The organism is Pseudomonas sp. TH34 (assembly GCF_016650865.1).
In the GTDB taxonomy this organism is placed as follows: domain Bacteria; phylum Pseudomonadota; class Gammaproteobacteria; order Pseudomonadales; family Pseudomonadaceae; genus Aquipseudomonas; species Aquipseudomonas yamanorum.
Window position 1 is genome coordinate 57,672 of sequence record NZ_JAEKFB010000018.1, and the last position, 113,780, is coordinate 171,451.

The window sequence follows — 113,780 nt, forward strand, 5'->3', positions numbered from 1 at the left end:
GGATCGAAGTAGCCGAGGTACTGCTTGAGCTGCGCCGGCGTATCGCGGTTCGGGTCAACGCTGACCAGGATCACCTGCAACTTATCCACCACGTCTTTAGGCAGCTCGCTCTTGATCTGGCGCAGTTGGGCGAGGGTGGTGGGGCAGATATCCGGGCAGAAGGTGTAGCCGAAGAACAACACGCTCCACTTGCCTTTCAGCTCGTTGACCACCACCGGCTGGCCGTCCTGGTTGGTCATGGTCACCGGCGGCAACTGGCGGCTTTGCGGCAGCAGGATGATGCCCGCATCGATCAAGGCAGTCGGGTCGCCCTGGCCTTTGCCGCTCAGGACTTTGTTGACGGTCAGGCCCATGATCAACGCGACAATGGCCACCAGAATGAAGACAGTTTTTTGAGTTCGAGTCATAGGTTCAACAATAGGTAGTGGTCTACGAGCAGGGCGATAAACAGCGCGAACAGGTACCAGATAGAGTACTTGAAGGTGTTGATCGCCGCGTGCGGCCGACTGCCACGGTACAGCACCCAGGCCCATTGCAGAAAGCGCCCGCCCAGAACCAGTGCGCACACCAGGTACAGCATGCCGCTCATGTGGATGACATACGGCATCAGGCTGACCGCCAGCAGGGCGAAGGTGTAGAGCAGGATATGCACCTTGGTGTAGTGCTCGCCGTGCGTCACCGGCAGCATCGGGATGTCGGCCTTGGCGTATTCCTCCTTGCGGTGAATCGCCAGGGCCCAGAAGTGCGGCGGGGTCCAGGCGAAGATGATCAGCACCAGCAGCAGCGGCTCGGCGCTGACGTGGCCAGTGACGGCAACCCAACCCAGCAAAGGCGGCGCGGCGCCGGCCAGGCCGCCGATGACGATGTTCTGCGGCGTCGCACGTTTGAGGAAACCGGTGTAGATCACCGCGTAGCCCAACAGCGAGGCCAGGGTCAGCCAGGCGGCCAGTGGATTGGTAAACGCCAGCAACAACGCCAGCCCGGCCACCGCCAGCACCAGCGCGAAAACAAGCGCCGCCACAGGTGATACGCGCCCTTCCGCCAGCGGACGTTTATGGGTGCGCGCCATCAGCGCATCGATGCGCCGATCCACCACATGGTTCACCGCCGCCGCGCCACCGGCACACAGCGCGATCCCCAGGTTGCCGAAGATCAGCACCGGCCAAGGCACCCCGGCGCGGGTGGCGAGGAACATGCCCACCAGCGAGGTGATGAGCATCAGCACCACCACTTTTGGCTTGGTCAGCTCAAGATAGTCACGCCAGATCGCCTGGCTATGACGCTCGCCGATCAAGGTCGCCATGGCATCTCTCCTTTTAGGGTTATGAGGCCCGACACATGTTTACGCGGGCTGAAGCGCCAGCCGAACGGCAACTGGTGCCGCACCCGAACCAGACTGGTGCGAGCGTGGTAATTGACCAGCACCAGCGTCAGCAGCAACGCCGCGCCGCCGGCGTTATGCGCAACCGCAACCGGCAGCGGCAGGTGGAAATACACGTTGCTCAAGCCCAGGCAAATTTGCGCCGCCAGGGCGATCAGCAACAGGCCGGCCAAGCGAGTCATACCGACCACCTTGAGTTGCCAGGCCAGGCCCAGCAGTACGATGGTGACCAGCAGCGCACCAATCCGATGGGTCAGGTGAATCGCCGTGCGTGCATCACTGTCCAGTTGCCCACCGAGGTAATTGGGGCCGATATGCTGGGTCAGGTGAAAGCCATTGGCGAAATCCGCCGCCGGCCACCACTGCCCGTGACAGGTCGGCAGGTCGATACAGGCCACGGCCGCGTAGTTGGAGCTGACCCATCCACCCAGGGCAATCTGGCCGATCACCAGCACCAGGCCAGCCGTCGCCCAATACTGCAAACGCCTGGGCACGATCAGCGCCGGCAATACGCCGGACAGTCGCAGTGTCAGCAGGAACAGCAGGCTCAACGTCGCAAACCCGCCCAATAAATGCCCGGTGACCACCTGCGGCCAGAGCTTCAGCGTCACCGTCCACATGCCAAACGCCGCCTGGGCAAACACTACAGCCAACAGGAACAACGGCAACTTCAACGGCTGCCCCGGGTGATGCCGATGGGTCCAGGCGCGCGCTGCCAACAGCACAATCAGCAGCCCGAGGGTGCCGGCAAAATAACGGTGGGTCATCTCGTTCCATCCCTTGTCCGCCTCCACCGGCGTATCCGGGTAATGCAGTTCGGCATGGGCCAGCTGGGCTTCGCTTTTTGGCACGCTGATAAAGCCATAACACCCCGGCCAATCCGGGCAACCAAGGCCCGCGTGGGTCAGCCGGGTGTAGGCGCCCAGCAGCACCACGATCAGGGCCAGCAGGGTGGCAAACAGCGCGAGGCGAAATCCAGGTTTGGCCATGACGGTGTCCTTATCCGATGTTCGACAGTTTCAGCAGCAGGCGCAGGTCGTTGAGCAAGTCCTTGCCCTTGACCTGGGCGTCGTAACGCAACACCAGGTTGCCGTGGGGGTCGACGATCCACAGCTGGGCATCGCCAGTGCCTCGGGCGGCAGCGTCTTTATTGAAAGTCGACAGGTCGAGGGAGTAGCGCTGCAGTTGGGGGTATTCGGCCTTGAGCTTGGCGTCATAGGCGGTGCTGACGGGCTGCGCGCTGGCCAGGGCATGGCTGGCGCGAGAGGCATCGCGGCCCAGTCCGATCTGAAGTTGGCGTGCGAGGTACACCAGCTGCTGGCAATCGGCAGTGCAGGCGGTGGGCGCAGTGACCAGCAGTTGCCAGCGGTCTTCGTCGGCCTGCACACCAATGTCGGCACGGGTCTGGCCATTGCCGATCATCTCACCGTGGTAGCTGCGGCTGTCCGGCACCCAGAACTGCAACTTGTACATGAAGGTGGCGAGCACCATCGGGCCGATCACCATCAGCAAAATCAGGATCAGTTGCCAGCGACCCTTGCGCCGGTTGGGCGCTGCTGGCGCGTCAGACATGTTGAGTGGATTCATGGCCGCTCCCATGGCGCTTCTCCTTTGTGTTGTGCCATCCGAGGTAGAGGTAAAGGCCGAACAGCGCCAGCGCCATGGCGAACCATTGCACGGCATAGCCCAGGTGCTTTTCAGGGCCCATGGCGACCACAGGCCAGTTGGTTTCGTAAGTGCCGGGGCCGGCTTCGGCTCGCATTTCATAGGCGAATCCGCTACGGCCCAACTCGGCCCACAACGCTTCGGGATGCAGTGCAGTCAGCAATCGCGGCCACTGTGCGCCCGCCGGATCGGCGTGCAGCTGGAAGGTCTCGCCCGGAGCCACATAGACCCAGGCGTCAAGATTCAGCAGTTGTTCGGGGGTGGTGAAAGCCGGTGGTGTGCGACGGTCTGGCCAGGGCAACCAGCCGCGATTGAGCAGCAGCCACTGACCGCTGGCCTGATCGTGGAACGGTTGCAGCACTTCCACACCGACCTTGCCGTCACGAAAGCGGTTATCCAGTAGCACGCTGTGCTCGGCATCGAATTGCCCGCGCAAATGCACGCGGCGGAACGCCGGATCTTCGATGGCCTGTAATTGCGTACTGCTCATGGGCTCGGCAGCGCGGCGCTCGGCGTAGGTTTCCAGCAGCGCCTGTTTTTCCTGGCCGCGGGACAGTTGCCAGAATCCGAGAAATACCAGCAACGGCAGCAGCACGAGCACCACCAGCGTCGGCGCAATACCGGGGCGAAAGGGTTTCATGGCATTGCCGCAGAGGTCGGTGCTGCGCTGGCTATACTGAATCTCATTGCTCGCCCCCTCCAAAAAAGAGCCCCGGAGCCCACCATGCTCAAAGCAGCCATTGCCCTGATGCTGATTGCTACCGTCGTGAGCCTGTTCAGTGGCTTGTTCTTCCTGGTCAAGGACGAGGGCAACTCCAACCGCCTCGTCACTGCCTTGACCGTGCGTGTGGTGCTGGCCGTGATCACCCTGGGGTTGATCACCTGGGGTTTCTTCAGCGGCCAACTGGTATCTCATGCGCCCTGGTGAAACACCTCAAAGCACGTAAACGAAGAAAAACAGCCCGATCCACACCACGTCCACAAAGTGCCAATACCAACTGGCCGCCTCGAACCCGAACTGGTGTTCGTTGTTGAAATGCCCCTTCAGGATGCGCATCAGCATCACAAACAAAATGATCGTGCCGATGGTCACGTGGGCACCGTGGAAGCCGGTGAGCATGAAGAAGGTCGCGCCGTACACGCCGGAACCCAGGGTCAGGCCCAACTCCTTATAGGCATGGATGTATTCCTCGGCCTGGAACCCGAGAAACGCCCAACCCAGCAACACGGTGATCGCCAGCCAGATCTTCAGTGCGCCGCGATGGCCTTTGCGCAAGGCATGGTGGGCGATAGTGATGGTCACGCTGGAGCTGACCAGCAAGATCGTGTTGATCAGCGGCAAGCCCCACGGGCTGATGGTGCCCTTGGGCGCCGGAAACATTTTCGGGTCAGGATTGTTCAGCAGCGGCCAGGCAAATTCGAAGTTCGGCCACAGCATGTGCGCGATGCCCTTGTGGCCTTCGCCCGCCAGCCACGGCGCCGACATGTGCCGCACATAAAACAGCGCACCGAAAAACGCGATGAAGAACATCACTTCGGAAAAGATGAACCAGGTCATGCCCCAGCGAAAGGAGCGGTCCATCTGCGAACTGTACAAACCGGCGCGACTTTCCTTGATCACCGCGCCGAACCAGCCAAACATCATGTAGGCCAGCAGCAAGCCACCGACGAAAAAGATCAGCGGGCCGTGGGATTCCGGGCGTGCGGCCTTCAAATCGTTGAACCAGGTCGCCAATCCGAACACCGTGATCAGCATCCCCAACGTAGCAATTATTGGCCATTTGCTTTGCGCTGGTACGTAGTACGTATCATGAGTCGACATGTATTCGTTCTCCTAATCGAGCCCGCAAGCAACGCCTAGCCGCCGGTATGGACAGCCACGGGCGGTTGGCGCGCGGTGATATCGAACAGCGTGTACGCCAGGGTCAAATGCTTCACATCCTTGGGCATGTCGCGGTCGACAATGAAGCGCACCGGCATCTCTATGCGCTGACCTGGCTGTAGCACTTGCTGGGTGAAGCAAAAACACTCGGTCTTGTGGAAGTACATCGCCGCCTCGGCCGGCGAAATGCTCGGCACCGCCTGGGCGGTCATCGGCTTGTCGGTGGGGTTGTAGGCCACGAACAGCATCTCGGTGACTGCGCCGGGATTGACCACCACCTCGTCGGCCTTGGAGTGGAATTCCCAGACCATATCGATGGCATTGGTGGACAGGAACTGCACCCGCACCTGCCGCGTCGGGTCCACCACCTGCTCGCCTTCGTACTGCCCGGCGGTCTTGCCATTGATGCCGAACGCCTTGCACATCACGTCGTAGATCGGCACCAGGGCAAACCCGAAGGCGAACATCGCCACCACCAGGATCAGCAGGCGCGTGACCAGGCGCTTGATAGGCACGGACTCAAGCATGGCGGCCACCTGCGAATGAATGTTCTGCGAATGGCCTTTCTGTGGGCGCTGGCTTGCCTGCGATGCTGGCAACTCGGTCTTTCAGGTACACCGAAGTGATGCCATCGCAGCCAAGCCAGCTCCCACAGGATAGGGAGGTGTTCATTTGACCTCCGGTGGCGTGGTGAAGGTGTGGTACGGCGCGGGCGAAGGAATGCTCCACTCCAGCCCTTCGGCGCCATCCCACGGCTTGGCCGGCGCAGGCGGGCCGCCACGGATGCACTTGATGACGATGAACAGGAAGAAGATCTGCGTCGCGCCAAAGGTGAAGGCACCGATGGAAGAGACCATGTTGAAGTCGGCGAACTGCAGGTTGTAGTCCGGCACCCGACGCGGCATGCCGGCAAGCCCTACGAAGTGCATCGGGAAGAACGCCATGTTCATCCCCACGAACGACAGCCAGAAGTGCAGCTTGCCCAGGGTTTCGTCGTACATGTGGCCGGTCCATTTCGGCAGCCAGTAGTAGGCCGAGGCGAAGATCCCGAAGATCGCCCCAGGCACCAGTACGTAATGGAAGTGCGCCACCACGAAGTAGGTGTCGTGGTACTGGAAATCCGCCGGGGCGATGGCCAGCATCAGCCCGGAGAAACCGCCGATGGTGAACAGAATCACGAAGGCCACGGCGAACAGCATCGGCGTCTCGAAGGTCAGCGAGCCTTGCCACATGGTGCTCACCCAGTTGAACACCTTCACCCCCGTAGGTACCGCGATCAGCAGCGTGGCGTACATGAAGAACAGCTCGCCCACCAGCGGGATGCCCACCACGAACATGTGGTGCGCCCACACGATGAACGACAGGAACGCGATGCTCGCCGTGGCGTACACCATCGAGGTGTAACCGAACAGCGGCTTGCGCGAAAAGGTCGGGATGATCGAGCTGACGGCGCCGAAGGCCGGCAGGATCATGATGTACACCTCGGGGTGGCCGAAGAACCAGAACACATGCTGGAACAACACCGGGTCACCGCCACCGGCGGCACTGAAGAAGCTGGTGCCGAAGTGGATATCCATCAGCATCATGGTCACGCAACCCGCCAACACCGGCATCACCGCGATCAACAGGAACGCGGTGATCAGCCAGGTCCAGACGAACAACGGCATTTTCATCAGGGTCATGCCAGGGGCACGCAGGTTGAGGATGGTGGCGATGACGTTGATCGCGCCCATGATCGAACTGATGCCCATCAGGTGGATGGCGAAGATGAAGAAGGTCACGCTTTCCGGTGCGTAGGTGGTGGAGAGCGGGGCGTAGAAGGTCCAGCCGAAGTTCGGCCCGCCGCCGGGCATGAACAGGGTGGACACCAGCATCAGGAACGCCGCCGGCAACAGCCAGAAACTGAAGTTGTTCATGCGCGGCAAGGCCATGTCGGGCGCACCGATCATCAACGGGATCATCCAGTTGGCCAGGCCGACAAACGCCGGCATCACCGCACCGAACACCATCACCAAGCCGTGCATGGTGGTCATCTGGTTGAAGAACGCCGGCTCGACGATCTGCAAGCCGGGCTGGAACAGCTCGGCACGGATCACCATGGCGAACGAGCCACCGAGCAGGAACATGGCGAAGCTGAACCACAGGTACATGGTCCCGATGTCTTTGTGGTTGGTGGTCAGGACCCAGCGCATCAGGCCCTTGGCGGGGCCGTGAGCGTGGTCACCGGCATGACCGTGGTCATCGATCACAGCGCTCATGGCTTTTCTCCTGCGAACGAGTGGGCGGGACGGTTCAGGGAATACGCAATGAAGGAAGTCATTTGCTTTCCGCCTGTTTCAGAGCCAGCACGTCTTTAGGCGTGACCATGTCGCCTTTGTTGTTGCCCCAGGCGTTACGTTCATAGGTCACGACCGCTGCGATATCGACTTCCGACAGCTGCTTGCCGAACGCCGCCATGGCGGTGCCGGGCTTGCCGAAGTAAACGCGGTGCAGGTGGTCTTCCTTGGGCCCGGTGGCAATCGGCGAGCCCTTGAGCGCCGGGAACATCGGCGGCAGGCCCTGGCCTTCAGCCTGGTGACAGGCCACGCAAGTGGTGTGGTAAATCTTGTCACCACGGGCCACCAGCTCATCCAGGGTCCATTCCTTGGAGGTCAGCTCCTTGAGCTTGGCGGCTTCGGCCTTCCGCTCGCCAAGCCAAGTGTCGTAGTCGGCCTTGGACTTGACCTCCACCACGATCGGCATGAAGCCATGGTCCTTGCCACACAGCTCGGCGCACTGGCCACGGTAGATGCCGGGCTTCTCGACCCGGGTCCAGGCCTCGTTGACGAAGCCTGGAATCGCATCACGCTTCACCGCAAACGCAGGCACCCACCAGGAGTGGATCACGTCGGCGGCGGTCACCAGAAAACGCACCTTGGCACCCACCGGCAGCACCAGCGGCTGGTCGACTTCCAGCAGGTAATGCTCGCCTTTGACGGCCTGGTTATGGATCTGCTCGGCGGGCGTAGCCAGGTTGCTGAAGAATTCGACGTCCTGACCCAGGTATTTGTAATGCCACTTCCACTGGTAGCCCGTGACCTGGATATCGATATCCGATTCAGTGCTGTCGTAGATGTTGATCAGCGTCTTGGTGGCCGGAATGGCCATCGCCACCAGGATCAGCAAGGGCACCACGGTCCAGAGAATTTCTACCGTCGTACTCTCGTGAAATTTGGCTGCCACCTGGCCCGTGGAGCGCCGGTGAACGATCATCGACCAGAACATCGCGCCAAACACGACAATGCCAATCGCCACACATATCCAGAAAATGGTCATGTGCAGGTCAAACACGGCGTGACTGACTTCAGTGGCCCCTGGCGCCATATTCGTGGTCCAGGCGGCTTGCGCCTGGCTGAATACTGACCACAACAGTAGGCCCATCCAAACATGTGGATGTCGCGTCATTGCGGGTTCCCCTTATCATTCTTGTTATCCCGCCGGTTTGCACCTGCGGCCAAGGGAGCGGCTTCCATACTGCTTACAACCGCCAAGCCTTGCCTGCTCATGCAGTCGGGCGTCATCAGCTAATTGCGTACAAAACCGAGTATAGACAGCGACCGCCACCCCGCAATGTGATCGGGCAAATGAACGAAAATGAGGAAACAGACCACACAACAGGACCGATGGCGCCCGTTATCCGACGAACGATGGCGATTTGATATAACGCCAGCGCATAACCGTGAAATAATTATGACAAATGCGTCTTAGGCGCTCGTATAAACGAGCTACCTTATCCTCTCCCTATTTCCTACGCCTGCATCACTGGAGCTTTCATGAACACCGCCGCATTGCGCGAGCAGATTTCCCGTGCCCATCAACACGAATCCAGCACCGGCCAGCTTGCTCAGCAGCTGGAAGTCCAGTTACCACACCTGCACCCGGCGATTTCCCTGCCTGACGTCGACGCCAAAGGCGTGATGACGCGTTTTGTCAGTGCCTACATCGACCAGGTCCCGGATCTGCTGGACGCAGCCAATGATGTCGCCCGAGAAGCCGGTATTGAGAGCCAGATCAAACCGGTGCTGAAAATCGCCGAGCATTTCTTCCTGCAACCGCCAGCGATCCTGGCCGGGCATGAAGGTTTGGACGGTTTGCTGGACGAGGCTTATCTGGCTCATCGCTTGGTGGAAGAGGTCAACGATCTGTATATCAAGCACTTCGGCCAGCCGTTGATTCCGCTGGATACCACGGTGGCGAACGTGATTGCCCACCAATTGATCGGCGAGACCTTTGCCAACCAGCTGGATGAAGCCGTGCACCACGCCGTGGATGAGATGCTTAACGAAGAGAGCTTTGCGTTAGAGTCGGTCGAGACGTACCGCGACAAGCTCAAGAGCCCGGACACGGAAGCGGCGTGGAAGCGCTGGCCGTGCCTGTCGCGGCAGTTGGGTGTGGGCCTTGAGCTGGACCAGCCAGCTTAGATTTGCCGGCTTGCAAAGATCCAATGTGGGAGCGGGCTTGCTCGCGAAAGCGGTGTATCAGAAACACATTCAGTGACTGACACTCCGCCTTCGCGAGCAAGCCCGCTCCCACATTTTGATCCGGTTTCGTCAGCCAACAGACGGCGCCGAGCCTATTCCGGTCGTCGTTCTTACCCGTCCTTCCAACCTGCGCTTCAACCCCCGCGCCTCGATCATCAGTTTCGAGCCTTTGGCCGCATTGGCCCGCCCCCACTCTTCCAGCAATTCAAGGCAGGAGTGGTCGATGTAACTCAGGTTATTGAGTGGCACATGCAAGGTGGTCCCGGCGGGTACCGTCGACAACACCTGAGTCAATGCCGGCACCTTGAGAAAGGTCCCAGCCCCCGTCAATCGCAACTCCATCTCGCCATCCTGCGGCAGGTCCACCAGGCTGATTTTCAGACGTGAAGCCTTGAACGCCAGCTTGACCAGCGTCAGCCCAAAGCCCACCAGCACACCCGTCAACAAGTCGGTGAAGATGATCGCCAGGGCTGTCGCTGCGTAGGTAAACATCGGCATCCGCCCGTAACGCGCCAAGCCACGAAATGCCTTCATGTCCACCAGCTTGATCCCGGTGTACACCAGCACACCCGCCAGGCTCGCCACCGGAATGCTTTGCAGCACACTGGACAGCAACAGCACGAACGCCAGCAGCCACAAGCCGTGGAACATCGCCGACAAACGCGTGGTGGCACCGGCCTGGACGTTGGCCGAACTGCGCACGATCACACCGGTCATCGGCAGGGCACCGACCAGACCGCACAACATGTTGCCCACGCCTTGCGCCGACAATTCCTTGTCGAAATCGGAACGCTGGCCACTGTGCATGCGGTCAACCGCCGCTGCCGAAAGCAACGTTTCCGCACTGGCGATAAAGGCCACGGCGAACGCGGCGATCAACAGGTTAGGATCTGCCAGGTTCAGCAGGTCGCTGGGGCGTAGCCAGTCGATGGCGTCCGCCAGGTTTTCCGGCACCTCCACACGCTTGACCTGCAACGCCAGCACCAAGCTGGTGACTGTCGCCAATCCTACGCCGAGCAAGGCGCCGGGGACGAAACGCAGCTTTTGCGGACGGAACTTATCCCACAGCCACATCACCAGAATCGTCGACAGCCCTAGCAGGCCCGCCTGCCAGCCAAGCCCGCCGCCCAGTGTAGGAATCGCCTGAATCAACGCGGCGGGAAAGCCGGCAAGGTTATCCAGCCCGGAGGGTTTTGGCACACCGTCGAGCATCACATGGACCTGCGACAGGACAATCAGCACCCCGATACCCGCCAGCATCCCGTAGACCACCGCAGGCGCCGTAACACGGAACCAGCAGCCCAGGCGCAAACGCCCGGCCACCAACTGCAGGAAACCCGCCAGCAACAGGATCGGCCCGAGCATGGCCATGCCATGCTGGCGCACCAGTTCGAACACCAGCACCGCCAAGCCGGCAGCCGGGCCGCTGACTTGCAGCGGCGATCCCGCCAACCAACCCACCACAAGCCCACCGATAATCCCGGTAATCAGGCCTTTGGCAGGTGGCATCCCTGACGCGATGGCGATCCCCATGCACAGCGGCAGGGCAACCAGAAACACAACCACGGAGGCCAGCAGCTCCCGTGGCAGCACAGCTTTTAATTGAGCAGCACGCATGATGACTCTCCCGAGGCATTTGCCGGGCGTGGCAACGCCTGGCTGCTCGAATGGCAGCCATCGCGTTACCCGACAGGGGATTGTTTTAGAAGCGCGCTTTAGGCGTCGCGGATGGGATCGGCTGGGTACCGTTCAACGGCAGGAACGCCGCCTGATCCGCATCGTAGGCCCTGATCTCGCTGGTCTCGATGTCGTAGACCCAGCCATGGATAAACAGATGCCCATTGGCCATGCGCGAGGCTACCGACGGGTGCGTGCGCAGGTGCTGCAACTGGGCGATCACGTTTTCTTCGGTCAGCACATGCATGCTTTCGTGTTCGTTGGCGCAGTCACAGTTGTCCTGGACCATGGTCTTGGCGACCTCGGCGTGGCGCAGCCAGGCCTTTACCGTGGGCATTTTTTCCAGGCTCTGGGGGTTGAGCACTGCGCGCATGGCGCCACAGTCGGAGTGGCCGCAAATGATGATGTGCTGCACGCCAAGGGCCAGTACCGCGTACTCGATGGCCGTGGAAACACCGCCGTTCATCTGCCCATAAGGCGGCACGACGTTGCCGACGTTACGGGTCACGAACAAATCCCCCGGGGAGCTGTGGGTGATCAGCTCGGGAACGATGCGCGAGTCGGCGCAGGTAATGAACATCGCTCGTGGGCTTTGGGCCGTAGCGAGTTTTTTGAAGAGTTCTTCCTGCTGCGGAAAGATCTCGTTATGGAAATGCAAAAAGCCTTCAACGATGTGCTGCAGCGCTGCATCGGCGGACTCCGCCTCGTGAGGGGCTGAAGCCGACGCAGCCAACGGCTGTTTATCCTTGTCACTCATGATTCATCCTCTTGATTGGAGCAGGGGAGTTTTCCAGTGCGGCTGGCGCCCAAACCGAAGCGCCGACTCATTAGTCACTCGATAAACAAGGTACCCGCCGAAACTTAACTCAAACTGAATGAACCGCTCTAGATCGGGGCTTTCAGTGATATCAAAACGCGACTATTCCTACACGGTCGCGCGCCTTACACAGCAGTTTACAACAATGCCATCTGCCTGCCCGGTGGGCAAAACGCCGTGCAATCCAGATTAAACCCTTCCCGGCGATTCAGCCCCAGCCGTTTGATCGCCTTGGCGAAACGCTGCGCCAACAGATCGGCAAACGGCCCTTCGCCGCGCATGCGTACACCGAAGCGACTGTCATAGACCTCACCACCGCGCACCTGCCGCACCAGGCTCATCACATGGGCCGCGCGCTGCGGGTAATGGGCCGCCAGCCATTCCTCAAACAACGGCGCCACCTCCAAGGGCAGGCGCAGCATCATGTACGCCGCACTTTGAGCGCCAGCGGCATGCGCTTCGGTCAGCAAACTTTCCAGCTCACTGTCGTTGATCATCGGAATCATCGGTGAACACAACACGCCCACCGGGATCCCCGCCTCACGCATCACCCGAATCGCCCGCAGCCGCGCCTTGGGCGCAGCCGTGCGCGGTTCCAGGATGCGCTTGAGTTCGTCGTCCAGGCTGGTGAGGCTGATCATCACCGCCACCAGCCGCTGCTGCGCCAGCTCGGTCAGCAGGTCGAGGTCCCGCAGGATCAGCGAACCCTTGGTAATAATCGTCACCGGGTGGCGATAGCGCAGCAGCACTTCGAGGGTCTGCCGGGTGATCTTGTACTCGCGTTCGATAGGCTGGTACGGGTCGGTGTTGGAGCCCAGGTTGATCGGCGCGCAGGTGTAGCCCGGTTTCGACAATTGCTGCTCCAGCACGTCAGCGGCGTTGGTCTTGGCGATCAGCTTGGTTTCGAAATCCAGCCCCGGCGACAGGTCCCAATACGCGTGGCTGGGCCGCGCATAGCAGTAGATACAGCCATGCTCGCAGCCACGATACGGGTTGATCGCCCGATCAAACGGGATATCCGGCGAGCTGTTGCGGGTGATGATGGTTTTCGCGGTTTCGATACGGACTTCGGTGCCCTGGGTCTGTGGCACTTCCTGATACCAGCCGTCGTCTTCCGCCACACTGACAGTGGGCGCAAAACGGTTATGCAGGTTGGTGGCCGTGCCGCGCCCGCGAGGCGGCAGAGGAGTGGACATGAACGCGCCCCTATACTGTTTTTTTATACAGTATAGGGGCGCACGGTTTCTGACCAGTGCCGTTTGGCGGTCAACCTCCAATCAGTGCTTGGAGGTCACCTGGCCAAGGTCATCGCCGGAGGTCGTCTGCATATCATTCTTGCGCAGGTTCGCGACGTCACTGGCTTTCACCGGCTCGCCTTTGTTACCCCAACTGCCTCGCACGAAACTGACGACATCCGCCACTTCCTGATCCGACAAACGCCAGGCAAACGCCGGCATGGTGAAGGTCGAAGGGGCGGTGTGGGTCGCCGGCAGCGTACCGCCGTTCAACACAATGTTGATCAACGAGGTGGCATCCGCCGTCTGCAACACCGGGTTGCCCGCCAACGCCGGGAATACCCGGGTGTAGCCATGGCCATCGGTGCGGTGGCACGCCGCGCAGTTGTCGATATACACCGATGCCCCCGGCTTGCTGTCATCGCCTTTCCACAGCGCATCGGCGACCTGCTTGTCGTACTGGTGCGGCTGATCCTTGGGATCCACCGCCGGCAGGCTCTTGAGATAGCGGGCGATAGCCGTCAGGTCATCTTCCGACATGTACTGCATGCTGTGGACCACTACGTCGCTCATGCCGCCAAACACTGCGCTGCGATCACTGCGGCCGGTCTTGAGGAATTGCACCAGCTGTTCCTCGCTCCAACCGCCCAGGCCGTCCTTGTGATCGCCCCGCAGGCTCTTGGCAATCCAGCCTTCCAGCGGTGCGCTGCCGGAAAGGAAAGCGCTGCCGTCCGACGCACTCAGGGATTTTTCCTGCATGGTCAGCGCCCGTGGCGTATGGCAGGCACCACAGTGGCCAAGTCCTTCCACCAGATACGCGCCACGGCTGATCACCGAGTCCGCGCCCGCTTGGGCCTGATACTCCTCGACTTTGGGCGCGAACATCCAGCGCCAACCGGCCAACGGCCAACGCATGCTCAACGGCCAGGGAATGTCGCTGTCCTTGTTAGCTTGCGCCACCGGTTCCACGCCCTTCATGAAGTACGCGTACAGCGCCTGCATGTCGCTTTCGCTGACCCGCGCATAAGACGGATAGGGCATCGCCGGGTAAAGGGTACTGCCGTTCTTGGCGACGCCATGGCGCACGGCCTGGTCGAAGTCTTCGAAGCTGTAGTCGCCCAGGCCGGTTTTATCCGGGGTGATGTTGGTGGAGTAGATGGTGCCGATCGGGGTTTCCATCGGCAGGCCACCGGCGAACGGCTTGCCGCCCTTGGCGGTGTGGCAGGCCACGCAGTCACCGGCGCGCGCCAGGTATTCGCCCTGTTTGACCAGGTCGGTTTCGGCCGCACTGACCGAGCAGCTGCTGATCAAGGCGAGGGAGGCAATAACAAATGCTTTCATGGTCATCGCTCCTTATGCCTGAACCAGTGGGCCGGGGTTTTTCAGGTACTGCTCGCGAATCGCCCGCGCCGACCAGTAGGTCAACGCCGCCACCAGACCCGTAGGGTTGTAGCCCAGGCCTTGTGGGAACGCGGAAGCGCCCGGGACAAACACGTTGTGTACGTCCCAGCACTGCAAGTAGCGGTTCAAGGCACTGGTTTTCGGGTCGGTGCCCATGATCGCGCCACCATTGAGGTGGGTAGTCTGATAGGACGCGGTGTTGAAATGCTCGCCCACCTTTTTGCCCAGTAAGGCGATCGCCTTGGGGTTCATCGCTTCGGCGATCTTGCTCATTTTGTCGACCATGAAGCGGTTCATCTTGATGTCGTTTTCCTGCCAGTCGAAGGTCATGCGCAGCAGCGGCATGCCATAGGCATCGCGGTAAACCGGGTCAAGATCGAGGTAGTTGCCACGGTAGGATTGATGGGCGCCGTGAGCATCCATCGACACCTGGTGGGTGTAGTAATCAGCCGTGGCGCGCTTCCACGCGCTGCCCCAGGCCGGCGTGCCCGGCGGGTTTGAGGTGCCAGCAATCGGCCGGCTGCCTGCCTGGTTGACCCACATTGGCGAGCCGCCCACAAAGCCGTGAGGCCCGTGGTCGAAGTTGTCCGCGTTGAAGTCATCGATCGCCACGCCATTGCCGCCGGCACCGATGAAGTTGTTGGTGTGCACGTCCTTATCGAAGAACGCCTTGATGGTGGCCATGTTCTGGTAGGCGAAGTTCCGGCCCACCACGCCCTCGCCGGAGATCGGGTCGTAGGGTTTGCCAATGCCCGACAGCAGCATCAGGCGCACGTTGTTGAACTGGAAGGAACCGAGGATCACCAGGTCCGCCGGCTGCTCGCATTCCCGCCCTTGAGCGTCGACATACGTCACGCCGGTGGCCTTGCGCTTGGAGCTGTCGAGATTGACCTTCAGCACGTGGGAATTGGGCCGCAGCTCGAACTTGGGCTCCAGCCGCAATGCCGGCAGGATATTCACGTTCGGAGAAGCCTTGGAATACATGTAGCAGACATAACCGCTGCAGAAGCCGCAGAAGTTGCACGGCCCCATCTGCGCACCGTAGGGATTGGTGTAAGGACCCGACGTATTCGCGGAAGGCAGGTTGTAGGGTTTGTAGCCCACGGCCGTGGCGGCCTTCTGGAACAGCTGTGCGGAGACTGTGTTCTTCTGCGATTCCAGCGGGAAGTGATTGGAGCGATCCGGCGCGTAAGGGTTGCCACCCTTGCCTTCGCCTACCAACTGCCCCTTCACCGTCCAGGCCTGCCCGGAGGTGCCGAAGACTTTCTCGGCATAGTCGAAGAACGGCTCCAGCTCCTCATAGCTGACGCCGAAATCCTGGATGGTCATGTCCTTGGGAATGAAGTTTTTCCCGTAGCGCTCTTCGTAATGGCTACGCATGCGCAACTCGATCGGGTCCACCCGGAAGTGCACGCCGGACCAGTGCAGACCGGCACCGCCAACACCGTTACCGGGCAGGAAGGCGCCGAGTTGGCGGTTGGGCATGGCGACGTCATTCACACTATGGCGAATGGTCACGGTTTCCTTGGAGATGTCCTGAAAGAGCTTTTTACGCACGCTGTAGGTCAGTTCGTCGATGACCTGGGGATAGTTGCCGTCCGGGTAGGTATCCTGCATCGGGCCGCGCTCCAGCGCTACCACGTTGAGGCCCGCTTCCGTCAGCTCCTTGGCCATGATCGCGCCAGTCCAGCCGAAGCCGACGATCACCGCATCCACTTTCTTCATGATGGTCGCCACGTTTATGCCCTCTCGCCACGGATCGATACAGCCGGGAAGGGGTATTGCTCGTTGCGTTCAACCCAATCCATGAAATCGGCGCGGGCGCCGGGGAAGCCGATCATGGTCCAGCCGACCATGCCTTTGTTGCCACCGTGGACCGGGTCGCAGAAGAACCCTTCCTTGGTGTTTTGCAGCAACAGATTGAAAAAAATCTTCGGCGGTACGCTGTCGAATTGCGCGTCGCCAGCCTCCAGGCGCTGCAACAATTTGTCCTGGGTAGCGCTGTCTTGCTCGGCAAATAGCTTACCGTTCATCGCTTTCGACCAGGCATCCGTGGCAGCAATGCCCAGGCGATAGATCTCCTTGGGCACCAATTTGCTCTGCCAGCCCATTTCAGGCGGCGCGTCGGCATTGAACGGGCCTTGCATGAACCACAGGGCACCCGCCGCGTACGGCGTGTTCATCTGACGATCAATGTATTCCGGCGCGCCGGCTTCCAGGGCGCCTGGGCCTTGGTCGTCCGCCGGGATCAGGCGGGCAACGGCCGCGTTGATAAAAGCCCATTCCTCGGCAGTGAAATAGCTCGGCTCATAGGCCTTGCTGCTGACAGGTGCCTTTTCAGGGCTGGCTTGAGCCGGCTCGGGAACCGCCATCAGCATCGAACCGCCCAGGCCCGTGCTGGCGACAGTGACCACGGGGATCAAGGTCAAGGATTTGCGCAAAAACTCACGCCGGGGGTTGTCTTGATCTTGATCAGACATGGTGGCACCTCATCATGTGGTCACGGATTTATCAGCCGCTTCGGGGAGCGGCTTATAGTTTTGGCAGCAAATGGGATCCAAAGGACCCAAAAGGATAGAACACGGCAGAAATCGATAGTTACAAAGGATAGCAGGCTAAGGATCGAGGGGAATCGATTCAGCGGGAAAAAAATAGCGGGCGTTCACGATTCTTTGACGAGTGCCTCACGAGGCATTGATCCGCTGTAGGCGAATCTGTGCCCCATCAGCCATTTCCCTATTCGGTTACATCGCCCATGTTCAATCACCAATTGCTGCCTGCCATCAGCCTGGCATTCATGGCGCTGTTTACCACCGTCCAAGCGCACGCCGACGACACTGCTTCCATTCGCTCACTGGAATGGGCCCAGCCAGTGGGAAGCCAATACAACCTGTATCAGATGTCGCCCACCCTCTATCGCAGCGCGCTACCGGATAGCAGCGCCGTTCCTGTCCTGGAAAAACTCAAGATCGGTACGGTCATCAACTTCCTGCCCGAATCTGATGCCAACTGGCTGAAGTCGTCTGATATCAAGCAAGTGCAACTGACCTACCGAACCAACCATGTCGACGACACCGATGTACTGGAAGCCCTGCGCGCCATTCAGGACGCACAAGCCAACGGCCCGGTGTTGATGCATTGCAAGCACGGCTCGGATCGCACCGGGTTGATGGCGGCGATGTATCGAGTGGTGGTTCAGGGGTGGAGTAAAGAGGAAGCGCTGAACGAAATGACGCTCGGTGGCTTTGGAGCCAGCAAAGGCTTCAAGGACGGCGTTCGCTACATGATGAAGGCTGATATCGACAAGCTACGCACAGCGTTGGCCAATGGCGATTGCAGCACCAGCGCCTTTGCACTGTGCTCGATGAAAAGCTGGCTGAACACCGCGGACAACGCCAAGGACGTGGCGGCAGAAAAAACCGCCCTGGTGATCACCCCCTGAGCCATCAGCTCAGGGGGCACATGCCGGTCAGTCTTTTTTCAGCTTCGGATTGGGGAAGAACTGCACCGCCTGCACCTTGGGATCCGGTGCTTTCAATGCCGACGTATTGACCCGCGTGCCCAATTCCTTGGGCACTGACAGACCTTGTTCATTCAGCGTGTCGGAATAGCCGCAAGCCACACACTCGCGATGTGGCACATCGTCTTCGCTCCACATCATCAACTTGTCCGGCTCGCTGCACGCCGGGCAGACTGCCCCGGCGATAAAGCGTTTTTTGGTTTTCACAGGCGCTTCACTCATGCTGCCGCGTCCTCACTCAGGCCGCTGTGGCGCAAGAGTGCGTCAATCGAGGGCGCACGTCCGCGGAAGTCGACGAACAGCACCATCGGTGCCTGGGAACCGCCACGGGCCAGGATCGCCTCGCGGAACGCCCGGCCAGTCTCGGCATTGAGCACGCCGTCTTCTTCGAACTTGGAGAAGGCATCCGCCGACAGCACTTCCGCCCACTTGTAGCTGTAGTAACCCGCAGCGTAACCGCCCGCGAAGATATGCGCGAAGCTGTTGGGGAAGCGGTTGTAGGCGGGCGGACGCATCACCGACACCTCATCACGCACGCCTTCCAGCACCTGCAGCACACTGCGGCCATCGCCGTGGGTGGCGTGCAGCTCGAAGTCGAACAGCGAGAACTCCAACTGGCGAACCATCATCAGGCCGGACTGGAAATTCTTCGCGGCGAGCATTTTTTCCAGCAGGTCCTGAGGCAGCGGCTCACCGGTTTCATAGTGGCCGGAAATCAGCGCCAGGCCTTCCGGCTCCCAGCACCAGTTCTCCATGAACTGGCTTGGCAACTCCACCGCATCCCAGGCCACGCCGTTGATGCCGGACACGCCAGCGTGCTCGACACGGGTCAACAGGTGATGCAGGCCGTGGCCGAATTCGTGGAACAGCGTGGTCACTTCATTGTGGGTCAGCAGGGCAGGCTTGCCGCTGTCGGCCGGGGTGAAGTTGCACACCAGGTTGGCCACCGGGCTTTGCAGTACGCCACCAAGGGTGCGGCGACGATCACGGGCGCCGTCCATCCAGGCCCCGCCGCGCTTGTTGGCGCGGGCGTACAGGTCGAAGAAGAAGCGGCCGACGTGCTGGCCGTTTTCCTTGATTTCGAACAGGCGAACGTCCGGGTGCCAGGTGTCGAAGCCTTTCTGCTCGGCGATTTCGATGCCGTACAGGCGCTGCACGATAGCGAACAGGCCGCTGAGCACCTTGTCGATCGGGAAGTAGGCGCGCAGGGCTTCCTGGGAAACGCTGTAACGCTGTTCGCGCAGTTTTTCGCCATAGAAGCCGCTGTCCCAGCTTTGCAGGTCCGGGCAACCTTGTTCGGCGGCGTAGGTCTTGAGCTGTTGCAGGTCCTGGGTGGCGAACGGCTTGCTGCGCTTGGCCAGGTCTCGCAGGAAGCTCAGCACCTGGTCGCTGGACTCGGCCATTTTGGTGGCCAGGCTCAGTTCGGAGAACGAGGCGAAGCCCAGCAGTTGAGCGAGCTCCTGACGCAGGTCGAGGAGCTGTTCCATGACCGGGCCGTTATCGTTCTGACCGGCATTCGGGCCTTGGTCCGACGCACGGGTGCAGTAGGCGGCGTAGATTTCTTCACGCAGGGCGCGGTCGTGGGCGTAGGTCATCACCGCGTAGTAGCAGGGGAATTCCAGGGTGATCAGCCAGCCGTCCAGGCCTTTGGCCTGGGCAGCCGCAGCCATTTGCGCCTTGGACGAATCGGTCAGGCCGGCGAGGGTCGCTTCGTCGGTGACGTGCTTGGTCCAGGCCTGGGTGGCGTCGAGCAATTGGTTGGAGAACTTGCTGCCCAGTTCGGAGAGTTTGCTCTGCACTTCGGCATAACGTTTTTGCTGCTCAGGCGGCAAATCGATACCCGACAGGCGGAAGTCCCGCAGGGAGTGTTCCAGAATGGTTTTTTGCGCCACGTCGAAGCCGGCGGCTTCCGGGCTGTTGGCCAGGGCTTCGAAGGCCTGGAACAGCTCGCGGTTCTGGCCCATCTCGGTGGAGTAGGCACTCAATGCCGGCAGGCAAGCCTCGTAGGCTTCGCGCAGTTCGGTGCTGTTGCACACGGCGTTCAGGTGGCTGACCGGGCTCCAGGCAGCGCCCAGGCGGTCATTGAGTTCGTCCATGGCCAGGACCAGGCCGGCCCAGGTCGGATTTTTACCCTGGCTTTGCAGGATGCCTTCGATGGCGACGCGGTTGTCGGCGAGGATCTGTTCGATGGCCGGCTGTACGTGCTCGGCACGGATCGCCGAGAACGGCGGCAGGTCGTAGGACTGCAGAAGAGGGTTGTTCGCGCTCACGGTTGGCACCTTGGCTGAAGAAACATGTAAGAACAAAGATGGGGCCATCTTAATTACAATCAACGCCCACCGCAGCTATCAGCAGAAGAGAGAGAGCCTATCGTGACCCTTCGCACCTACCAGAATCACACGCCGGCCTTGGCCGCCGGGGCTTTCGTCGATGCATCGGCGGTGGTGATCGGCGACGTCGAAATCGGCGCCGACAGCTCGGTATGGCCGCTGACGGTAATCCGCGGCGACATGCACCGCATCCGCATCGGTGCGCGCACCAGCGTGCAGGATGGCTGCGTGCTGCACATTACCCACGCCGGGCCCTTCAATCCTGATGGTTTCCCGCTGTTGATCGGCGACGATGTGACCATTGCCCACAAAGTCATGCTGCATGGCTGCACGGTAGGCAGCCGGATTCTGATCGGCATGGGCAGCATTGTGATGGACGGCGCCGTGGTGGAAGACGATGTGATCATCGGCGCCGGCAGCCTGGTGCCGCCGGGCAAGAAACTCGAGAGCGGTTTTTTGTATGTCGGCAGCCCGGTTAAACAAATCCGCCCGCTGACTGACAAGGAGCGGGCGTTTTTCACCTACAGCGCCGCGAACTACGTGAAGCTCAAAGACCTGCACCTGGCCGAAGGCTTCGACCAATGACAAGGACACCCATGCATTACCAAACCGTTCTGTTCGACCTCGATGGCACCCTCACCGATCCGCGCGAAGGCATCACCCGCTCGATCCAGTACGCCCTCGCCAAACTGGGGATCGACGAGCCGGACCTGACCAAGCTTGAGCACTTCATCGGCCCGCCGCTGCTGCAAGCATTCATGCAGTTCTATGGCTTCGACGAAGCCAAGGCGTGGGAGGCGGTGAATTTTTACCGCGAGCGCTTCAAGGTCACCGGCCTGTACGAAAACCGCGTATTCGACGGCGTGATGCCGCTGCTTGAGGACTTGAATGGCCAGGGTCGCCAGCTGTATGTGGCCACGTCCAAGCCTTGGGTGTTCGCCCGTGAAATCGCCCGGCATTTCGATTTCGCCAAACACTTCAAGGTGATCTACGGCAGCGAGCTGGACGGCACCCGCACCAACAAGGTCGAGCTGATCGCCCACCTGATGGCCGAAGAAGGCCTGGACCCGGCCACCACCTTGATGATTGGCGACCGCAAGCACGACCTGATCGGCGCGCGCAGCAATGGGCTGGATGCGGCGGCGGTAGGTTATGGGTTTGGCAGCCATGAAGAGCTGAGTGCCGAGGCGCCGACCTGGCACTTTGAAACATTGGCCGAGATGCATCAGGCGTTTTTGCAACGGCCTTGAATGCGCTATCGCAGGCAAGCCAGCTCCCACATTTGATCACGGTCGGCCAAGACAACTCAGTCAAATGTGGGAGCCGGGCTTGCCCGCGATGAGGCCCTACCGGCCAACCACTTGCCCGGATCCCTCCAACACCCTCAGGGCCGCCTTGCGCTGTTCCACCGGCAACCCGCCCAGCTTCTCCACCGCCGCAAAAAACTTCGGCCAATCGCCGCCTTCCTGCCGGAACAACGCGGCGAACGCCGGTACCCACTGGTCATACAGCCCAAACGGCAGCAACCTTGCGTTGTTCATCGGCAGGTTGATCCAGGCGTCATAACGCTTGTCGCCACCCCACTGGCTATCGCGCATGTGCCGGTAGTCACGGCGCAGGCGTTCGAATTCAGCCGCCTTGGTCTGGCGCATGGCATCTGCCGCCAGCGGCTGGGTATACAGCTGCTCCAGGCGTTTGCGGGTGTCGAGCACCAGCCGGGTGAACTGGTCGCGCTGTTTCAACGACGACTCGCTGGCTGGCGGCAAGCCACGGGCCGCGCGCCATTGCCGGGTGCCTTCCTGCTCGACGAAGGTGGCGTACGACTCGTTGAACTCGGTGTCGTCCTTCACATAAAACCGCTGATGCGCCAACTCATGAAAAATCAGCGTGGCCAGGCGCTCATCGCCCCAGCTCATCATCGAACTCATGATCGGGTCATTGAACCAGCCGAGGGTGGAGTAGGCCTCCACGCCACCAATCGACACGTCCATGCCTTGCTGCTTCAGCAACGCCGCCTGGCCGCGTGCGGCGCCCTGGTTGTAGTAACCGCGATAGGCCACGCACCCGGCAATCGGAAAGCAGTGAGTCTGCGGCGACAGGGAAAATTCCGGCGTGGCGAAGACGTTCCAGACCACATAAGGGCGGCCAATGTCCGCATACAGACGGTAACTCTGGTTGTCCGGCAGGTGCAGGTGCTCGCTGGCAAAGGTGCGGGCTTTCTGCGACTGCGCCAAGTGGTCCCGCAGCACCTGTGGCCGGGACGGGTCGGCGATGACCTCGGAGACCGGCTCCCGGGCCCGCAGCAATTGCCATTGGCCGTCTGCCAGTTGGCTGTAATAACTGACGCTGGAGCAGCCACTGAGCAACAGCAGCATCAACCCGGGAAGTAAACGCCTGACCATTAAAACCTCTCGCAGGTGACTATCCCGCCAGACTATCTCGCCTGTGGGGAATTTTTCCATGGCGTGGCGTGTTTATACTCATAGGGAGCGTGCCGCCGAACGCAGCCGCTTAAAAACCATTCCTACCGTTGAGTGCTTAACATGCGTCAGCTACTGCTTCCCATCGCTGCAGTCCTTCTCAGTGCCTGTACGTTGACGCCGCTACCGGCGGTTGATCCGCAGCAAGCCTGGGTTGACTTCGCCACCCCAACACCCGGCGCCAAGCTGGTGATGGCGCAACGCCTGGACGGAAAAAACCTGAACGACGGGCGCTTCTTCCAGGTGCCGCCTGGCAGCCATGAGCTGATGGTGCGTTTTGATTTCGAGGTGCCTACCGGTGGCAGCTTCGGCGGGATGGGCCAAACCACCGACCGAACCTGCTTCATGACCCTGCAATACGACCGTTTCGAGGCAGGCCAGCGCTATCGCCTGGAAGGGCGCTCACTGGGCTACAACCCGAATATCCGGCTGTACAACAAAGCGGGTCACTTACTGGCGGAAGAACGTAGCGTCAACTGCATCTGATCAGTCGTTGTTCTTCTGGTAGACGATGGCCTTCGTGCCGTTCTCACAGCTGCCGACAACCATGGCGCTGTCGTGCTTGTCGGCTTCTTCCTTGCTGACGATTTCGAGGGTGTAGGACGGAACGGCATTCGCCTGGATTTTGACCTCGATCTCTTTCCTGAGCTCTTCACAGTCTTTCGGCGCGGCCAGCGCCGACGTGGCCAGTGCACCGCAGATAACCGCCAAGGCAATACGTTTCATGTGTGAAGCTCCCTGAATGCACGCGTACGGGTGTGCGCTAAGTCTGCAATCGGCTATTCGACCACATTTGCAGCTGCAGGAGCGAGCAAGCTCGCCCCTGCAAGAGGGTTGCATCAACTAATCAGCGTGCCATCCAGGGTAATGGTTGCATTCAGTACCTTGGACACCGGGCATCCTTCCTTGGCCTTTTTGCTCAGTTCATCGAACTGCGCCTGGCTGGCGCCCGGGATCTTCGCCTTGAGGGTCAGGTGCACAGCAGTAATCGCAAAGCCACCGTCCACTTGGTCCAGGGTCACTTCGGCCTGGGTGTCGATGCTGTCGGCCTTGAGCCCGGCGTCGCCGAGAATCATGGAAAAGGCCATGGAGAAACAACCGGCATGGGCCGCGCCGATCAGTTCTTCAGGGTTGGTGCCCTTGCCACCTTCGAAACGGGCCTTGAAGCCGTAGGGCGCTTCGCGCAGCACGCCAGTTTCCGTGGAAATGGAACCCAGGCCAGTCTTCAGGTCGCCTTCCCAATGCGCGGATGCTTTTTTAACGATACTCATAGCGGTCTCCTCGAACGGTGGTTTTGCGTCAGTAAGGGTTCTGAGGATAGACGCCACGGCAAAGTTCATCTTGTCGGAGAAACCTAGCAATTAAGTAGGAAATTTCACCATCGCTATTGAATCTCGGGTATATGCCCTCATTGCATAGACATGCACATGAAGCGGCAGGTTTTGGTTCGTCTTAGAAGCCTGCGCCCCCATTGGAGAAGCAGGCTTATGAAATCGCTGTCCGACGTAAAGTTCTCGACCCTCGACCTCGTGCCAGTGCGCGCCAACGGCAGTCCGGCGCAGTCGCTGCGCAATTCCCTGGACCTGGCCCAGCACGTGGAAAAATTCGGCTACAACCGTTTCTGGGTGGCCGAACACCACAATATGGACGGTATCGCCAGCTCGGCGACCTCAGTATTGCTGGGTTATCTGGCGGGCGGCACCTCGACGATTCGTGTCGGTTCCGGTGGCGTGATGCTGCCCAACCACGCGCCGTTGGTGATCGCCGAGCAATTCGGCACCCTGGAAAGCCTGTACCCGGGCCGTATCGATTTGGGCCTGGGCCGCGCGCCCGGCTCCGACCAGATGACCGCCCGCGCCCTGCGCCGTGAACGCTCCGGCAGCGCCGATGATTTCCCGGAAGACGTGGCTGAACTGATGGCCTACCTCGGCCCGCGCACTCCGGACCAGCGAGTGATCGCCGTACCCGGCACCGGCACCAACGTCCCTGTATGGCTATTGGGTTCCAGCCTGTTCAGTGCGCAACTGGCAGGTGAGCGCGGTTTGCCTTACGCCTTTGCCTCACATTTCGCGCCGCGCCTGATGCATGAAGCGATTCGCGTCTACCGCAACCACTTCAAGCCTTCGGCCGTGCTGGACAAGCCCTACGTGATGCTCGGCATCCCGCTGGTGGCCGCCGATACGGATGAACAGGCTGATTACCTGGCCACCTCGGTGTACCAGCGAATCCTCGCGTTGATGCGCGGGCAAAGCCTGGTGCAGCGCCCGCCGGTCAGGACCATGGACGGCTTGTGGCTGCCCCATGAGAAAGACGCTGTAGGCAGTTTCCTTGGCCTGGCCATGGTGGGCAGCCCGCAGAAGATTCGCGCGAAGCTGGAGGTGCTGGTGGAGCAAACTGGCGCTGATGAGCTGATCTTCACCTGTGACCTGTACGAACATGCCGACCGGATCCATTCCTACGAGCTGCTGGCCCAGATCATGAAGGGCTGAATCGCAGGCGTAAAAAAACCGACGCACTTGCGTCGGTTTTTTACGTCTGCAACACGGGATCACCCGCGCTTGTAGGCGATTTCCTTGGTACCGGCTTCACAGCTGCCGACAACCGTGTGGTCACTAGGTGCAGCACCTTTGTCCACGATTTCCAGGGAGTAGCCTGAAGCGCCTTTAGCGTCGATTTTTGCCGCAATCTCGCTTTTCAGCTCTTCACAAGGCTTGCCCGCCGCCAGGGCTGTGCCCGCAATGCTCAACAAACCTACCGCCAACAAAAAGTTCTTCATCCGTCACTTCCTTGGGTTGATCGAAAGGAAGCACGTCGCCGCTCGTCACGCCGACGTGCCTAAAGGTTGTAGCGGAGTTTATGGCAATCGGCCAGCGCGCAAGTTCAACCGGCTCAGTCAACTACTGGCAATTCGGAACCCCACTTTGAGGGTGACCTGGAAATGCGCGGCCTTGCCGTCCTTGATATGACCGCGGGTTTCAGTCACTTCAAACCACTCCAAGTGCTTGATGCTCTTGTGGGCTTCAGCCAAGGCATTGTTGATGGCGTCCTCGATGCTGGTGGTGGAAGAGCCCACCAGTTCGACTTTCTTGTAGGTGTGATGATCACTCATAAGGTTTTCTCCTGGGGTCGTTAATGAAGCCTAGCAGTGAATTCTCGTACTGCTTCTGGCGACTATTCCCATACGAAAGTTCAGATTTACTGCACTTTCTGAAACCGCCGCAGTCGGAAACAACACACGCCACTCAATCACTCCAGGAGAGCCCACATGGCCAACACCTCTTTACGCAAAGCGTCATTGGAAAGCATGGAAGCCGAGATTTCGAGCCTGCTCAAATCTTTGGAAAGCCTCAAGGACGATGCCTCTGACGAGTCGCGCAAAACCTTGAAGGCCCTGAAAAGCAATGCCGAGAATGCCCTCAAGCATTCCCGTCACCTGATCAGCGATGCCTATGAAGAAAGCAAAGTCAAAATCCGCGAAACCGGTGTTGCGACACGGGACTACGCGCAAGAGCACCCATGGACTACCGCTGGCGTCGCCGTTGGCGCGCTGGGCCTGCTGGCGGCTTACTTGCTGTGCAAACGCGGCGACTAAACAACCTGGCGCGCAAGCTCAGCCTTGAGCCACTGCGCCAGTTGCCGGGCGCGCCCATCCGCGGCGCGCTTGGGTAGCCACAACGCCAGTTGCGCCGGGGTTTCACTGAAACCCCACGGCGCGACCAGGCGACCCGCTCGCAGGTCCTCTGCCACCAGCGGTTCTGGCGCAATCGCCACCCCCAGCCCCGCCACCGCCGCCTCCAGCAAATAATACAAATGCTCGAACCCCTGACCGTACTTCAACGCGCCAGCGTCGATCCCATGGTGCTGCGCCCAACTGGGCCAGGCTTGCGGGCGTGATGTGGTGTGCAAAAGGGCTTCATTGAGCAGCGCTTCGGCAGGTGCCTGGCGCAAACGCTCGTAATGGGCAAATCGCGGGCTCATGACCGGGCCGATGCGCTCGCTGGCCAATTCGTACACCTGCATATCCGCCGGCCATGGCGGCTCAGCGAACACCAGCAGCGCGTCCAACCCGGGGCGGCGCGGGTCGAGGTCGCCTTCGCCCGCCGACAGGTGCAGGCGCAAATCCGGCAGATCCGCGTTCAGGCGCCCCAAACGCGGAATAAACCAGCGCGCCAGCAGACTGCCGGAGCAGCCGAGCACAAACGGTGCGTCTGCGCTGCTTTGTGTGAGTTCTGCGCAGGTGTCCCTCAGACGCTCGAACGCCTCAAAACTCGCATCTCGCAGGCGGATGCCGGCATCTGTGAGTTTGAGGCCGCGCCCGTCCTTGACGAACAGGCTGACGCCGAGGTGTTCTTCCAACACCTTGAGCTGCCGGCTGACCGCGCCATGGGTCACGTGCAGTTGCTCAGCGGCCTGGCTGACGCTGTTCAGGCGTGCAGCCGCCTCGAAAGCGCGCAAGGCGTTCAGGGGTGGGAGGTCTCGGCTCATCTGTGAGTTTTCCTGACAGGTTGTGGCGATCTTATCGGTTTTCACGTGCAAGCGTCAGGGGTAGAGTGACCGTCATTGCCTCTTACACATTTTCTACCTGGAGCGTCCCATGACTCAGACCCAGACCGATTTACGCAACGGCCCAGACGCCAATGGCCTGTTTGGTTCGTTCGGCGGCCGCTACGTGGCGGAGACCCTGATGCCGTTGATCCTTGACCTGGCCCGCGAATACGAAGCGGCCAAGATCGATCCGGCCTTCAACGAAGAACTGGCCTACTTCCAGCGCGACTACGTCGGACGCCCAAGCCCGCTGTACTTCGCCGAACGCCTGACCGAGTTCTGCGGCGGCGCCAAAATCTACCTCAAGCGCGAAGAGCTGAATCACACCGGCGCCCACAAGATCAACAACTGCATCGGCCAGATCCTGCTGGCGCGGCGCATGGGTAAAAAACGCATCATCGCCGAGACCGGCGCCGGCATGCACGGTGTGGCCACGGCCACCGTCGCCGCGCGTTTCGGCCTGCAATGCGTGATCTACATGGGCACCACCGACATCGAGCGCCAACAGGCCAACGTATTTCGCATGAAGCTGCTGGGCGCCGAAGTGATCCCGGTGGTCGCCGGCACCGGCACCCTGAAAGACGCGATGAACGAAGCCCTGCGCGACTGGGTGACCAACGTCGACAGCACCTTCTACCTGATCGGCACCGTGGCCGGCCCGCACCCGTACCCGGCGATGGTTCGTGACTTCCAAGCCGTGATCGGCAAGGAAACCCGTACCCAACTGCAGGCCCAGGAAGGCCGTCTGCCCGACAGCCTGGTGGCGTGCATCGGCGGCGGTTCCAATGCCATGGGCCTGTTCCACCCGTTCCTGGATGACACCAGCGTCGAAATCATCGGCGTTGAAGCGGCCGGCTACGGCATCGAGACCGGCAAGCACGCGGCCAGCCTCAACGGCGGCGTACCGGGTGTGCTCCACGGCAACCGTACCTTCCTGCTGCAGGACGACGATGGCCAGATTATCGACGCCCACTCGATTTCCGCCGGCCTGGACTACCCGGGCATCGGCCCTGAACACGCCTGGTTGCACGACATCGGGCGCGTCCAGTACACCTCGGTGACCGACGACGAAGCCCTCGACGCCTTTCACAAATGCTGCCGCCTGGAAGGGATTATTCCTGCACTGGAAAGCGCCCACGCCCTGGCTGAAGTGTTCAAACGCGCACCGACCTTGCCGAAGGATCACCTGATGGTGGTCAACCTGTCCGGCCGTGGCGACAAAGACATGCAAACCGTGATGCACCACATGGAACACTCTTCACAAGAGCCATCCCAGCAGGAGAAACACTGATGAGCCGCCTGCAAACACGTTTTGCGCAACTGAAAGAACAAAACCGCGCCGCCCTGGTGACCTTCGTCACCGCCGGCGACCCGGGTTATGACACCTCGCTGGCGATTCTCAAGGGCTTGCCGGCGGCCGGCGCCGACGTGATCGAGCTGGGCATGCCGTTCACCGACCCGATGGCCGACGGCCCGGCGATTCAACTGGCCAACATCCGGGCGCTGACCGCCAAGCAGAACCTCACGAAAACCCTGCAAATGGTTCGCGAGTTCCGCAAGGACAACAGCGACACGCCGCTGGTGCTGATGGGCTACTTCAACCCGATCCACATGTACGGCGTGCCACGCTTCATCAGCGATGCGAAAGAAGCCGGCGTCGACGGCCTGATCGTGGTCGACATGCCTCCGGAACATAACGGCGAGCTGTGCGACCCGGCCCAGGCTGCCGGTATCGACTTTATCCGCCTGACCACCCCGACCACCGACGACGTGCGCCTGCCGACCGTGCTCAACGGCAGCTCCGGGTTTGTGTACTACGTCTCGGTGGCCGGTGTGACCGGTGCCGGCGCCGCGACCCTGGAACACGTCGAAGAAGCCGTGACCCGCCTGCGTCGGCATACCGACCTGCCGATCAGCATCGGTTTTGGTATCCGCACCCCGGAGCAGGCCGCTGCAATCGCCCGCCTGGCAGACGGTGTGGTGGTGGGTTCGGCACTGATCGATCACATCGCCAACGCCAGCAATGATCAGCAGGCCATCGACGGTGTATTGACCCTGTGCTCGGCGCTTTCGGAAGGTGTGCGCAACGCCCGTAAGTAAGCGGCTCGTAAGCGGTAGGTAAAGTTCCTGATACAGAGGAATCATGCTGGCAAATCAGCACCTAAACTGACAAGACCAAGGGATTTCGGACCCGGTTCGAAATCCCTTTTTGTTGTTTGTGCAGTTGAGGAAACCCCTGATGAAGATGCCTAAACGTGTGATAGCCGGTCTGGGTGTGCTGTTGCTCGGCGCCAGCGCCCTGGTGCAAGCCGCACCGTACGACCAAGGTGGCGGACCTGACCGTGGCGGCCCTCAAGGCCAACAGAACGATCACCGTGGCGATGATCGCCGCGGGCCCCAGGACAATCACCGTGGCGGGCCTCCTCAGGACTTCGGCCCTGTTCGGCAAGTGATCCGCGATAACCATGGCGACTTCCGCCGTGGTGCTCCGCCGCCTCCCGGCATCCACCTGGTGCGGGGCCAGCGCCTGCCGCCGAACTACTACGGCGAGCGTCTGGACCCTCGGGCTCTGTCGCATCTGCCGCAATATCCTGGCTACGAATGGCGCCGCTCGGGCGGGGACATCGTGCTGATCGCGATTGGCACCAGCATCGTTTATCAAATTCTGGATGGCGCGCTGTACTAGTAACTCCCTGTAGGAGCGAGCTTGCTCGCGAAAAACGTTAACGATAACGCGGGGGCATCTGACACCCCGCGGCGCTCTCAGGTTTTTCGCGAGCAAGCTCGCTCCTACAGTTCTATACGCTCGACCTTGCCGACCAGCAAGATGTAGGACAACGCCCCCAGCAACGCCAGCACCGCGATATAGGTAATCGCCGGTGCAAACGAATCCCCTGTCGCCAGAAAGCCAATCACAATCGGCGTGGTAATCGCCGACAGATTGCCGATGAAGTTAAACACCCCACCCGTCAGCCCCAGCAATCTTGCCGGCGCCAGGGTCGACACCAGCGACCAGGTAATCGACGCCAGGCCGTTGCCGAAAAACGCCACCGCCAGAAACGCAATCACCCACGCCGTGGAGTCAACAAAGTTGGCGCCGATGATCGCCGTGGAAATCAACAGCCCGCCAATGATCGGCAACTTGCGCGCAAACCCCACCGACGCTCCGCGGCGAATCAGCCAGTCGGAAAACAGCCCCGAACACAGCACCCCGACAAACGCCGCCAGAAACGGCAGCGACGCCAGCAGGCCGGACTTGATGAAGTCCATGCCGCGATATTTCACCAGGTAGGTCGGGAACCACGTCAGGAAAAACCACAGCGTGGAGTTCAGGCAGAACTGCCCCAGGTAGATACCCCACAGCTTGCGCTTGCTCAGCACGATGCCGAGGTCGACCCAACTGAATGGCGCCTTGGCCGCCTGCGCCTGGATGTCCACCAACCCGCCACCTTCGCGGATCAGCTCGATTTCCGCCGCATTGGCACCTTTGAAATCACGTGGCTCGCGGTACACGGCGTACCAGATCAACGCCCACACAATGCCCACGCCACCGGTGGCGACAAACACCATGTGCCAGCCAAAGGTGTGTTGCAGCCAGGCCAATACCGGCGTGAGAAATGCCAGTCCGACAAACTGCCCGGACGTATAAACACCAATCGCCGTGGCCCGCTCACGCTCAGGGAACCAGGTGGTCACCACGCGGCTGTTGATCGGGTAAGCCGGGGCTTCCAGGGCACCGACCGCCATGCGCAATACGAACAGCGCGATGAAGCTGGCGGCAAAGCCGAGCATCACGGTGGCGATCGACCACAGCAGCAGGGCGACACTGTAGAGAATGCGCGGCGGTACCCGGTCCACCAGCCAGCCGCCGGGGATTTGCATGGCCGCGTAGGTCCAGCCGAACGCGGAGAAAATCAGCCCGACATGCACCGGGTCGATCCCCAACTCACTGGTGAGGGCCGGGGCGGCAATCGACAGGTTGCTGCGGTCCAGGTAATTGATCACCACGGTGATGAACAGCAGCACCATGATGAAGAAACGCTTTCGGCTGGGCGTGACTAAAGAAGCCTGCCCGGTGAAGGACTCGGATTGCATGGGGGTTGCCTCTTCTTATGGTTATTGAGGACAGGTCTTACTGAAGAAACGCGATCCCTGTGGGAGCTGGCTTGCCTGCGATAGCGGAGTGTCAGTGCCGCAGATGCAAGCTGACTCACCGCTATCGCAGGCAAGCCAGCTCCCACACTGACGGTGTTTCTTCAGGAGGAAATCACCACTCCGCAAAGCTGCCATCGGCATGACGCCAGATCGGGTTGCGCCAGCGATGCCCGATGGCCGCGCGCTCGATCACGTATTCCTCGTTGATCTCGATGCCCAGGCCTGGCCCATTGGGGATTTTCACAAAGCCCTGGTCGTAGTCGAAAACCCCGGGATCACGTACGTAATCCAACAGGTCGTTGCTCTCGTTGTAGTGAATGCCCAGGCTCTGTTCCTGGATGAACGCGTTGTAGCAAACCGCATCCAGTTGCAGGCACGCCGCCAGGGCAATCGGGCCGAGCGGGCAGTGCAGGGCGAGGGCTACGTCGTAGGCTTCGGCCATATTGGCAATCTTGCGGGTTTCGGTGATACCGCCGGCGTGGGAGGCATCCGGCTGGATGATGTCGACATAGCCTTCGCTGAGCACGCGCTTGAAGTCCCAGCGCGAGAACAGCCGCTCGCCAAGGGCAATCGGGGTGCTGGTGAGCGGCGCCAGCTCTTTCAGCGCTTCGTAGTTTTCGCTGAGCACCGGCTCTTCGATGAACATCAGTTTGTAGGGATCGAGCTCCTTCATCAGCACCTTGGCCATGGGCTTGTGCACCCGGCCATGGAAGTCGACGCCGATGCCGACGTTGGGGCCTACCGCATCACGCACGGCAGCGACGTTGGCCAGGGCCTGGTCGACTTTTTCGAAGCTGTCGAGAAATTGCAGTTCTTCGGTGCCGTTCATTTTCACCGCAGTAAAACCACGGGCCACGGCTTCCTTGGCGGCGCGGGCCGTGTCGGCCGGGCGGTCGCCACCAATCCACGAGTACACGCGGATTTTGTCGCGCACCTGGCCACCGAGCAGGTCGCTGACCGACACGCCGAGGGCCTTGCCCTTGATGTCCCACAGCGCCTGGTCGATACCGGCGAGGGCGCTCATATGGATCGCGCCGCCACGGTAGAAACCGCCGCGGTAGAGCACCGTCCAGATGTCTTCGATATTGCGTGGGTCTTTGCCGATCAAGTAGTCGGACAATTCTTCGACGGCGGCAGCCACGGTGTGGGCGCGGCCCTCGACCACGGGTTCGCCCCAACCGGTCACGCCCTGGTCGGTTTCAACCTTGAGGAAGCACCAGCGCGGCGGAACGATGAAGGTGGTCAGTTTGGTGATTTTCATCTTCTTATCTCTCTTGTAGATGGAGAACGCTGATCAGCCCAAGGCGTGCCAGGCCGCGACGTAGGCCTGGGCGTTGCTCGCCACTTGGGCGACGCTCATTCCCGGCTTGAATAACCCGGAGCCCAGGCCGAAGCCTTTGACGCCCGCGTCGAAAAATACCTGCATGTTGTCCGGAGTAATGCCGCCCACCGGCAGCAACACCGTGCCCGCGGGCAGTACCGCGAGCCAGGCCTTGACCACCGCCGGGCCCATTTGCTCGGCGGGGAAAAGCTTCAGCACGTCGGCGCCTTCGGCCAGCGCGGCAAAGGCTTCGGTGGGCGTGGCGACACCCGGCGACAGGTACAGGCCCGCAGCCTTGGCGGCACGCAGCACCTTGGCATCGCTGTGGGGCATGACGATGACCTGGCCGCCGGCGGCTTTGACTTGATCAACCTGTTCCGGGGTCAGCACGGTGCCGGCGCCGATCAGGCAATCGGCGGGCAGGCTGTCCCGCAGGATGCGGATGCTGGAATAAGGGTCCGGTGAATTGAGCGGCACTTCGATGACCCTGAAGCCTGCGGTGTACAACACCTCGCCGATCGCCAACGCCTCCTCTGGTCGCAAGCCGCGCAGGATCGCGATCAAACCGTTGTGTGTGAGTGCTTGCTTGAGCATGTCAGGCCTCTCGTCAGGTTGCAGGCAGCAGCCCCGCCGCCATGGCCAGCTGCCAAAGGCCACGCTCGGTAGCCTCCTGTGCCAGGGTCACGTGGGGGAAGCCACAAAGTTGGAGTGCACGCTGGTAGCGGGTGCAGAGTTGGGTGGTGCCCACCAGAACGATGTCGCGTTGCTGGGCAGGCTGGCGGGTGCGCAGGCCCATGAGTTCGTGGCCGATCATCAAGCCGGACAAATAGTCGGGCTGCTCCTCGGGCGCCAGCTCGCCGGTCAATCCCAGGGTGCGGGCGCTGAACAAGTTCGACAACAGCCCGGCCTGACCGTCCACCGACAGCGCCACCTGCACGCCGCGATCAAAAGCGGCCGCCTGGAACGCTTCGGAAGGGCGCTGGGTGCGCCCCAAAATGCTGTGTTGGCTGAGCACGGCAAACAGCTCGCCGGTCATGAAGGTGTCAAAGTGGGTGATGCAGCCTTCCACCACCTCCACCCACTTGGAATGGCTGCCCGGCAGGCCGATCAATACGTCGCGCCCGGTATGGGCAGACAGGCTTTGCAGCACGCCAAGCACCTGGGTTTCTTCACCGCGCATCACATTGGGCAAGGCGCCGCGTTGAATCACGCCGGGAACGATGTGCACCACTGCGCCCCGCAGGCTGCGCACCACATGCAGCGCCTGGCCGAGGGTAGAGACGTCGGCCGGGGTGTCGCGGTAAGCCGCTTCGCTCCAGCCCTGGGCGCTGCCGACCATGCCGCAGGCGATAACGGGAAGGTCGGGCTGGGTGTCGAGCCAGTCACCGCAGGCTGCGTCGAATGCCAGCTCGAACCCGTTGCTGCTGCGAACCCCGGCAATGTCCCGGGGTTCGGTGGGCAGGTGCATGATCCCCGACGCCAAAGTGCGCCGTTCGATCACGACGCCTGCCGGGCCGAGCTTGTAAGCACGAAGGGAACTGGTTCCCCAATCGAGCGCGATCAATTGCGCCTGCATCGCTTCACCTGAGTGTTCTGAGCGGATGAGGCGAATATAAACCCAAGACCGGCAAAGTCTCAATATATAAATATCAGTCCCATATATAGGGAATATATGAACTTAGAATATCGACAGGTCTAGCGTGCGCATCGCCCCCATCCAGATCGCATGGTCGGTGTGGTCCTTGAGGTCATCACCGGTGGTCGGGTGCAGGAACACCACCAGGCCGTTGCGGTTGAGGGCCAGCCACGGCAATACGACGCCGATGTATTCAGGCTCGAACGCCAACTGGCAGCTCCAGTCCGGGTGCGGGCCCACCGGGCGTTCATGCACCCGGCCCATGCGCAGCGGGAACATTTGCGCGGCGTCCTCGCAGAGTTTGCGCGCCTGGTCGATGGTGTTGGCGTCGAAGTAGATATGGGCGTGGTAGCCCTTGATACGTTGCATGACAGGCTCCGGCCTCAATGATCGGCAAATCCTAGACCGCAATGGACGGCAGGGCCAGGCCGGTCAGTGATTGTGCGCTGCTGGCTTGTTCGGCCATCAGCCAGTCGACGAAGCGTTCGATCAACTGGCTGCGACGTTTGCGCTGGGGCAGCACCACGTAATAGCCGAAGCGTGAGATCACGGTGTCGCCAATCGGCCGGCACAGCCACTTTTGCTCGAGCAAGTTATCCACAAGGTGGCGCCAGCCGATGGCCACGCCCTGGCCGGCAATCGCGGCCTGGATCAACAGCGTGTAATTGTCGAAACGCAGTTGGCCCGGGGTAGGCGCCGTGGTGATGCCCAGCTCGCGAAACACGCCACTCCAGTCGAACCACTGGTTGTTGTTTTGCTGGCGCAGGTGCAGCAAGGGAAACTCCAACAGGCTCTGCACTGGCAGCGGCGCGCTGCGGTCCTGGAGCAACTGCGGGCTGCACACCGGAAACACTTCCTCGTTGAACAGCCAGAGGCTGTCGCCCTGCTTGAAACGGCCGTCGCCGAACAACACAGCCACATCGATATCGCTGCGCAACGCGGCGTGATTGCGCTCGCTGGTGACCAAGCTCACGTCCACCTGCGGGTTGGCTTCATGGAAACGGTGCAGGCGCGGCATCAGCCAATAGGCGGCGAACGCAAAGTCCGTCGCCACCTGCAGGACTTCGTGCTGGTCCTGCTCGGCAATCGCGCTCAGCCCCTGGTTGATGCTCTGCAAACCGGCCTGCACCTGCTCGAACAACAGGGCGCCCGCGTCGGTCAGTTCGATGCCACGGTAAATGCGATCAAACAGGCGCACCTTCAGCTGTTCTTCCAGGCGCTTGATCTGCTGGCTGATGGCCGGCTGGGTGGTGCCCAGCTCCATCGCCGCCGCCGTAAAGCTGCGCTGGCGCGCTGCAGCTTCAAATGCGCGCAGCAGGTCGAGTGACAGGTTACCGAGGGATTCATACATAAGCTGGGCTTATCCTAGACATTGCTTCTCATGGGCTTTACCACGATTTCCATGGCCTGCATGCTCATTCGCATAAACGTTGACTATGGAATGCCGCGAAACCATGAAGCGCAAGAACATTCTTTTTATCATGGCCGATCAGATGGCCGCGCCGATGCTTCCGTTCTACGGTCCTTCGCCTATCAAACTGCCAAACTTGAGTCGCCTCGCCGCTGAGGGCGTGGTGTTCGACGCCGCTTACTGCAACAGTCCGCTGTGTGCGCCATCGCGCTTTACCCTGGTGAGTGGGCAGTTGCCGAGCAAGATCGGCGCCTACGACAACGCGGCCGATTTCCCCGCCGACGTGCCGACCTATGCCCACTACCTGCGCCGCCTCGGCTACCGCACCGCGCTGTCGGGCAAGATGCATTTTTGCGGCCCCGACCAGCTCCACGGTTATGAAGAACGCCTGACCAGTGATATCTACCCGGCCGACTATGGCTGGGCGGTGAACTGGGATGAGCCGGACGTGCGTCCCACCTGGTACCACAACATGGCGTCGGTGCTGCAAGCCGGGCCATGCGTGCGCACCAACCAGCTGGATTTCGACGAAGAGGTGGTGTTCAAGGCCCAGCAGTATCTGTTCGACCATATCCGCGAGGACGGCGACCAGCCGTTCTGCCTGACCGTGTCGATGACCCACCCACACGACCCGTACACCATTCCCAAGCCGTTCTGGGACCTGTACGAAGACAACGACATCCCGTTGCCTGCAACGCCACCACAAGCAGATCTCGACCCTCACTCCCAACGCCTGCTCAAGGTCTATGACCTGTGGGACAAGCCGCTGCCGGTGAACAAGATCCGCGATGCGCGCCGCGCCTACTTCGGTGCGTGCAGCTACATCGACAGCAACGTCGGCAAGCTGCTGCAAACCCTGGAAGACACCGGCCTGGCCGACGACACCATCATCATCTTCTCCGGCGACCACGGCGACATGCTCGGCGAGCGCGGGCTCTGGTACAAAATGCACTGGTTTGAAATGGCCGCCCGGGTGCCGCTGCTGATCAGCGCGCCGGGGCAGTTTGCGGCGGGCCGCGTGACGGCTGCCGTGTCCACCGCTGACCTGCTGCCCACCCTGGTGGAAATGGCCGGCGGCCAACTCGACGCCAACCTGCCACTGGACGGACGCTCGCTGGTCTCGCACTTGCAAGGGCAGGGCGGGCACGACGAAGTGTTCGGCGAGTACATGGCCGAGGGCACCATCAGCCCGCTGATGATGATCCGGCGGGGCGCCTACAAGTTCATCTACAGCGAGGACGATCCTTGCCTATTGTTCGATGTGCACAACGACCCGCACGAGCGGGAAGAACTCAGCCAGTCACCGGAACACCGGCCACTGTTCGAGGCGTTTTTGAGTGAGGCGCGGGCCAAGTGGGACATCCCGGCGATCCACCAGCAGGTGCTCGCCAGCCAACGCCGTCGCCGCCTGGTATTCGAGGCGCTGACCCAAGGCAAGCTGAAGAGCTGGGACCACCAGCCACTGGTAGACGCCAGTCAGCAATACATGCGCAACCATATCGACCTCGACGATCTGGAGCGCAAGGCACGTTTTCCACATCCCTGCCAAAACCAATAAAACTGAGGGGAAGGCCATGCAAAAGTTATCCACCGTGTTGAGCGTTGCGCTGCTGGCATTGAGCAGTGCCGGCGCCTACGCGGACTCAAGCTGCGACACCGTGAAGATGGCCGATCCGGGCTGGAGCGATATCGCCGCCACCAATGCCATTACCGGTTTCCTGTTGAACGGCATGGGCTACAAGGCCAAGGTTGACACCCTTGCGGTGCCGATCACCTTTGGCGGGCTCAAGGACGGCCAGGTGGATGTGTTCCTGGGTAACTGGATGCCGGCGCAGCAGGGCTTCTACGACAAGTTCGTGGCCAATGGTGATGTGGTGCAACTGGCGAAAAACCTCGATGGCACCGAGTTCACCCTCGCCGTGCCGGATTATGTGTGGGACGCCGGGGTGCATGATTTTGCCGACCTGAACACGTTTGCCGACAAGTTCGACAAGAAGATCTACGGCATCGGTTCGGGTGCGCCGGCGAACATCTCGTTGCAGGAAATCATCAAGAAAAACGACTTCGACCTGGGCCAGTGGAAGCTGATCGAGTCCAGTGAACAGGCGATGCTGGCCGAAGTGTCCCGGGCGGTGAAGAAGCAGAAGTTCGTGACCTTCCTCGGCTGGACGCCACACCCGATGAACGTGCAGTTGAAGATGCATTACCTCAAGGGCGGGGAAAAGTACTTTGGTGACACCGGCAGCGTGTATACCTTGACCCGCAAAGGGTATGCGCAGGCCTGCCCGAATGTGGGCAAATTGCTGACCAACCTGAGTTTCACCCAGGAGATGGAGAACGCCATCATGGCGGAGGTGGTGAACAAGAAGGTGAGCAACGCTGATGCGGCGAAGGCCTGGATCAAGGCGAATCCGGCGGTGCTGGAGAAGTGGCTGGACGGGGTTAAAACCGTCGACGGTCAAGATGCGCTGGCCGCCGTAAAAGCCAAACTCTAACGCTTCATGTGGGAGCTGGCTTGCCTGCGATGGCATCACCGCGGTGTCTCTGTGAGACCGCGGCGCCTGGATCGCGGGCAAGCCCGGCTCCCACAGTAAGCGGACTCCCACAGTGCGGCGTTTGTCCTGATACCCTGATCCAAACCTATCAATCCGAGCCCTCAATGCCCTGGCCCAACCGCCACAAACTCTTCCCCTTCCTCAACTGGCTCCCGCGCCAAACCCGCGCCAGCGTCGGGCGAGATGCAATCGTTGGGCTGAGCGGTGCAGTCCTGGCATTACCGCAATCCATTGCCTACGCGCTGATCGCCGGTCTCCCACCGGAGTACGGCCTGTACGCCGCGATCATCCCGGTATTGATCGCCTGCTTGTGGGGCTCTTCCTGGCACCTGATCTGCGGTCCTACCGCCGCGATTTCCATCGTGCTCTACGCCAGTGTCAGCCCGCTGGCCGTGCCCGGGTCCCAGGACTACATCACGCTCATCCTGTTGCTGACCTTCCTGGCCGGCGTCTTCCAATGGCTGCTGGGGATGCTGCGCTTCGGTGCCCTGGTGAACTTCGTTTCACATTCAGTGGTGCTCGGCTTCACCCTCGGCGCGGCGGTGGTAATCGCCTTGGGGCAATTGCCCAATCTGTTGGGGCTGGACCTGCCCAGCCAGACCACGGCGATCAACAGCCTGCTTGCGCTGATCAACCATGCCGGGGAATGGAATCATCCTTCACTGGTGCTCGGGCTCGGCACCTTGCTGGTGGGGGTGCTGCTGAAATTGTGGGTGCCGCGCTGGCCCACACTGCTGATCGCGCTGGCCTTGGGTAGCCTCACCCCATGGCTATGGCCGGCGATGTTCGGGCAGGTGGCGTTGGTCAGTTCATTTGTTGGCAAACTGCCGCCGTTCAGCCCGCTGCCGATGGACTTGGACTTGGTCCTGCGCCTGCTGCCGAGTGCCGTGGCGGTGGGCATGCTGGGGCTGGTGACCAGCCTGTCGATTGCGCGCTCACTGTCGGCCCGCTCCCAGCAATTGCTCGATGCAAATCAGGAAGTGCGCGCCCAGGGTTTATCCAACATCGTCGGCGGATTTTTCTCCGGGTACTTGTCGGCGGGCTCCTTCACCCGGTCGGGTCTGAGTTATGAGGCAGGCGCCTGTTCGCCGCTGGCGGGGGTGTTTTCCGCACTGTGGGTGACGTTGTTCGCGCTGTTCGGTGCGGCATTGATCGCGCATATCCCGATCCCGAGCATGGCCGCCAGCATCCTGCTGATTTGCTGGGGGTTGGTGGACCATCGCGGTATTCGGGCGCTGTTCCGGGTCAGCCGCGCAGAGTTTGCGGTGATGAGCCTGACCTGCATTGCCACGCTGTTGCTGGAGTTGCAGACGGCGATTTACGCCGGGGTGCTGGCGTCGCTGTTTTTCTACCTCAAGCGCACCTCGCAACCGCGGGTCCAGCAATGGCGTGACGGTGAGGACGATGTGCTGCGGGTCGGCGGGTCGATCTTTTTCGGCGCCAGCCATTACCTGCAAGTACGGCTGCAAAGCCTGCACGGCCAGCGGGTGGTGATTGAGGCACAGCAGATCAACTTTATCGACTATTCCGGAGTGGAGATGCTGCACCAGGAAGCGCGCCGATTGAACGGATTGGGGCGCAGCCTGGCGTTGCGCAAGGCCCGGCCGCAGGTGGTGGAAGAGTTGAAGAAACTGGAAGGGGCGGAGAAATGCCCCCTCCATTTCGAAGACTGAATGCGGTTAAAACTGTGGAACGGGCTTGCTCGCGAATGCGGTGTGACAGTCGCCGTATGTATCGACTGATCCACCGCATTCGCGAGCAAGCCCGCTCCCACATTTAGATTTGCTTCAGGCCAGTTGCCTACGCAGTTCAGCTAATACCGGCGCCGAATCCGGGCGCACGCCGCGCCACAGGTAGAACGCTTCCGCCGCCTGCTCCACCAACATTCCCAGGCCATCCATCGCTACCGCGGCGCCCTGATCATTGGCCCAACGGCAAAACGCCGTAGGCTCTTTGCCGTACATCATGTCGTAGCAAAAAGTCTTTCCGGGTTCGATTAGGCTGCCCGCAATCGGCGGTACATCGCCTGACAGGCTGGCGGAGGTGGCGTTTATGATCAGGTCCACCGGCTCACGCAGCCAGTCGAAACCGCTGGCGGACACCGGGCCGAGGTCGTCGAACAGTTCGGCGAGCAATTCGGCCTTTTCCACAGTGCGGTTGGCGATGATCAGCGAAGCCGGCTGCTCAGCCAGCAACGGCTCCAACGCACCGCGCACCGCACCACCGGCGCCCAGCAGCAGGATGCGTTTGCCTTGCAGGCCGAACCCGGCATTCACCGTCAAATCCCGCACCAGGCCGGCGCCGTCGGTGTTGTCTCCCAACAGGCTGCCATCGGCAAGCTTGCTCAGGGTATTCACCGCGCCGGCCCGTTGGGCGCGTTCGGTCAGGGTGCTGGCCAGTCGATAGGCCTCTTCCTTGAACGGGACGGTGACGTTGGCACCGCGGCCTTGTGCGAAAAATGCTTTCGCACAGCCGGTGAAATCATCCAGTGGTGCGAGCAAGGTGCTGTAGTCCAGTTGCTCACCCGTTTGTTCAGCGAACAGACGGTGAATCAGCGGGGACTTGCTGTGGCCGATGGGGTTGCCGAAGACGACATAACGATCCATCACACCGCCGCCTTGGGCAGCACGCCCAGCCAGTCGCGATCTTGCAGGAAATAATCGGTGAGACGCGCTTCTTCGCTGTCCGGTGCGGCCTTCCAGTCGTAGCTCCAGCGCACCTGCGGTGGCAGCGACATCAGGATCGACTCGGTGCGCCCGCCTGATTGCAGGCCGAACAGGGTGCCACGGTCGTAGACCAGGTTGAACTCGACGTAGCGGCCACGGCGGAACTCCTGGAACTCACGCTGCTGCTCGGTATAGGCCATGGCCTTGCGGCGCTGGACGATTGGCAGGTAGGCGTCGATGTAGGCATCGCCGATGGCGCGCATGAAGGCGAAGCTGGTGTCGAAGTCCCACTCGTTCAAATCATCGAAGAACAAACCGCCGATGCCCCGGGGTTCGTTGCGGTGCTTGATGTGGAAGTAGGTGTCGCACCAGGCCTTGTAGCGCGAATAAACGTCCGGGCCAAACGGCGCGCAGGCCTGCTCGGCGACGCGGTGCCAGTGGATGCAGTCTTCTTCGTTGCCGTAGTAGGGCGTCAGGTCGAAGCCGCCACCGAACCACCATACCGGCTCTTCGCCTTCTTTTTCAGCGATGAAAAAACGAACGTTGGCGTGGGAAGTCGGCACATGCGGGTTGTGCGGGTGGATCACCAGCGACACGCCTAGGGCTTCAAAACCGCGACCGGCCAATTCCGGGCGATGCGCGCTGGCGGACGGTGGGAGGCCGCTGCCAAACACGTGGGAAAAATTAACGCCGCCTTTTTCGATTACCGAACCGTTTTCGATCACACGGGTACGACCACCGCCGCCGGCAGGCCGGGTCCAGGCGTCTTCGATAAAGCGAGTGTCCGTCTCAAAGGTTTCCAGGGCGCTGCAAATGCGGTCTTGCAGGTCGAGCAGGTAGGCTTTGACAGCCTCGGTGCGGGTAGTCATGACATCACCTTGAATCGGGCAAAGCTACGCGAGGCCATTGGGCGTCGGCGGCAAATGGGCGCACAGGATACCACTGCACCCACTACTGCCACAGTTGACGAAGATCAAGCTTAGGAGTCCGATAGGGGGCTACGCGAAATGACTTAAGGAGAGTGCAGATGGCCAAACGTATCCAGTTCCGTGCCCATGGCGGCCCCGAAGTACTTGAGTATGTGGACTACACCCCCGCAGAACCCGGCCCGCAGCAGGTTCGCGTGCAGAACAAGGCCATTGGCCTGAACTTCATCGACACGTATTTCCGCAGCGGCCTGTACGCACCACCGGCCTTGCCGTCGGGTCTGGGCGCTGAAGGCGCTGGCGTGGTTGATGCGGTGGGTAGCGAAGTCACTCAATTCAAGGTCGGTGATCGCGTGGCTTATGGCAGCGGCCCGCTGGGTGCCTACAGCGAATTGCATGTGCTGCCGGCTGCCAACCTGGTGCACCTGCCGGACGACATCAGCTTCGAACAGGCTGCCGGGGCGATGCTCAAGGGCCTGACCGTGCAGTACCTGCTGCGCCAGACCTATGAGTTGAAGGGCGGCGAAACCATTCTGTTCCACGCCGCTGCCGGTGGCGTGGGCTCGCTGGCGTGCCAATGGGCCAAGGCCCTGGGCGTGAAGTTGATCGGTACCGTCAGCTCGCCGGAAAAAGCGGCGCTGGCCAAATCTCTCGGTGCCTGGGAAACCATCGACTACAGCAAGGAAAATGTCGCACAACGCGTGCTGGAACTGACTGACGGCAAGAAATGCCCGGTGGTGTACGACGGTGTAGGCAAGGACACCTGGCTCACGTCCTTGGACAGCGTGGCGCCACGCGGGTTGGTGGTGAGTTTTGGGAATGCTTCGGGGGCTGTGGATGGGGTTAACCTGGGGATTCTGGCAGCGAAAGGTTCGCTGTATGTGACCCGGCCGACCCTGGCGACTTATGCCAACAACCCGGAAAACCTGCAGGCGATGGCGGATGACCTGTTTTCGATGATCATCAGTGGCAAGTTGCAGATTGATATTAATCAGCGGTTTTCGCTGGGGGATGCGGCGAAGGCGCAGATTGAGTTGTCGGCGCGGCGGACGACTGGGTCGACCATTCTGTTGCCATAGGGCGTTGGATTTTCAGCGGGTTTGAGGGCCTCTTCGCGAGCAAGCCCGCTCCCACATTTGAATGCGCTCCGCCTTTGGAATGCGGCCGAATGTGGGAGCGGGCTTGCTCGCGAATGCAGGCGACTCGGTCTCAGGAAGGGCGCACAACCTCGCCCGTCGCCAGATCCCGAATCAGACTCGGATTCTTCCGCCCCCCAAGATTCCCGCCCAACACTAGATCCACCTGCCCACGGAAATACTGCTCCACACGAATCCGCGTGCGCGCCGCCGGGCGGCCCTGTGGGTTGGCCGAGGTGGAAATCAATGGCCCGACCAACGAGCACAGATCCCGCACTTGCGGATGATCAGTCACCCGCAACGCCACTGTGTCATGCACCCCGGTAATCCACTCGGGCAACAAGTTCTGATGGGGCACCAGCCACGTATTCGGGCCAGGCCAGGTACTGGCCATGCGGTCCATCCACTCATCAGGAAAGTCTTCGAAGAGAAAATCGAACTGACGGATATTGTCGGCAATCAGGATCAGCCCCTTATCCACAGACCGGCCCTTGATCGCCAGCAACCGATCCACGGCCTCTTCGTTCCAAGGGTCACAGCCCAGGCCCCAGACCGCCTCGGTTGGATAGGCAATCACCGCGCCTGCGCGAATTTCTCGTGCGGCTTCTCGCACACGCCACCTGTTGACCATTACTCACTCTCCGGACTAAAGCTCTGCGCAGTTTACCGATCTTCGTTACAAAACCTAGCCGCGCGCAAGCCAGCGCCCGCTTTCGCAGATTACCCGGCCTTCCAGCTCGAGTTCCGTCAGGCTGGCCAGCACCTCGGACAAGGCCCTTCCGCTGGCAATCGCCAGGGCTTCACTGGTGTGGGGCGCCGCGTGCAACAGCGCCACCAGTGGGTGAGTGACCGCAATCGGTGCCGGGCGGGACAGTGCCTGCCAGCCGCGCAGGTTTTCGAGGATGTGTTCAATGGTTTCCACCAGCACCGCACCATCTCGAATCAATTGATGGCAGCCTTTGGCTCCAGGGTGATGGATCGACCCGGGGATGGCGTATACCTCGCGGCCTTGCTCCGCCGCCAGGCGTGCGGTGATCAGCGAACCGCTGGCCATGCTGGCCTCCACCACCAGCACCCCAAGGGACAGGCCACTGATAATACGGTTGCGGCGTGGGAAATTGCCGGCCTGGGGCGGGGCGTCCAACGGAAACTCGGAAACCACGGCGCTGCCTTGGGCAATCATCGCTTCGGCCAAGCGTCGGTGGCGCTGTGGATAAAAGTTTTCGAGCCCGGTGCCCAGCACGCCGATTGTATGTCCACCAACATCCAACGCCGCCTGGTGAGCAGCGCCATCGATACCCAGGGCGAGGCCGCTGGTGATGACAAAACCGGCACTGGCCAGGCTGCGGGAAAACGCGGCGGCGGTGTCCATTCCTGGCCTGGAGGCACGACGGCTGCCGACCATCGCCAATTGCGGTTTTTCCAGAATCGCCGGGTTGCCAGCGACGAATAATAGCGGGGGCGCGTCATCCAATTCTGCGAGCAATGCCGGGTAGTCGGGTTGGTCCCACATCAGCAAATGCTGGGCCGGACGCTCCAGCCAGGCCAATGCCGCACTGGCGCCATCACGTACTTCCTCGCAACGCCTGGCATCGGCGCTGGCCACCTTGAGGCCTAGAGAACGCCAGGCACTGGCCGGTGCGCTGATGGCTTTTGACGCAGAACCAAAGGCCTCGATAAGTTTTTTAAAGCCCTTGGGACCCAGTTCCGGCAGCCTGTGCAAGCGTAGTCGGGCTTCCAGTTCTGCTGGGGAAATTTCACGGTCATTCGTCGGTAACATTTGATCGTCCTTGATCGGAACAAGCTGTGGATAACTCTGTTGGTAACTTATTTAGCAACCTAATTATTGCCTTTGATCAGGCGCCTCAAAACGGTCCATTACCGCCAGCGAACGCGATGCGCCGAGCACCAGGCCGTAGCTGAGCTTTTCGTAGGTGCGGAACACCACCAGCGTCCCGGCAGGCTCATCAGGCATCTTCATCGGAACGCCGGTCACTCTGTCCCGAACGGTTTCACCGGCTTTCACCACGGCCAGCAAATGACCTTCCATCAGCCCGTCACGGCGGCCCTTGTTCAACGTCACGGCATCCAGCACGCCGATCTGCGTCACGCCCCGGGGCACGTCGATGATGTGCCCGGCAATGGCGCGGGCAGGCCACTGAACCACCAGGCTGGCCAGGTCCGTGGGTGCTTGCTGGCTGAGCAACCGGTCCCCGGGACGCACCTCCTGGGTCACCCGCTGCACACCCAATGTGCTGACGTCGCCCGCTATCACAAAACGTGCGGTGCCTATGTCGTCGGCGTTGATGCCCAGCCATTCCTGGCTATCGGGGTCGGTATAAGCCTTGCCCGGGCGGAAGATCCCGTAGCTTTGCACGGCAGGGTCCAGGGCCCCACGCGCATAAACACGCTCGCCATTGGCGCCCAATACTCGGCCGGCATCTGCTGCAATAATATAGGGAGCGTGGTCCAGTTCCTGGGGCGTATCGAGAATGCGGTTGTGCAGTAAAAAGCGCTGAATGGCTTGTTGCGTATGAAGCGGCAGCGGTTGACCCGCCTGTGGAAAGCTCGCGGGAACCTGGCCAACAACGGCCTGGGCCCACAGCAGCAAGACGAGTAGCGATTTCCTCATGGGGTGAATCTCCTTTATTATGTGCATTCGCGTGAAACGCCTTGGCCTTCGTGGCTTTCGGACGTTTTCCCACGGCACTTATTCCGGCACATCAAGGGTCCATCCCCGGCGCCGACTTGCCTTTACCTCACATGTGCAGCAATTACGCTTATGGCTATTTTGAACATCCTCGAATTTCCGGACTCACGCCTGCGCACCATTGCCAAGCCAGTGGCCGTAGTGGACGCCAAGGTTCGTCAGTTGGTCGATGACATGTTTGAAACAATGTATGAAGCCCCGGGTATCGGCCTCGCCGCGACCCAGGTCGACGTGCATCAGCGCGTCGTGGTCATGGACCTGTCCGAAGACCGCAGCGAGCCTCTGGTGTTTATCAACCCTGAGTTCGAAACCCTGACCGACGAGATGGGCCAGTATCAGGAAGGCTGCCTGTCGGTGCCTGACTTCTACGAGAACGTCGACCGCCCCCAGCGCGTCAAGATCAAGGCCCTGGACCGTGACGGCAAGCCGTTCGAGATGATTGCCGAAGGCCTGCTGGCGGTGTGCATTCAACACGAATGCGACCACCTCAACGGCAAGCTGTTTGTTGATTACCTGTCCACGCTTAAACGCGACCGGATCAAGAAGAAGCTGGAAAAGAAGCATCGCCAGCAAGCTTGATTCCCTTCTTTCAAAGGCTTGCTCCGGCAAGCCTTTTTCTTTTGTGAGACGTTTCCCATGACCGAGCCACTGCGCATCGTTTTTGCCGGCACCCCCGAATTCGCCGCCGAACACCTCAAGGCCCTGCTCGCCAGCCCGTATGAAATCGTGGCGGTCTACACCCAGCCCGATCGCCCGGCCGGTCGTGGGCAAAAGCTGATGCCCAGCCCGGTCAAGCAGCTGGCACTTGAGAACAACATTGTCGTGCTGCAGCCGCCAACCCTGCGCAACGCCGATGCCCAAGCCGAACTGGCTGCGCTGAAGCCGGACCTGCTGGTGGTGGTGGCTTATGGTTTGATCCTGCCTCAGGCCGTGCTGGATATCCCGCGCCTGGGCTGCATCAACAGCCACGCCTCGCTGCTGCCTCGCTGGCGCGGTGCGGCACCGATCCAACGGGCCGTTGAAGACGGTGACGCCGAAAGTGGTGTGACCGTAATGCGCATGGAAGCGGGCCTGGACACCGGCCCGATGCTGTTGAAAGTCACCACCCCGATTACCGCTGAAGACACCGGTGGCAGCCTGCACGATCGCCTAGCCGAGATGGGCCCGCCGGCCGTAGTCCAGGCCATCGCCGGCCTGGCTGCTGGCACCCTGGAAGGCGAAGTGCAGGACGACAGCCTCGCCACCTACGCCCACAAATTGAACAAGGATGAAGCCCGCATCGACTGGAGTCGTCCGGCCGTTGAGCTGGAACGCCTGGTACGCGCCTTCAACCCGTGGCCGATCTGCCACAGCACCCTCAATGGTGAAGCCCTGAAAGTATTGGCCGCCACCTTGGCCGATGGAAAAGGTGCCCCCGGCGAGATTATCGGCGCCAGCAAAGACGGCCTGTTGGTAGCGTGCGGTGAACAGGCGCTGTGCCTGACCCGTCTGCAACTGCCCGGCGGCAAGGCGCTGAACTTCAGCGATTTGTTCAACAGCCGTCGTGAGAAATTTGCCGTCGGCATCGTCCTCGGCCAAGCGGTAGACACCCTATGAACCCACGTCTGGCCGCCGCCAAGGCCCTGGCCGCCGTACTCAACGGCAAGGCTTCCCTCAACAGTTCGTTGCCGACCCAGCTGGATAAAGTCGAAGACCGCGATCGCGGCTTCACCCAGGACCTGGCTTTCGGCACCGCCCGCTGGCAGCCGCGGTTGTCGGCGCTGGCGGCCAAGCTGCTGCAAAAGCCGTTCAAGGCCGCAGATGCCGATGTCGAGGCGCTGCTGCTGGTGGGTCTCTATCAACTGCTCTACACCCGCGTCCCGGCCCACGCGGCCATCGGCGAAACCGTCGGTTGCGCCGACAAGCTGAAAAAGCCTTGGGCCAAGGCCCTGCTCAACGCCGTGCTGCGCCGCGCCCAGCGCGAAAGCGAAGCGCTGCTGGCCGAGCTGGAACATGACCCGGTGGTGCGCACCGCCCACCCGCGCTGGCTGCAAAAATCCCTGAAGGCATTCTGGCCCGAGCAATGGGAAGCCATCTGCGCGGCCAACAACGCGCACCCGCCGATGATCCTGCGGGTCAATCGCCGTCATCACACCCGCGACGCTTATCTCACATTGCTTGGCGAAGCCGGTGTAGCGGCCACGGCCTGCGTCTACAGCCAGGACGGCATCGTTCTTACAAAACCGGGCGATGTACGTAACCTGCCCGGGTTCGCCGAAGGCTGGATCAGCGTGCAGGACGAAGCCGCTCAACTGGCCGCCGACCTGCTGGACCTGGCCCCGGACCAACGCGTACTGGACGCCTGTTGCGCCCCCGGCGGCAAGACCTGCCACATCATGGAAGTACAAGCAGACCTGGCCGGTGTCGTCGCCGTCGACCTGGAAGCCAAGCGCCTGGTGCGTGTGCGGGAAAACCTCGCCCGCCTGGGCCTCAGCGCCGAGCTGATCGCCGCCGATGGCCGCGACACCGCCACCTGGTGGGACGGCAAGCCCTTCCAGCGCATCCTGCTGGACGCGCCGTGCTCCGCCACCGGCGTGATCCGCCGCCACCCGGACATCAAGCTGACCCGCCAACCCGACGACATCGCCGCCCTGGCCGTGCTGCAAGGTGAATTGCTGGACGCGTTGTGGCCGACCCTCGAAGTCGGCGGCATCCTGCTGTACGCCACCTGCTCGACGCTGCCCACCGAAAACACCGAAGTCATCGAAGCCTTCCTGGCCCGCACCAGCGGTGCACGAGAACTGGACCTCGACATCCAGGCCGGGATCAAGCAGCCTCATGGCCGCCAGTTGCTGGCCCAGGAAGGCGGCCACGACGGGTTCTATTACGCCAAGCTGATCAAGATTGCCGCCGCTCGCGGCTGAATGGTTTTAAGGGAGTGACCGGATGAAAATCATCATCCTCGGCGCAGGGCAGGTCGGCGGTACGCTGGCCGAGCATTTGGCCAGCGAAGCCAACGACATCACCGTGGTCGACACCGACGCGGAGCGCCTGCGGGATTTGGGCGACCGCCTGGATATCCGAACCGTACAAGGCCGTGCCTCGTTTCCTACGGTGCTGCGCCAGGCCGGTGCCGACGATGCCGACATGCTGGTGGCGGTCACCAACAGTGACGAGACCAACATGGTCGCCTGCCAGGTCGCCCACACCCTGTTCCACACCCCGACCAAAATCGCCCGGGTACGTGAGGCGGCCTACCTGACCCGCGCCGGGCTGTTCGACAACGACGCGATCCCGGTGGACGTGCTCATCAGTCCGGAACAGGTGGTGACCCACTACATCAAGCGCCTGATCGAACACCCAGGCGCCTTGCAGGTGATCGACTTTGCCGAAGGCAAGGCGCAACTGGTGGCGGTCAAGGCCTACTACGGCGGGCCGTTGGTGGGCCAGCAACTGCGCCAGTTGCGCGAGCACATGCCCAACGTCGAGACACGGGTGGCGGCGATCTTCCGTCGCGACCGGCCGATCCTGCCTCAGGGCGATACGGTGATCGAAGCCGACGACGAAGTATTTTTCATCGCCGCCAAGGCGAATATTCGCGCGGTGATGAGTGAAATGCGCCGTCTGGATGAGACCTACAAACGCATCGTCATCGCGGGTGGCGGGCAGATCGGCGAGCGCCTGGCCGAGGCCATCGAAAGCCGCTATCAGGTGAAGATTATCGAGATGAATCCGGCACGCTGCCGGTATTTGTCCGACACCCTCGACAGCACCGTGGTCCTGCAAGGCAGTGCCTCGGACCGTGACCTGCTGCTGGAAGAAAACATCGCCGACGCCGACATCTTCCTGGCGCTGACCAACGATGACGAAGCCAACATCATGTCGTCGTTGCTGGCCAAGCGGCTGGGGGCGAAGAAGGTGATGACCATCATCAACAACCCGGCCTATGTCGACCTGATCCAGGGCGGCGATATCGACATCGCCATCAGCCCGCAACTGGCAACCATCGGCACCTTGCTGGCCCACGTGCGGCGCGGCGATATCGTCAGTGTGCACTCGTTGCGCCGAGGCGCGGCGGAAGCCATCGAGGCGATTGCCCACGGCGACTCGAAGTCTAGCAAGGTGATTGGCAAGGCGATCCGCGATATCGGCCTGCCACCGGGTACAACCATTGGCGCAATCATTCGCGATGAAGAAGTGATCATCGCCCACGACGACACGGTGATCGCCACCGGCGACCATGTGATTCTGTTCCTTGTGGATAAAAAACATATCCGCGATGTGGAGAAACTGTTCCACGTGGGCCTGAGCTTTTTCTGATCAAACGGAGTGACCGACATGCTCGAATCCCTGGAAAAAATGCTCGCCAAGGGTGTGGATAACTCACTGCTGCGGTTTGGTTTGGGCAAGGGTTATCTGGATCTGAAGGACAACGCGAAGGCGGCGGAGCATTTGCAGAAGTGCGTCGAGTTTGATCCGAAGTATTCGGCGGCGTGGAAGCTGTTGGGCAAGGCGCAGTTGGGGCAGTGTGATAGTGCTGCGGCGCGCTTAGCTTGGGAGAAGGGTATTGAAGCAGCCTTGGCCCATGGCGATAAGCAGGCCGAAAAAGAAATGACGGTGTTCCTGAAGAAACTCGACCGCCAAGCCTGAAGAGATTCCTCTGGGAGCTGGCTTGCCTGCGATGCAGGCAACTCGGTCCTTCAGTTACACCGAGGTGATGCCATCGCGGGCAAGCCAGCTCCCACACTGGATCTGCAGGGGTCTACAGATCGACGTACATCAGTACCACCGCGCCTCACCCGGCGGGCGTTTCTTGAAGCGCTTCATGCTCCACATGTACTGGCTTGGGTAAGCCCCCACATACCGCTCAACCACCTTGCTCATCGCCGCACATGAAGTGGCTGTGTCGGTGCTGTACATATCTTCCGGCGCCGCTTCCAGGATCACTTTGTAGCCCGAGCCATCCGGCAGCCGCAGGGCATGCAGGAACACTCCGACCGCCTTGTGCCCCGCCAACATGTTCGGCACGAACTTGCTGGTCAGCGCCTGGGTGGCGAAGAACGGCACGAAGATCCCGGCGGACTCTGCCGGCTCCGGATCCGCAGGAATCCCCACCTGGCCGCCTTTGCGCACTTCCTTGATGACACTGAGGATGCCTTCCTTGGTGGACGCCGCCACGCGGTTACCCAGTTGCACCCGCTGTTTGCGCAGCAAGTCATCCACCGCCTTGAGCTTCGGCGGGCGGTAGAAAATTATCGGTTTGCACTGGCTGCAATAGAAGTGGTTCAACACTTCCCAGTTGCCAAGGTGGCTGGTGATGCCAACCACGCCTTTACCCGAGGCCAGAGCTTCGTGCAGCACTTCCAGGCCTTCGACTTCACGCACCAGGTCGATGGAACGCTGAGCCGGCCAGATCCAGGCGCAGGCGCTTTCGGTCAGGGACTTGCCGATGTCCATCAGGCTGCGTCCCACCAGGCGCTCGCGCTCGGCCGGGTCCATGTCGGGGAAGCATTTGGACAGGTTGATCCGCACCGTTTCGCGGGAGCGGTTGGGGGTTTTCCACATGATCCAGCCAATCGCCGAACCGACCGCTTGCACCGCGCGCCAAGGCAGCAGGGCAAACAACCGAAGAGCGCCTACCAGCAAGGCGCCTTTAAACTTTTCCACAGGTCACTCCTGATCGTGTGTGGTGCGCAAAACCGCCATTCTAACCGGCGTTGGCCAGGTCCGCGTAACGGTCGCAGTCCTGAGTGTGGTCCATGACCATGCCCGAGGCCTGCATGAACGCGTAGCAGATGGTGGGTCCGACGAACGTAAAGCCGGCTTTTTTCAGGGCTTTGCTCATCGCTTCCGCTTCAGGCGTAATCGCCGGAACCTGGCTGCGATCCTTGAAATGATTGACCTTGGGCATGCCGCCGACAAACGACCAGAGCCACCCCACAGGATCCTCCAGCGTCAGCCAGGCGGCGGCATTGCGTCGGGTGGCATTGAGTTTCAGGCGGTTACGCACGATGCCCGGATCGAGCATCAGCGCTTCAATCTCGGCATCGCTCAGTTGGGCCAAACGCTGTGCATCAAATCCAAACAAGACCTTTCGATAGTGCTCGCGTTTGCGTAAAACGGTGATCCAGGACAGGCCCGCCTGGAACCCTTCGAGCAAAAGCAACTCGAACAGTCCCTGCGCATCGCGCAGCGGCGTTCCCCACTCCTGATCGTGATAAGCCATGTACAGCGGATCTTCAGAACACCAAAAGCAGCGTGGCATAAGGCTCCAGGGGATGGTGGCGCGGCCGAATCGGGTATACTCCCGCTCTTTAAATCGCAGCCCAAGTAACAGGTGAATTTCGTGAGCCAGCCTACGCCAGCCGTGCGTACCTTCCAAGACTTGATCCTCGCCCTCCAGCAATACTGGGCCGAGCAAGGTTGTGTGGTACTTCAGCCCTACGATATGGAAGTAGGCGCCGGCACTTTCCACACCGCTACCTTCCTGCGGGCCATCGGCCCGGAAACCTGGAACGCCGCTTATGTGCAGCCCAGTCGTCGCCCGACTGACGGCCGCTACGGCGAAAACCCGAACCGCCTGCAGCACTACTACCAGTTCCAGGTGGTTCTGAAGCCGAACCCGGACAACTTCCAGGAGCTGTACCTGGGCTCGCTGAAACATGTCGGCCTGGACCCGCTGGTCCACGACATCCGTTTCGTCGAAGACAACTGGGAATCGCCAACCCTGGGCGCCTGGGGCCTGGGCTGGGAAGTCTGGCTCAATGGCATGGAAGTGACGCAATTCACTTACTTCCAGCAAGCCGGTGGCATCGAGTGCTACCCGGTGACCGGCGAGATCACCTACGGTCTCGAGCGTCTGGCCATGTACCTGCAAGGCGTGGATTCGGTCTACGACCTGGTGTGGGCTGACGGCCCGTTCGGTAAGGTCACCTATGGCGATGTGTTCCACCAGAACGAAGTGGAACAGTCGACCTACAACTTCGAACACGCCAACGTCGAGAAACTGTTCGAGCTGTTCGACTTCTACGAAAGCGAAGCCAAGCGCCTGATCGAACTGGATCAGCCGTTGCCGTTACCAAGCTATGAAATGGTTCTGAAGGCATCCCACACCTTCAACCTGCTGGATGCTCGCCGTGCCATCTCGGTCACCGCGCGCCAGCAATACATCCTGCGTGTACGCACCCTGGCGCGTTCCGTCGCCCAAGCCTACCTGCTGGCTCGCGCCAAGCTGGGCTTCCCGATGGCAACCCCGGATCTGCGTGATGAAGTGTTGGCTAAGCTGGAGGCTGCACAATGAGTGCTCAAGATTTCCTGGTTGAACTGGGCACCGAAGAGCTGCCACCCAAGGCACTGAACACCCTGGCCGACGCGTTTCTGGCCGGTATCGAAAAAGGCCTGCAAACCGCTGGCCTGAAGTTCGCAGCGAAGAAGGTCTACGCCGCACCGCGTCGCCTGGCGGTGTTGCTCACCGCGCTGGAAACCCAGCAGCCGGACCGCAGCATCAACCTCGACGGCCCGCCACGCCAGGCCGCTTTCGATGCTGAAGGCAACCCGACTCAAGCCGCCCTTGGTTTTGCCAAGAAATGTGGCGTCGAGCTGAGCGAGATCGACCAGAGCGGCCCGAAACTACGCTTCAGCCAGGTCATCACCGGTAAGCCGACTGCCAGCCTGTTGCCGACCATCGTTGAAGATTCCCTGAACGACCTGCCTATCCCGAAGCGCATGCGCTGGGGTGCGCGCAAGGAAGAGTTCGTGCGTCCAACCCAATGGCTGGTGATGCTGCTCGGTGACCAAGTCATCGACTGCACCATCCTCGCCCAGAAGGCCGGCCGTGATTCCCGTGGTCACCGCTTCCACCATCCTGAAGCCGTGCGCATCACCTCGCCGGCCAACTACGCCGCTGACCTGCGTGCCGCCTACGTGCTGGCCGATGCTAATGAGCGTCGCGAGCTGATCAGCAAGCGCACCGAAGAGCTGGCCCGCCAGCAGGAAGGCACCGCCATCGTGCCGCCAAGCCTCCTGGACGAAGTGACCGCTTTGGTTGAATGGCCAGTGCCGCTGGTGTGCTCGTTCGAGGAACGTTTCCTCGACGTGCCGCAGGAAGCACTGATCACCACCATGCAAGACAACCAGAAGTACTTCTGCCTGCTGGACGTCGACGGCAAGTTGCTGCCTCGGTTCATCACCGTGGCCAACATCGAAAGCAAGGACCCGCAGCAGATCATCGCCGGTAACGAGAAAGTCGTCCGCCCGCGCCTGACTGACGCCGAGTTCTTCTTCAAGCAAGACAAAAAGCAGAAGCTCGAAGACTTCAACCTGCGCCTGCAAAACGTGGTGTTCCAGGAAAAACTCGGCAGCGTCTACGACAAGGCCGTGCGCGTCTCCAAGCTGGCCGCCTACATCGCGCCACGCATTGGTGGCGATGCTGCCTGGGCTGCGCGTGCCGGCCTGCTGTCCAAGTGCGACCTGGCCACCGAGATGGTCGGCGAGTTCCCGGAGATGCAAGGTGTTGCCGGTTACTACTACGCCCTGAATGACGGCGAGCCGGAGGACGTCGCCCTGGCGCTGAACGAGCAGTACATGCCGCGCGGTGCTGGCGCCGAGCTGCCGACCACCCTCACCGGTGCGGCCGTGGCCATCGCGGACAAGCTGGATACCCTCGTCGGTATCTTCGGTATCGGCATGTTGCCTACCGGCAGCAAAGACCCGTATGCCCTGCGCCGTGCGGCCCTGGGTGTGCTGCGGATCCTGATCGACAAGAAGCTCGACCTCGACCTGACCCAGGCCGTGGTGTTCGCTGTCGGCCAGTTCGGTGCCAAGGTCAAGCAAGCGGGCCTGGCCGAGCAAGTGCTGGAGTTCGTGTTCGACCGCCTGCGTGCGCGTTACGAAGACGAAGGCGTGGACGTTTCGGTGTACCTGTCGGTACGTGCCCTGCAACCGGGTTCGGCGCTGGACTTCGACCAGCGCGTACAAGCCGTTCAGGCCTTCCGCAAGCTGCCGGAAGCCGGTGCCCTGGCCGCGGTGAACAAGCGCGTGTCGAACCTGCTGAGCAAGGCCGACAACCTCGGCAATGCCGAAGTCGACCCAGGCCTGTTTGCCGATGCCAAGGAGTTCTCGCTGAACTCGGCCATCGCCAAGGCAGAAAACGCAGTGAAGCCGCTGATCGCCGAACGTAACTACGCCGAAGCACTGGCGCGCCTGGCCACCTTGCGTGAGCCGGTGGATGCGTTCTTCGAAGCGGTGATGATCAATGCCGAAGATGCGGGTGTGCGGAAAAATCGCTACGCCATGCTGGCGCGTCTGCGTGGCTTGTTCATCAATATCGCTGACATTTCCGTACTGGGCTGATCATGTTGAAACTGCTGATTCTCGATCGGGACGGAGTGATCAATTACGACTCCGACGCTTACATCAAATCGGTGGCGGAATGGATTCCACTGCCCGGCTCGATCGAGGCCATCGCGCAGTTGAGCAAAGCGGGCTGGACGGTGGCTATCGCAACCAACCAGTCCGGCATCGCCCGCGGCTACTACGACATCGCCACCCTCGACGCCATGCACGCGCGCCTGCGCGCACTCGTGGCCGAGCAGGGCGGTGAAGTAGGGCTGGTGGTGTATTGCCCGCACGGCCCGGATGAAGGCTGCGATTGCCGCAAGCCCAAACCGGGTATGCTTAAAACTATTGCTGAACATTACAACGTGCCATTGGCTGGTCTATGGTTTGTCGGGGACAGCCTCGGTGACCTGGAAGCTGCCAAAGCCGTCGACTCTCAGCCAGTTTTGGTAAAAACCGGGAAAGGCGAAAAGACCCAGGCTAAAACCCTGCCGGTAGGTACCTTGATTTTTGACGATCTGGCGGCGGTTGCCGCAGAACTTATCAACAACTAGCAGCACTTCTGACTTCCTGACCAAGGATTGTTCGGGAGCGCGCTTTTAACAGGCGGGCGTTGTCCCGCAACGGTAAATGCCGCCATGTCGATTTTGCAGGCCATCAGAACCTTCTTCTTTTACCTGCTGCTGGGCACCAGTTCTTTCCTCTGGTGCACCCTGAGCTTTTTTATCGCGCCTTTTCTGCCGTTCAAGGCGCGCTATCGTTTCATCAACGTCTTTTGGTGCAACTGCGCGTTGTGGTTGACCAAGGTGTTCCTGAACATTCGTTTCGAGATCAAGGGCGCCGAAAACGTCCCTGACCAGCCCTGCGTGATTTTGTCGAACCACCAGAGCACTTGGGAAACCTTCTTCCTGTCTGCGTACTTCTCGCCCTTGAGTCAGGTGCTCAAGCGTGAGCTGCTGTATGTGCCGTTCTTCGGCTGGGCCATGGCCATGCTGCGTCCGATCGCCATCGACCGCGACAACCCCAAGGCAGCGCTCAAGCATGTGGCGAAGAAGGGCGACGAGCTGCTCAAGGACGGCGTTTGGGTGCTGATCTTCCCCGAAGGTACGCGGGTGCCCTACGGCACTGTGGGCAAGTTCTCACGCGGCGGTACGGCCTTGGCGGTGAACGCCGGCCTGCCGGTGCTGCCGATTGCCCACAACGCCGGCAAGTTCTGGCCAAAGACGGGCTGGGCCAAGCGTGAAGGCACCATCACTGTAGTGATTGGCGAACCGATGTATGCCGAAGGCGAAGGCCCACGCGCTATTGCAGCGCTGAACGACCGTGCCCAGGCATGGAATGAAGCTCAACAAAGGGCCATGGGTTCGCTGCCGCCAGAGCCGGTTGTTGTCGACACTCCGGTGATTTGAGTTTCTGTGGATAACCTGTGTACGGTTTGTTGGCGAATTGGGCTTTTTCAATTATAGGCTGCTGATTTACTTACATATTTCTCAAGCTCATAAAACAGCGGAAAAGGTGCATAAGTTTTTTCCGCATTAAAAAACCGGTCCTTGAGACCGGTTTTTTATGCACAGGTGAAAAGCAGCCGTTCACTCTCTCCACAATGGCAGCTGAAGGATGAAGGTCGTGCCTTCATCCACCACACTTTCGCAGCCAATTCGCCCACCATGGCGATCCACGACGGCCTTGACCATGGTCAGTCCCAATCCCAATCCCTCACTGCCTTGAGCAGAGGCGAAGCGCCGGTATTGAGCGAAGAGTTCTGGCAGGTCCTGCGCAGCGATTCCTCGTCCCTGGTCGCTGACGCGGCATTCCAAACGATCTTCGCGGCTGGTCAGGCTTAACGTCACGGTGGTCCCCGAAGGACTGTATTTGACCGCGTTCTCCAGCAGGTTGAACAAGGCGCGGGTCAGCAGCGATTGATCGGCCCAGACCATTTCCTCGCCGTCTTCATTCAGATCGTGGACCAGGTGGATGCCTTTCAACTGGGCGTGCACCGCGACTTGATCAAATGCGTCGAGCACCAGCATGGCAAACAGGCTGGGCTGGAATTGGTAGCCGTCAGATTCGGCTTTCGCCAGTTGCACGAATGATTCGGTCAGGTTCAGGGCGCGACGGACTTGTTGTTCGATCTGGCCAAATATTGGTGCTGCAGTGTCCTGGACATCCAACAGGGCGAGGATCGCCGAATGCGGAGCGCGCAGGTCGTGGGACAGAAAGCGCAGCAAGGTTTCCCGCTGCTGCTGGGCATCGCGCTCAATGCTCAGGTCGGTGAGGCTGAGTAGCCAGCCCAATGCCACGTCACCGTCCGCGGGCAGCAGCGGGGCCAGGTCGAGGCGCAGGCTACGGTTATGGGTGTCGCGGAATTCGACAATTTCCAGTGCCGACAGGGCAGGGCGAACGCCCTCCTGCAGCGGTGGGTAACCCAATGCTGCGAGCTGCTCCAAGAGGTTTTCCGCCACCAGCTCATTGCCGAATACATCACGGGCAATCCGGTTGGCCAGCAGGACGTTGCCCTTGGGGTCGGTAATCAACGTTGCTACCGGCAAACACTCCAGGCCATCGGCCATAAAGCGTCGCGTGTCCCGGGTACGGCTGACCGCTTGTTCCAGGGCAAAGATCCGTCCCTGCAATACATCACCTTGGTTGGCGGGCGCCCTACGCCGCTCCGGGAGCACTTTGGGTTCGTTGTCCAGGCGTGCCAGCTCCCAACCGAAGTAGGCCAGGATCACGCTCAGGCGCCGCCAGTTCCAGATCAGGTAGCTGAGCAACATGCCGATCAGGCAAGCCGCCGGGGACCACCAATGGCCCAGGCGCAACAGGCTCCAGGAACCGAGCAGCGCGGCGCTCATGCAACCGAGGGTTAGCCATAGTGCATAACGCGGACGAAACAACAGCGAGCCCAATAGCAGCGCGACCATGACGATGGCCAGCAGTGTCGCCATCCACGCAGGCAAGTCGACGATGCTACGCCCTTGCAGCAAGCCATTGAGAATGTTGGCCTGGATCTCCACACCGGGGGTGGTGCCGACGCTGGCTGACAGCGGCGTGACGTACCGGTCGCCCATACCCGGCGCAGTGGCGCCGACCAGGATCAAGCGGTCTCTCAGCAGCTCAGGCGGCACCTCGCCACGTAATACGCTGACATACGGCACGCTGGGAAAGCCGGCATGGCTGGCGATGAACGGAATTCGAATGGAGTTTTCACGCTGCCAGGTGTTGCTGTCCGTCGGACCGAGCGCTCCCGGCATGACGGATGGCTGGCCACTCAGTTCAAACGCCAACCAAGCGAGTTGGGGCGTCATGTTGCCTGGCGGGCCTTCGCGCAAATACAGGCTTCGAACGATACCGTCGCCGTCAGCTTCAACGTTGATATGGCCGACACCCCTGGCACAATCGCGCAAGGGCAGCACCGGCAGGATTTGCGCCACAGGTTGGTCGTAGCGGGGCGTGCCTTCGCGAATCAACGGCAACAGGACAGTGCCGGCGTTGCACATAGCCTCGGCCAGGCGCAGGTCATTGGCCGGCTCCCGGGCAGGCTCACTGAAGATCACATCAAACAGAATACTCGTGGGTTTGGCCGCGCTCAGCCGATCAAGCAGGTCGGCGTGTACGCGCCGGGACCAAGGCCATTGGCCGAGTTCCTTCAGGCTTCGGTCATCAATGGTCACCAGCAAGATGCGTGGATCCACCGGCAAAGGCGCCAGGCGCCGAAGGCTGTCATACAGCAGGTTGTTGAGAGAAAAGCCCGGGCTCAGTGACAGGAATGCCGTGATGGGTAACAACAACAGGCTGACCCAAAGCCATTCGCGCACCAGGCCATTGAACAGCCGCTGAGCCTGGGTCGGCTGACGCTTTTCAGCCCTGTGCCACAGCCTCACCGGTTAGCGTCCGGAGCACTATTGCACGCGGTTCGCGGGCGGGTAGTAGAAGATGTCATAGACCCCGGTTTCTCCCTCAAGCCCGTGTTCATCATAGGCCGACAAACGAACGTGATAGAACGATGCTTTGAGCCCAGTGAAGTGCATTTGCGGCTTGTCGGAGAAGTTTTCCTGCTTGATGTTCAGAAACGCCTTATCGGTCGCGACCTGGGCCCTGTAACGCTGGGCACCGGCTAACGGACGCAGGAACAGCGTCCATACCGGCGCATCGCCTTTTTGCCCGTCCTGGCCCACCAGACGTGGCGCATCCAGCAATTCCACGGGCTTGAGTTCGCCTTGTTTCTTGAATGCCAGACCTTGCCTCGCACCGACCTTCACTTCACCCGCAACCGGACCGGTAATGGGCTTCTTCTTGATCGGTCGTGGGCTCGGTGGAGCATCATCACGATTGACCGCGACCTGCCCATTGAGCACTTCCACCAGTGATTGTTCGCCGTCGTTGCGTACGCGAAAATGCGTGCCGCGCACACCGAGCACACCTACCGGTGTCACGATCTGGAAACGGTCATAGTCGCTGGCACGCTTGATGACATAAGCCTCAACCTGACCTTCTTCAAGTATCACCTGAGGGATCGATTGCTCCTCGACCAGGTGCAGTCGAACCTGGGAGCTGGACGGCAAGACAATCCGCGAACCGTCTCCCAGCAGAAGGCTGACAAACGCGTCCGGTGAGGTTTTCACACTATCCTGTTCATCAATGACCATGCCTTCTTCCAAGGCAGTAGACACGCCCTTGGCATCCAGCTTCCAAGCCTCGCCTGTCAGATGCTGCACCACCGCCGGCAGAGGCTGCGGACGGCACATCTGGTTGTCGTCAATGTAGGGCGCGCGGGAAGGGGCGGGACGTGCGAAAGCCGGCATACTCATGACGCCAAGCGTAAGGATCAAGCCTGAGCCCAACAGGGTAGAAATGGCAAAGCGGAATCGGCAGGGAAAAAAGGTCATGGCGCTCATCAAGATTCTAGTTCTAATGGGTCATCAGAAAGCACGTTCAGGAAGCGTCTTGCGCGGGAAGACCTTGAATACCGCCTACGATACTCGATGAGGTATCCAGTCGATAGCCGAAATGTCTGGGGCGTGGGATCTATGCAGAAGATGACACGTCCCTGTGTCGGAGCAATTCCCTCGCCCCAATCCGTGTGTCATCCAGCGACAACGAATTTACCTACAAGATAGGTGCATCGGATCGATTCGCAACATTTGTTCAGATTTGGCGGTGCTAAAACACCCAGCGTTGGTTCTGCTGTTGTTCGCTGAGCTGCTCAAAGGGTGAGTTGGCGAAGCCCATGCCGTTACCGGGTTCACTCAGGGTTTGACGCTCATCGAATGATGCAGGCATTACCGGCTTCGATGCCCCCACCGTTTCGGTCCCCAAGGTTGCCGCCATTACCACCAATACCAATCGCCCCCACACATTAATCTTTTCCAGAACAATCACACGCCTCGAAACAGCATAAAACCAGATTGCCATTGATCCTTTTCCTGAAGGTCTCGAGCCGGTATCTTCCCAGCTTGGGTATTGACGATTTCGAATGGCTACGGCCATTTGATATCAGCGTACCGAGAGATTCAGAGGGCCTGAGAATCTGGCCATAATTGTTCAGATTCCTGCCTGCATTCTTCAATAAGAAAGGACCCTGCCATGCGTGTCGCAATACTGGATGACGAACCTGCTGAACTGCGGCGGGTGGAACAGACACTGCGACAAATCCCCAGCGCTGCGGATCAGCCATGGACGCTGCACTGCTTCGAGCGTGGAGAAGACCTGCTGCGCCAATTGCGCCGGGAAACCTTTGACCTGCTGATCCTGGACTGGCAACTGCCTGACCTCAGCGGCCTGGCATTGCTGCGCTGGACCCGCGAGCACATGGAAGCGCCACCCGCCGCCATCATGCTCACCAGCCGCGATGCCGAGAGCGATATCGTCCAGGCGCTGAACAGTGGCGCCGATGATTACGTCAGCAAGCCATTTCGCCCTAACGAGCTTAAGGCACGGGTCAATGCCGTTCTGCGGCGCCACGGCCTGCAAAAGTCCGCGGCCAGCGAAGTGCTGACCTTCAACGACCTGACGTTTGATGATGCTGAACTCACAGTGAGCAGGGCAGGGAAGCCCATCAACCTGACGGAGCGCGAATATCGCCTGGCTCGGTGTCTGTTTGAGAATCTGGCGCGACCACTTTCTCGGGAATATTTGTATGAGCGGTTTTGGACTCATGAAGAAATGGTGTCGTCACGGCCGCTGGATACGCATATTTATCGGCTACGGAATAAGCTCGGACTGACGGCGGAGCGGGGGTGGCAGTTGCTGACGATCTATGGGTATGGGTATCGGTTGGAGAGTGTGACATCTGCTGCCGAGGATTGAGATGTTCCACGTGGAGCATTTATAAATCTCCACCCTTCTCAAAGCATTTAACCCTGCAGTACCCGGTGAACTCACTTCTTCGGTTTGCCGTTTTGCAGCCTGCTCTTGTCTGACTCGATTTGCTGAATACTACTGGCAGGTTTCGGCAGGTCTTCAGGCATCGTGCCACCCAACTCTTCTATGGTTTGTCGGACCTTGCGCCCGACCTCATAGTGCGTGTTGTTCGCTCTGCTTTTACCATCCACCTGATCTCGCCGTAATTTCTCTTCGGTTTGCGTCGCTCGGAAGAGATTGGCTGCAAGTTCAGTGCTACCCATATGATCGAGAATCTTTTGACTCTTCTTCAATCCTTTACGGACGTGAATGTCTCTATTACCTAACCCGCCATATAGTCCCTTGTAACCGTGGTCTTGAAAGATGGGGAAATCCATCCCACTTTCTACACCGGCCTCCTTGGCTGCTGCGGCCAAATGCTTGTTGTGAACAGCAAGCTCATTACGAATAGATAGTCGCTTTTCGTCTTCATCAAGTTGCCTGAACGCCTCACTATCACCCAACTCCTGCCTTCTGGTCTGAATGGCAAAATAGGTCTGTCCATTTGCAATAACCGGTTTAGCGGGATCGGCATTTTGCACAATGAGATAACAAGCATAACGGGAGAGGCGCAGGTCCTCCAGTTGACGTTTAGCACCTGACCCAATTTCCACCATTGTGAGGACACCCTCCACATGGTCAGAAATCGTCTGGCCGCTATTACGACAAGCGTCCATTGCCCGCTCAACAACCGGTAAGAAATGGCGATACTGCGAATAATCCAACACCTTTGCCAGTTGACGCGCCAACCAGTATTCATTTCCGTCGAAGTCGACTTGACGGATACCTTCAAAGGTTTCGTGGTGCCTTTGAGCAATGTGTTTGTCTGTCATCTGCGCATCCTCAGTGAGGCACACTTTTTAGCATGACCTTAGAGATGATTGGTTTCCATCGCCCTTTCTACCGTTTCTAAAAATGACAAACCCCGGACATAGCCGGGGTTGTTTTTAAAGGGAGGCATAGACAGCCTCCCTACAATTGCAACTTCGCTGCGCCTTCAGAAGTCCAGGTTGGACACCGCCAAGGCGTTGCTCTCGATGAAGTCACGACGAGGCTCGACCGCATCACCCATCAGGGTGTTGAAGATCTGATCCGCGCCAATGGCGTCTTCGATGGTCACACGCAGCATGCGACGCTGAGCTGGGTCCATGGTGGTTTCCCACAGCTGATCCGGGTTCATTTCGCCCAGACCTTTGTATCGCTGAATGGTGTGGCGCTTGGTGCTTTCAGCCATCAACCAGTCCAGGGCTTCCTTGAACTCTTTGACCGCTTTCTTGCGTTCGCCACGCTGGATGTAAGCACCGTCGTCCAGCAGAGTGCTTAGTTGCGCGCCGAGGGTAACAACCGTCTTGTAGTCGTTGCTGCCGAAGAAATCGCGGTTGAAGGTGACGTAGTTCGACAGGCCGTGGGAGATCAGTTCGACCTCTGGCAGCCAGACATTACGTTCACGGTCTTCACGCAGGCTGGCTTTGTAAACCAGGCCGGATTTTTCAACGGTACGCAGACGGACTTCATACTGGGCCAGCCAATTCTGCATATGAGCGTGATCGCCCAATTGCTCGAGGCTGACGGCAGGCAGATAGATGAAGTGCTCGGTCAGCTCCTGAGGGTACAGGCGCGACAAACGCTTGAGGGTCTTCATCACCATGCGGAAATCGTTTACCAGGCGCTCCAACGCTTCACCGGAGATGCCCGGGGCTTCGTCGTTCAAGTGCAGGCTCGCATCTTCCAGGGCCGACTGCGTCATGTACTCTTCCATGGCGTCGTCGTCTTTGATGTATTGCTCTTGCTTGCCCTTTTTCACTTTGTACAGCGGCGGCTGGGCGATGTAGATATAGCCACGCTCGATCAGCTCCGGCAACTGACGGAAGAAGAACGTCAGCAGCAGGGTCCGGATGTGCGAACCGTCGACGTCAGCATCGGTCATGATAATGATGTTGTGGTAGCGCAACTTATCGATGTTGTACTCGTCGCGGCCGATGCCACAGCCCAGGGCGGTGATCAAGGTGCCGACTTCCTGCGAGGAAATCATCTTGTCGAAGCGTGCCTTCTCGACGTTGAGGATCTTACCCTTCAACGGCAGGATGGCCTGGGTGCGACGGTTACGACCCTGCTTGGCGGAACCGCCAGCAGAGTCACCTTCCACCAGGTACAGTTCGGAGAGGGCAGGGTCTTTCTCCTGGCAGTCAGCCAGTTTGCCCGGCAGGCCAGCGATATCCAGTGCACCTTTACGACGGGTCATCTCACGGGCTTTACGCGCCGCTTCACGAGCCCGCGCCGCGTCGATCATCTTGCCGACAACCAATTTGGCTTCGTTCGGGTTTTCCAGCAGGAAGTCGGAGAAGTACTTGCCCATTTCCTGTTCAACGGCGGTCTTCACTTCGGAAGACACCAGCTTGTCTTTGGTCTGGGAGCTGAACTTCGGGTCCGGAACCTTGACCGAAATAATCGCGGTCAGGCCTTCACGGGCATCGTCACCGGTGGTGGCGACTTTGTGCTTCTTCGCCAGGCCTTCTGCTTCGATGTAGGTGTTCAGGTTACGCGTCAGCGCCGAACGGAAACCCACCAGGTGAGTACCGCCATCGCGCTGAGGAATGTTGTTGGTGAAGCACAACAGGTTCTCGTTGAAGCTGTCGTTCCACTGCAGGGCGATTTCTACGCCGATGCCGTCTTCACGCTGGATGTTGAAGTGGAACACCTGGTTGACCGCAGTCTTGTTGGTGTTCAAGTATTCAACGAACGCACGCAGGCCACCTTCGTATTTGAACAGCTCTTCCTTGCCGCTGCGCTCGTCCTTGAGGACGATACCCACACCGGAGTTGAGGAAGGACAATTCACGAATCCGCTTGGCCAGAATGTCCCAGCTGAAGTGGATGTTCTTGAAGGTCTCGTCTGAAGGACGGAAATGAATCTGGGTACCGGTTGTTTCGCTTTCGCCGACGATCTTCATCGGTTCTTGCGGAACGCCGTGAACGTAGGTCTGTTCCCAGATCTTGCCGCTGCGACGCACGGTCAGCACCAGCAGTTCGGAGAGGGCGTTCACCACGGAAACACCTACACCGTGCAAACCGCCGGATACTTTGTAGGAGTTGTCGTCGAACTTACCGCCGGCGTGGAGCACGGTCATGATGACCTCTGCCGCCGAAACGCCTTCTTCTTTATGCACATCTACCGGGATGCCGCGACCGTTGTCGCGCACGGTGATGGATTCGTCCGGGTGGATGATGATACTGATGTCGTCGCAGTGACCGGCCAAAGCTTCGTCGATCGAGTTATCGACCACCTCGAACACCATGTGGTGCAGACCGCTGCCATCATCGGTATCACCGATGTACATACCGGGACGTTTGCGTACGGCATCCAAACCTTTAAGCACTTTAATGCTGGTCGAGTCGTACGTATTCGTATTTTCTTCGCTCATGCCTTCACTCCCGATGGTCGTGGGTCTGGGTGATACGGCCTTGTTCCACGTGGAACAAAGCGACTGGCGTTTCCGTCTGCCAGCCTTCCCTCAATAATTCGTGGTCTACACAGGTGATAAACACCTGGCAGCGTAAGTCTTCCAACAAGCGGCATAACGCGCGGCGGTGCTGCTCGTCCAGTTCGGACGGCAAGTCATCCACCAGATAAATACATTGCCCGCGCCGGGCTTGGCTAACCAGATGCCCCTGGGCGATACGCAGGGCGCAAACCACCAACTTCTGCTGACCGCGGGACAAGATGTCCGCAGCATTATGTGCGCCTAATCTAAGGCGCAAATCAGCCCGTTGTGGTCCGGCCTGGGTGTGACCAATTTGCTGATCCCGTTGTAAGGACGTGGCGAGCACTGCACTCAGTTCCCGGTCTTTGTCCCAACCACGGTAGTAGCTCAACGTCAGCCCCTCGAGTTCAAGCAACTCGCTCAAGGTCTGTTCAAAGACTGGTTTCAAGGCTTTGATATAGGCGCGGCGGTATTCATCTATTTCAGCGCTGGCCAGGCACAGTTCCCGGTCCCAGGCCGCTTGCGAAGCGGCGTCAAGTGTACCATGCCGCAGCCATGAGTTCCGCTGCCGCAGGGCCTTCTGCAGGCGCTGCCAAGTGGCCATGAAACGCGGTTCCACGTGGAACACTCCCCAATCGAGGAATTGCCTGCGGATTTTTGGCGCGCCTTCCAGCAAGCGGAAGCTGTCTGGGTTGATCAGTTGCAGTGGCAGGATTTCCGCCAGCTGCGCGGCACTGCGAGCATTCTGCCCGTCGATGCGTATTTGAAACTCCCCCTGGCGATCACGAGAAATCCCCAAGCTGCTATGACCGCCTTCCGCCAATTCGACTTGGCCAAATACCGTGCACGCCAATTGCTCGTACTGAATCACCGGTAACAAGCGGGCACTGCGAAAGGAACGGGCTAGCCCTAGCAGGTGAATGGCTTCCAGCACGCTGGTTTTGCCACTGCCGTTGGCGCCGTGGAGGATATTGATGCGGGGGGAAGGGGAGAAGGTCACCGGGTGCAAATTGCGCACCGCGGTGACCGAGACGCGACTGAGGGACATCTAGCTTCTGCTGAACATGATTACAGGCGCATCGGCATGACAACGTAAGCCGAGTCATCGTTGTCGGATTCTTGCACCAGGGCGCTGCTGTTGGAGTCAGACAGAATCAGGCGAACCTGTTCGGTGGTCATGACGCCCAGCACGTCCAGCAGGTAGCTGACGTTGAAGCCGATTTCCAGGTTGCCGCCGTTGTAGTCGACGCCCACTTCCTCTTCCGCTTCTTCCTGCTCAGGGTTATTCGCCTGAATTTTCAGCTGGCCGTTGGCCAATTGCAGGCGAATACCACGGTACTTCTCGTTGGAGAGAATAGCGGTACGGCTGAATGCTTCACGCAGGGCCTGACGATCACCGATCACCAGCTTGTCACCGCCTTTAGGCAGAACACGCTCGTAATCCGGGAACTTGCCGTCAACCAGCTTGGATGTGAAGGTGAACTCGCCGGTAGTCGCGCGGATGTGGTGCTGGCCCAGGACGATGCTGACATTGCCATCCGGCTCGGTCAGCAGGCGCGCGAGTTCCAGAATACCTTTACGCGGCACGATCACCTGGTGGCGATCCGGCTGACCGATATCGGCTTTCATCGAGCACATGGCCAGACGGTGACCGTCAGTGGCTACGGCGCGGATGATGCCTTCGGAGACTTCCAGCAGCATGCCGTTGAGGTAATAACGCACGTCCTGCTGGGCCATGGCGAAGCTGGTGCGCTCGATCAAACGGCGCAGTCGGCTTTGTTCCAGGCTGCAGGTCAGCGAGCCAGGACCTTCTTCCACGGTCGGGAAGTCGTTGGCCGGCAAGGTCGAAAGGGTGAAGCGGCTGCGACCGGCCTTGACCACCAGCTTCTGCTCATCAACCTTGATGTCGATCAGTGCGTCGTTAGGCAGGCTTTTACAGATGTCCATCAGCTTGCGCGCCGGCACGGTGATCTCGCCAGGTTCGGCGGGCTCTTCCAGTTGGACACGACCGACCAGTTCGACTTCCAGGTCGGTACCGGTCAAGGACAATTGCTGGCCTTCGACAACCAGCAATACGTTGGAAAGCACCGGCAAGGTCTGTCGGCGCTCGACGACGCCTGCGACCAGTTGCAGGGGTTTCAACAGGGCTTCGCGTTGAATGGTGAAATGCATGGTCTAGTCCCTTGCCTTAATAAGCTGCGCTGGTGTTCATCAAGTAGTCAGTGTACGCAGCAGGTTCTTGTAGTCCTCGCGAATATCCGCGTCGGATTCCTTAAGTTCGTTGATCTTGCGGCACGCGTGCAAGACCGTGGTGTGGTCGCGACCGCCAAACACATCACCAATTTCCGGCAGGCTGTGGTTGGTCAGCTCTTTGGAGAGCGCCATCGCTACCTGACGGGGACGTGCTACCGAGCGCGAACGGCGCTTGGACAGCAGGTCGGAAATCTTGATCTTGTAGTACTCGGCCACAGTGCGCTGGATGTTATCCACACTCACCAGCTTGTCTTGCAACGCCAACAGGTCTTTCAGGGATTCGCGAATCAACTCGATGGTGATGTCGCGGCCCATGAAGTGCGAGTGAGCGATGACCCGCTTGAGTGCGCCTTCCAGCTCACGCACGTTGGAACGAATGCGCTGGGCGATGAAGAACGCGGCGTCGTGAGGCAGGTCGACTTTAGCCTGGTCGGCCTTTTTCATCAGGATCGCGACGCGGGTTTCCAGTTCCGGCGGTTCTACCGCGACGGTTAGGCCCCAGCCGAAGCGCGACTTCAGGCGCTCTTCCAGGCCTTCGATTTCCTTCGGATAACGGTCACTGGTCAAGATGACCTGTTGGCCACCTTCGAGCAACGCGTTGAACGTGTGGAAAAACTCTTCCTGGGAACGTTCCTTGCGGGCGAAGAATTGAATGTCATCGATCAGCAAGGCATCAACGGAACGGTAGAACCGTTTGAACTCGTTGATTGCATTGAGCTGCAGCGCCTTGACCATGTCGGCCACGAAGCGCTCCGAGTGCAGGTACACGACCTTGGCATTCGGGTTCTTCTTTAATAGGTGGTTCCCCACGGCGTGCATCAAGTGAGTTTTACCCAAGCCAACACCGCCATAAAGGAAGAGCGGGTTGTAACCGTGCTTGGGATTGTCGGCAACCTGCCAGGCAGCCGCACGGGCCAGCTGGTTGGATTTACCTTCGACAAAGTTCTCAAAGGTGAACGTGCGGTTGAGGTAACTGGTGTGCTTAAGCGCACCTTCTACCTGGACGGTGCGCTGTTCAGCACGAACCGGGGCCTGCTGAGAGCTGGCGCCGGCCATTGGGTCAAAGCTGTCGCGGGACGGCTCTTCATTTATAGGCGCGTTTTTCTGCGACGACGATTTCGAAGGCGTCTGGGCAACCGGGGCCGGCGAGTTATTAATAGGTGCCGCAGCGGCCTGAGCCTGGGAGGCACTGGCTGCCAACGGTGCATTCGGCGCAGCACGAGGTGCCGAGCTACGTTTGCTGCCTATTAATAAGGAGAGCACCGGCGCAAGCCCGTTGCCATGTTCATCGAGCAATTCGAGAACGCGGCTCAGGTATTTCTCGTTGACCCAGTCGAGAACAAAACGATTGGGTGCGTAGACACGCAACTCGTCGCCTTCGGCTTCGACCTGTAGCGGACGGATCCAGGTGTTGAATTGCTGGGCAGGCAGCTCATCGCGCAAAAGCTCCACGCACTGCTGCCAAAGTTCCACTGACACGGATATCCCCTAAGTTGAAAGCCGGTGAGGCAAAAACAGCCGCCATTGTAGCGGCCAGCCGTCCACTTATCCACATGTAGGTTGCTCACAGGGCGCCAAGAATCAATGCCTTAACCGTAAAAAAGGCGACAAATGGTCTGTGCATAAGCTCTGTGGATAAGCACCCCTAAGCCCGTTGTACAAGTGGGGTCGAAAGTCTGTGGGTAACTGGCCTGTGGATAAGTAGCCATTCCACACACAGCTTATCCGATAGCGCAGCACAGGCAGAGCACCGTTTCTCCCCCGTGTTGTCATTCTCTGTACACCACGTAGAATATGGCCTTAAGGCAGTTATCCACAGAAGATCGCCTCCCTAGCTTTTATAAGCTTTACAGAAAAGCTTTAAATAACTTCCTTCTTTATTTTTATATCTATGGCATTGCTCGTGAAAGCCGAACCGCTCGGATTCGGTCCAGGGGCCTCCAGATATCTAATTAAAGGAAAAGCTGGTTGGAAATTGACCTAGAGGCTTGCTTTCTCTAGAATCGCCGGTCTCTTAAAACGGGGGCCATTCCGGCCCGTTGTGGACGAACCAGGTAACACGCCATGAAACGTACTTTCCAACCAAGCACCATCAAACGCGCCCGTACTCACGGCTTCCGTGCTCGCATGGCCACCAAGAACGGCCGTGCTGTCCTGTCGCGTCGCCGCGCCAAAGGTCGTGCGCGTCTGGCAGTTTGATAATCCGGTACTGGTGGTGAGTCAGGACTTCAGTCGGGAAAAGCGTCTGCTAACCCCCCGGCATTTCAAGGCAGTCTTTGACTCCCCCACCGGCAAGGTTCCGGGGAAAAATCTCCTGCTCCTTGCGCGTAACAACGATCTGGATCACCCCCGTCTCGGGTTAGTGATCGGCAAGAAGAGCGTAAAGCTCTCCGTTGAGCGCAATCGCCTCAAGCGTCTGATGCGCGAATCGTTTCGCCTCCACCAGGACACTCTGGTTGGTTGGGATATTGTTATCGTCGCGCGCAAAGGCTTGGGGGACGTAGAAAACCCCGAATTGATTCAGCATTTCGGCAAGCTCTGGAAACGTTTGGCTCGTACCAACAAGCCAGCACCAGCTGTCAGCACCGAAACTGTAGGGGTAGACAGTACTGATGCGTAAACTGGCCCTCGTTCCGATCCAGTTTTACCGCTATGCCATTAGTCCCCTGATGGCAAATCACTGTCGTTTCTACCCCAGTTGTTCCTGCTACGCGTTGGAAGCCATAGAAAATCATGGCCTTCTGCGCGGTGGCTGGCTGACCTTTCGTCGTTTAGGTCGCTGTCATCCGTGGAATCCCGGTGGTTATGACCCGGTTCCACCTATCCCTACCTCCCGTTCTTCTTCGATGGCCGAGTAATCATGGATATTAAACGCACGATCCTGATCGTCGCCCTGGCAATCGTGTCCTACTCTATGGTTCTTAAGTGGAACCAGGATTATGGCCAAGCTGCCCTGCCGACTCAGAATGTTGCTACCAATCAGTCGGCGCCGGCTATTCCGGATACGCCACTGGGTAACAATGCTGCCGCCAGTGCCGATGTACCCAGCGCGAATGCCGATACCAGCACCCCGGTAGAAACCCCGGTCGTCACCAATAAAGACCTCATCCATGTAAAAACGGATGTACTGGACCTGGCAATCGATCCACAGGGTGGTGATATCGCCCAGCTGAAGCTGCCGCTGTATCCACGTCGCCAAGACCATCCGGATGTTCCGTTCCAGCTGTTCGATAATGGCGGCGAACGTGTATATCTGGCACAAAGTGGCCTGACCGGTACTGACGGTCCGGATGCTCGTGCTACCGGTCGTCCGGTTTATTCGACCGAACAGAAGACTTATCAACTGGCTGACGGCCAGAACCAGTTGAACGTCGACCTGAAATTCAGTCACGACGGCGTCAACTACATCAAGCGTTTCAGCTTCACCCGCGGTTTGTACGATCTGAAAGTCACTTATCTGATCGATAACGAAAGCGCCAAGCCGTGGACTGGCAACCTGTTTGCCCAGCTCAAGCGTGACAACAGCGCCGATCCTTCTTCCAGCACCGCCACCGGCACCGCGACTTACCTGGGCGCCGCCCTGTGGACAAGTAGCGAGCCGTACAAAAAAGTGTCGATGAAAGATATCGACAAGGGCGCGCTGAAAGAAACCGTTCAAGGTGGCTGGGTTGCCTGGTTGCAACACTACTTCGTGACCGCATGGATCCCGAACAAGGGTGATGCGAACCTGGTTCAAACCCGCAAAGACAGCCAAGGCAACTACATCATTGGCTTTACTGGCCCGACGTTGACCGTCGCTCCAGGTGCCAAGGCCGAAGCCAGCGCTACGTTGTACGCCGGTCCGAAGAGCCAGGCTGTGCTGAAAGAGTTATCCCCAGGTCTGGAACTGACTGTGGATTACGGCATTCTGTGGTTCATTGCCCAGCCTATCTTCTGGTTGCTGCAACATATCCACAGCATCGTCGGCAACTGGGGCTTCTCGATCATCCTGCTGACCATGCTGATCAAGGGGATCTTCTTCCCACTGTCGGCTGCCAGCTACAAGTCGATGGCGCGTATGCGTGCCGTGGCCCCGAAACTGGCCGCGCTGAAAGAACAACATGGCGATGACCGGCAGAAAATGTCGCAGGCCATGATGGAGCTGTACAAGAAAGAGAAGATCAACCCGTTGGGTGGATGCTTGCCGATTCTGGTGCAGATGCCGGTGTTCCTGTCGCTGTACTGGGTGCTCCTGGAAAGCGTGGAAATGCGCCAGGCTCCGTTCATGCTGTGGATAACTGACCTGTCGATCAAAGACCCGTTCTTTATCCTGCCGATCATCATGGGCGCGACCATGTTCATCCAGCAGCGTCTGAACCCGACGCCGCCGGACCCGATGCAGGCCAAGGTAATGAAAATGATGCCAATCATCTTCACCTTCTTCTTCCTGTGGTTCCCGGCTGGTCTGGTGCTGTACTGGGTGGTCAACAACTGCCTGTCGATCTCCCAACAGTGGTACATCACACGTAAAATCGAAGCGGCTACCAAAAAAGCCGAGGCGTAATTTACTCTGTGGATAACACCACTCAAGACGCCCCCTAGTGGGGCGTTTTGCTTTCCGTCACTTTTATCCGGGTACCCGCCATGAGCGCTCCTCGTGAAACCATCGCCGCTGTCGCCACCGCTCAAGGTCGTGGTGGTGTCGGTATCGTTCGTATTTCCGGACCGCTCGCCGGCGTGGCGACCCAGGCCATCATTGGGCGCGAACTGAAGCCACGGTATGCGCATTACGGGCCATTTTTAGGCACTGATGAAGAAGTGCTGGATGAAGGCATTGCCCTTTATTTCCCGGGGCCGAACTCCTTTACCGGTGAAGACGTCCTGGAACTGCAAGGCCACGGCGGCCCGATCGTCCTGGACATGCTGCTGCAGCGTTGCCTGCAGTTGGGTTGCCGCCTGGCACGGCCGGGTGAATTCAGCGAACGCGCGTTCCTCAACGACAAACTTGACCTGGCTCAGGCCGAGGCGATCGCCGACCTGATCGAAGCCAGCTCTGCACAAGCCGCGCGCAATGCGTTGCGCTCATTGCAGGGCGCATTTTCCCTGCGTGTGCATAACCTGACCGAGCAATTGATCAGCTTGCGCATCTACGTGGAGGCCGCGATTGATTTTCCGGAGGAAGAAATCGACTTCCTCGCCGATGGCCATGTCCTGGCGATGCTGGATAAAGTCCGTGACGAGTTATCCACAGTACTGCGTGAAGCCGGGCAAGGTGCCTTGCTGCGCGACGGTATGACCGTGGTGATTGCCGGTCGTCCCAACGCCGGCAAGTCGAGCCTGCTCAATGCCCTGGCCGGGCGAGAAGCCGCGATCGTCACCGAGATCGCCGGCACCACGCGGGACATCCTGCGCGAACATATCCACATCGATGGCATGCCCCTGCATGTGGTGGACACGGCCGGGCTGCGTGACACCGATGACCAGGTGGAAAAGATCGGTGTGGAACGCGCGTTGAAGGCCATTACGGAAGCTGACCGTGTGCTGCTGGTGGTGGATGCCACTGCGCCAGAGGCTGCAGATCCATTCGCGCTGTGGCCGGAATTCCTCGAACAACGGCCGGACCCGGCCAAGGTCACGCTGATTCGCAACAAGGCTGACCTGACGGGCGAGGCAATTGCCCTGGAAGTCAGTGAAGATGGCCACGTGACAATCAGCTTGAGTGCCAAGGCCGCAGGAGAAGGGCTGGAACTGCTGCGCGATCATCTGAAAGCGTGCATGGGCTACGAACAGACCTCGGAAAGCAGCTTTAGCGCGCGCCGCAGGCACCTGGAAGCGTTGCGTCATGCCAGCGCGGCCCTCGAGCACGGGCGGGCACAGTTGACCCTGGCAGGTGCTGGTGAGCTTCTGGCTGAAGATCTGCGCCAGGCTCAACAGTTATTGGGCGAGATTACCGGTGCGTTCAGCTCCGATGACTTGCTGGGACGGATCTTTTCCAGCTTCTGCATCGGTAAATAACCTTTCGCTGCTACCCAGACAGGCCATTCGCGCCTGTCTGTTCTGCCCGTTTCAGGGCATCCAACTGTCTTTTCTGAATAACGCGAACGCTGCGACGGCTTTTCTGCGCCCGTAATTTGCCTTTACGGACGCTTTTCTGTGGATTAAGCCCTGTGAATAACCCCCCCTGTGCCCAGTTGATAACCAGCCTTGAAACCTGAGTAAAAACCCCTCTGTGGATAACCACCTGTTTAATCCACAGGCTTAAACCACTTATCCAAGGGCCTCCTTGGCACCTAACCACAGACTTTTGAAGCTGTGTACACAAAGTAAATAAAGGCCTGTAGAGATCTATCCACAGAAAAATGCCTCAGTAGAAATAAACATAAAAACAAAGATTTAATAAATTTCTCTCTTTTAATTTCTATTGTTCGTGATTCATCCACAGCTGGTTAAATTTTGTGCAAAGGGTTCTTTAGGAAGGGCGAAGTCCCTATACTTGCCGACTCGTTCGAAAACCTGATCTCGAACGCTCATTCCTAATTACCTACAGAAGCAGGCACGAGGTGCGTGGTGGATTTCCCTTCCCGTTTTGAAGTGATCGTCATCGGCGGCGGTCATGCCGGTACCGAGGCAGCACTGGCGTCAGCACGCATGGGGGCAAAAACCCTGTTGCTGACGCATAACGTGGAAACCCTCGGCGCCATGAGCTGCAACCCCGCAATCGGCGGGATTGGCAAAAGCCACTTGGTCAAGGAAATCGATGCCCTGGGTGGCGCGATGGCCATGGCTACCGACAAAGGTGGTATTCAATTTCGCGTATTGAACAGCCGCAAAGGCCCGGCCGTGCGAGCCACGCGTGCTCAAGCCGACCGGATCCTGTACAAGGCCGCTGTCCGCGAAACCCTGGAAAACCAGCCGAACCTGTGGATATTTCAACAGGCAGCCGATGACCTGATCGTCGAACAAGACCAGGTACGCGGTGTTGTAACGCAAATGGGCCTGCGTTTCTTCGCAGAATCCGTGGTGTTGACCACCGGTACCTTCCTCGGCGGACTTATCCACATCGGCATGCAGAACTATTCCGGTGGCCGCGCTGGTGATCCGCCGTCGATCGCCTTGGCTCAGCGCCTTCGCGAACTGCCGCTGCGTGTCGGTCGCCTGAAAACCGGCACACCGCCGCGTATCGATGGCCGGTCTGTGGATTTCTCGGTGATGACCGAGCAAGCCGGCGATACACCGATCCCGGTGATGTCGTTCATGGGTTCCAAGGAACAGCATCCGAAACAGGTCAGTTGCTGGATTACCCATACCAACGCTCGCACCCACGAAATCATTGCTGCGAACCTCGACCGTTCGCCGATGTATTCCGGTGTGATCGAAGGTATTGGCCCACGCTACTGCCCGTCGATCGAAGACAAGATCCATCGCTTTGCCGACAAGGAAAGCCACCAGGTTTTTATCGAGCCGGAAGGTCTGACTACCCACGAGCTGTACCCGAACGGGATTTCCACTTCCTTGCCGTTCGATGTGCAAATCCAGATTGTGCAATCGATTCGCGGTATGGAAAACGCCCACATCGTGCGGCCTGGTTACGCCATCGAGTACGACTACTTCGATCCGCGTGACTTGAAATACAGCCTGGAAACCAAGGTTATTGGCGGCTTGTTCTTCGCTGGCCAAATCAACGGCACCACCGGTTACGAAGAAGCCGGCGCCCAGGGTTTGCTGGCTGGAGCCAACGCGGCACTGCGTGCCCAGGGCAAAGACAGCTGGTGCCCGCGTCGCGATGAGGCGTACATCGGGGTGTTGGTCGACGACCTGATTACTCTCGGTACCCAGGAACCGTACCGGATGTTTACGTCCCGGGCCGAATACCGCCTGATCCTGCGGGAAGACAACGCCGACCTGCGCTTGACCGAAAAAGGTCGCGAGCTGGGCCTGGTCGACGATGTGCGTTGGGCTGCCTTCTGCAAAAAACGCGAAAGCATCGAGTTGGAAGAGCAACGCCTGAAAAGTACCTGGGTTCGCCCGGGCACCGAGCAAGGCGACGCGATTGCCGAAAAATTCGGCACGCCGCTGACTCACGAATACAACTTGCTGAACCTGCTGTCCCGTCCGGAAATCGACTACGCTGGGCTGATCTCGGTCACCGGCGTTGGCGCAGAAGATCCACAGGTCGCCGAACAGGTCGAAATCAAGACCAAATACGCCGGGTATATTGACCGCCAGCAGGATGAGATCGCTCGTCTGCGGGCCAGCGAAGACACCAAGCTGCCTGTGGATATCGATTACACAAACATTTCCGGGCTGTCGAAAGAGATTCAAGGCAAGCTGGGGATAACTCGACCAGAGACCCTGGGCCAGGCGTCCCGTATCCCGGGCGTCACGCCGGCAGCCATTTCGCTGTTGATGATTCATTTGAAAAAACGCGGCGCGGGCCGTCAGTTGGAGCAAAGCGCTTGAGTTCGTTGGTCACCTCGCAACACGCCGAAGAGTTATCCACAGGTGCTCGCCAGCTTGGCGTCAACCTGACCGAAGCCCAGCACGAGTTGCTGCTGGGTTATCTGGCCCTGTTGATCAAATGGAATAAGGCTTACAACCTCACTGCGGTGCGTGATCCAGACGAAATGGTCTCTCGCCATCTGCTCGACAGCCTCAGCGTGATGCCGTTTATCGAAAACGGCCGCTGGCTCGACGTTGGCAGCGGCGGCGGCATGCCCGGCATCCCGTTGGCGATCCTGTTTCCCGAGTCGCAAGTGACCTGCCTCGACAGCAATGGCAAGAAAACTCGCTTCCTGACCCAGGTAAAACTCGAACTCAAGCTGGATAATCTGCAAGTTATCCACAGTCGCGTCGAAGCCTTCACGCCTGAACAGCCATTCAACGGAATTGTGTCCCGGGCGTTCAGCAGTATGGAGAACTTCAGCAACTGGACCCGCCACCTCGGCGACCGCGATACCCGTTGGCTGGCAATGAAGGGCGTTCATCCAAGCGACGAGCTGTTAGCATTGCCGGCAGACTTCCACCTCGATAGCGAACACGCTTTGGCCGTACCCGGTTGCCAAGGCCAACGCCATCTGCTGATACTGCGCCGCACGGCATGATTGGGAACACAAGCAAGAATGGCTAAGGTATTCGCGATAGCGAACCAGAAAGGTGGCGTGGGCAAAACCACCACCTGCATCAACCTCGCAGCATCCCTGGTTGCTACCAAGCGTCGGGTGCTGTTGATCGATCTCGATCCACAGGGCAACGCCACCATGGGCAGCGGTGTGGATAAACACGGCCTGGAAAACTCGGTCTACGACTTGCTGATTGGCGAGTGCGACCTGGCCCAGGCCATGCACTATTCCGAGCACGGTGGTTATCAACTGCTGCCGGCCAACCGCGATTTGACTGCGGCGGAAGTGGTGCTGCTGGAAATGCAGATGAAAGAAAGCCGTCTGCGCAGCGCCCTGGCGCCGATCCGCGAGAATTACGACTACATTTTGATCGACTGCCCACCGTCGCTGTCGATGCTGACGTTGAACGCACTGGTTGCCGCCGACGGGGTAATTATCCCCATGCAGTGCGAGTACTTCGCGCTGGAAGGCTTGAGCGACCTTGTGGATAACATCAAGCGTATTGCCGAGTTGCTCAACCCGAACCTGCAAATCGAAGGCTTGCTGCGGACCATGTATGACCCGCGCCTGAGCCTGATGAACGATGTGTCGGCGCAGCTCAAGGAACACTTCGGCGACCAGCTCTACGACACCGTGATTCCACGCAACATCCGCCTGGCCGAAGCGCCAAGCTATGGCATGCCCGCGCTGGCGTACGACAAATCATCCCGCGGCGCCATTGCCTACCTGGCTCTGGCCGGCGAGATGGTTCGTCGTCAACGCCGCAATTCACGCACCGCTGCAGCCCAGCCAACTTAAGGAATCCCCATGGCCGTCAAGAAACGAGGTCTCGGACGTGGACTGGATGCACTGCTGAGTGGTCCGACTGTCACTTCGCTTGAAGAACAGGCAGTGCAGGCCGACGAGCGCGAGCTGCAACACCTGCCGCTGGACCTGATCCAGCGCGGCAAATACCAGCCGCGCCGGGACATGGACCCTCAGGCGCTGGAAGAATTGGCGAATTCGATCAAGGCCCAGGGCGTGATGCAGCCAATCGTGGTGCGCCCGATTGGTGCAGGTCGCTTTGAAATCATCGCCGGCGAACGCCGCTGGCGCGCGAGCCAACAGGCCGGCAAGGAAACCATCCCGGCGATGGTGCGTGATGTGCCGGATGAAACCGCCATTGCCATGGCGTTGATCGAGAACATCCAGCGCGAAGACCTTAATCCTATTGAGGAGGCGATCGCCCTGCAGCGTTTGCAGCAGGAATTCAAATTGACTCAGCAGGAAGTCGCGGACGCGGTGGGCAAGTCCCGGGTGACCGTGTCCAACCTGTTGCGCCTAATCGCGCTGCCGGAAGTCATCAAAACCATGCTTTCCCATGGAGACCTGGAAATGGGGCACGCCCGTGCCTTGCTCGGTTTGCCGGAAAATCAACAGGTTGAAGGGGCGCGACACGTTGTCGCACGAGGCCTCACCGTTCGTCAGACCGAGGCCCTGGTTCGCCAGTGGCTCAGTGGCAAACCTGCACCGGTCGAAACTGCCAAACCTGATCCGGACATTGCACGCCTGGAGCAGCGCCTGGCCGAACGCCTAGGCTCTGCGGTGCAAATTCGCCACGGCAAGAAAGGTAAAGGGCAATTGGTCATCGGATATAACTCATTGGATGAGCTTCAGGGCGTCCTTGCCCACATCCGCTGAAACAATTGCTTCTGTAGCGCGCAGTCGGAAATCACTACCCGGCAGTTGAATAGGGGCAGAACCGCCCCTATACTCTGCGCGCATTTTGTCGGCACAAATTATGCCAAGTTATTGATTTCCGGCAGCCGACCATTGAGGAGCAAGAGTGATGGAAACCCGCACGCCAAACACGTTGCCGTTCCATCGCTTGGCCGTTTTCCCGGTTTTAGTGGCTCAATTTGTCATCTTGCTGATCGCCGCTTTGGCGTTTTGGTACTGGCATGGAGTCGTAGCCGGATACTCGGGACTCTGCGGAGGCCTGATAGCCTTGCTGCCCAATATGTATTTTGCTCACAGGGCCTTTCGGTTTTCCGGCGCCCGAGCAGCCCAAGCCATCGTCCGGTCTTTTTATGCTGGCGAGGCGGGGAAATTGATTTTGACGGCAGTGCTGTTTGCACTGACCTTTGCAGGTGTGAAGCCATTGGCGCCGCTGGCTGTATTCGGCGTCTTCGTGTTGACCCAACTGGTCAGCTGGTTCGCTCCCCTGCTAATGAAAACAAGACTTTCGAAACCTTAGGGCGTTTGAGGCAACCATGGCAGAAACAACCGCTTCGGGCTATATCCAGCACCACTTGCAGAACCTGACCTTCGGTCAGCTTCCCAACGGCGGCTGGGGCTTTGCCCACACCGCAGCAGAAGCCAAAGAAATGGGCTTCTGGGCATTCCACCTGGATACTCTGGGCTGGTCTGTCGCATTGGGTCTGATCTTCGTCCTGATTTTCCGCATGGCGGCAAAGAAGGCGACTTCCGGTCAGCCAGGTGCTTTGCAGAACTTCGTTGAAGTATTGGTCGAATTCGTCGATGGCAGCGTGAAAGACAGCTTCCATGGTCGTAGCGCGGTGATTGCACCGTTGGCACTGACCATCTTCGTCTGGGTGTTCCTGATGAACGCCGTCGACCTGATTCCGGTTGACTGGATTCCTCAGTTGGCCATGGCGATCTCCGGCGATCCGCACATTCCATTCCGTGCCGTATCGACCACTGACCCGAACGCTACCCTGGGCATGGCCCTGTCGGTGTTCGTGTTGATCATTTTCTACAGCATCAAGATCAAGGGCATCGGCGGCTTCATCGGTGAACTGACCCTGCACCCGTTCGGCAGCAAGAACATCTTCGTTCAAGCCCTGCTGATCCCGGTGAACTTCCTGCTGGAATTCGTGACCCTGATCGCCAAGCCGATTTCCCTGGCTCTGCGACTGTTCGGCAACATGTATGCCGGCGAGCTGGTGTTCATTCTGATCGCTGTGATGTTCGGCAGTGGTCTGCTCTGGCTTAGCGGCCTGGGCATTGTTCTGCAGTGGGCGTGGGCTGTGTTCCACATCCTGATCATCACCCTGCAGGCGTTTATCTTCATGATGCTGACCATCGTCTACCTGTCGATGGCGCACGAAGAGAACCATTAAGACCAGTCTCGACTAGTCTGATGTCCCTCCCGGTCAAACGGGAGGGTAGCCCTGAAGGGCTATGAAACGATTTGTTTTACCGCTTTAAAATCTAAAAAACCTAAACCATACGACGTAAAAGTCGGGAGGAAAGATGGAAACTGTAGTTGGTCTAACCGCTATCGCTGTTGCACTGTTGATCGGCCTGGGCGCCCTGGGTACTGCCATTGGTTTCGGCCTGCTGGGCGGCAAGTTCCTGGAAGGCGCAGCGCGTCAGCCAGAAATGGTTCCAATGCTGCAAGTTAAAATGTTCATCGTCGCCGGCCTGCTCGACGCCGTGACCATGATCGGTGTTGGTATCGCTCTGTTCTTCACCTTCGCGAACCCCTTCGTTGGTCAACTCGCCGGTTAATCACTCGTTTTTTCGAGTGATTGGTGTGTTGTGCAACGAACGAGCGAGGTATTGGCGTGAACATTAATGCAACCATTATTGGTCAGTCCTTAGCGTTCTTGATTTTTGTAGTTTTCTGCATGAAGTTCGTATGGCCTCCGGTCATCGCGGCTTTGCACGAACGTCAGAAGAAGATCGCAGACGGACTGGACGCTGCCGCACGAGCAGCTCGCGACCTGGAGTTGGCCCAAGATAAAGCGGGTCAACAACTGCGCGAAGCGAAAGCTCAGGCAGCTGAAATCATTGAGCAAGCCAAGAAACGCGGTAACCAGATCGTTGAAGAGGCTGTTGAAAAAGCCCGTATCGACGCTGACCGTGTGAAGGTTCAGGCTCAAGCCGAGATCGAGCAGGAACTGAACGGTGTCAAAGATGCGCTGCGTGCCCAACTGGGTGCTCTGGCCGTCGGCGGTGCTGAGAAGATCCTGGGTGCCACAATCGATCAAAACGCGCACGCGGAGCTGGTAAACAAACTGGCTGCTGAAATTTAAGCGAGGGCGATCATGGCAGAATTGACCACGTTGGCCCGACCTTACGCTAAGGCAGCCTTCGAGCACGCCCAGGCCCACCAGCAGCTGGCCTCTTGGTCAGCCATGCTCGGCCTGGCTGCAGCAGTGTCGCAAGACGACACCATGCAGCGCGTGCTCAAGGCCCCGCGACTGACGAGCGCAGACAAGGCCGCCACGTTTATTGACGTGTGCGGCGACAAGTTTGATGTAAAAGTGCAGAACTTCATCCACGTCGTTGCCGAAAACGACCGTCTCCCGCTTCTGCCGGAGATCGCCGCTCTGTTTGACCTGTACAAGGCCGAACAAGAGAAATCGGTAGACGTTGAAGTGACCAGTGCTTTTGCATTGAACCAAGAACAGCAAGACAAACTCGCCAAGGTTCTCAGTGCACGACTCGACCGGGAAGTGCGCCTGCAAGTTGCGGAGGATGCCACCCTGATTGGTGGTGTCATCATTCGCGCCGGCGACCTGGTTATCGATGGCTCGATTCGCGGCAAACTCGCGAATCTTGCCGAAGCATTGAAATCTTGAGTTTGAAGGGGCAGCAGAGCAATGCAGCAACTCAATCCTTCCGAAATAAGTGAAATTATCAAGGGCCGCATCGACAAGCTCGATGTGACCTCCCAAGCCCGTAACGAAGGCACTGTCGTCAGCGTATCTGACGGCATCGTGCGGATTCACGGTCTGGCCGACGTCATGTACGGCGAGATGATCGAGTTTCCGGGCGGCGTCTACGGTATGGCTCTCAACCTGGAGCAAGACTCTGTAGGTGCCGTTGTATTGGGCTCCTACCAGACTCTGGCTGAAGGCATGAGCGCCAAGTGCACAGGCCGCATCCTGGAGGTTCCGGTTGGTAAGGAACTGCTGGGTCGCGTTGTCGACGCACTGGGTAACCCAGTTGACGGCAAAGGTCCGCTGAACAACACCGAGACCGATGCGGTCGAGAAAGTTGCTCCAGGCGTGATCTGGCGTAAGTCGGTAGACCAGCCTGTACAGACTGGCTACAAGGCTGTCGATGCCATGATTCCTGTCGGCCGTGGCCAGCGTGAGCTGATCATCGGTGACCGTCAGATCGGTAAAACCGCTCTGGCGATCGACGCGATCATCAACCAGAAAGACAGCGGGATTTTCTGCGTCTACGTAGCCATCGGTCAGAAACAATCGACCATCGCCAACGTGGTTCGCAAGCTGGAAGAAAACGGCGCCCTGGCTAACACCATCGTCGTGGCCGCCAGTGCTTCCGAATCCGCTGCACTTCAGTTCCTGGCACCGTACTCCGGTTGCACCATGGGCGAATACTTCCGCGACCGCGGTGAAGACGCGCTGATCGTTTATGACGATCTGTCCAAGCAAGCAGTGGCTTACCGCCAGATTTCCCTGCTGCTGCGCCGTCCACCAGGCCGTGAAGCTTACCCAGGCGACGTGTTCTATCTCCACTCCCGTCTGCTGGAGCGCGCATCCCGCGTTTCGGAAGAATACGTAGAGAAGTTCACCAACGGCGCAGTGACCGGCAAAACCGGTTCCCTGACCGCACTGCCGATCATCGAAACCCAGGCTGGCGACGTTTCCGCGTTCGTTCCGACCAACGTGATTTCCATCACCGACGGTCAAATCTTCCTGGAATCGGCCATGTTCAACTCCGGGATCCGTCCTGCAGTGAACGCCGGTGTTTCGGTATCCCGTGTGGGTGGTGCCGCTCAGACCAAGATCATCAAGAAGCTCTCCGGTGGTATCCGTACCGCTCTGGCTCAGTACCGTGAACTGGCGGCATTCGCCCAGTTTGCTTCTGACCTGGACGAAGCGACCCGTAAGCAACTTGAGCATGGTCAGCGCGTTACCGAGCTGATGAAGCAGAAGCAATACGCACCAATGTCGATCGCTGACATGGCGCTGTCGCTGTATGCCGCTGAGCGTGGGTTCCTGACCGACGTTGAAATCACCAAGGTCGGCAGCTTCGAACAAGCGCTGATTGCTTACTTCAACCGCGATCACGCCGAATTGATGGCGAAGATCAACGTGAAGGGTGACTTCAATGACGACATCGACGCTGGCATCAAAGCCGGTATCGAGAAGTTCAAGGCCACCCAAACCTGGTAAGCCGCAGCGGGGGCCGCGAGGCTCCCGCTTGCTAACCTGATAGGTGTTACATGGCAGGCGCAAAAGAGATTCGCAGTAAGATTGCGAGCATCAAAAGCACGCAAAAGATCACCAGCGCCATGGAAAAAGTGGCGGTCAGCAAAATGCGCAAGGCACAAATGCGCATGGCTGCTAGCCGTCCCTACGCGGAGCGTATCCGCCAGGTTATTGGTCATCTGGCCAACGCCAACCCGGAATATCGCCACCCGTTCATGATCGATCGCGAAGTTAAGCGCGTCGGTTATGTCGTGGTGAGCAGTGACCGTGGTTTGTGCGGTGGTTTGAATACCAACCTGTTCAAGGCCCTGGTCAAGGACATGGCGGTAAACCGCGAAAAAGGCGTCGAGATCGATCTGTGTGTGGTCGGTAGCAAGGGTGCGGCCTTTTTCCGCAACTTCGGCGGTAACGTCGTTGCAGCTATCAGCCACCTGGGTGAAGAACCGTCGATCAATGATTTGATCGGCAGCGTCAAGGTGATGCTGGATGCATACCTGGAAGGCCGGATTGACCGCCTCTCCGTGGTGTCCAACAAGTTCATCAACACCATGACGCAACAGCCTACCGTGGAGCAGTTGATTCCATTGGTGGCGGCCCCGGAACAAGAACTCAAGCACCACTGGGACTACCTCTACGAACCAGACGCCAAAGAGCTGCTTGACGGCTTGATGGTGCGCTACGTGGAGTCGCAGGTGTACCAGGCGGTGGTCGAGAACAACGCGGCTGAACAAGCTGCGCGGATGATCGCGATGAAGAACGCTACCGACAACGCCGGTGATTTGATCAGCGATTTGCAGCTGATCTACAACAAGGCGCGTCAGGCTGCGATCACCCAAGAGATCTCGGAAATCGTCGGCGGCGCTGCCGCGGTTTAACGGTTCAAATATTCAGAGGATCCAGCTATGAGTAGCGGACGTATCGTTCAAATCATCGGCGCCGTTATCGACGTGGAATTCCCACGCGACAGCGTACCGAGCATCTACAACGCTTTGAAAGTCAAAAGCGATGCAGGCACCACCCTGGAAGTTCAGCAGCAGCTGGGCGACGGCGTGGTTCGTACCATTGCAATGGGTTCTACCGAAGGCTTGAAGCGCGGTCTGGAAGTCACTGACTCTGGCGCAGCTATCTCCGTACCGGTCGGTAAAGCGACCCTGGGCCGGATCATGGACGTCCTCGGTAACCCGATCGACGAAGCCGGTCCAATCGACACCGAAGAGCGCTGGGGCATTCACCGTCCTGCGCCTTCCTTCGCGGAACAAGCGGGCGGCAACGACCTGCTGGAAACCGGCATCAAGGTTATCGACCTGGTTTGCCCGTTCGCCAAGGGCGGTAAAGTCGGTCTGTTCGGTGGTGCCGGTGTAGGCAAAACCGTAAACATGATGGAACTGATCCGTAACATCGCCATCGAGCACAGCGGTTATTCCGTGTTCGCCGGTGTGGGTGAGCGTACTCGTGAGGGTAACGACTTCTACCACGAGATGAAGGATTCCAACGTTCTGGACAAAGTGGCACTGGTTTACGGTCAGATGAACGAGCCGCCGGGTAACCGTCTGCGCGTAGCACTGACCGGCCTGACCATGGCCGAGAAGTTCCGTGACGAAGGTAACGACGTTCTGCTGTTCGTCGACAACATCTATCGTTACACCCTGGCCGGTACTGAAGTATCCGCACTGCTGGGCCGTATGCCTTCCGCAGTAGGTTACCAGCCGACCCTGGCCGAAGAGATGGGTACTCTGCAAGAGCGTATCACTTCGACCAAAAACGGTTCGATCACCTCGATCCAAGCGGTATACGTACCTGCGGATGACTTGACTGACCCGTCGCCAGCGACCACGTTCGCCCACTTGGACGCCACCGTCGTACTGTCCCGTGACATCGCCTCCCTGGGTATCTACCCAGCGGTCGATCCACTGGATTCGACTTCGCGCCAGCTGGACCCGAACGTTATCGGCCAGGAACACTACGACACCGCTCGCGGCGTCCAGTACGTTCTGCAGCGTTACAAAGAACTGAAGGACATCATTGCGATCCTGGGTATGGACGAGCTGTCGGAAACCGACAAGCAGTTGGTATCCCGCGCTCGTAAGATCCAGCGCTTCTTGTCGCAGCCGTTCTTCGTGGCTGAAGTCTTCACCGGTGCCTCGGGTAAATACGTTTCCCTGAAAGACACCATTGCTGGCTTCAAAGGCATCCTCAACGGTGACTACGACCACCTGCCAGAACAAGCGTTCTACATGGTCGGCGGCATCGAAGAAGCGATCGAGAAAGCCAAGAAACTGTAATTCCGGCGCCCGGTAACGGGCGCTAATCAGGTTGAGGCAAGCAGATGGCTATGACATTCCATTGCGATATCGTCAGCGCGGAAGGGGAAATCTTCTCCGGTCAGATCGAGAGTGTGATTGCACACGGCGAACTGGGCGACCTGGGTATTAACTTTGGCCACGCGCCATTGATTACATCCTTGAAGCCTGGTCCGATCACTCTGACCAAGCTGGGCGGGGAAAGGGAGGTGTTTTACATCTCCGGTGGTTTCCTCGAGGTTCAGCCGAACATGGTCAAGGTACTTGCCGACACCGTGCAACGTGCTGCCGACCTGGATGAAGCCTCCGCTCAGGAAGCCGTCAAGGCTGCCGAGAAGGCCCTGAACGAAAAAGGCGCAGATTTCGACTACGGTTCTGCTGCTGCACGTCTGGCCGAGGCCGCAGCTCAGCTGCGCACCGTCCAGCAGATCCGCAAGAAGTTTGGCGGCTAAGCCGTCAAGCCTCATGTGTGATTGATTAAAAAGGGTAGCCTCGGCTACCCTTTTTCTTTTTTTGCAAAACACTTCTTTGGTCTGAAGTCTGACCGCCCAGGATTGGTAGCCATTCATGTCTCTCGAAATCGTAATTCTTGCCGCAGGCCAGGGCACCCGTATGCGTTCGGCTCTGCCCAAGGTGCTGCACCCGGTTGCCGGCAACTCCATGCTTGGCCATGTTATCCACAGCGCCCGGCAGCTTGATCCACAGCGCATTCATGTGGTGATTGGCCACGGTGCCGATGTGGTGCGTGAGCGGCTGGCGGCGGATGACCTGAATTTCGTATTGCAGGACAAGCAATTGGGTACCGGCCATGCCACAGCGCAAGCCGTGCCGTTCATCAAGGCCGACACCGTGCTGATCCTCTACGGTGACGTGCCGCTGATCGAAGTGGAAACCTTGCAGCGCCTGCTCAAGCACGTGGTGCCAGGCCAGATGGGCCTGCTCACTGTCGAGCTGGATGACCCTACCGGCTACGGTCGTATCGTGCGCAACGCTGACGGCAAGGTCGCCGCCATCGTCGAGCACAAGGACGCCAGCGAAGCCCAGCGCGCCATCACTGAAGGCAACACCGGCATCCTCGCGGTTCCGGCCGATCGCCTGGCGGACTGGATGAGCCGTCTGTCCAACAACAACGCCCAGGGCGAGTACTACCTGACCGACGTCATCGAGATGGCCGTCAGCGATGGCCTGGTGGTCGCCACTGAACAGCCCCACGACCCGATGGAAGTGCAGGGTGCCAACGACCGCAAGCAACTGGCGGAGCTGGAGCGTCACTATCAACTGCGTGAAGGCCGCCGCCTGATGGCGCTGGGCGTGACGCTGCGTGATCCGGCACGTTTCGATGTGCGAGGTGATGTCACCGTAGGCCGCGACGTGCTGATCGATATCAACGTGATCCTCGAAGGCCGCGTGGTCATTGAAGACGACGTGGTGATCGGCCCGAACTGCGTGATCAAGGACAGTACCCTGCGCAAAGGCGTGGTGATCAAGGCCAACAGTCATATTGATGGTGCGGTGATGGGCGAGGGCAGTGATGCCGGTCCGTTCGCGCGTTTGCGTCCGGGTAGCGTGCTTGGCGCCCGCGCCCATGTGGGTAACTTTGTAGAACTGAAAAACGCCCGGATGGGCGACGACGCCAAGGCAGGACACCTGGCCTACCTCGGTGATGCAGTGATTGGTGCACGCAGCAATATCGGCGCCGGCGCTATTACCTGTAACTACGATGGCGCCAATAAGTACCAGACGACCATTGGTGAAGACGTATTTATTGGCTCCAACAACTCATTGATCGCGCCCGTCACCATTGGTGATGGTTCGAATACGGCGGCAGGCTCAACCATCAACCAGGATGTGGATAAGTCCCAACTGGCCGTAGCCCGCGCCCGCCAGCGCAACATCGACGGTTGGAAGCGCCCGGTCAAAATCAAGAAAACCTGAGTTATCCACACCCCTGAATCACTGTAGTACTCATGTGGGAGCGGGCTTGCTCGCGAAGGCGGTCTTTCGGTTGATACATGCGCTGACTGACACACCGCTTTCGCGAGCAAGCCCGCTCCCACATTTTTATCTGTGTTGATTCAAAAAACTCAGTCGCATGCTTGACCATTTTGATTGAATAGGTTTTGATTGCCTTCGTTATCTTTCGAAACGAAACTTATCATCACCATGTCGAAACGAAATACACCCCAACGTCGCCACAACATCCTTGCCATGCTCACCGAGCAAGGCGAAGTCAGCGTGGACGAATTGGCCAAACGTTTCGAAACCTCGGAAGTGACCATCCGCAAGGACCTGGCCGCCCTCGAAAGTAACGGCCTGTTGCTGCGTCGCTACGGCGGCGCCATCACCATGCCTCAGGAATTGGTCGGTGATCCGGCCCAGCCCATTTCTGCCTACAAGCGCGCCATCGCCCGTGCGGCCGTCAGGCGCTTGCGGGAACACGCACGCATCATCATCGACAGCGGCAGCACCACCGCCGCCATGATCCCCGAACTGGGCCAGCAACCCGGCCTGGTGGTGATGACCAACTCCCTGCACGTGGCCAGCGCCTTGAGCGAACTGGAACACGAGCCGGTGTTGTTGATGACCGGCGGCACCTGGGACCCGCATTCGGACTCGTTCCAGGGCCAGGTCGCCGAGCAAGTACTGCGTTCCTACGACTTCGACCAGCTCTTCATTGGTGCCGATGGCATCGACCTGGAGCGCGGTACCACCACCTTCAACGAATTGCTGGGCCTGAGCCGCGTCATGGCCGAGGTCGCCCGCGAAGTGGTGGTGATGGTCGAGTCCGACAAGATTGGCCGCAAGATCCCCAACCTGGAACTGCCCTGGAGCAGCGTCCATACCCTTATTACCGATGATCGCCTGCCGCTTGAGGCCCGCGACCAGATTCAAGCCCGCGGCATCACGCTGATTTGCGCGGCAGTCATCTAGGAGAGAAACCATGTGTGGAATTGTTGGCGCAGTCGCTGAACGAAACATCACCGCCATTTTGCTCGAAGGCCTCAAACGCCTGGAATACCGTGGCTACGACAGCGCCGGTGTGGCGCTTTTCACCAACGCCGGCAAGCTTGAGCGCATGCGTCGCCCGGGCAAGGTCAGCGAACTGGAACAGGCACTGGCTGGTGAGCCGCTGGTAGGCCGCCTGGGTATCGCCCACACCCGTTGGGCCACCCACGGTGCACCCTGCGAACGCAACGCTCACCCGCACTTCTCCGGTGACCTGGCGGTTGTGCACAACGGCATCATCGAAAACCACGAAGTGCTGCGTGAACAGCTCAAGGGCCAGGGTTATGTCTTCACCTCGGACACCGACACCGAAGTCATCGCCCACCTGCTGAACCACAAGCTCAAGGACCTCGGTGACCTGACCAACGCCCTCAAGGCCACTGTCAAGGAACTGCACGGCGCCTATGGCCTGGCCGTGATCAGCGCCAGCCAGCCCGACCGCCTGGTCGCCGCCCGCAGTGGCAGCCCGTTGGTGATCGGCCTGGGCCTGGGTGAGAACTTCCTCGCCTCCGACCAACTGGCCCTGCGCCAGGTGACCGACCGCTTCATGTACTTGGAAGAAGGCGATATCGCCGAGATCCGCCGTGAAAGCGTGTCCATCTGGGACGTCAACGGCCAGTCCGTGGAACGTGAAGCCGTGCAGTACCGCGACGGCGCCGAAGCCGCCGACAAGGGCGAGTTCCGCCACTTCATGCTCAAGGAAATCCACGAGCAACCGGCCGTGGTACAACGCACCCTGGAAGGTCGCCTGAGCCAGAACCAGGTATTGGTGCAAGCCTTCGGCCCGCAAGCCGCCGAACTGTTCGCCAAAGTGCGCAACGTACAGATCGTCGCCTGCGGTACCAGCTACCACGCCGGCATGGTTGCCCGTTACTGGCTGGAAGAACTGGCCGGCATCCCGTGCCAGGTCGAAGTCGCCAGCGAATTCCGCTACCGCAAGGTGGTGGTGCAACCCGACACCCTGTTCGTGACCATCTCCCAGTCCGGTGAAACCGCCGACACCCTGGCCGCCCTGCGCAACGCCAAGGAACTTGGCTTCCTCGGCAGTCTGGCGATCTGCAACGTCGGCATCAGCTCCCTGGTGCGTGAGTCCGACCTGACCCTGCTGACCCAGGCCGGTCGTGAAATCGGCGTGGCCTCCACCAAAGCCTTTACCACCCAGTTGGTCGGTCTGTTGCTGCTGACCCTGTCTCTGGGCCAGGTTCGCGGCACCCTGGGCGAAGGCGTCGAGGCGCACCTGGTCGAAGAACTGCGCCGCCTGCCGGCCCGCCTGGGCGAAGCACTGGCCATGGACAGCACCGTGGAAAAAGTCGCCGAGCTGTTCGCCGACAAACACCACACCCTGTTCCTCGGCCGTGGCGCGCAATACCCGGTGGCGATGGAAGGTTCGCTCAAGCTCAAGGAAATCTCCTACATCCACGCCGAAGCCTACCCAGCCGGTGAGCTGAAGCACGGCCCGTTGGCCCTGGTGGATGACGACATGCCAGTCGTTACCGTCGCGCCGAACAACGAACTGCTGGAGAAGCTCAAATCCAACCTGCAGGAAGTGCGCGCCCGTGGCGGTCAACTGATCGTGTTCGCCGACGAAAAGGCCGGCATGACCAATGGCGAAGGTACCCACGTCATCAACATGCCGCACATCCACGACACCCTGTCGCCGATTCTCTACACCATCCCGCTGCAGTTGCTGTCGTACTACGTCGCCGTGCTCAAGGGCACTGACGTTGACCAGCCGCGCAACCTGGCGAAGTCGGTGACGGTGGAATAAGCCGCACTCGAACCACCAAAACCCCCGTTCTTCGGGGGTTTTGCTTTTTCAGGCTACCGGATATCGGGTCTTGCCGTTTCTGTGGACTAATTCCGGGAGTATTCCCCTGCTTTACCCCTAGAATGCGCCCTGTGGATAACTAGCCAGGGAATGCCGCCGCCATGAACATCGAACTGCTGATCGCCGGTATCGTCGTGCTGATTATTGTCGTCGGCCTGGTCGGCTGGCTGGTGGGGGTCTACAACGGCCTGGTGATGCGCCGCAACGATGTGGATAAAGCCTTCGCCAACATCGACGTGTTGCTCAAGCAGCGGGCAGACCAGATTCCCGACCTGATGCGCGTGGTGCAAGCCGCCATGAACCATGAGAACGCGCTGTTCACCCGCCTCAGCGACGCCCGTACCGCGTACCTCAACGCCAGCAGCCTCACCGATAAGGTCGATGCCTCCAACCAGCTCAATACGGCGCTCAAGTCGGTGATTGCGGTGGCCGAGAATTATCCGACGCTGATCTCCGGCCCCAACATGGTCGAGTTGCAGCAGGCGATCTCGGCGGTGGAAGAGCGCATCGCCGACCGCCGCGAGTTCTTCAATGAGTCGGTCAACCTCTACAACATCGCCATCGCGATTTTCCCTGATCTGTTCTTCGCCAAGATGCTTGGCTACCAGCGCATCCCGCTGCTGGCCATCAGCGCCGAAGAAACCCGCTACGAGGGCGTGAAGCTTGAGGTGCCGGGAGCATGAAAACCACTCAGGCGGGCGTTGTCGCGAAAAAGCCGGCTTGGAAAACCTTGGTGGCGCTGATCTTTCTTGCCGGCTTCATCGGCCTGATGGTTTACGCCCCGACGATCCTGGTTGCGCTGTTTTTCCCCGTCTGCATCTTGATCGGTTTGCTGGCCAGCTTCGGCCCCAACTTCTATCGCACCGAACAACGCCTGGCCACCAGCCAGATACGCTCCTTGGCCATGGGCCTGGTGGAGGTCAATGGCAAGGTGATCGTCGACACACCGCTGATCTCCCCGGTCAACGGCAAGCCTTGTGCGGGTTACGTGTGGGTCATCGAAGAAGGCACCAAAGACAAGGACGGCGATTGGAGCTGGAGCCAGGTCTCAGCCGAGGCTCGCTGCAACGACTTCCGCCTGCAGGACGCCACCGGGGAAGTGACGGTGATTGCCGAAGGCATCGACCTGTTCGGCAAGAAGCGTCCTGACGACCATGAGTGGATCAGTAACTCCCGCCGCCAGGGCGAACTGCTCCTCTCCCAGGATATGCAGGTGATGCTGATTGGCGACGCCTGCGAACGTGACGGCAAGACGGTGATTGCCCAGGGCCGGCAACGTGATGCGGTGTTCGGCGTGGCCGAGACCAAGGATGTGGAGAATCGCCGTGTGCTGGCGCCGTTGTGGCGTGCCGGTGGTTTCTATGCGGTGGTGGTGGGCTTGATCGGTGTCGGCATCATGGCCATGACCCCGGAACATTTTGCCCAACTGCACCTGCCGGGCCCCGCCACCTACCAGCAAATGGCGGGATTGAACCCGGCCTATCGTTTTCTGGCCTGGTTGTACCGTGACAATGGCTTCGTAATTCCTTTCATGGCCGCGTTTGGCTTTTTGCTGACGATGTTTGTGGTGTTGCTCGCGCTGCGGCTGTTGCTGCCCAAGGGCATGCGCCTGGCGGTGGGCCGTGTGCTGGGTGCCTGGATGGGTTTGGGCATGGTGATTGGCGGCGTGGTGACGTTGCTGCTGGTGGTGGCACAGGTGGACACCATGAAGGTGTTCCTGGTGTGGATGATGATTCTGCTGGGCACCCTGGTGTTTTCGATCTTCGAGCAACGCAAGCTAGGGGTGGCATACAAGCATTTCGCAAAAGATGCCGGCACCGTCGGTTTAGGCGACGAAGATCCCTGATCAGGGCACAAACTCCACCTTCAGTCCCCGGCTGGCGCTGCGGCCCTGATCATCAGTGACCCGCAACCGATAGTCCCCCGACTTACCCGGCCGCCAGTTCAGCGTGGTTTGCGGCGGGCCCTGGCCGATCAGGGTCTGGTCGGCAAACCAATACAGCGTCAGTGCATCACTGGCCGCATTGGCGTTCAGCGGGATGCTTTCCTGGGGCTGGGACAGGCGCAGGTGGTAGCTGACTTGGGTCAGCGGCGAGCGAATCTGCGGCGCCTCGCTCTGGTCGCCGATTCGATTGGGTTGGCAACTTTTCTGCACATTGGGCGGCGTGCGCCGGGGCAGCCCGGCGGCGCGGAACAGCCGCTGCACATCGCTGGGCCAGAATTCGAAGACTTCTTCACGGGTGTACTGCGGGTCGAATGGCGGGCACGCGGCCTTGCCGGTGCGGGTGTCGATCAGCACCGGGCGATGCAGGTTGGACACGCGAATCGGTGACACGCCGGGGATGTACCAGGTCTTGCGGGTACGTGGGCACCAGCGGTTGGGCAAGTCGCCAGAGGCGGCGCAGACGTCGATGCGGATCAGCCCGGCGGGTGGCTTGTCGGGTTTGATCACCACATTGGGCAAGGCCAGGGGCAGGGCGTCGGCGATACGGAAGAACAGGGGGGCGGCGGTTTTCGCGCCAATAAACTCCGGATTTGGACGCCCATCGAAGTTGCCCACCCACACCACCAGCACGTAAGGGCCTACGAGGCCGGCGCTCCAGGCATCGTGAAAGCCCCATGAGGTGCCGGTCTTCCAGGCCGTGCGCCAATGGCGTCCCGGCAGCCCGTCCGGGCGCGGGTTGCGCCGCAGCATGTCGCGCACCATAAAGGCCGCCTGTGGGGTGAGTAGCTGCGGGCCGGTGGTTTGCGGCTGTTCCTGCAAATAGCGCAAGGGTCGCAGATGTCCGTCACCGGCCAGCATCACATACAGCCGCGCCAGCTCCTCGGGCGTCATCTCGCCGCCACCCAGGGCCAGCGCCAAACCGTAATGGCTTTCGCCGCGCAGGCCCTTGATCCCGGCGCGTTGCAGCAATCCGTAGAGTGACGGCGAGCGGGTTTGGCTGGCCAGCCACACCGCCGGGATATTGCGGCTGCGAATTAGCGCATCACGGGCTGTCACCGGCCCGACAAAACTTCCGTCGAAATTTTCCGGCTGGAAGTAGCCGAAGTTACTCGGCATGTCCTTGAGGATGCTCATGGGATGGATCACCCCTTGGTCCAGCGCGAGCCCATACAGGAATGGCTTGAGGGTGGAGCCCGGCGAGCGCCGCGACAGCACACCGTTGACCTGGCCATGGATGCCTGTGGATAAGTAATCCGCCGAGCCCACCAGGGCTTTTACGCTTTGGTCGCGGCTGTCGATCAGGATCGCCGTGGCGTTTTCCACACCGCTGCTGCGGCGCTCGGCGATAAAACCGGTGATCAGCCGTTCCAGCAATTGTTGCAGCGGCAGGTTGAGGGTGCTGTTCAACTCGTTGCCAGTTTGCGAGGCCAGCAACTGTTCGCTCAGGTGCGGCGCCAGAAATGGGATCTGCTGGCGGTTGCGGGCTTCCAGCGGCAGGTCCAGCAAACTGTCGTTACGCGGGTCTTGTGGATAAGTTTCCCGCCAGTCCGCCATCAGCCGTTGCCGGGCGGTTTGCAGCGATGGCCCGAAGCGCGCGCGGCGGCCGGGTTGCTGGGGGATCACGGCTAACGCCAGGGCTTCAGACAAGGACAACTGCGCCGCTGACTTGCCGAAATAGATCCGGCTGGCCGCTTCGGCACCTTCGATATTGCCGCCCATGGGGGCCAGGTTGAGGTAGGCCTCGAGAATGTCATGCTTGCTGTAACGCGCCTCCAACCACAACGCCAGGGCCATCTGCTGCAGCTTGCCGGGCACCTGGCGGGTATTGAGATCCCACAGGCGCCTGGCCAACTGCATGCTCAAGGTCGAGCCGCCCTGGCGCTGGCCGCCGCTATAAGTGGCCATGGCCGCCCGCAGCAACGCCGGGGGATTGATCCCCGGGTGCCAGTAGAAATTGCGGTCTTCCTTGAGCAGCAACGCCTCCACCAATGACGGAGAAATCCGCTCCAGGGGTAGCCACAGGCGATATTGCCCATCAGCCGCCAGGGTCATGCGCAGCAGCGAACCGTCATCGGCCAGCACCACCCGTGAGGAGGTGGCGGCCTGTTCCAGCGGTGCATGGGGCCACAGTCGCAGCCCCGCCAGAATCAACGCCGCCGCCAGCAGCGGCGTCAGGCTTTTAAGGCTTGGTAATTTCAAGCTGGCCTACTTTGCCGCGTCCTTGCAGGGTGGTTTCGTACATGCCCTCGGCGTAGGCCGGTGGCGTATTGAAGGTACCGGCGTTGGTGGCGCGCACGCGGTACACGAAGGTGCCTACATCCCGCAGCGCGGTGCCGTACAACACCACTCGGTCATCACGCACATCGACGTAGTCCGGTTGCCAGTTGCTCAAGTCGGTCTCGCCGATCGGCGCCTGCCAGGCGTCGGCTTCTTCGGTGTCTTCGCCGGTTTCAACGTACTCCGAATCGTCGCCTTCGCTTTCCTCGGTGCTGGCCGCTTCCGGCTCCGGCGGCAAGTTATACACAGGCTCGACGCCGCCCGGCAGCAGGTCGACCACAGCCACTTGCTGCACCTGATCACGGTCGGTGGCGCGCAAGCGCAGGCGCACCAGGAACTCATCGCCTACCGCGACCTTGCTGACTGGATTGCCTTTGAGGTCGAGGTATTCGTGGATGATTTCCAGGCCGCTGTTGATCGGCTTGAGGTTGGCGCCCTTGTCATAGCCGGCTTCGCTGAGCATGTAGAACGCCGCCGGGCCATCGGATTTTTCCATCTGCAGTTTTTGCGTACCGGCAGGCACCGCCGCACGTGGCGGCTGGCCGGCCATCTGCAACAACTGTTGCTGCTTGTCGCTGAGCCATGCGGTGGCCTTGAGGGTCATGTCGCTTTGCGCGCGCTGGCCATAGTTGTCCAGGGCCCGCAGCAACAGCGCCGCCGACAGCGAGTTGTAGCGCTGCTCATTGAGGCGCTTGCCGAGTTTATCCAGCAGGCTTGCCGGCACATCGTCGAGCATTTCCGGGAAGTGCCGCGCGAGCAAATGCAGGTGCTCGGCGTCGTGCACCAGCGGGTCGTAATACAGGCCGTCGCTGTCCCATTTATCCGACAGGGAAAGCCACGGCACCTTGCGGAACAACGTATCGGCCTGACGATCCTGCTTGAGCAACTTGTAGCTGGCGGCGAGGTATGCGGCGCCAATGTCGTTCTGCCAGGTGTCCTTGAAGTAGCTCTCGTAGCGTTCGCGGATATCGCTCAAGGCGCCGCTCACCAGAATCCCCTGACGGCTCAGGAGGTAACTGGCATAGGCGCGGTTGCGCAATTCCGACAGGCCTTCGCTCGGGCCGTTGGCCAGGTCGGTGAGGTACGCGTTAGAACGTTGCAGCAGATCTTCCGGTACCGGCAGCCCGCGCTCCCTGGCTTCGATCAGGAAGTCGGTGGCGTACAGGCTGGCGTAGGGCGCCACATCCGGGTTGGCCGCCCACAAGCCGAAACCACCGGCCTGGTTCTGCCGTTGACGCAGCATGCGCACCGCACCGCTGAAGGCCTGCTCGGCCTCCGGCGCGTTACCGCCCCAGATCAACGCCGGCATGGCCTTGGACACCAATTGCTCGGTGCAGGCGTAGCCGTAGTCATCCAGGTAATGCTTGAGGCCGTTGGCCCAGACCAGCGGCGAAGCGGCGACGCCCAATTGCACATCGCGCAACTGGCCGAACAGGTCGCGGGTCGGTTTCAGCTCTTTGCTGGCGCTGTCGAAACGACCCAGGCTCAGGGCCACCCGATGTTCGCTCAATGGCCGGATCGACGTGGTTTCCGCCACCTGGATCCGCTTGCCATCCGGCAGCACCGCGACGAAGCGCAAGTCGGCCGAGCCGAGGTTTTCCCCAACCCTGATCTTGAACTCGGCGACGCCTTCCTTGCGCGGTTGCAGGGCCAGGGTGCTGACCTTGTCGCCTTGCACCTGCAGGCCATTGCTGGTCTGCACTTCAAACTTCACGTCCGCCGCGGCGTCGAGGTTGCTGAACACCCCGGCGCTGACGCTGAACACATCACCCGGCGCGACAAAAGCCGGCACGTTCGGCGTGATCACCAGTGGCCCGCGCACTTCAGTGTTGGCTTCGCTGACGCCCACGCTGTCGCTGTCTACCGCCACCGCAAACAGGTGCAGCTTGCCGTTGAAGCTGTCCGGTACCTGGTAATGCAGCACCGTTTCACCGGCCGGCAAGTCCACCAAGCCAGACCACCAGGCCACTGGCGGCTCATGTTTACGCTTGAACGGGTTGAGATGATTGGCCAGGGCGCCTTCGGTGTCACCACCCGGCGCTGCCCCACTGAGCAGGCGGCTGAATTCCGGCAGGATCAGGTCAAGAATTTGACTGGTACCGACCTCCAGCGCACGCTTCTGGAAGAAGAAGCCCAGCGGGTCCGGCGTCTGGTAGCGCGCCACTTGCAGGATGCCTTCGTCCACCGCGTAGACCACTGCGCGGCCAGGGCGGTCGGCGTTGACCTTGATATCCAGGGTCTGCCCCGGCTCGATCTTCGCCGGGCCTTCGACTTTCAACGCCATGCGCCGCGCGTCGAGGTTGATGCTGAACGGCACCACGCCGTAGGACAGCGGGCTCATGTAGACCTCGGACGACCCGATGTCCCGCACGAACTGCACGTTGACGTAGGCATTGCCCTCAAGCCCGGCAGGAACGCGGATATGTTGCACGCTGTTGGTGCTGTCGGCCTTGAACCACTGCTGGGTGTAGACCTTGTCCCGTTCGATGGTGATCAACCCGGCCCCGGTGTACGGCGCACGAATGCTGATGGCGATCTCATCACCGGTGGCGTAGCTGCGTTTATCCAGGCGCAGTTGCAGTTCGGCGTTGCGCTCCAGGGAGCGCGAGGTGTTGCCCCGGCCGGCGACGCTGTAGTCGATCTGGTTCAGCAGGTTGCCGTTGGCGTCCTTGAGTTGCAGGGTGAAATCGCCCGGGGTGCCGGTGTTCAGGGTTTGCTTGGCGCCGTCCTTGGTCATCACCAGCGGCGAGGCCGGCTGGTTGATGTTCTTGATGCGCGACTCGTATTTGTAGGTGCCGTTGGATTGCTTCACCAGCACCGAGACGTAGCGGTGCTCGACCACTTCACTGGTCAGGCCGTCCACGGCGACTGGCGTGAGGTCTGGCGCCACGGCCAGCCATTGCACCTGACGCGGTGCGTCCTTGGCGACGAAGGACAGCGAATCCTGACTCTTCACACCCACCAGGTACGGCGCTGCCGACACCAGCAACGCGCTTTGTGCGGCGACGTTACGACCGCCTTCGGCTTCGTACACCTGGGTCATCACTTGCAGGCGGTAGGTGCTGTTGGCGAAGCGTTGCAGGTTCAGGTCGAGCAGCGCCTGGCCATTATCGTCGACGGTGGTTTCGGCCAGGTCTTCGGAGCTGGCTTCCTCCAGCGAGTCATTCAGGCGGAAGCGGTAATCCGGGTAGCGATCAAAGGCCGCGAGCGTGGGGCTCAGGGACATTTTTGCCGTGACGCGACGGCCCGCCGCCGGAGCGCCGAACAAGTGCATCGCGGTGACTTTGGCCACCACTTGGTCCGGCGGGATCCAGCCCAGCACCGGTGTATCGTGCAGGCTCAGGCTGACTTTCATCCGGTCCGGTTCAAAGTCGCGGACCTTGAAGCTGACGCTGCCCAGGTCGGTACGGCGCTGCTTCTCGCCGATCAGTTGCAGGGTCGCGGTGTAATCGCCGGAAGGCGCTACTTCGCTGCTTGGGAAATCGAAGGTTTCAAAACCGCTGGCCGACAGTTTCAACGGCTGGCGAATCACCTCAAGGCCACGGGGGTCGGTGATCTGCAACTCAACCGGCAGGCCTTGCAGGGCGCCTTTCCAGTCGCCGCTGCGCACGATCATGCCCAGGTGCGCGGTCTCGCCGGGCCGGTACAGGCCACGGTCGGTAAACAGGTAGGCGCTGAGGCGATTGATCGCACCGTCTTCTTCCAGGCCGCCTACATCAAAGCGCGACAAATCCAGCTGTTGCGACTGACGGGCAATCGGCAGGAAGGATTGGTCATTGCCGCGACTGACCACATACATCAACGGCGTTTTCTCACGGCGCAATTCATCCAGCTTGGCGAAGTGCGCGTGACCTTCGGCGTCGGTATGGCCGCTGGCGACCGGCAAACCGTTGCGGCCGATGATATCGACCTGGGCGTCGGACACCGGCGAGCCGTTGCCGATGGACTGCACGTACACATCGTGGCTGCCATCGCTGGAGCGCTTGGCGATGATGCCCAAGTCGGTGACCACGATGAAACGCAGGTCGCTGGTGGTATTGCGCGAGTAGTCGAAGGTGCGATCAGCCGGGTCGTCCTGCGGGCTCAGCTTGAGCACAAAAATCCCCCGGCGGCCGCCGTTGGCCGTCAGGTAGCTGCTCAGGTCGACGTTGTCGTAGACGGTTTTGGACGGGTCGCCAGCCGACAGCGGAATGTCCAGGCTCTGACGCTCCACCATCCGGTCGAAGTAGTCATTGGCAAAATTCGGTCGGGCAAAGCTGCCGCTGCTCTGGTCCACCAAGTGTTGCAACTGGTTGGGCAGCAGGCGCGCGATTTCCACATGGGCGCCGGGCACGCCACGGGCCATGAAGCCCAGGCGTTTTTCGCCGGTGAGGCTGAGCAGGGCGCCGTCGGACAGGAACTGCAGCGTGCGCGGATAAGCCGGCATGCTCACGAGAGAAGCTGTCGGATTTTTCGCCAGGTAGCCGCCGATGGCTTCCAGGTTGGCCGGTACCCGCACGTACAGGGCGCGGCCCGGCGGGGCCTTGAACTTGAAGGCGTGCAGGGTATTCAGCGGTTCGACGCTCGGCACGTGGGTCAGCTTGACCTTGGTGCTGCTGGCCAGCAGCTTGTCGTCGATGTCTTGCAGGTTCCAGGGGCGGGTATCGTCCTCGGCTTTTTCCGGCAGCATCCAGGCCTGGACCTTGTTGGCGATGGTCTCGTCGGCCACGGCGCTGGAACTGCTGAACATCAACACCGGCTCGGGCTCGCCGCGCTCGTTGTCGACAAAGCTGACTTCGGCGCCGGTAAAGGTCAGGCGATAGCGGCCGGGCACGGTGACTTCGGCCACCAACGGCGCCGAGCTGGCATTGCCGCCGTCACGGGCCTTGAGGCCTTCATCGAGCTTGGCACTGACCGGGGTGCTTTCCAGCGGAGTGGCCAGGGCGGCGGAGCGAACAAAAGCGTTGAGCTTGTGCTCGTCGAAGGTGACTTCCGGACGGTTGGGCAGTTGTGCGTCGCGGTAGGCCAGGCCTTTGCCGAGGGTGACCGAAGCACGCTTGCGTACGCTGTCTTCGTCTACCGGGTGGGAAAAGTGGAAGGTCGCGACCAGCTGTTTCTGCGTCGGGTTGCTCGGGTCTTGGTACAGCTCGTTTTGCGTCAAGGTGGCGCGGAACGGCTGGGTGGAGAATTGGCTGGTGTATTGGCTGAGCAGCACGCCGTCGGCCAACAGGTTCTTCTTGGCCAGGTCGATGGTGTAGTGGGCGTCGACGGGCCAGTCTTTTTCCGGGGTGAACACCAGGCTGCGGTCGTCCGACCAGCGCCAGGTACCCGCGATGGTCGGCTTAAGGGTGATGCCTTCGGTGACCGGCTTGCCAATGGCCGCCAGCGGTGCCACGGATTCGGCGAAGCGCACCTGCAAGTTATCCACAACCGGCTGCGGCTGGGTGTAATCCGTCAGGTTGGGCTTGTGCAGCGAATAGCCCACGGTGTGGGGCTGTGGCAGGTGGGAATACCAATGCCAGCCATAGACGCCTGCGGCCACCAGCAACGCCAGGGCCAGCACACCGCCAGCGGCCTGGCGTGGATACGCCCGGGCCTTATGGCCGACATTGACCAAGCCGTCGCCGGTGGCTTGCAGCCAGCGCGGCGGTTGCCACTGACCGAACAGGCTGCGCGCCAGCCATCGCACGGCGCGGAACAGAACACTCACCACTGAGATCAAGGCCCCGAAAAAACGGCGGCTGGTCGCTTTTAACGAATCAAACATGGTGAGCATCCCTGGCAATGTGTCGCGTATCTTACACGTCTCTTTAATACAAAAGATGACGGCAAAACACGTCGTTTTGCTCAGGCTTGCTGTACGAAGGTGAGGCGTATCGCAAAACCGATCAAAAGACTGCCAAACAGCCATTGTTGCAGGCGTTGGGCGGACGGGCTGCGCTGCAGCCAGCGGCCGATTCTGGCGCCGGTCAGGCCGTAGCAACTGTCGAATGCCAGGCCGACGGCCACCAGAATTGCGCCCAACGTTGCGAACTGCGCCGTCACCGAAGCGCCGTGTGGGTCAATGAACTGCGGCAGCAATACGGAGCAGAACAGCAGCGCCTTGGGGTTGAGCAGGTTGGTCAGCAGGCCGCGTTGGAAGGCTCCGCGCCAGGCATGCGCCGGTGCCGGGCCATCCCCGGTGTTCAGGTTGGGCAGCAGGTTGGAGCGCAGGCACTGCACGCCGATCCACAGCAGATACGCCGCACCGCCCAGGCGCACCACATCGAAGGTCCAGGGCGCGACCTTGAACAACGTCGCCAGGCCCATCCCCGCCAGCGCCACATGGCAGGCCCGTGCGAGCCCCAAACCGGCTGCGGTTGCCAGCGCCATCGCCTTGCCCTGGCGGGCGCCGGTTTGCAGCAGCAGGATCATGTCCGGGCCGGGCAACAGGTACACCACCGCCAGCGCGACTAAAAACAACCAGAGTTCTGCCATGTGCCTGCCCTTTGCGGTAGGTGATCGTAGGGCAATTTTAGAGGTGAAGGTCGGGGCAGGTGCTTGCGTAGTCAACCGGAAAGGCGTCTAGTCTTGGCATAATCTGCCACTTTTGACGGGCGAAACAGTTTACTTATGCCAAACCTGAAACTGGATGCGTTTGACCGCAAGATTCTTGAGGCCCTGCAACGGGACGGCCGCTTGAGCAATGTGCAACTGGCAGACGAGATTGGCTTGTCGGCGTCGCCTTGCTTGCGGCGGGTGCGGTTGTTGGAAGAAGCCGGGGTGATTCGCGGCTATCAGGCGAGCCTCGATCGGGATGAAGTGGGGTTGGGGCTGACGGTGTTTGTCGGGGTCAAAGTGGAGCGGCATAACGACGAACAGGCGGAAGCGTTTCGGTTGGCGGTGACCGCGTTGCCTCAGGTTATTTCGGCGTTTCTGGTGTCGGGGGAATCGGATTTTCTGCTGCAAGTGGTGGTGCCGGACTTGCGCGGGTACGAGCGGTTCCTGACCGGGAGTTTGTTGAAGTTGCCGGGAGTGAGCGATATCCGCAGCAACTTCGCGATTCAGACGGTGAAGACCCCGGGTGCGTTGCCGTTGGGGCATCTTCCCGGCTAGAGCGTTCCCACGCTCCGCGTGGGAACGCTGCCTTGGACGCTCCGCGTCCGCTCTTAACGTCGTGACGCGGAGCGTCACCGGATGCATTCCCACGCAGAGCGTGGGAACGATCAGAAACTCCTCTCCCTTCGTAGCAGCTGTCGAGCTTTAGCGAGGCTGCGTAGGGCGCGACTCGGTCTGAGGTCGGTGGTGCGGCCGACGCAGCCTCGCTGGAGCTCGACAGCTGCTACGGGGGAGAAGGTCATGGAGTGAGGTTTCAGGTCCACCAGTAGCGTACGAGATGGAAGAAAATCGGCGCGGCAAAGCACACGGAATCCAGCCGGTCCAGCATCCCGCCGTGTCCTTCGATCATGTGCCCCCAATCCTTCACGCCGCGGTCGCGCTTGATCGCCGACATCACGATCCCGCCCGCAAACCCCAGCAGGTTGATCAGCAGCGCAATCAGGAACGACTGCCAGGGATTGAACGGCGTGGTCCACCACAGCGCCGCGCCGATCAGGGATGACAACAGAATCCCGCCGACAAACCCTTCCACCGTCTTCGACGGCGACAGGTTGGGCGCGATCTTGTGTTTGCCGAACAGCTTGCCACACACGTACTGCAAGACGTCCGACAGCTGCACCACAATCACCAGGTAGGCGATCAGCAGCAGGTTGCGGCCTTCGTAGCCGACGATATCCAGGGTCAGGAGCGCCGGCACGAAGGACACGCAGAACACCGCGATCATCAGCCCCCATTGCACCTTCGACGCCCGTTCCAGGAAGTGCGTGCTGTCGCCGCCCAGTGACGCAAGGATCGGCAGCAGCAAAAATACGTACACCGGGATAAAGATCGAGAACAGCCCATACCAGTCGAAGTAGATCAGCAGGTATTGCAGCGGCAACGCCAGGTAAAACGCCGCCACCAGTGCCGGGTAATCGCTGCGCCGGGTGGGCGTGAGCGTGAGGAATTCCCGCAGGGCATAGAACGACACGGCGTAGAACAGCAGGATCACCGCGCCGGTGCCGAGCCAGAAGGCCACACCGATCACCACCACCATCACCCACCAGGCATTGATGCGGGCGTTGAGGTTGTCGATCACCGCGTTAGGTGTGCCACGGGTGCGCAGTTTGAGGATCAGGCCGATCAGCGAGGCGAGCACCAGGATCGCGCCGATCCCGCCGAACAACATCAGGGTTTGGCTATCCATGTCAGGAATGCTCCGGGGCGAGGGCGAGCAAGGCGTCGCGGGTGCGGGCGAGGAACAGCGCCTTGTCTTCGCCTTCCTCCAGCTGCAGCGGTGCGCCAAAGCTGGTAGTGCACAGCAAGGGCAGCGGCAGCACGCGGCCCTTGGGCATGACCCGGTTGAGGTTGGCGATCCACACCGGGATCAGCTCGGCTTGTGGATAACTCTTGGCCAGGTGATACAGCCCGCTTTTGAACGGCAGCAGGCCGTCTTCCAGGTTGCGTGTGCCCTCGGGAAAGATGATCAGCGAGTCTCCCTGTTCCAGGGCCTGAAGCATCGGTTGCAGGGGGTTATCCACAGGGTCTTTGCGCTCGCGGTCGATCAGCACGCCATTGAACACCCGGCTGATGATGTAGCGTCGCAGGGCGCTTTTGTTCCAGTAGTCACTGCCGGCCACCGGGCGGGTGAATTTACGCAGGTTCTGCGGCAACGAGGCCCACAGCAGCACGAAATCACCGTGGCTGCTGTGGTTGGCGTAATAGATGCGCTGCACCGGCACGGGCGCGCAGCCAAGCCACAGGCTGCGGGCGCCGGTGACGGTGCGGGCCATGGAGGTAATCAGGGTGGCGACCACGGGTTCGAACATGAGGATTCCTTATCCGGCGAAGGGCAGCCAAGGGCTGGCCAGGATGACGGCCACGGTCAGCAGCACTTGCGCCGCCAGCAGGTAGGCTTGCTTGCGCAACAGTTTCAAGGCGCCGCGACGGCGTTCGGTCCAGGGCCGGCCCGCGCGTTTGGCGGATTGCAGGCCAAGGGTTTGCATGGCTTGGTCGAAGTCGGGCGTGCGCTCGGTGTCCCGGGCCAGCAGGGCGAACAGGTCAGCGTCGAAGGCCACCCGCAGCGCCCAGTATTTTTGCAGCAGCCCGAGCACAATCATCCACAGGCTGAGGGTCAGGCAGATCGGCGTGATACTGGCCATCAGCAGTTGCGCGAGGCCGAACAGTACGCCGAGCAAGGTCAGGCCTGTGGATAACTGATCCAGGGAACGGCCGCGGCGCAGCAGGCTGGCGACGACCCGTAATTCCATATCAGCGGGCATGGGTTAAACCCTCCAGGGCTTCACGGTGAGCGGGATGCAGGACCACACGCGAGCGTGCTGTACGAATAATAGCCACCGCTTCGTCGACATTGCCTGCGCGCCCGGTATGTAGCAGCCATGCAGCCACAGCCGTGGCACTTCGCGAGTAACCAAGGGCGCAGCACACCAGCAATGGCCCGGCTGAGCGCAGTCGTTCAATGGCTTGGGCGGCTTCCAGGCATTGCGCGGCGGTGGGCGCCGTGAGGTCGAGCACCGGCAAGCTGTAATAGGCGCGGCCCTGTGGATTAATCGGTAACTCGGCGCAGAGATCGACCACCGCCTTGAATGACTTCAGCTCGCCGCCGGTGGGAATTCGCCCGAGCCAAACGTTATCCACAACCTGATCGGGCTGTGGATGTTTACGTGTCCACAGGCGGGAATTGATCCAGGCGGCTACTAGATAAGGCGCCAACAACCAGCGTACCGCCGGAGTGAGTCGCCCGTCGGCGCGTTTCTGAAAGCCTGAGACGCCCAACACCAGATAATTCGCCTTCATCAACCCGAGGGAAACTGCCGGCCAAAGCAGCCACAACCAGCCCCCACCGAGAGAAAACGCGAGGACCAGACACACCAGCGACCCGAAGCCATAGCGCAACCCCAGCCGCCAACGCTGCCGGTCCCGAGTCAGGTGGGCATTCAGCAGCGGGCTCGGATGTTCCAGCGGCCACAGCCACACACACAGCCAGCCGGCGAGGGCACCTGTGGGTAAGTCGATAAAGTGATGTTGATAAGTGGTCAGTACCGAAAGGCCGATCAGCGCAAACCAGCCATGCACCAGCCAGCGCCAAAGGCCCTGGCTATGCCGCTGGTACATTATCCACAGCACTACTAGCAAGGCGATGTGCAGCGATGGCGCCTGGTTGAACGGCTTGTCGAACCCGGCGAGTACGGCAAACAGCCAACCGAACACGCCGTCCAGTTCCGGCCTTTCGAAGGTGAAGCGCAGTGGCCAGATCAGGAAGCAGGTGACGGCAATCACCTGGGCCGTCAGCAGGCGCAAGGCGTGTTGCTTCAACTCATGGCGGGTGCTGGGCAGCAGCAGGGAAAAACCGTAGAGCAGGTCGATCGACCAGTAGGGCACGATGGTCCAGGCCCAGAACGGGATATGGGTTTCCCAGCCGAACACCATGGTGCCCACGTCGCTGCGCTGGCTGGTGACCCACGTAGCAAAGCCGTAGGTGCTGAAAAACAGCGGCGCCAACAGCAGCAGCCACAGCACCGCCGATTTTAACAGGCCCGGTTCACGCATGGGTCAGACTCGCTGTGCCAGGGACACGCTGAAAATCCCCCACTCATCTACACGCTGGGTGATCTTGCGGAAACCGGCGGCTTCCACCAGTTGATCCATCTCTGCCTGACTACGCCGGCGCATTACCCAGGCCTGGCCCTGACGGTGGCTGGTGAGGGCGCGGGCGATCAGTTCCAGTTGCGGGTGCCACGGTTGGCCGGTGTACACCAGATAGCCACCGGGCTCCACGGCTTCGGCCAAACCGGCGAGCGAACCGCCGACCATCGCGTTATCCGCGAACAGTTCATACAAGCCGGAGACCACCGCCAGCGTCGGTTTGGGCTCCAGCGCTGCCAGGTCAGCCCGGTCAAACGCATCGCCTTTGACGAACTGGGCGATATCCCCCAGGCCTTTTTCACGAATCAGTGCGCCACCGTCGCGCACGTTGATGTCGCTGTAGTCCCGCAACAGGATCGATTCGGGCAACGGCGAAACGCCCTGCAAGGCTTCCAGAATGTACCGACCATGCCCGGCGGCGATGTCGACGATGCGCACTTCCTGCTGCTCGTCCCGCAGCTTGGCCATCGCCAGGCGCAGCAGCTCTTCCACGTTCAGCTTGCGTTGGCGAATACCGCGCCAGCCGATGGAGTTCAGGTAATTGGTGTCGATCATCCGCCCCAGCCCGCCTTTGCCGGTGGGTTTGTTGCGGTACACGTAGTCCAGGGTGCTGCCGGAGTCGAAGCCGGTATCGAAACCAAGCTTCACGCCATCCGACAGTTTGCTGCCCAGGCCCATGCTGGCGCGGGTCATGCGCCAGTAGAGGTCGCGCAGGGAGTTGCGTGGCAACGGCGCGGCGAGGGATTCGGATTCGGCGCAGGTCAGGCCGATCTTGTCGGCATCCAACAGCGTCGCGCGGTCCAGCGGGTGTTCGAAGTTCTGCAGGATAAAGCGCCGGGCGCTGCTCAAGGCCACCGCGCGGTCACGTTCACCGAGGGTGTCGTGGAAGAAGCCGGGGAGGATATGCAGTTCTTTTTTCAGGCTGCCCAGGCGGTCGAAAAACTGCTGCTGGGGTTTGCGGTGCACCACAAAGTCTGAGCCGGAGATCAGCAGTTGGGTCGGCACCTGGATTGCCTGGGCATCGGCTACAACCCGGTCGGCGGCTTCGTACAGGCCCAGCAGCACATTCACCGAGATAGCTTTGGTGATCAGCGGATCGCTGTCGTAGGACGCCACGCGCTCCGGGTCATGGCTCAGGAACTTGGCCTTGACGTAACTGTTGACGAAAAAATTGCCGCGAAACTTGCGCATCAGCGCCAGGCCCGGCCGGGCGAAGGGCACGTAGAGCTTGACCTTGAACGCGGGCGAGGCGAGTACCAGCGAGCGGATCCTTGGTGCGTAGTCGTGCACCCAGGTCGCCGCGATCACTGCGCCGACACTCTGGGCGATCACCGCGAGGTTTTCTTCCTCAATGCTGTAGGTGGTGCCGATATGGTCAACGAAGGTCTGCACGTCCCGCGCACTGGTGGCGAAGCTCGGGCTGTCGCCGCGCGCGCCGGGGGATTGGCCGTGGCCGCGGGCGTCCCAGGCGAAGAAGTCGAATTCCGGCAGGTTCAGTTCGTCCACCAGGTGGGCGATACGCCCGGAGTGCTCGTGGCCGCGATGGAACAGCAAAATCGCCTTGCGGGGTGCAAAGCCCGCGGGCGCGGTGGCGGGCCAGTGACGGTAGAAAAGCTCCACCCCGTCATGGGTGCTGAAGGTGTGCTCTTGCTGTTCACGCATCGCAAAATCCTTATGCAGAAGGGGAGGTTTGTTGTTCTTTGAGGCCTTGGCGCACGCGGTTGACCAGGGTGTAGGCCAACAAGGCCGCGACCAGCCACATCACCGCCTCGACGCAACCGGCACCGAGCCAGCCCAGTGCCACGCCGGTGGCCAGAACCCCGAGCACAAATGCCCGATCGCTCTTGCCCATGGGGCCGTCGTAGCGCCGCGAGGCCCCGACCATCGGCCCGAGCACGCCGGCGTATTCGCTGAACACCGCCAGCAGCGTCACCAGCAATACCGGCGCCAGGCTGACCTCGGGGATCAGCGCAAACGGCAGGATCAGCGCGCTGTCGGCGATCACGTCACACAGTTCATTGAGGTAGGCGCCGAGTCGCGACTGCTGGCCGAATTCCCGGGCGAGCATGCCGTCGATGGCATTGAGGGCCATGCGCAGGATCATCCACAGCGGAATCAGCGCAAACAGCCACACATGTTGTGCGAAGCCGGCAATCAGCAATCCCACCAGGAGGGAAATCACCCCGGCCAGCACGGTGATCTGGTTGGCGGTGGTGCCGTTGTCGTAGAGGCGCTGCACCAGCGGGCGCAGCAGGTTCTGAAAACGCGGTTTAAGCTGATAGATCGAAATCATGGGGAGTGACGCTTCCTTGTCCGTAAGCCCGCGAAAAACTCTGGGGAGTGTGCCGATTTATCACGGTTGAAACCAGTGATGGCTCCTGTTTCTGGGGCTTTCGTCACTATCTGTGTGAAACCAAACAAAAATTTCACGCTTCGGGTTATAGAGTAACTAATTGTTTCTGGGTGGGCGTTTGGGGATGCGAGTGGATCTAGACGCTGATGACGTGGCCATCGAAGGGTTGCCGCGGTTTCAGCAAGGGTTGTTTCATGCCCGCCGTTTAAGGCAGGCCGGCATTGCCCTGACGGTGCTGGCGGTCGGCGGCTGGATGCTGGCGCTGTTTGTGGCGCTGTTCGCCCCGCTGTCGATCTGGCCGGTGGTACTGATCAACTGCGCCTCGGCATTGCTGGTGCTGGTGGCCGGTGTTCAGTCGGCCTGGTGGGTCGCGGATTGGCGGGCCATGGCGCTGGAGGAGCCGGCTGCACGGCTGATCGAGCAGCCGCTGCCACAAGAAGAACCTGGCTGGCTTAACCGGCAGTTCGGTCGCGTCGGCAATGGCTTGCTGGTGCAAATTGGCGCGCCGGTGTTCTGGCTGTGTGGCTGGTCGTTGCTGGCGCTGTTCAGCGTCCTGGAATTCTGGAGCCTAACCTTGCCCGCCGCTGCAGTGGGCCAGGCTGCCAGTGTGGGCGCGGCCATTGCCTTGGCACTGGCATTCGGCTTGCTGGTGTTTGAACGCCGCATGGCCCAGGAAAGCACCGCCCAATGGCCGGAAGCCGCGCAACTCGCGCAATTGAGCCGGGTGGCGATTATCTGCCTGGTGATCAGTGCGATTTGTCTGCTGTTCGCCGGTGAAGAATCCGTCTGGCCGCTGCGCCTGGCCGTGTTGATCGGCCTGTTGCCGGCCCTGGTGGCGCTGGAGTTTCTGTTAAGAGGCTTGCTGTCGCTGTTCAGCCCGCGCCAAGAGCGGCTTGAACCGCGCCTGATGGCGCAAAGTTTTATCGCCGGGATGCTGCGCTGGCCGCCGCAACCGTTGCTCGCCTTGCAGCACGAACTGCACAACCGTTTCGGCATCGACCTGCGACAGATCTGGGCCTTTACCTACATGCGCCGGGCGTTCCTGCCGGTACTGGTGGTGGTGCTGGCTGTAGGTTGGTTGCTGACCGGCGTGCATGAAGTCGCTCTGCAAAGCCGTGGGATTTATGAACGCTTTGGCAAGCCGGTGGAGGTCTTCGGGCCTGGCCTGCATGCCGGTTTGCCGTGGCCGCTGGGCCGCGTGCTGAACGTGGAGAACGGCGTGGTCCATGAGCTGGCCACCAGCGTTGGCGAAGCGGCAAACACCGACGTCGCTCCGGCCGAGGGCCCGGCGCCGTTGATCGCCAACCGCCTCTGGGACGCTACCCATGTGAATGACAAAGCCCAGGTGATTGCCAGCAGCAGCGGCGACAAACAGAGCTTCCAGATCGTCAATATGGATGTGCGCTTCGTGTACCGCATCGGCTTGACCGACCAGGCCGCACTCGCCGCCACCTATAACAGTGCCGATGTGCCCACGCTCATCCGCAGTACCGCCAGCCGCATCCTCGTCCACGAATTTGCCTCGCGAACCCTCGATGAATTGCTGGGTGAAGAACGCAACAACCTCGCCGATGACATTGGCAAGGCGGTGCAAGCGGACCTGAAGACACTCGACAGCGGCGTGGAAATCCTCGCCACCGTGGTGGAAGCCATTCACCCGCCTTCCGGTGCGGCCAACGCTTACCACGCGGTTCAGGCCGCACAGATTGGCGCCCAGGCGCTGATTTCCCGAGAGCGCGGCGCTGCCAGCGAGCAAACCAACCAGGCGTTGCTGCAAGCCAGCACCGCCCGCGACCAGGCCCAGGCCACGGCTCACGAAGTCAGTGCTGGCGCCCAGGCAGCAGACCTGCGCTTCAGCGCCGAACAAAAGGCCTATCAACAAGCGGGCCAGGCCTTCGTGCTGGAGCAGTACCTGAGCCAACTGAGCCAGGGCCTGGCCCACGCCAAATTACTCATTCTTGATCATCGCCTGGGCGCCAGTGGCGCACCGACCATCGATCTGCGTTCCTTTACCTTACCGGCTGACCCTGCGGTGCCGCGTAAAGCCGTTCAATAAGGAGTTCATCTGTTGAGCGCTCATTCTCACGATCACGCGGGCCATGGTCACCACCACGGCCATCATCATCACCATCACGGTGATGAACAGGAAGCCGGCCCGTTCCCTTGGCGGCGTATGGGCTGGGCGGTGTTGCTGGTGCTGTTCGCCGTCGCCGCGGCGAGCCTGGTGCAGGTGCGTTCCGGTGAAGCCACGGTGATTACCCGTTTCGGCAACCCGTCGCGGGTATTGCTGGAACCTGGCCTGGGCTGGCGCTGGCCCGCCCCGTTCGAAGCGGCGATCCCGGTGGACCTGCGCCTGCGCACCACCTCCAGCGGTTTGCAGGATGTGGGCACCCGCGATGGCCTGCGAATCATCGTGCAGGCCTACGTGGCCTGGCAGGTGCAGGGCGACCCCGACAATGTGCAGCGCTTTATGCGCGCGGTGCAGAATCAGCCGGATGAAGCGGCGCGGCAGATTCGCACCTTTGTCGGCTCGGCGCTGGAAACCACCGCCGCCAGTTTCGACCTGGCCAACCTGGTGAACACCGATGCCAGCCAGGTGCGTATTGCTGATTTTGAAGCGCAACTGCGCCAGCAGATTGATCAACAATTGCTCACTACCTACGGCGTGCGCGTGGTGCAGGTGGGCGTTGAACGGCTGACCTTGCCCTCGGTGACCCTCGCCGCCACCGTCGACCGCATGCGCGCCGAGCGCGAGACCATCGCCACTGAACGCACGGCCGTGGGCAAGCGTGAGGCGGCGCAGATTCGTTCGGCTGCCGAGCGTGATGCGCGGATCGTCCAGGCCGACGCCACGGTGAAAGCCGCCGATATCGAAGCGCAATCCCGGGTCGAAGCCGCGCAGATTTATGGCCGGGCCTACGCCGGCAATCCGCAGTTGTACAACCTGCTGCGCTCACTCGACACCCTGGGCACAGTTGTCACACCGGGTACCAAAATCATCCTGCGCACCGACGCTGCGCCGTTCCGCGCTTTGGTGGATGGGCCGAAGGATATTCAGCCATGAGTGAGCGGGAAAGCCTCGACAGCCCGTGGATCCAGGCTGGACGGCTGACGTTCCTGGCGCTGTATGCGGTGACGGTGTTGGCCGCATTGGCATGGGCGTTTTCCAACGTGCGGCAGATCGACCCGCAGAACCGCGCCGTGGTGTTGCACTTCGGCGCGCTGGACCGGATCCAGAATGCCGGGCTGCTGCTGGCCTGGCCGCGTCCGTTCGAGCAAGTGGTGCTGTTGCCCGCAGCGGACCGGGTAATCGAGCGCCGGGTGGAGAACCTGCTGCGTTCCGATGCGGCCACCCAAGCCGACCGCGTGGCCAGTTTTGCCACGCCGCTGAGCGACGCCCTGGCCGGCTCCGGCTACCTGCTGACCGGCGATGCCGGGGTGGTGCAACTGGATGTGCGGGTCTTCTACAAGGTTACCGAGCCCTATGCATTTGTGTTGCAGGGCGATCATGTTCTGCCGGCGCTGGATCGACTGGTCACCCGCAGCGCCGTGGTGCTGACCGCTGCGCGAGACCTGGACACCATTCTGGTGGCGCGCCCCGAGCTGATCGGCGCCGACAACCAGGCTGCCGAACGCCGCGAACGGCTGCGCGGTGATCTGGTGCGAGGCATCAATCAACGCCTGGCCGACCTGACGTCCACCGGCCTTGGCCTGGGCATCGAAGTCACCCGGGTCGATGTGCAATCTAGCCTGCCGGGCCCGGCGGTCAACGCCTTCAACGCGGTACTGACCGCCAGCCAGCAAGCCGACAAGGCCGTAGCCAATGCGCGCACCGACGCCGAGAAACTCACCCAGACCGCCAACCAGGACGCCGACCGTGCTGTCCAGGTAGCTCACGCCCAGGCCAGCGAGCGTCTGGCCAACGCCCAGGCACAAACCGCCACCGTCGCCAGCCTGGCCCAGGTCAAAGACCCCGGCCTGCTGCTGCGCCTGTACCGCGAACGCCTGCCGAAGATTCTCGGCCAGGCCGGCTCCGTGACCACGGTTGACCCTAAAGACGATTCCCGCCTGATCATTCAGGGAGCCGAACAATGACCGCCCACGCCGCCCCGATGCTCTCATCGGCCGAACAACGCAGCGCCGCCCGGCAACTGACCCTGGCAATGCTCGCCTTGGGCTTGCTCAGCCTGGGCCTGGTATGGCGCTGGCTGGCGCCGGACCAGACCGGCGTGAGCCAACTGCTGCTGGGCGTCGCCTCGTTGCTGGTGGCCGTGCCCGTGATGCGCTCGGCCTGGTACAGCCTGCGTTATCCGAGCCTGCATGGCATCACCGACCAACTGATCGCCCTGGCCATGCTCGGCGCCTGGGCCACCGGCGACCTACTGACCGCTGCGCTGCTGCCGATCATCATGATCTTCGGCCATGTGCTGGAAGAGCGCAGTGTCATCGGCTCCCAGGAAGCGATTCATGCCCTAGGCAAACTGACCCGCAGCCATGCGCGCCTGGTGCAGGCGGACGGGACCATTCTGGAAGTCGACAACGGCATCCTGAAGACCGGCGATATCGTCGAAGTGCGTGCCGGTGACCGGGTGCCCGCCGATGGCGTGGTGCTGTCGGGCCAGGCCAGCCTGGACACTGCGCCGATCACCGGCGAATCGGTGCCGCTTGAGGCCAGTGTTGGCGTGCAGGTGTTTGGTGGCGCGATCAACCTCGACGGCCTGCTGCGCCTGGAAGTGACCCGCACCGGCAATGAGTCGACCCTGGGCAAAGTCATCGCCCTGATGCAGAGCGCCGAACGTTCCAAGCCGCCGATCACCCGATTGCTGGAGCGCTACGCCGGCAGTTATATGGTGCTGGTGCTGTTGCTGGCGGCGGTCACCTGGTTTGTCACCAATGACGCCCAGGCGATGCTCGCGGTGCTGGTGGCTGCATGCCCGTGTGCATTGGTGTTGTCGGCTCCGGCCACGGCAATTGCGGGCATTGCGGTGGCGGCGCGTCACGGCATTCTGATTCGCAGCTCGGCATTTCTCGAAGAGCTTGCAGACCTGACGTCACTGGTGGTCGACAAGACCGGCACTCTGACGTTTGGCACCCTGCGTTTGCAGTCCATCGACACCCGCGAGCCGGATCGGCAAGTGCTGCTCAACCTGGCGGCCAGCCTCGGCTCCGCCAGCAGCCACCCGGTCAGCCGGGCATTGGCGGGGTTGGCGACTCAGGAACAAATGCTGGTGCTGTCGGATATTCGCGAGCGCCAGGGCCTCGGTGTGGTCGCGCAGACCGGGCAGGGCGAAGCCGCCCTCGGTCGGCCGGAATTGTTTGAACAACTGGGCATCCCGACCACGGCAGTCCCTAACCACGATGGCCCGATTGCCGGGCTGGCGCTGAACGGGCAATTCCTCGCCTGGCTGTTGCTGGCGGACAGCGTGAAACCTGAAGCCCGCCAGGCGATGAAGGAGCTGCGTGAACTGGGCCTGGGTCGCCAACTGTTGCTGACGGGCGACCGCCAAAGCGTGGCCGACAGCCTGGCGTTGGAAGTGGGCATCAGCGACGTCGAAGCCCAGGCTTTGCCGGAAGACAAGCTCAACCGCGTGCTGGGGGAAATCGGCAGCGGCTTCCGGCCAATGGTGGTGGGCGACGGGATCAACGATTCCCTGGCGCTCAAGGCGGGTGTGGTCGGCGTGGCGATGGGCGCGGGCGGGGCGGATATCGCCTTGGCGTCGGCGGATGTGGTGCTGATCGGTAGCGACCTGCGGCGCTTGGGTACCTGTGTGCGCTTGAGTCGCCAGTGCCGGCACACGTTGCAGGTCAATGTGATCATCGGCCTGGGCTGGACGTTGGCGATCGTGGTGTTCGCCGCATTTGGCTGGCTGGGCGCGGCGGGAGCGATGATTGCGGCGGTGTTGCACAACCTCAGTACGCTGCTGGTGCTGGGTAATGCAGGGCGTCTGTTGCGGTTCCAGGAGCCGTTATTGAAACTCGAGGAATAAATTTTTCAGTCTCGCTGTAACGCCATGGGGGGACCTCACTCTAGTGCTATGTCGAGACTGAACAATCCGTTCAGACCGACTCCACTACCGATCATGAGGAATACACAATGAACATCAAATCCGCTGCTGCTGGTGCCGCCCTCGCTATCGCCGCTGCTGGCATGTTTGCCGGTGTTGCCACTCAGGTGCAGGCAGCAGACGCCCAGGTCCATTGCTATGGCGTCAACGCCTGCAAAGGCCAGAACGACTGCAAAACCAAAGACCACGCTTGCAAAGGCATGGGTTCTTGCAAAGGCCAGGGCTTCCTGTCGATGAGCAAAGCGATGTGCGATCAGAAAGGCGGCAAAGTCGGCGAGTAACCGGTAACCGAGTGCAACCGCAGCGGGCACCCCCTCCGCTGCGGACACTTTCCCCAGGAGTGTTTTTATGTCCGCTTCCCTTCCGAGTCTGGGTTACGGCCTGGGTTTACGCAGCGAGTACTACCAGCAGATCCTTGAACAATCGCCGGCCGTGGATTGGTTCGAAGTGATCTCCGAGAATTATCTGGTGCAGGGCGGCAAGGCCTTGTACTACCTGGACGCGATAGCCGAGCGTTATCCCCTGGTGATGCATGGCGTGTCCCTGTCCATTGGTGGACCCCATGCCCTCGATATCGA

108 protein-coding genes and 1 pseudogene (2 of these 109 cut by a window edge) are annotated in these 113,780 nt (G+C 60.3%); 56 read left to right on the forward strand and 53 right to left on the reverse strand.

All coding sequences use genetic code 11. From position 1 onward, the window contains the following. The 5 genes in view from JFU58_RS10995 to JFU58_RS11015 are tightly spaced (at most 10 nt apart) and all read right to left on the reverse strand, a layout consistent with a single transcriptional unit that may run on beyond the window. Positions 1 to 407 carry the 5' portion of an SCO family protein gene (locus JFU58_RS10995; protein ID WP_201140661.1) on the reverse strand. It extends 229 nt beyond the left edge of the window, so only the first 407 of its 636 coding nucleotides appear in the window; its start codon is at positions 405 to 407; the stop codon falls past the left edge of the window. Beyond that, positions 404 to 1,303, reverse strand: a complete 900-nt coding sequence (gene cyoE, locus JFU58_RS11000) for a heme o synthase (protein WP_201140663.1) — start codon at positions 1,301 to 1,303, stop codon at positions 404 to 406. Before cyoE ends, JFU58_RS10995 begins: the two co-directional genes overlap by 4 nt. Next, positions 1,291 to 2,370: a COX15/CtaA family protein gene (locus JFU58_RS11005; RefSeq protein WP_063033710.1), complete on the reverse strand. Its 1,080-nt coding sequence runs from the start codon at positions 2,368 to 2,370 to the stop codon at positions 1,291 to 1,293. Before JFU58_RS11005 ends, cyoE begins: the two co-directional genes overlap by 13 nt. A 10-nt stretch (positions 2,371 to 2,380) precedes the next feature. Next, on the reverse strand, positions 2,381 to 2,980 hold the full coding sequence (locus JFU58_RS11010; RefSeq protein WP_063033711.1) for a hypothetical protein: 600 nt from the start codon (positions 2,978 to 2,980) through the stop codon (positions 2,381 to 2,383). Next, positions 2,946 to 3,686, reverse strand: a complete 741-nt coding sequence (locus tag JFU58_RS11015; RefSeq protein WP_201140665.1) for an SURF1 family protein — start codon at positions 3,684 to 3,686, stop codon at positions 2,946 to 2,948. The genes JFU58_RS11010 and JFU58_RS11015 overlap by 35 nt, the downstream gene beginning before the upstream one ends. An 84-nt stretch (positions 3,687 to 3,770) precedes the next feature. Between JFU58_RS11015 and JFU58_RS11020 the strand changes: the two genes are divergently transcribed. Further along, the gene (locus JFU58_RS11020; RefSeq protein ID WP_010168612.1) at positions 3,771 to 3,974 is read left to right on the forward strand and encodes a twin transmembrane helix small protein; all 204 of its coding nucleotides are present in this window, start codon (positions 3,771 to 3,773) and stop codon (positions 3,972 to 3,974) included. Positions 3,975 to 3,980: 6 nt separating this feature from the next. Here JFU58_RS11020 and JFU58_RS11025 read toward each other — a convergent pair whose 3' ends face one another. From JFU58_RS11025 to coxB, 4 genes are all read right to left on the reverse strand, one after another. Then, complete coding sequence (locus tag JFU58_RS11025; protein ID WP_003214849.1) at positions 3,981 to 4,868, reverse strand: cytochrome c oxidase subunit 3; 888 nt, start codon at positions 4,866 to 4,868, stop codon at positions 3,981 to 3,983. Positions 4,869 to 4,903: 35 nt separating this feature from the next. Beyond that, positions 4,904 to 5,455, reverse strand: a complete 552-nt coding sequence (locus JFU58_RS11030; RefSeq protein WP_008439615.1) for a cytochrome c oxidase assembly protein — start codon at positions 5,453 to 5,455, stop codon at positions 4,904 to 4,906. A gap of 141 nt (positions 5,456 to 5,596) precedes the next feature. Beyond that, positions 5,597 to 7,186, reverse strand: coding sequence for a cytochrome c oxidase subunit I (gene ctaD / locus JFU58_RS11035; RefSeq protein WP_088426070.1), 1,590 nt, complete (start codon positions 7,184 to 7,186; stop codon positions 5,597 to 5,599). A 58-nt stretch (positions 7,187 to 7,244) separates the two neighbouring features. Beyond that, on the reverse strand, positions 7,245 to 8,372 hold the full coding sequence (gene coxB, locus JFU58_RS11040; protein ID WP_063033713.1) for a cytochrome c oxidase subunit II: 1,128 nt from the start codon (positions 8,370 to 8,372) through the stop codon (positions 7,245 to 7,247). A gap of 368 nt (positions 8,373 to 8,740) precedes the next feature. Between coxB and JFU58_RS11045 the strand changes: the two genes are divergently transcribed. Then, positions 8,741 to 9,388 (forward strand): hypothetical protein, encoded by a 648-nt coding sequence (locus tag JFU58_RS11045; protein WP_063033714.1) that lies wholly within the window; start codon positions 8,741 to 8,743, stop codon positions 9,386 to 9,388. 129 nt (positions 9,389 to 9,517) lie between these two features. Here the strand turns inward: JFU58_RS11045 and JFU58_RS11050 are convergent, their stop codons facing one another. The 6 genes from JFU58_RS11050 to JFU58_RS11075 form a co-directional block, all read right to left on the reverse strand. Next, positions 9,518 to 11,065, reverse strand: coding sequence for a SulP family inorganic anion transporter (locus JFU58_RS11050; protein ID WP_017477956.1), 1,548 nt, complete (start codon positions 11,063 to 11,065; stop codon positions 9,518 to 9,520). Between the two features lie 85 nt (positions 11,066 to 11,150). Further along, on the reverse strand, positions 11,151 to 11,882 hold the full coding sequence (locus tag JFU58_RS11055) for a carbonic anhydrase (RefSeq protein WP_003214859.1): 732 nt from the start codon (positions 11,880 to 11,882) through the stop codon (positions 11,151 to 11,153). Between the two features lie 197 nt (positions 11,883 to 12,079). Further along, a complete protein-coding gene (locus JFU58_RS11060; RefSeq protein WP_063033715.1) occupies positions 12,080 to 13,138 on the reverse strand; it encodes a PA0069 family radical SAM protein in 1,059 nt (352 codons plus the stop codon). 81 nt (positions 13,139 to 13,219) lie between these two features. Continuing rightward, a complete protein-coding gene (locus JFU58_RS11065) occupies positions 13,220 to 14,518 on the reverse strand; it encodes a cytochrome c (RefSeq protein WP_201140667.1) in 1,299 nt (432 codons plus the stop codon). Positions 14,519 to 14,530: 12 nt separating this feature from the next. After that, positions 14,531 to 16,315: a GMC family oxidoreductase gene (locus JFU58_RS11070; RefSeq protein ID WP_093203302.1), complete on the reverse strand. Its 1,785-nt coding sequence runs from the start codon at positions 16,313 to 16,315 to the stop codon at positions 14,531 to 14,533. Positions 16,316 to 16,317: 2 nt separating this feature from the next. Continuing rightward, positions 16,318 to 17,058 (reverse strand): gluconate 2-dehydrogenase subunit 3 family protein, encoded by a 741-nt coding sequence (locus JFU58_RS11075; protein ID WP_017477951.1) that lies wholly within the window; start codon positions 17,056 to 17,058, stop codon positions 16,318 to 16,320. Between the two features lie 275 nt (positions 17,059 to 17,333). Here JFU58_RS11075 and JFU58_RS11080 point away from each other — a divergent pair, with 275 nt between their 5' ends. Continuing rightward, positions 17,334 to 18,020 carry a dual specificity protein phosphatase family protein gene (locus JFU58_RS11080; protein ID WP_093203311.1) on the forward strand — a complete coding sequence of 229 codons (687 nt, stop codon included), beginning with the start codon at positions 17,334 to 17,336 and terminating at the stop codon, positions 18,018 to 18,020. Between the two features lie 27 nt (positions 18,021 to 18,047). Here the strand turns inward: JFU58_RS11080 and JFU58_RS11085 are convergent, their stop codons facing one another. After that, positions 18,048 to 18,320: a YheV family putative zinc ribbon protein gene (locus tag JFU58_RS11085; protein WP_003214872.1), complete on the reverse strand. Its 273-nt coding sequence runs from the start codon at positions 18,318 to 18,320 to the stop codon at positions 18,048 to 18,050. Beyond that, the gene (gene prlC / locus JFU58_RS11090; protein ID WP_063033718.1) at positions 18,317 to 20,368 is read right to left on the reverse strand and encodes an oligopeptidase A; all 2,052 of its coding nucleotides are present in this window, start codon (positions 20,366 to 20,368) and stop codon (positions 18,317 to 18,319) included. The genes JFU58_RS11085 and prlC overlap by 4 nt, the downstream gene beginning before the upstream one ends. A 102-nt stretch (positions 20,369 to 20,470) precedes the next feature. Here prlC and JFU58_RS11095 point away from each other — a divergent pair, with 102 nt between their 5' ends. Continuing rightward, the gene (locus JFU58_RS11095; RefSeq protein ID WP_169386733.1) at positions 20,471 to 21,013 is read left to right on the forward strand and encodes a gamma carbonic anhydrase family protein; all 543 of its coding nucleotides are present in this window, start codon (positions 20,471 to 20,473) and stop codon (positions 21,011 to 21,013) included. 11 nt (positions 21,014 to 21,024) lie between these two features. Then, the gene (locus JFU58_RS11100) at positions 21,025 to 21,678 is read left to right on the forward strand and encodes an HAD family hydrolase (RefSeq protein WP_063033720.1); all 654 of its coding nucleotides are present in this window, start codon (positions 21,025 to 21,027) and stop codon (positions 21,676 to 21,678) included. A 96-nt stretch (positions 21,679 to 21,774) separates the two neighbouring features. Here the strand turns inward: JFU58_RS11100 and JFU58_RS11105 are convergent, their stop codons facing one another. Continuing rightward, the gene (locus tag JFU58_RS11105) at positions 21,775 to 22,830 is read right to left on the reverse strand and encodes an aminopeptidase (RefSeq protein ID WP_201140670.1); all 1,056 of its coding nucleotides are present in this window, start codon (positions 22,828 to 22,830) and stop codon (positions 21,775 to 21,777) included. A 141-nt stretch (positions 22,831 to 22,971) separates the two neighbouring features. On the opposite strand from JFU58_RS11105, the gene JFU58_RS11110 reads away from it, so the two are divergent. Then, positions 22,972 to 23,394, forward strand: coding sequence for a PA0061/PA0062 family lipoprotein (locus tag JFU58_RS11110; RefSeq protein WP_201140672.1), 423 nt, complete (start codon positions 22,972 to 22,974; stop codon positions 23,392 to 23,394). Here JFU58_RS11110 and JFU58_RS11115 read toward each other — a convergent pair whose 3' ends face one another. Both JFU58_RS11115 and JFU58_RS11120 read right to left on the reverse strand, forming a co-directional pair. After that, positions 23,395 to 23,634, reverse strand: a complete 240-nt coding sequence (locus JFU58_RS11115) for a DUF1161 domain-containing protein (protein WP_063033723.1) — start codon at positions 23,632 to 23,634, stop codon at positions 23,395 to 23,397. Between the two features lie 113 nt (positions 23,635 to 23,747). After that, positions 23,748 to 24,179, reverse strand: a complete 432-nt coding sequence (locus JFU58_RS11120) for an OsmC family protein (RefSeq protein WP_017477943.1) — start codon at positions 24,177 to 24,179, stop codon at positions 23,748 to 23,750. 216 nt (positions 24,180 to 24,395) lie between these two features. On the opposite strand from JFU58_RS11120, the gene JFU58_RS11125 reads away from it, so the two are divergent. Next, a complete protein-coding gene (locus JFU58_RS11125; RefSeq protein ID WP_201140674.1) occupies positions 24,396 to 25,397 on the forward strand; it encodes an LLM class flavin-dependent oxidoreductase in 1,002 nt (333 codons plus the stop codon). A gap of 59 nt (positions 25,398 to 25,456) precedes the next feature. Here the strand turns inward: JFU58_RS11125 and JFU58_RS11130 are convergent, their stop codons facing one another. Both JFU58_RS11130 and JFU58_RS11135 read right to left on the reverse strand, forming a co-directional pair. Continuing rightward, the gene (locus tag JFU58_RS11130; RefSeq protein WP_003214893.1) at positions 25,457 to 25,684 is read right to left on the reverse strand and encodes a DUF1161 domain-containing protein; all 228 of its coding nucleotides are present in this window, start codon (positions 25,682 to 25,684) and stop codon (positions 25,457 to 25,459) included. A gap of 117 nt (positions 25,685 to 25,801) precedes the next feature. Continuing rightward, the gene (locus JFU58_RS11135) at positions 25,802 to 26,017 is read right to left on the reverse strand and encodes a dodecin (protein ID WP_017477941.1); all 216 of its coding nucleotides are present in this window, start codon (positions 26,015 to 26,017) and stop codon (positions 25,802 to 25,804) included. Positions 26,018 to 26,173: 156 nt separating this feature from the next. Here JFU58_RS11135 and JFU58_RS11140 point away from each other — a divergent pair, with 156 nt between their 5' ends. Beyond that, positions 26,174 to 26,500, forward strand: a complete 327-nt coding sequence (locus tag JFU58_RS11140; protein ID WP_003170746.1) for a DUF883 family protein — start codon at positions 26,174 to 26,176, stop codon at positions 26,498 to 26,500. Here JFU58_RS11140 and JFU58_RS11145 read toward each other — a convergent pair. Next, positions 26,497 to 27,393, reverse strand: coding sequence for a LysR family transcriptional regulator (locus tag JFU58_RS11145; protein ID WP_063033724.1), 897 nt, complete (start codon positions 27,391 to 27,393; stop codon positions 26,497 to 26,499). The genes JFU58_RS11140 and JFU58_RS11145 overlap by 4 nt on opposite strands. A gap of 109 nt (positions 27,394 to 27,502) precedes the next feature. Between JFU58_RS11145 and trpB the strand changes: the two genes are divergently transcribed. The 4 genes and pseudogenes from trpB to JFU58_RS32270 all read left to right on the forward strand — a co-directional run. Next, a complete protein-coding gene (trpB, locus tag JFU58_RS11150) occupies positions 27,503 to 28,744 on the forward strand; it encodes a tryptophan synthase subunit beta (RefSeq protein ID WP_063033725.1) in 1,242 nt (413 codons plus the stop codon). Further along, positions 28,744 to 29,553, forward strand: coding sequence for a tryptophan synthase subunit alpha (gene trpA, locus JFU58_RS11155; RefSeq protein ID WP_010168557.1), 810 nt, complete (start codon positions 28,744 to 28,746; stop codon positions 29,551 to 29,553). The genes trpB and trpA overlap by 1 nt, the downstream gene beginning before the upstream one ends. Before the next feature lie 139 nt (positions 29,554 to 29,692). Beyond that, positions 29,693 to 30,139: an anti-virulence regulator CigR family protein gene (locus tag JFU58_RS11160; RefSeq protein ID WP_063033726.1), complete on the forward strand. Its 447-nt coding sequence runs from the start codon at positions 29,693 to 29,695 to the stop codon at positions 30,137 to 30,139. A gap of 21 nt (positions 30,140 to 30,160) precedes the next feature. After that, positions 30,161 to 30,251 (forward strand): annotated as a pseudogene (locus JFU58_RS32270) (outer membrane lipoprotein carrier protein LolA); the annotation flags it as partial. Here JFU58_RS32270 and JFU58_RS11165 read toward each other — a convergent pair. From JFU58_RS11165 to JFU58_RS11190, 6 genes are all read right to left on the reverse strand, one after another. Further along, positions 30,244 to 31,548 carry an MFS transporter gene (locus JFU58_RS11165; protein ID WP_063033727.1) on the reverse strand — a complete coding sequence of 435 codons (1,305 nt, stop codon included), beginning with the start codon at positions 31,546 to 31,548 and terminating at the stop codon, positions 30,244 to 30,246. The pseudogene JFU58_RS32270 and the gene JFU58_RS11165 overlap by 8 nt on opposite strands. Positions 31,549 to 31,720: 172 nt before the next feature. Next, complete coding sequence (dgoD, locus tag JFU58_RS11170; protein ID WP_003213645.1) at positions 31,721 to 32,869, reverse strand: galactonate dehydratase; 1,149 nt, start codon at positions 32,867 to 32,869, stop codon at positions 31,721 to 31,723. 33 nt (positions 32,870 to 32,902) lie between these two features. Beyond that, on the reverse strand, positions 32,903 to 33,523 hold the full coding sequence (locus JFU58_RS11175) for a 2-dehydro-3-deoxy-6-phosphogalactonate aldolase (RefSeq protein ID WP_003213643.1): 621 nt from the start codon (positions 33,521 to 33,523) through the stop codon (positions 32,903 to 32,905). Positions 33,524 to 33,536: 13 nt separating this feature from the next. Continuing rightward, positions 33,537 to 34,505 carry a 2-dehydro-3-deoxygalactonokinase gene (locus tag JFU58_RS11180; RefSeq protein ID WP_063033728.1) on the reverse strand — a complete coding sequence of 323 codons (969 nt, stop codon included), beginning with the start codon at positions 34,503 to 34,505 and terminating at the stop codon, positions 33,537 to 33,539. Positions 34,506 to 34,607: 102 nt separating this feature from the next. Beyond that, the gene (locus tag JFU58_RS11185; protein WP_063033729.1) at positions 34,608 to 34,934 is read right to left on the reverse strand and encodes a DOPA 4,5-dioxygenase family protein; all 327 of its coding nucleotides are present in this window, start codon (positions 34,932 to 34,934) and stop codon (positions 34,608 to 34,610) included. A 31-nt stretch (positions 34,935 to 34,965) separates the two neighbouring features. Then, a complete protein-coding gene (locus JFU58_RS11190; RefSeq protein ID WP_063033730.1) occupies positions 34,966 to 35,916 on the reverse strand; it encodes a choline sulfate utilization transcriptional regulator in 951 nt (316 codons plus the stop codon). A 103-nt stretch (positions 35,917 to 36,019) separates the two neighbouring features. Here JFU58_RS11190 and betC point away from each other — a divergent pair, with 103 nt between their 5' ends. The 3 genes from betC to JFU58_RS11205 all read left to right on the forward strand — a co-directional run bounded on the left by betC (position 36,020) and on the right by JFU58_RS11205 (position 40,204). After that, positions 36,020 to 37,534: a choline-sulfatase gene (betC, locus tag JFU58_RS11195; RefSeq protein WP_201140675.1), complete on the forward strand. Its 1,515-nt coding sequence runs from the start codon at positions 36,020 to 36,022 to the stop codon at positions 37,532 to 37,534. A 16-nt stretch (positions 37,535 to 37,550) separates the two neighbouring features. After that, complete coding sequence (gene choX / locus JFU58_RS11200; RefSeq protein ID WP_177069839.1) at positions 37,551 to 38,471, forward strand: choline ABC transporter substrate-binding protein; 921 nt, start codon at positions 37,551 to 37,553, stop codon at positions 38,469 to 38,471. Between the two features lie 164 nt (positions 38,472 to 38,635). Next, complete coding sequence (locus JFU58_RS11205; protein WP_201140676.1) at positions 38,636 to 40,204, forward strand: SulP family inorganic anion transporter; 1,569 nt, start codon at positions 38,636 to 38,638, stop codon at positions 40,202 to 40,204. A gap of 114 nt (positions 40,205 to 40,318) precedes the next feature. Here the strand turns inward: JFU58_RS11205 and aroE are convergent, their stop codons facing one another. Next, positions 40,319 to 41,137, reverse strand: a complete 819-nt coding sequence (gene aroE, locus JFU58_RS11210) for a shikimate dehydrogenase (RefSeq protein ID WP_201140677.1) — start codon at positions 41,135 to 41,137, stop codon at positions 40,319 to 40,321. Then, a complete protein-coding gene (gene hemF, locus JFU58_RS11215) occupies positions 41,137 to 42,066 on the reverse strand; it encodes an oxygen-dependent coproporphyrinogen oxidase (RefSeq protein ID WP_003213625.1) in 930 nt (309 codons plus the stop codon). Before hemF ends, aroE begins: the two co-directional genes overlap by 1 nt. 158 nt (positions 42,067 to 42,224) lie before the next feature. Between hemF and JFU58_RS11220 the strand changes: the two genes are divergently transcribed. Continuing rightward, the gene (locus JFU58_RS11220; protein WP_076013283.1) at positions 42,225 to 43,202 is read left to right on the forward strand and encodes an NADPH:quinone reductase; all 978 of its coding nucleotides are present in this window, start codon (positions 42,225 to 42,227) and stop codon (positions 43,200 to 43,202) included. Positions 43,203 to 43,332: 130 nt separating this feature from the next. On the opposite strand, the gene JFU58_RS11225 is transcribed toward JFU58_RS11220, so the two are convergent. The 3 genes from JFU58_RS11225 to JFU58_RS11235 form a co-directional block, all read right to left on the reverse strand. Beyond that, positions 43,333 to 43,890: an L-threonylcarbamoyladenylate synthase gene (locus JFU58_RS11225; protein WP_017477928.1), complete on the reverse strand. Its 558-nt coding sequence runs from the start codon at positions 43,888 to 43,890 to the stop codon at positions 43,333 to 43,335. Positions 43,891 to 43,944: 54 nt separating this feature from the next. Continuing rightward, positions 43,945 to 45,039 (reverse strand): DNA-processing protein DprA, encoded by a 1,095-nt coding sequence (dprA, locus tag JFU58_RS11230; protein ID WP_063033735.1) that lies wholly within the window; start codon positions 45,037 to 45,039, stop codon positions 43,945 to 43,947. A 63-nt stretch (positions 45,040 to 45,102) separates the two neighbouring features. Further along, positions 45,103 to 45,891 (reverse strand): peptidoglycan-binding protein, encoded by a 789-nt coding sequence (locus JFU58_RS11235; RefSeq protein WP_201140678.1) that lies wholly within the window; start codon positions 45,889 to 45,891, stop codon positions 45,103 to 45,105. 150 nt (positions 45,892 to 46,041) lie between these two features. On the opposite strand from JFU58_RS11235, the gene def reads away from it, so the two are divergent. From def to JFU58_RS11260, 5 genes are read left to right on the forward strand one after another with little or no spacing between them, the layout of a single operon-like run. Continuing rightward, complete coding sequence (gene def, locus JFU58_RS11240; protein ID WP_003213617.1) at positions 46,042 to 46,548, forward strand: peptide deformylase; 507 nt, start codon at positions 46,042 to 46,044, stop codon at positions 46,546 to 46,548. A gap of 57 nt (positions 46,549 to 46,605) precedes the next feature. Then, complete coding sequence (gene fmt / locus JFU58_RS11245; protein ID WP_201140679.1) at positions 46,606 to 47,565, forward strand: methionyl-tRNA formyltransferase; 960 nt, start codon at positions 46,606 to 46,608, stop codon at positions 47,563 to 47,565. Next, complete coding sequence (rsmB, locus tag JFU58_RS11250) at positions 47,562 to 48,872, forward strand: 16S rRNA (cytosine(967)-C(5))-methyltransferase RsmB (RefSeq protein ID WP_201140680.1); 1,311 nt, start codon at positions 47,562 to 47,564, stop codon at positions 48,870 to 48,872. The genes fmt and rsmB overlap by 4 nt, the downstream gene beginning before the upstream one ends. 22 nt (positions 48,873 to 48,894) lie before the next feature. Beyond that, positions 48,895 to 50,268 carry a Trk system potassium transporter TrkA gene (trkA, locus tag JFU58_RS11255; RefSeq protein ID WP_003213611.1) on the forward strand — a complete coding sequence of 458 codons (1,374 nt, stop codon included), beginning with the start codon at positions 48,895 to 48,897 and terminating at the stop codon, positions 50,266 to 50,268. 18 nt (positions 50,269 to 50,286) lie between these two features. Next, positions 50,287 to 50,598 (forward strand): tetratricopeptide repeat protein, encoded by a 312-nt coding sequence (locus JFU58_RS11260; RefSeq protein ID WP_201140681.1) that lies wholly within the window; start codon positions 50,287 to 50,289, stop codon positions 50,596 to 50,598. 129 nt (positions 50,599 to 50,727) lie between these two features. Here JFU58_RS11260 and JFU58_RS11265 read toward each other — a convergent pair whose 3' ends face one another. Together JFU58_RS11265 and JFU58_RS11270 are read right to left on the reverse strand one after the other, a co-directional pair. After that, positions 50,728 to 51,615, reverse strand: a complete 888-nt coding sequence (locus tag JFU58_RS11265) for a lysophospholipid acyltransferase (RefSeq protein ID WP_003213605.1) — start codon at positions 51,613 to 51,615, stop codon at positions 50,728 to 50,730. A gap of 40 nt (positions 51,616 to 51,655) precedes the next feature. Further along, complete coding sequence (locus tag JFU58_RS11270; protein WP_201140683.1) at positions 51,656 to 52,213, reverse strand: DNA-3-methyladenine glycosylase I; 558 nt, start codon at positions 52,211 to 52,213, stop codon at positions 51,656 to 51,658. 81 nt (positions 52,214 to 52,294) lie between these two features. Between JFU58_RS11270 and glyQ the strand changes: the two genes are divergently transcribed. The 4 genes from glyQ (at position 52,295) to JFU58_RS11290 (ending at position 56,693) form a co-directional block, all read left to right on the forward strand. Further along, a complete protein-coding gene (gene glyQ, locus JFU58_RS11275; protein ID WP_003213601.1) occupies positions 52,295 to 53,248 on the forward strand; it encodes a glycine--tRNA ligase subunit alpha in 954 nt (317 codons plus the stop codon). Then, positions 53,245 to 55,299 carry a glycine--tRNA ligase subunit beta gene (gene glyS, locus JFU58_RS11280; protein WP_063033741.1) on the forward strand — a complete coding sequence of 685 codons (2,055 nt, stop codon included), beginning with the start codon at positions 53,245 to 53,247 and terminating at the stop codon, positions 55,297 to 55,299. Before glyQ ends, glyS begins: the two co-directional genes overlap by 4 nt. Continuing rightward, positions 55,299 to 55,838, forward strand: a complete 540-nt coding sequence (gene gmhB / locus JFU58_RS11285; RefSeq protein WP_172834592.1) for a D-glycero-beta-D-manno-heptose 1,7-bisphosphate 7-phosphatase — start codon at positions 55,299 to 55,301, stop codon at positions 55,836 to 55,838. Before glyS ends, gmhB begins: the two co-directional genes overlap by 1 nt. An 84-nt stretch (positions 55,839 to 55,922) precedes the next feature. Further along, the gene (locus tag JFU58_RS11290) at positions 55,923 to 56,693 is read left to right on the forward strand and encodes a lysophospholipid acyltransferase family protein (protein WP_010168506.1); all 771 of its coding nucleotides are present in this window, start codon (positions 55,923 to 55,925) and stop codon (positions 56,691 to 56,693) included. A 180-nt stretch (positions 56,694 to 56,873) separates the two neighbouring features. Here JFU58_RS11290 and JFU58_RS11295 read toward each other — a convergent pair whose 3' ends face one another. The 3 genes from JFU58_RS11295 to JFU58_RS11305 form a co-directional block, all read right to left on the reverse strand. After that, positions 56,874 to 59,165, reverse strand: coding sequence for a CHASE2 domain-containing protein (locus JFU58_RS11295; protein ID WP_063033742.1), 2,292 nt, complete (start codon positions 59,163 to 59,165; stop codon positions 56,874 to 56,876). A gap of 18 nt (positions 59,166 to 59,183) precedes the next feature. Further along, entirely contained in the window at positions 59,184 to 60,170 is a 987-nt protein-coding gene (locus tag JFU58_RS11300) for a FecR family protein (protein WP_446739978.1), read from the reverse strand. 274 nt (positions 60,171 to 60,444) lie between these two features. Further along, complete coding sequence (locus JFU58_RS11305) at positions 60,445 to 60,696, reverse strand: hypothetical protein (RefSeq protein WP_063033744.1); 252 nt, start codon at positions 60,694 to 60,696, stop codon at positions 60,445 to 60,447. A gap of 171 nt (positions 60,697 to 60,867) precedes the next feature. Here JFU58_RS11305 and JFU58_RS11310 point away from each other — a divergent pair, with 171 nt between their 5' ends. Further along, a complete protein-coding gene (locus JFU58_RS11310; protein ID WP_177025264.1) occupies positions 60,868 to 61,590 on the forward strand; it encodes a response regulator transcription factor in 723 nt (240 codons plus the stop codon). Positions 61,591 to 61,661: 71 nt separating this feature from the next. Here JFU58_RS11310 and dinD read toward each other — a convergent pair whose 3' ends face one another. From dinD to dnaA, 5 genes are all read right to left on the reverse strand, one after another. After that, positions 61,662 to 62,516, reverse strand: a complete 855-nt coding sequence (dinD, locus tag JFU58_RS11315; RefSeq protein WP_201140685.1) for a DNA damage-inducible protein D — start codon at positions 62,514 to 62,516, stop codon at positions 61,662 to 61,664. A 164-nt stretch (positions 62,517 to 62,680) separates the two neighbouring features. Beyond that, positions 62,681 to 65,104: a DNA topoisomerase (ATP-hydrolyzing) subunit B gene (gene gyrB / locus JFU58_RS11320; protein WP_017477902.1), complete on the reverse strand. Its 2,424-nt coding sequence runs from the start codon at positions 65,102 to 65,104 to the stop codon at positions 62,681 to 62,683. Between the two features lie 4 nt (positions 65,105 to 65,108). After that, positions 65,109 to 66,212, reverse strand: coding sequence for a DNA replication/repair protein RecF (gene recF, locus JFU58_RS11325; RefSeq protein ID WP_003213585.1), 1,104 nt, complete (start codon positions 66,210 to 66,212; stop codon positions 65,109 to 65,111). Between the two features lie 20 nt (positions 66,213 to 66,232). After that, positions 66,233 to 67,336: a DNA polymerase III subunit beta gene (dnaN, locus tag JFU58_RS11330; protein WP_003213582.1), complete on the reverse strand. Its 1,104-nt coding sequence runs from the start codon at positions 67,334 to 67,336 to the stop codon at positions 66,233 to 66,235. 39 nt (positions 67,337 to 67,375) lie between these two features. After that, positions 67,376 to 68,896: a chromosomal replication initiator protein DnaA gene (gene dnaA / locus JFU58_RS11335; RefSeq protein WP_201140687.1), complete on the reverse strand. Its 1,521-nt coding sequence runs from the start codon at positions 68,894 to 68,896 to the stop codon at positions 67,376 to 67,378. A gap of 585 nt (positions 68,897 to 69,481) precedes the next feature. Here dnaA and rpmH point away from each other — a divergent pair. The 23 genes from rpmH (at position 69,482) to JFU58_RS11450 (ending at position 91,686) form a co-directional block, all read left to right on the forward strand. Beyond that, entirely contained in the window at positions 69,482 to 69,616 is a 135-nt protein-coding gene (rpmH, locus tag JFU58_RS11340) for a 50S ribosomal protein L34 (protein WP_003213577.1), read from the forward strand. A 16-nt stretch (positions 69,617 to 69,632) separates the two neighbouring features. Then, positions 69,633 to 70,037 (forward strand): ribonuclease P protein component, encoded by a 405-nt coding sequence (gene rnpA, locus JFU58_RS11345; RefSeq protein WP_053128141.1) that lies wholly within the window; start codon positions 69,633 to 69,635, stop codon positions 70,035 to 70,037. Beyond that, positions 70,030 to 70,275 carry a membrane protein insertion efficiency factor YidD gene (gene yidD, locus JFU58_RS11350; RefSeq protein WP_003213574.1) on the forward strand — a complete coding sequence of 82 codons (246 nt, stop codon included), beginning with the start codon at positions 70,030 to 70,032 and terminating at the stop codon, positions 70,273 to 70,275. Before rnpA ends, yidD begins: the two co-directional genes overlap by 8 nt. A gap of 2 nt (positions 70,276 to 70,277) precedes the next feature. Next, complete coding sequence (gene yidC, locus JFU58_RS11355; protein WP_003213572.1) at positions 70,278 to 71,960, forward strand: membrane protein insertase YidC; 1,683 nt, start codon at positions 70,278 to 70,280, stop codon at positions 71,958 to 71,960. Between the two features lie 80 nt (positions 71,961 to 72,040). After that, positions 72,041 to 73,411 carry a tRNA uridine-5-carboxymethylaminomethyl(34) synthesis GTPase MnmE gene (mnmE, locus tag JFU58_RS11360; RefSeq protein ID WP_177069850.1) on the forward strand — a complete coding sequence of 457 codons (1,371 nt, stop codon included), beginning with the start codon at positions 72,041 to 72,043 and terminating at the stop codon, positions 73,409 to 73,411. A gap of 552 nt (positions 73,412 to 73,963) precedes the next feature. Next, on the forward strand, positions 73,964 to 75,856 hold the full coding sequence (gene mnmG / locus JFU58_RS11365) for a tRNA uridine-5-carboxymethylaminomethyl(34) synthesis enzyme MnmG (protein ID WP_063034100.1): 1,893 nt from the start codon (positions 73,964 to 73,966) through the stop codon (positions 75,854 to 75,856). Then, complete coding sequence (gene rsmG, locus JFU58_RS11370; RefSeq protein WP_003213561.1) at positions 75,853 to 76,497, forward strand: 16S rRNA (guanine(527)-N(7))-methyltransferase RsmG; 645 nt, start codon at positions 75,853 to 75,855, stop codon at positions 76,495 to 76,497. Before mnmG ends, rsmG begins: the two co-directional genes overlap by 4 nt. A gap of 18 nt (positions 76,498 to 76,515) precedes the next feature. Then, the gene (locus tag JFU58_RS11375; RefSeq protein WP_017477894.1) at positions 76,516 to 77,313 is read left to right on the forward strand and encodes a ParA family protein; all 798 of its coding nucleotides are present in this window, start codon (positions 76,516 to 76,518) and stop codon (positions 77,311 to 77,313) included. Between the two features lie 9 nt (positions 77,314 to 77,322). Further along, complete coding sequence (locus JFU58_RS11380; protein ID WP_063033750.1) at positions 77,323 to 78,195, forward strand: ParB/RepB/Spo0J family partition protein; 873 nt, start codon at positions 77,323 to 77,325, stop codon at positions 78,193 to 78,195. 148 nt (positions 78,196 to 78,343) lie between these two features. After that, positions 78,344 to 78,751 carry a F0F1 ATP synthase subunit I gene (locus JFU58_RS11385; RefSeq protein ID WP_017477892.1) on the forward strand — a complete coding sequence of 136 codons (408 nt, stop codon included), beginning with the start codon at positions 78,344 to 78,346 and terminating at the stop codon, positions 78,749 to 78,751. Positions 78,752 to 78,767: 16 nt separating this feature from the next. Beyond that, a complete protein-coding gene (gene atpB / locus JFU58_RS11390; RefSeq protein WP_017477891.1) occupies positions 78,768 to 79,637 on the forward strand; it encodes a F0F1 ATP synthase subunit A in 870 nt (289 codons plus the stop codon). Between the two features lie 133 nt (positions 79,638 to 79,770). Continuing rightward, complete coding sequence (atpE, locus tag JFU58_RS11395; RefSeq protein WP_002555987.1) at positions 79,771 to 80,028, forward strand: F0F1 ATP synthase subunit C; 258 nt, start codon at positions 79,771 to 79,773, stop codon at positions 80,026 to 80,028. 56 nt (positions 80,029 to 80,084) lie between these two features. Beyond that, positions 80,085 to 80,555, forward strand: a complete 471-nt coding sequence (locus JFU58_RS11400) for a F0F1 ATP synthase subunit B (protein WP_008439543.1) — start codon at positions 80,085 to 80,087, stop codon at positions 80,553 to 80,555. Positions 80,556 to 80,567: 12 nt separating this feature from the next. Next, on the forward strand, positions 80,568 to 81,104 hold the full coding sequence (locus tag JFU58_RS11405; protein ID WP_003213551.1) for a F0F1 ATP synthase subunit delta: 537 nt from the start codon (positions 80,568 to 80,570) through the stop codon (positions 81,102 to 81,104). A gap of 21 nt (positions 81,105 to 81,125) precedes the next feature. Next, a complete protein-coding gene (gene atpA, locus JFU58_RS11410) occupies positions 81,126 to 82,670 on the forward strand; it encodes a F0F1 ATP synthase subunit alpha (protein ID WP_003213549.1) in 1,545 nt (514 codons plus the stop codon). 50 nt (positions 82,671 to 82,720) lie between these two features. Further along, positions 82,721 to 83,581, forward strand: a complete 861-nt coding sequence (atpG, locus tag JFU58_RS11415) for a F0F1 ATP synthase subunit gamma (protein WP_003213547.1) — start codon at positions 82,721 to 82,723, stop codon at positions 83,579 to 83,581. 27 nt (positions 83,582 to 83,608) lie between these two features. Beyond that, on the forward strand, positions 83,609 to 84,988 hold the full coding sequence (gene atpD / locus JFU58_RS11420; RefSeq protein ID WP_003213545.1) for a F0F1 ATP synthase subunit beta: 1,380 nt from the start codon (positions 83,609 to 83,611) through the stop codon (positions 84,986 to 84,988). A 44-nt stretch (positions 84,989 to 85,032) separates the two neighbouring features. Then, positions 85,033 to 85,458 (forward strand): F0F1 ATP synthase subunit epsilon, encoded by a 426-nt coding sequence (locus tag JFU58_RS11425; RefSeq protein WP_008439541.1) that lies wholly within the window; start codon positions 85,033 to 85,035, stop codon positions 85,456 to 85,458. A 115-nt stretch (positions 85,459 to 85,573) separates the two neighbouring features. After that, entirely contained in the window at positions 85,574 to 86,941 is a 1,368-nt protein-coding gene (gene glmU, locus JFU58_RS11430; RefSeq protein WP_102370203.1) for a bifunctional UDP-N-acetylglucosamine diphosphorylase/glucosamine-1-phosphate N-acetyltransferase GlmU, read from the forward strand. Positions 86,942 to 87,169: 228 nt separating this feature from the next. Next, a complete protein-coding gene (locus JFU58_RS11435; protein ID WP_063033752.1) occupies positions 87,170 to 87,937 on the forward strand; it encodes a DeoR/GlpR family DNA-binding transcription regulator in 768 nt (255 codons plus the stop codon). A gap of 10 nt (positions 87,938 to 87,947) precedes the next feature. After that, complete coding sequence (glmS, locus tag JFU58_RS11440; protein ID WP_063033753.1) at positions 87,948 to 89,780, forward strand: glutamine--fructose-6-phosphate transaminase (isomerizing); 1,833 nt, start codon at positions 87,948 to 87,950, stop codon at positions 89,778 to 89,780. A 161-nt stretch (positions 89,781 to 89,941) separates the two neighbouring features. After that, positions 89,942 to 90,523: a LemA family protein gene (locus tag JFU58_RS11445; protein ID WP_076013254.1), complete on the forward strand. Its 582-nt coding sequence runs from the start codon at positions 89,942 to 89,944 to the stop codon at positions 90,521 to 90,523. After that, positions 90,520 to 91,686, forward strand: a complete 1,167-nt coding sequence (locus JFU58_RS11450; protein WP_201140689.1) for a hypothetical protein — start codon at positions 90,520 to 90,522, stop codon at positions 91,684 to 91,686. The genes JFU58_RS11445 and JFU58_RS11450 overlap by 4 nt, the downstream gene beginning before the upstream one ends. On the opposite strand, the gene pbpC is transcribed toward JFU58_RS11450, so the two are convergent. The 3 genes from pbpC to JFU58_RS11465 all read right to left on the reverse strand — a co-directional run bounded on the left by pbpC (position 91,687) and on the right by JFU58_RS11465 (position 100,518). Continuing rightward, positions 91,687 to 93,984, reverse strand: coding sequence for a penicillin-binding protein 1C (gene pbpC / locus JFU58_RS11455; protein ID WP_177025256.1), 2,298 nt, complete (start codon positions 93,982 to 93,984; stop codon positions 91,687 to 91,689). Further along, complete coding sequence (locus JFU58_RS11460) at positions 93,965 to 99,808, reverse strand: alpha-2-macroglobulin (protein ID WP_201140692.1); 5,844 nt, start codon at positions 99,806 to 99,808, stop codon at positions 93,965 to 93,967. The genes pbpC and JFU58_RS11460 overlap by 20 nt, the downstream gene beginning before the upstream one ends. An 80-nt stretch (positions 99,809 to 99,888) precedes the next feature. Further along, positions 99,889 to 100,518, reverse strand: a complete 630-nt coding sequence (locus JFU58_RS11465; protein ID WP_177069867.1) for a LysE family translocator — start codon at positions 100,516 to 100,518, stop codon at positions 99,889 to 99,891. A gap of 144 nt (positions 100,519 to 100,662) precedes the next feature. Between JFU58_RS11465 and JFU58_RS11470 the strand changes: the two genes are divergently transcribed. Next, entirely contained in the window at positions 100,663 to 101,136 is a 474-nt protein-coding gene (locus tag JFU58_RS11470) for an Lrp/AsnC family transcriptional regulator (RefSeq protein ID WP_026078018.1), read from the forward strand. Positions 101,137 to 101,392: 256 nt separating this feature from the next. Here the strand turns inward: JFU58_RS11470 and JFU58_RS11475 are convergent, their stop codons facing one another. Genes JFU58_RS11475 through JFU58_RS11500 form a run of 6 tightly spaced genes read right to left on the reverse strand, consistent with a single transcriptional unit; the run spans position 101,393 to position 107,077 of the window. Then, positions 101,393 to 102,325: a phosphatidate cytidylyltransferase gene (locus JFU58_RS11475; RefSeq protein ID WP_063033761.1), complete on the reverse strand. Its 933-nt coding sequence runs from the start codon at positions 102,323 to 102,325 to the stop codon at positions 101,393 to 101,395. A 1-nt stretch (position 102,326) separates the two neighbouring features. Continuing rightward, positions 102,327 to 102,947 (reverse strand): lysophospholipid acyltransferase family protein, encoded by a 621-nt coding sequence (locus JFU58_RS11480; protein WP_093203468.1) that lies wholly within the window; start codon positions 102,945 to 102,947, stop codon positions 102,327 to 102,329. A gap of 9 nt (positions 102,948 to 102,956) precedes the next feature. Next, on the reverse strand, positions 102,957 to 103,400 hold the full coding sequence (locus JFU58_RS11485) for a hypothetical protein (protein WP_201140694.1): 444 nt from the start codon (positions 103,398 to 103,400) through the stop codon (positions 102,957 to 102,959). Further along, positions 103,390 to 104,688: a phosphatase PAP2/dual specificity phosphatase family protein gene (locus JFU58_RS11490; protein ID WP_201140696.1), complete on the reverse strand. Its 1,299-nt coding sequence runs from the start codon at positions 104,686 to 104,688 to the stop codon at positions 103,390 to 103,392. The genes JFU58_RS11485 and JFU58_RS11490 overlap by 11 nt, the downstream gene beginning before the upstream one ends. Positions 104,689 to 104,691: 3 nt before the next feature. Further along, complete coding sequence (locus JFU58_RS11495) at positions 104,692 to 106,446, reverse strand: bifunctional alpha/beta hydrolase/class I SAM-dependent methyltransferase (protein WP_201140697.1); 1,755 nt, start codon at positions 106,444 to 106,446, stop codon at positions 104,692 to 104,694. 10 nt (positions 106,447 to 106,456) lie between these two features. Next, positions 106,457 to 107,077 (reverse strand): CDP-alcohol phosphatidyltransferase family protein, encoded by a 621-nt coding sequence (locus JFU58_RS11500; protein WP_201140698.1) that lies wholly within the window; start codon positions 107,075 to 107,077, stop codon positions 106,457 to 106,459. Positions 107,078 to 107,261: 184 nt separating this feature from the next. Here JFU58_RS11500 and hflK (JFU58_RS11505) point away from each other — a divergent pair, with 184 nt between their 5' ends. The 6 genes from hflK (JFU58_RS11505) to bufB all read left to right on the forward strand — a co-directional run. After that, positions 107,262 to 109,193, forward strand: a complete 1,932-nt coding sequence (gene hflK / locus JFU58_RS11505; protein WP_093203484.1) for a protease modulator HflK — start codon at positions 107,262 to 107,264, stop codon at positions 109,191 to 109,193. A gap of 9 nt (positions 109,194 to 109,202) precedes the next feature. Next, entirely contained in the window at positions 109,203 to 110,201 is a 999-nt protein-coding gene (hflC, locus tag JFU58_RS11510; protein WP_167410192.1) for a protease modulator HflC, read from the forward strand. Beyond that, positions 110,198 to 111,232, forward strand: coding sequence for a protease modulator HflK (gene hflK, locus JFU58_RS11515; protein ID WP_063033768.1), 1,035 nt, complete (start codon positions 110,198 to 110,200; stop codon positions 111,230 to 111,232). Before hflC ends, hflK (JFU58_RS11515) begins: the two co-directional genes overlap by 4 nt. Next, positions 111,229 to 113,124 (forward strand): cation-translocating P-type ATPase, encoded by a 1,896-nt coding sequence (locus JFU58_RS11520; protein ID WP_177025250.1) that lies wholly within the window; start codon positions 111,229 to 111,231, stop codon positions 113,122 to 113,124. The genes hflK (JFU58_RS11515) and JFU58_RS11520 overlap by 4 nt, the downstream gene beginning before the upstream one ends. A 107-nt stretch (positions 113,125 to 113,231) precedes the next feature. Beyond that, positions 113,232 to 113,483, forward strand: coding sequence for a BufA2 family periplasmic bufferin-type metallophore (gene bufA2, locus JFU58_RS11525; RefSeq protein ID WP_003213503.1), 252 nt, complete (start codon positions 113,232 to 113,234; stop codon positions 113,481 to 113,483). Positions 113,484 to 113,550: 67 nt separating this feature from the next. Next, positions 113,551 to 113,780, forward strand: the start of a protein-coding gene (bufB, locus tag JFU58_RS11530; protein ID WP_201140699.1) for an MNIO family bufferin maturase. It continues 616 nt past the right edge of the window; the window shows 230 of its 846 coding nt (coding positions 1-230); its start codon is at positions 113,551 to 113,553; its stop codon lies beyond the right edge, outside the window.

Bases quoted from the DNA above. Each gene is read 5' to 3' on its own strand.
- cyoE (WP_201140663.1), bottom strand. From the start codon at position 1,303: ATGGCGACCTTGATCGGCGAGCGTCATAGCCAGGCGATCTGGCGTGAC.
- JFU58_RS11005 (WP_063033710.1), bottom strand. From the start codon at position 2,370: ATGGCCAAACCTGGATTTCGCCTCGCGCTGTTTGCCACCCTGCTGGCC.
- JFU58_RS11010 (WP_063033711.1), bottom strand. From the start codon at position 2,980: ATGGGAGCGGCCATGAATCCACTCAACATGTCTGACGCGCCAGCAGCG.
- JFU58_RS11015 (WP_201140665.1), bottom strand. From the start codon at position 3,686: ATGAAACCCTTTCGCCCCGGTATTGCGCCGACGCTGGTGGTGCTCGTG.
- JFU58_RS11020 (WP_010168612.1), top strand. From the start codon at position 3,771: ATGCTCAAAGCAGCCATTGCCCTGATGCTGATTGCTACCGTCGTGAGC.
- JFU58_RS11025 (WP_003214849.1), bottom strand. From the start codon at position 4,868: ATGTCGACTCATGATACGTACTACGTACCAGCGCAAAGCAAATGGCCA.
- JFU58_RS11030 (WP_008439615.1), bottom strand. From the start codon at position 5,455: ATGCTTGAGTCCGTGCCTATCAAGCGCCTGGTCACGCGCCTGCTGATC.
- ctaD (WP_088426070.1), bottom strand. From the start codon at position 7,186: ATGAGCGCTGTGATCGATGACCACGGTCATGCCGGTGACCACGCTCAC.
- coxB (WP_063033713.1), bottom strand. From the start codon at position 8,372: ATGACGCGACATCCACATGTTTGGATGGGCCTACTGTTGTGGTCAGTA.
- JFU58_RS11045 (WP_063033714.1), top strand. From the start codon at position 8,741: ATGAACACCGCCGCATTGCGCGAGCAGATTTCCCGTGCCCATCAACAC.
- JFU58_RS11050 (WP_017477956.1), bottom strand. From the start codon at position 11,065: ATGCGTGCTGCTCAATTAAAAGCTGTGCTGCCACGGGAGCTGCTGGCC.
- JFU58_RS11055 (WP_003214859.1), bottom strand. From the start codon at position 11,882: ATGAGTGACAAGGATAAACAGCCGTTGGCTGCGTCGGCTTCAGCCCCT.
- JFU58_RS11060 (WP_063033715.1), bottom strand. From the start codon at position 13,138: ATGTCCACTCCTCTGCCGCCTCGCGGGCGCGGCACGGCCACCAACCTG.
- JFU58_RS11065 (WP_201140667.1), bottom strand. From the start codon at position 14,518: ATGAAAGCATTTGTTATTGCCTCCCTCGCCTTGATCAGCAGCTGCTCG.
- JFU58_RS11075 (WP_017477951.1), bottom strand. From the start codon at position 17,058: ATGTCTGATCAAGATCAAGACAACCCCCGGCGTGAGTTTTTGCGCAAA.
- JFU58_RS11080 (WP_093203311.1), top strand. From the start codon at position 17,334: ATGTTCAATCACCAATTGCTGCCTGCCATCAGCCTGGCATTCATGGCG.
- JFU58_RS11085 (WP_003214872.1), bottom strand. From the start codon at position 18,320: ATGAGTGAAGCGCCTGTGAAAACCAAAAAACGCTTTATCGCCGGGGCA.
- JFU58_RS11100 (WP_063033720.1), top strand. From the start codon at position 21,025: ATGCATTACCAAACCGTTCTGTTCGACCTCGATGGCACCCTCACCGAT.
- JFU58_RS11105 (WP_201140670.1), bottom strand. From the start codon at position 22,830: ATGGTCAGGCGTTTACTTCCCGGGTTGATGCTGCTGTTGCTCAGTGGC.
- JFU58_RS11110 (WP_201140672.1), top strand. From the start codon at position 22,972: ATGCGTCAGCTACTGCTTCCCATCGCTGCAGTCCTTCTCAGTGCCTGT.
- JFU58_RS11115 (WP_063033723.1), bottom strand. From the start codon at position 23,634: ATGAAACGTATTGCCTTGGCGGTTATCTGCGGTGCACTGGCCACGTCG.
- JFU58_RS11120 (WP_017477943.1), bottom strand. From the start codon at position 24,179: ATGAGTATCGTTAAAAAAGCATCCGCGCATTGGGAAGGCGACCTGAAG.
- JFU58_RS11125 (WP_201140674.1), top strand. From the start codon at position 24,396: ATGAAATCGCTGTCCGACGTAAAGTTCTCGACCCTCGACCTCGTGCCA.
- JFU58_RS11130 (WP_003214893.1), bottom strand. From the start codon at position 25,684: ATGAAGAACTTTTTGTTGGCGGTAGGTTTGTTGAGCATTGCGGGCACA.
- JFU58_RS11135 (WP_017477941.1), bottom strand. From the start codon at position 26,017: ATGAGTGATCATCACACCTACAAGAAAGTCGAACTGGTGGGCTCTTCC.
- JFU58_RS11140 (WP_003170746.1), top strand. From the start codon at position 26,174: ATGGCCAACACCTCTTTACGCAAAGCGTCATTGGAAAGCATGGAAGCC.
- JFU58_RS11145 (WP_063033724.1), bottom strand. From the start codon at position 27,393: ATGAGCCGAGACCTCCCACCCCTGAACGCCTTGCGCGCTTTCGAGGCG.
- trpB (WP_063033725.1), top strand. From the start codon at position 27,503: ATGACTCAGACCCAGACCGATTTACGCAACGGCCCAGACGCCAATGGC.
- trpA (WP_010168557.1), top strand. From the start codon at position 28,744: ATGAGCCGCCTGCAAACACGTTTTGCGCAACTGAAAGAACAAAACCGC.
- JFU58_RS11160 (WP_063033726.1), top strand. From the start codon at position 29,693: ATGAAGATGCCTAAACGTGTGATAGCCGGTCTGGGTGTGCTGTTGCTC.
- JFU58_RS11165 (WP_063033727.1), bottom strand. From the start codon at position 31,548: ATGCAATCCGAGTCCTTCACCGGGCAGGCTTCTTTAGTCACGCCCAGC.
- dgoD (WP_003213645.1), bottom strand. From the start codon at position 32,869: ATGAAAATCACCAAACTGACCACCTTCATCGTTCCGCCGCGCTGGTGC.
- JFU58_RS11175 (WP_003213643.1), bottom strand. From the start codon at position 33,523: ATGCTCAAGCAAGCACTCACACACAACGGTTTGATCGCGATCCTGCGC.
- JFU58_RS11180 (WP_063033728.1), bottom strand. From the start codon at position 34,505: ATGCAGGCGCAATTGATCGCGCTCGATTGGGGAACCAGTTCCCTTCGT.
- JFU58_RS11185 (WP_063033729.1), bottom strand. From the start codon at position 34,934: ATGCAACGTATCAAGGGCTACCACGCCCATATCTACTTCGACGCCAAC.
- JFU58_RS11190 (WP_063033730.1), bottom strand. From the start codon at position 35,916: ATGTATGAATCCCTCGGTAACCTGTCACTCGACCTGCTGCGCGCATTT.
- betC (WP_201140675.1), top strand. From the start codon at position 36,020: ATGAAGCGCAAGAACATTCTTTTTATCATGGCCGATCAGATGGCCGCG.
- choX (WP_177069839.1), top strand. From the start codon at position 37,551: ATGCAAAAGTTATCCACCGTGTTGAGCGTTGCGCTGCTGGCATTGAGC.
- JFU58_RS11205 (WP_201140676.1), top strand. From the start codon at position 38,636: ATGCCCTGGCCCAACCGCCACAAACTCTTCCCCTTCCTCAACTGGCTC.
- aroE (WP_201140677.1), bottom strand. From the start codon at position 41,137: ATGGATCGTTATGTCGTCTTCGGCAACCCCATCGGCCACAGCAAGTCC.
- hemF (WP_003213625.1), bottom strand. From the start codon at position 42,066: ATGACTACCCGCACCGAGGCTGTCAAAGCCTACCTGCTCGACCTGCAA.
- JFU58_RS11220 (WP_076013283.1), top strand. From the start codon at position 42,225: ATGGCCAAACGTATCCAGTTCCGTGCCCATGGCGGCCCCGAAGTACTT.
- JFU58_RS11225 (WP_017477928.1), bottom strand. From the start codon at position 43,890: ATGGTCAACAGGTGGCGTGTGCGAGAAGCCGCACGAGAAATTCGCGCA.
- dprA (WP_063033735.1), bottom strand. From the start codon at position 45,039: ATGTTACCGACGAATGACCGTGAAATTTCCCCAGCAGAACTGGAAGCC.
- JFU58_RS11235 (WP_201140678.1), bottom strand. From the start codon at position 45,891: ATGAGGAAATCGCTACTCGTCTTGCTGCTGTGGGCCCAGGCCGTTGTT.
- def (WP_003213617.1), top strand. From the start codon at position 46,042: ATGGCTATTTTGAACATCCTCGAATTTCCGGACTCACGCCTGCGCACC.
- fmt (WP_201140679.1), top strand. From the start codon at position 46,606: ATGACCGAGCCACTGCGCATCGTTTTTGCCGGCACCCCCGAATTCGCC.
- rsmB (WP_201140680.1), top strand. From the start codon at position 47,562: ATGAACCCACGTCTGGCCGCCGCCAAGGCCCTGGCCGCCGTACTCAAC.
- trkA (WP_003213611.1), top strand. From the start codon at position 48,895: ATGAAAATCATCATCCTCGGCGCAGGGCAGGTCGGCGGTACGCTGGCC.
- JFU58_RS11260 (WP_201140681.1), top strand. From the start codon at position 50,287: ATGCTCGAATCCCTGGAAAAAATGCTCGCCAAGGGTGTGGATAACTCA.
- JFU58_RS11270 (WP_201140683.1), bottom strand. From the start codon at position 52,213: ATGCCACGCTGCTTTTGGTGTTCTGAAGATCCGCTGTACATGGCTTAT.
- glyS (WP_063033741.1), top strand. From the start codon at position 53,245: ATGAGTGCTCAAGATTTCCTGGTTGAACTGGGCACCGAAGAGCTGCCA.
- JFU58_RS11290 (WP_010168506.1), top strand. From the start codon at position 55,923: ATGTCGATTTTGCAGGCCATCAGAACCTTCTTCTTTTACCTGCTGCTG.
- JFU58_RS11300 (WP_446739978.1), bottom strand. From the start codon at position 60,170: ATGACCTTTTTTCCCTGCCGATTCCGCTTTGCCATTTCTACCCTGTTG.
- JFU58_RS11305 (WP_063033744.1), bottom strand. From the start codon at position 60,696: ATGGCAATCTGGTTTTATGCTGTTTCGAGGCGTGTGATTGTTCTGGAA.
- JFU58_RS11310 (WP_177025264.1), top strand. From the start codon at position 60,868: ATGCGTGTCGCAATACTGGATGACGAACCTGCTGAACTGCGGCGGGTG.
- dinD (WP_201140685.1), bottom strand. From the start codon at position 62,516: ATGACAGACAAACACATTGCTCAAAGGCACCACGAAACCTTTGAAGGT.
- gyrB (WP_017477902.1), bottom strand. From the start codon at position 65,104: ATGAGCGAAGAAAATACGAATACGTACGACTCGACCAGCATTAAAGTG.
- recF (WP_003213585.1), bottom strand. From the start codon at position 66,212: ATGTCCCTCAGTCGCGTCTCGGTCACCGCGGTGCGCAATTTGCACCCG.
- dnaN (WP_003213582.1), bottom strand. From the start codon at position 67,336: ATGCATTTCACCATTCAACGCGAAGCCCTGTTGAAACCCCTGCAACTG.
- rpmH (WP_003213577.1), top strand. From the start codon at position 69,482: ATGAAACGTACTTTCCAACCAAGCACCATCAAACGCGCCCGTACTCAC.
- yidD (WP_003213574.1), top strand. From the start codon at position 70,030: ATGCGTAAACTGGCCCTCGTTCCGATCCAGTTTTACCGCTATGCCATT.
- yidC (WP_003213572.1), top strand. From the start codon at position 70,278: ATGGATATTAAACGCACGATCCTGATCGTCGCCCTGGCAATCGTGTCC.
- mnmE (WP_177069850.1), top strand. From the start codon at position 72,041: ATGAGCGCTCCTCGTGAAACCATCGCCGCTGTCGCCACCGCTCAAGGT.
- JFU58_RS11375 (WP_017477894.1), top strand. From the start codon at position 76,516: ATGGCTAAGGTATTCGCGATAGCGAACCAGAAAGGTGGCGTGGGCAAA.
- JFU58_RS11380 (WP_063033750.1), top strand. From the start codon at position 77,323: ATGGCCGTCAAGAAACGAGGTCTCGGACGTGGACTGGATGCACTGCTG.
- JFU58_RS11385 (WP_017477892.1), top strand. From the start codon at position 78,344: ATGGAAACCCGCACGCCAAACACGTTGCCGTTCCATCGCTTGGCCGTT.
- atpB (WP_017477891.1), top strand. From the start codon at position 78,768: ATGGCAGAAACAACCGCTTCGGGCTATATCCAGCACCACTTGCAGAAC.
- atpE (WP_002555987.1), top strand. From the start codon at position 79,771: ATGGAAACTGTAGTTGGTCTAACCGCTATCGCTGTTGCACTGTTGATC.
- JFU58_RS11405 (WP_003213551.1), top strand. From the start codon at position 80,568: ATGGCAGAATTGACCACGTTGGCCCGACCTTACGCTAAGGCAGCCTTC.
- atpA (WP_003213549.1), top strand. From the start codon at position 81,126: ATGCAGCAACTCAATCCTTCCGAAATAAGTGAAATTATCAAGGGCCGC.
- atpG (WP_003213547.1), top strand. From the start codon at position 82,721: ATGGCAGGCGCAAAAGAGATTCGCAGTAAGATTGCGAGCATCAAAAGC.
- atpD (WP_003213545.1), top strand. From the start codon at position 83,609: ATGAGTAGCGGACGTATCGTTCAAATCATCGGCGCCGTTATCGACGTG.
- JFU58_RS11425 (WP_008439541.1), top strand. From the start codon at position 85,033: ATGGCTATGACATTCCATTGCGATATCGTCAGCGCGGAAGGGGAAATC.
- glmU (WP_102370203.1), top strand. From the start codon at position 85,574: ATGTCTCTCGAAATCGTAATTCTTGCCGCAGGCCAGGGCACCCGTATG.
- JFU58_RS11435 (WP_063033752.1), top strand. From the start codon at position 87,170: ATGTCGAAACGAAATACACCCCAACGTCGCCACAACATCCTTGCCATG.
- glmS (WP_063033753.1), top strand. From the start codon at position 87,948: ATGTGTGGAATTGTTGGCGCAGTCGCTGAACGAAACATCACCGCCATT.
- JFU58_RS11445 (WP_076013254.1), top strand. From the start codon at position 89,942: ATGAACATCGAACTGCTGATCGCCGGTATCGTCGTGCTGATTATTGTC.
- JFU58_RS11450 (WP_201140689.1), top strand. From the start codon at position 90,520: ATGAAAACCACTCAGGCGGGCGTTGTCGCGAAAAAGCCGGCTTGGAAA.
- JFU58_RS11460 (WP_201140692.1), bottom strand. From the start codon at position 99,808: ATGTTTGATTCGTTAAAAGCGACCAGCCGCCGTTTTTTCGGGGCCTTG.
- JFU58_RS11465 (WP_177069867.1), bottom strand. From the start codon at position 100,518: ATGGCAGAACTCTGGTTGTTTTTAGTCGCGCTGGCGGTGGTGTACCTG.
- JFU58_RS11475 (WP_063033761.1), bottom strand. From the start codon at position 102,325: ATGGATAGCCAAACCCTGATGTTGTTCGGCGGGATCGGCGCGATCCTG.
- JFU58_RS11480 (WP_093203468.1), bottom strand. From the start codon at position 102,947: ATGTTCGAACCCGTGGTCGCCACCCTGATTACCTCCATGGCCCGCACC.
- JFU58_RS11485 (WP_201140694.1), bottom strand. From the start codon at position 103,400: ATGCCCGCTGATATGGAATTACGGGTCGTCGCCAGCCTGCTGCGCCGC.
- JFU58_RS11490 (WP_201140696.1), bottom strand. From the start codon at position 104,688: ATGCGTGAACCGGGCCTGTTAAAATCGGCGGTGCTGTGGCTGCTGCTG.
- JFU58_RS11495 (WP_201140697.1), bottom strand. From the start codon at position 106,446: ATGCGTGAACAGCAAGAGCACACCTTCAGCACCCATGACGGGGTGGAG.
- JFU58_RS11500 (WP_201140698.1), bottom strand. From the start codon at position 107,077: ATGATTTCGATCTATCAGCTTAAACCGCGTTTTCAGAACCTGCTGCGC.
- hflK (WP_093203484.1), top strand. From the start codon at position 107,262: ATGCGAGTGGATCTAGACGCTGATGACGTGGCCATCGAAGGGTTGCCG.
- hflK (WP_063033768.1), top strand. From the start codon at position 110,198: ATGAGTGAGCGGGAAAGCCTCGACAGCCCGTGGATCCAGGCTGGACGG.
- JFU58_RS11520 (WP_177025250.1), top strand. From the start codon at position 111,229: ATGACCGCCCACGCCGCCCCGATGCTCTCATCGGCCGAACAACGCAGC.
- bufA2 (WP_003213503.1), top strand. From the start codon at position 113,232: ATGAACATCAAATCCGCTGCTGCTGGTGCCGCCCTCGCTATCGCCGCT.